Raw genomic sequence first — 112,430 nt, forward strand, 5'->3', positions numbered from 1 at the left:
CCGCCGGTCGTTGTACGTGGTGGCGGACGTGAAGGCCGGTGAGCCGGTCACCGCGGACAACGTTCGCTCCATCCGACCCGCCAACGGTCTTGCTCCGGACACCTTCGGCATCGTGGAGGGACGCACGTTCACGCAGGACGTCCCCAAGGGCACGGCCCTGTCCTGGGACCTGGTGTAACGGGCACATGACCGACCCGCTGCTGTCCGTCGTCGTACCCTTCTACGACGTCGAGGAGTACCTGCACGACTGCCTGGAGTCCATCCGCCGGCAGACCTACTCCAACCTCGAGGTCGTCCTCGTCGACGACGGCTCACCCGGTCGCTCACCGGAGATCGCCGACGCCTTCGCGGCCGGCGACTCACGGTTCCGGGTGCTGCACATCGACAACTCCGGACCCGGGCCTGCCCGTAACCGGGGCATCGCCGAGGCCACCGGCGCGTACCTGGCCTTTGTAGACGGCGACGACCTCGTCCCCCGCGACGCGTACCGCACGATGATGGACGCCCTGAGCCGTTCGGGCTCCTCCTTCGTCCTGGGCAACGCCAAGCGCTTCAGCCGCACCTCCGGCGTTCGTCCGTCGTGGACGCACGCGCCGCTGTGCACCTCGACCCGGCTGGCCTCCCACATCCTGGAGAAGCCGGTCTTCGTCCGCGACCGGATGCTGTGGAACCACATCTACCGCCGCGACTTCTGGGACGACAACGGCTACGAGTTCCCGGCGATCCGGTACGAGGACTACCCCGTCGCGCTCAGCGCGCACCTGGACGCGCTCACCGCGGACGTGCTGCAGACGCCGGTCTACTACTGGCGCGAGCGTGAGTCCGGTGACTCCATCACCCAGCAGGTCTTCCGGTACGACAACCTGCTGGACCGCGTCGTGTCCGCCGAGATGATCTTCGACATCCTCGACCGGAAGGCCTCCCCCGAGGTCCGTCGTGCCGCCCACGAGTACCTCGCCGGCATCGACCTGACCGCGATCGCCCAGGCCTTCGCGGTCGTGCCCGACGAGGACGTCGACCGTACGGTGGGGCTCGGCCAGCGGCTGGTCAGCCGGCTGGACATCAGCATGTCGACCCGCCCGCGCTTCGACCAGATCCAGTGGCACGCCCTGCGCGACGGCGACGCGGACCTGCTGCGCGAGCTCGCGCGGTTCCGCGACGAGGGCGGCCTGGTCGGCAACGGCTCGGTCCGCCGGCTGCGGACTCGCCCGTGGCGCTTCGCGGCCGACTTCCCCGGGCGCGGCCGGTCGAGCGCCTCGTCGCGCGCATACACCTTCCCGGCGACAACTCTGCGGCTGCGCAGCAGCGTCACGCAGGTCCGCTGGGACGGGCAGGACTGCCTCCTCGAGGGCACGGCGGAGATCGCCCACCTGCCGATGGCCGAGCCCAGCTCCCTGCGGATCAACCTGGTGAACGGGATCGTGCGCATCCCGCTCGAGGTCGAGCGGTTCGACACCGTCGACCAGCACGCCGGCGTCAGCCGGGTCGGGTTCCGCACGCGGGTCCCGCTCGGTGAGCTGGCGAGTGCGTACGAGCTCATCTGGCCGCTGCGGTTCGAGCTCGACCTGACCGTCACCGACGTCCGGCGCGTCGGCCCGCTCGCCGGCGCCCGCGAGGGCAGCCCCACCTTCCCGGGCGGCCACTGGCTGACCGACCGGGAGTGGGTACAGCCGGGTCGGGGCGCCCAGAACGCCTACCTGCTGCACCGCGTGCCCGATCCCGTGGTGCTCTCCCACGTCGAGCCCGACTCGGACGGCCTGCTCCTGCAGATCCTGCACCCGGACCGGCTGCAGCGGGCGGCGCTGAAGATCGACCGCCCGTCGGGCCCGGTGCTGCTGCCGGGCGAGGTCGAGCCGGACGGCGACGGCACCCGCGTCACGATCCGCATGCCCGCGAAGACGGTCCTGGACGGGGACCTCCCGGACGACCCGTTCACCCTCCGGTCGCTGCGCGCGATGCGCCTGGAGTCCGACCTCGGACCCCAGAACCTGGCCTGGCCCGACCACGTCGAGGCGGCGTCGGTCGAGCACGGTGACGAGCTGCTCTCGTTGGTGCGCACGATGTTCGGCCTGGTCAACGTCGTGCACGGTCCGGCGAACCCCTCCGCCGTCCGCGCCTCGATCGAGGCCGGCGCGGTCACCGTCACCGGGCGCGAGTGGACCAGCCTGCCGATCGAGGCCATGAGCTGGCGGCGCTTCTTCCCCGGCTCCGACAGCTACGTCGACGTCCCGTGCGACATCCGGCGCGACGAGCAGGGCTGGAGCGTCACGACCCCCTCGGCCCGGCTCATCCCCGAGCAGGACCAGCCGCTGCAGCCGGGCGCGCCCGCGGGCGAGTGGACGCTGTTCGTGACCCTGCCGACCGGTGACTCGGCGGTGGCCTGCCAGGCGGGCCTCGCCGCACATCTTCCGCTGACGTGGGACCAGGACGGGCGCTCGATGGTGCTGACCACGATCGCCGACACCCTCCGTCTCCAGGTACGGTGAGGCCCCGATGCACCCGCACAACCGTTACTACGGCCAGAACCAGGTCCTCGCCGTCTACGTCGGCGACATCGACCGCTTCTCCCCGCCGAGCATCCCCGGTCACCTGCAGCACGACTGGGACCTCGTGCACGACTGCTCCGACGCCACCCGCCTCGGTCCGGGTCGCACGGCGTACCTGTGGAGCGGCGCGGCCGCCCGTCGCCGCTCCGCCCGCGGCGGCAGCGGCCAGGTCGTCATCGGCGCCCCGTGGCTCTACCTGCTGGAGCTCGACCTCGAGGAGATGCCGCGTCCGGCGCCCGACCCCGAGGACGACCCGACCGCCGCGGAGGTCACCGTCGCGCCGGCCGGCACGCTCTGGCTCCCCCGGCACGACCTGAGGGGCGAGCACGCGGCCCGTCGGCTCGCCGCCGAGATCGTCGAGCGCGAGACCGGCCCGGTCACCGTGGCGCTGAGCCACCGCGACCACGCCGTGCCCCAGCTGCGCCAGGCGTACCTCGACACGGGTCTGAGCGTCGTCACCCTGGGCGAGCGGGAGGACGAGGGCGGCACCGACGATCCTCGCTACCTGCTGCGGCTGCTGGAGCTGATGCGGGCCCACCGAAGCGTCGCCTCGAACACCCTCGACGCGCTCGTGCTCTACGCCGCGGCCGCCGGCCTCTCCGCGCAGGTCTACGGGGACGCCCCGGACGGTCCGAGCGCCGCGCACCGCGACGAGGCGGCGGTCCGCGGCAGCAGCACGTCCGCCACGCTCAACGACATCGCCGACCGCGAGCTCGGTCGCCGCCACCTGATGCCGAGCGCCGAGCTGAGCGCCGTCCTGGAATGGAGTCCCCGTGCCTGACCCCGCCGTGCCCACGTATGCCGTCGCACCGGCCCTGCTCAGGGACGTCCTGCCCCGGGTCGAGTCGGCGTACGTGCTCGGTCTGCCCAGCCCGGAGGTCCTGAAGCTGGTCGCCGAGCGCAGCCGGGCCACCACGCTGCTGCTGGCCTGGGACGACAAGGAGCCCGCCGAGCTCCCGGAGTCGGTCACCCTCGAGCACGCCGACCTGCGCGACCTCGCCGGGCGCGCGGACGCCCGGCGCCCGCTGGTGCTCGCGCCGCGCGGCCTGGACGTCCTGCTGCCGGCCGGCGACCCCACGCCGTGGGCGGACCGGCTCGACCTCGTCGCCGCGCTGACCACGACCGGCGGCACGCTGCTCACCTACTGCCGCAACGACGCACCCCTCGGAGCGCTCGGCCGCGGCGGCATCGACTGGACCCCGGCCGACGAGGACCCCACCCGTCCGGTGGCGGCGAGCGACCTGGGGGCCGCGCTGGCTCGTGTCGGTCACCCGGTCACCACCGTCCACCTCCTGTACGGCGTCGCCTCCCGCACCGCCGCGGCGGTGTCGGACACCTGCGCCGCACGCACCCGAGCCGGCTCCCTGCCCGCCCAGGTGGTCGAGCACGTGGCGGCGGCCGACCCCGCACCGACCTCGGTCCCGGCGTCACAGCTGGTCACGACGGCCGTCCGTACCCGCCAGCTCTCGCAGCTGGCCGACGGCTGGCTGACGCTGTCCGGCGGCCGCGGCCGCGACCTGTACTGGACCGTCGACGGCGCCGTCGTCTGGGCCGACCAGGAGGCAGCCGGCGCGGACTGGGTGCTCGGCGGGGACGCCACCGCGGCCGCGGTGCTCCCCCAGCGGGTTCCCGACAGCGACACCGTGGAGCGCCACCTGCTGCAGCAGGTCGCCCGCGGCGACCTGGAGACCTTCCGCCGGACCGCCGAGCGGCTGGGGCACTGGGTCCGCAGCAGCGCCGACCCGGGCGAGACCCGCGAGCTGCGCTGGGACGAGGTGCGCCTGGTGGGCACGGAGTTCTCCCGCGGGATCGCGCTACGCACCGAGCTGGTCGGCGAGGTGCCCGAGACGCCCGGCAGCGACGAGGACACCGACCGCGAGCCGCACGGCGCCATCGCCCCGACGACGTCCGAGCGGCGACTCGCGGGCGCGTGGGCCAGGTTCGCCGAGCGCGTGGAAGGGTCCACCGACGGGATGTGGCCCACCCTTTTCGACCGCCACGAGCTGACCTCGCTGTGGCTGTCGATGTCCGGCGTGTCACCCGAGGCCGTCGCGCTGATGGCGACCTCCACGACCGAGCCGGACGAGGACGCCGCCGTCGGCGCCGGCCGCGCCACGGCACTGGCCGACCGCATCGCGCTGCTCACCGAGACCCTCGACGCCCGCGACGAGCAGCTGCGCGTCCGCGAGGCGCGGATCCGCAGCCTGCGCGCCCAGGCGCTCGGCGCCTCCCGCAACCGGGACAAGGCGTTGCGGCGACTGAGCGAGCTGCGCGGCTCGCGTACCTACCGCCTGGCCAACCAGTTCCGCCGGGCCAGCCTGCTCGCCCGTCCGCGGGTGCTCGCCAAGGGCGTCGCCCGCCGGGCGGAGTCGAAGGTGCGCGCCGTACGACGGATGCGCTGACACCACGACGACCCTGCGGACGCCGCAGCACGAAGCCCGGAGCACTGCTGCTCCGGGCTTCGTCGTCGGTGGGCTCCCGCCGGCTCAGCGGCCGCCGCGGTCCCGGACCTTGCGCACCGGGCCGATCAGCAGGTTGCCCGCGCGATAGGTGATCGAGCGCCGGACGTCCTCGGCGGACGACCGCAGGAGCTCCTGCTGGCGCACGACCCGCTTGAGCTCCTCGTCGTGCCGGGCGGTCCGCAGCCGCATCTCCCGCTCACGGGTGTTGAGCCGGTCCTCGAACCACTGGGCGCGCGAGGCCAGCGCGGTGTTGGTCTCGGTGAGTCGCTCGATGACCGCCAGCAGACCCGGCACGTCGTACGCGGGGAGCGCCGGCTCCCGGCTCTCCGTCCCGACGAGCGCCTCCAGGTCGGGGTGCGGCGCCAGCTCGGCCATCGCGCCCATGATCGACATCATGGTCCGGTCGTCGGTCGCCGACGGCCACGGGTGCCGGGCGCCGCGCGCGCGGATCACCCGCACCAGGTCCGCGAGGCCCTCCCACGCGGCGTCCTCGGCGCTGCCGCGCAGCACGCCCGGGTCCAGCGCGACCAACCCGTCGTCGGCGACGAGGACCGCGTCCATGCGGATGTCGCCGACCCGGTCGCCCGCGGACGTACGCGTCGGCCGGCCGGCCAGCCAGCCGGCGTACCGACGCAGGAGCGACCGCAGCGCGGGCAGGTCGTGGACGGCGCACGCGTCCAGGACGTGCTCGGACAGCAGCCGCGAGCCGGTCGGCACCTCGACCGGCTCGGCCACGGCGACGCCGTCCCGCTCGGTCAGGATCGCGCCGTCCCGCTCGGTGTAGGTGACGACCTCGCCCGACGGCGTCGTCGCGGTGATCGTCGCGACGTCCTCGTCGGCTGCACCCGAGCCCGCGCCGGCGACGACGAACCACCCCGAGGCGAGGTCGGGCAGGCGGCCCGACAGCACCGCCGCACGGGTGACCCGGGTCGGGTCAGCGCCCACCCGGCGGAACGCCGCCGAGCCGAGCGTCGCTGCCGCGAGCAGGGTGTCCATCTGCGGGGAGAACGACCGGGTGCCGGTCGCGATGACGGCCTGGTCCTCCCAGGCGGGCAGCCCGATGCCGAGCCGGCGCACGACCAGGCCGGCGTCGGCGAGGACCCCGGTCAGCGCGGCCTCGGTCCGCGGGCGACCGGTGTCGAAGGTGGCGGTCGCCGACCACGTCGCGTCGTCGTTGGAGGTGTACCGCGAGCGCAGCGAGCCGATCCGGTGCAGGCCCAGCTCGTTCTCGACGCCGAGCAGGAGCGTGCCGCCGTCGGCCAGCAGCGCGCGGACCGCGTCGAACACCTCCTGCCAGTCCAGCACCTCGGTCTCCAGGGAGAGCACGCGCGCCATGTCATCGAGCGCGATGACCAGGTCGAACGGCTCCGGCGCCTCGGGCAGGTGCGCGACGCTGCCGCACACGACCTCGGTCCCCTCGCACTCCAGCAGCGCGTTGCCGATCAGTACGGCGTCCGGGATCGACCGGGTGAACACGGTGAGGTGGGCGACCTGCCCGGCGAGGCCGGTGATCAGGTCGAGCGGGTGCGGGCCGACCAGGGCGACGCGGGCGTCCGGTCGCAGCTGCTGCTCCACGTAGGTGCGCGCAGCCGCACTGGCGCCGCCGCCCGGTGCGTGCTCAAGGTCCGACCAGCGCTGCATCGCCCCTTTCACCAGGGTCACGTTCGCGGGTCGGTCACTCGTCACGGTCGCGGTCATGCGCTCTCCTCGCGTCTCATCAGCCACTCCTGCTCCCAGCCGAGGACCAGGACCATCTCCTCGGGCGACAGCATGGCATCGCGCCCGAGCTCGACATCGGCAACCTCTCGGGCGACCCGTGCGTCGATGTCCCTCCCGTGCAGCTCCGGGTAGGTGTGCTCCAGCAGGTCCGTCCCGTTGAAGCCGGTCTTGACCCCGACCAGGTCCATGGGGTCGCCGTACACCGCCGGCTGCAGCCCCAGCGAGGACCCGTAGAAGATCGCGCTGCTCAGCCGGTTGGACGCGATCCGGCGGTGGCGGCGCAGCTCACCGAGCTGCTCGGACAGGAAGCGGGGGTTGCCGCCCGTCCACTTCACCCCGCGCGTGCCGTGGCTGATCACCCGGAACCCGGCGTCCTCGTACTTGGCACGCACCGCCGGGATCTCGTACTCGACGTAGTACAGGCACATGGTGACCGGGCCGGTCTCGGTCTCCTTGATCTCGTCGATCAGCCGGTCGTGGTCACCGGAGACGGCCTCGTAGTCGACCGTGCCGTGGAAGGGGTACCAGATGGTGCCCTCCGGCTCCGGGGCATCGGGCTCGTGCGGTGTGATGCGGTCCAGGTAGAGCATCGGAGCGCCGGTGACGTAGTAGTCACGCCAGCCCACGGCCTGCCCGCGGCGCCGGTTGACGTCGGCCCAGACGTACTTGGTGAAGCCGTGCGGTGGCTCGTGGCCCGCGCCGAAGCCGTGCACGAAGGTCCAGCCATGCTGGATGACGCCGTTGATGCGGGGTGGGTAGTCGAAGCCGAGCCCGCAGTACTGCGACCAGATGTGGGCATGTCTGTACCAGTGGTTGCTGGAGTCCATCTCAGCCGAGCTCCTGGGTCGCCGGGGTCGAACGTCGTTCCTGCGGCACGGGCTCGCCGGACGACACTCCATCGTCCCATCCGAGAGCGTGCGCGAGCATCCTGGGGGGCAGCGTCTCGTCCAGGCCGAGCTCGCGGGCCGCCACGCCGGCGGCGACCTCCGCGGGGACGGCGTCCTGGTGCATCTGCGGCAGCAGGCGTTCCTGGCGGGCCATGCCCCCGAGCACGGCGTGGTCGTTCTCCAGGACCATCGGGTCGCCGTACACCCCGACCTCGGCGCCCACGCTCGCGGCGTACAGCAGCGCGCTGCCCATCCGGTTGCTGACCACGCGACGGTGGCGGCGCAGCTCGATCAGCTGATGGTCCAGGAAGTCGACGTCGCCGCCGGTGTACATGTGGCCGCGACGGCCGTGGGTGATCACCCGGAACCCCTTCTCCTCGTACGTCCGACGGATCTGCGGCTGCTCGAAGTCGTTCCAGTACAAACACATCGTGAGCGGTACGTCGCCCTCCCGCTCGCGCACCTGGTCGGCGTACGCGGCGTGGTCGCCGACGATCTGCTGCCCCTCCCAGCCGTGGAACGGGTAGACGATCGTGCCCTCCCGAGGGGAGTCCGCCGCCTCCGGGACCACGGTCAGCAGGTAGGCCCAGGGTGAGCCGATCACCACGTAGTCGCGCAGCCCCAGAGCCCAGCCGCGGCGGGCCACCGCCTCGGACCAGACCAGCTTGGGTCGGCCCGGGACGAAGTCGTGACCCACCGCGAACCCGTCGTGGGTGTTCCAGCCGTGCTGGAGGTAGCCCCAGATGGTCGGCGCCTCGGCGAGACCGCAGTAGCGCGCGAGGATCTGCGCGTGCCCGTAGAAGTGGTTCGCGTGGTGCACCGGCTCAGGCGCCGACGAACTCGCGCACCAGCTCGATCACCCGGTCGACGTCCTCGTCCTTCAGGTCGGGGAACATCGGCAGGCTGATCTCCTGCTCGGAGTACGCCTCGGCCACCGGGCACATGCCCTTGCGATACCCGCGCTCGGCGAAGTACGGCTGCCAGTGGACCGGGATGTAGTTCACCTGGACGCCGATGCCGCTCTCCCGCAGGTGGTCGAACAGCTGCCGGCGACGGCCGTCGAGGATCCGCAGCGGGTAGAGGTGCCACATCGGGTCCGCGCCCGCCCGGTGCGCCGGGGTCCGCAGCACGTCGATGCCCGCGAGACCCGCGTTGTAGCGGTCGGTGACCGCCTGGCGGCGCTTCTTGAACGCGTCGAGCCGCTTGAGCTGGTTGGAGCCAAGTGCGGCCAGGACGTCCGGGAGCCGGTAGTTGAGACCGAGCTCCTGCATCTCGTAGTACCAGCCGCCCTGGTCGCCCTCGGCGCGCCACCGGCTCTGGTCGCGGGTGTAGCCGATGGCCTTGAACTCGCTCGCCCGGCCCAGCAGCGCCTCGTCGTGGGAGACGACCGCGCCGCCCTCGGCCGTGGTGAGGTTCTTGGTCGGGAAGAACGAGAACGTCGTCACGTCGGCGAGCGAGCCGACCGGCGTGCCGTCGAGCGAGCCGCCGACCGAGTGCGCCGCGTCCTCCAGGAGCAGGGCACCCGCGTCGTGGGCGACCTTCGTCAGCGCCGGGGCGTCGATCGGGTGACCCGCGTAGTCGGTCCCGGCCACGACCGCGGTCCGGTCGGTGACCGCGGCCGCCGCGGCGGCGGGGTCCAGGTTGCCGGTGTCCTCGCTGACGTCGGCGAACACGATCGTCGCGCCCTGCCAGATCGCGCACGTCGCGGTGGCGAAGAAGGTCAGCGGCGTGGTGACGACCTCGTCGCCCTCGCGCACCTGCGCGGCGGCGTACGCCGTGTGCAGGGCGGCCGTGCCGGAGGTGACCGCGACGGCACCGGGCGTCCCGGCGATCCCGGCGATGTCCCGCTCGAACTGGGCGAGCGCCGGCCCGGTCGTCAGCCAGTCACCGCGCAGGACCGCGGCGACCGCCTCGATGTCGGACTCGTCGACGGACTGACGACCGTAGGGAAGCAAGGATCAGACTCCCGACTCGATCACCTTGCGGATGTCCTCCGCGGAGTACCACAGATCGTTCTTGTCCGAGGCGCAGTGGAAGCCCTCGGGCACCGGCTTGGCGTCCTGGATGGGCTGGTAGCCCCAGGAGGCGAGCTCGGGCTCCAGGACGTAGTACTTGCCGTCCATGACGATGACCGCGCGACGACCCTCCTCCGGAGAGATCATCTCCTCGTGCAGCTTCTCGCCCGGGCGCAGGCCGATGTCGTGCATCTTGGCGCCGGGCGCGATCGCCTGCGCGAGGTCGGTGACCTTGTGCGAGGGGATGTGCGGCACGACCAGCTCGCCGCCCTGCATCATCTCGAAGGTGTCCAGGACCATCTGGACCGCCTGCGGCAGCGTGATGAGGAACCGGGTGCAGCGCAGGTCGGTGATCGGCAGCGACTCGCCGGCCTCGTGCAGCGCCTTGAACTTCGGGATGATCGAGCCGCGCGAGCCGGTCACGTTGCCGTACCGGACGACCGCGAAGCGGCTCGGGTAGGCGGCGGCGTAATGGTTGCCGAGGATGAACAGCTTGTCGGCGGTCAGCTTGGTGGCGCCGTACAGGTTGATCGGGCTGGACGCCTTGTCGGTCGAGAGCGCGACGACCTTCTTCACGCCGGAGTCGATGGCCGCCTCGACGACGTTCTGGGACCCCAGGACGTTGGTCTTCACGAACTCGAACGGGTTGTACTCGCCGGTGTCGACCTGCTTCAGCGCCGCGGCGTGCACGACGTAGTCGATGCCATGCATGGCGCGCTTGAGGCGGTCCAGGTCGCGGACGTCACCGATGAACCAGCGCAGCCGGGGGTCGTCGTCGAACTTCTGGCGGACCTCCCACTGCTTGAGCTCGTCGCGGGAGTAGATCACCACGCGGGCGGGCTCCAGGTCCTCCAGGAGCCGGGTGATGAACGCCTTGCCGAACGACCCGGTGCCGCCGGTGACGAGGATGGATGCTCCCTTGAGGATGCTCACGCAACTACTCCCACAGATGGTCTGACTGGCTGGCCCGGCCGCAGGCGGCTGCAGGCCATCGCAGAGGTTATCAGTCGGGATCCTACGATTCCGGCATGACCGAGGCGCCCACCAGCCATGTCGTCCTGCGCTGTGACGCACATCCCTCCTTCGGCGTGGGACACCTGGTCCGCTGCCTGGCCCTGGCTCAGGAGCTGCTGGCGCGGGGCTCGCGGGTGACGCTGCTCGGTGGTCTCGGCGGGATCGCGTGGCTGGAGCGGCTGGTCGCCGACAGCGCAGTGCCGGTGATCCCGCCGGCCGACGAGATCGGCTCGGTGTGCGCCCAGGTCGTGGACCTCGGTGCGGACGCGGTCGTCCTGGACGGCTACCACCTGCAGCCCGCGCTCGGCGAGGCGCTGCGCGAGGCCGGCGTGACCGTCCTGGCGATGGTCGACGGCGAGTTCGGGGCGGTCCAGGAGGCGGACGTCTACATCGACCAGAACCTCGGCGCCGTCCCCCACACCGGCGGACCGGACGGCTCGCTCGCCCTCGCCGGGGTCGAGTACGCGATGTTCCGCGACAGCGTCCTGGACCGCCGCCGCACCGGGACGGTGCCGGCGCACCGGCCGCCCCGGGTCCTCGCCGTCTTCGGCGGTACCGACCCCTACGATGCGGCCCGTACCGTCGTCCCGCAGGTCCTCGACCTCGGTGAACCGGTCGAGCTGACCGTGGTGGCCGCCCGCGAGGAGGTCCGCACGGCGCTGGCGGCACTGCCCACCGGCCCGGGCCAGACGGTCCACGCGATCGAGCCGGTGGCCGACCTGGCGGCCCTGGCGGTCGAGCAGGACCTGGCGATCAGCGCCTCCGGCTCCTCGGTCTGGGAGCTGCTGTGCCTGGGTGTTCCGACCGCGGTAGTGTGCGTCGCCGACAACCAGCGGCTGGGGTACGAGATGACCGTCGCCGAGGGTGTCGTCGTCCCGGTCGGGGTCCTGGACGACCTGCGCGCCCTGGGGTCGGTTCCGCCGGGAGTGCGCCGGCTGCTCACCGACACCGACCACCGCGCCGACCTCGCGCGCCGGGGTCGGGCACTGGTCGACGGCGAGGGACGCGCGCGCGTCTCGACCGCTCTGCTGAACCTGACCCGCAGGGGTCATTGACACGACCCGGGGGGACCGGTTCATGCGTCTGGACGTCCGCACTCCGCTGCGCCTGCTGCCGGCCGTGCTCACGCTCGGACTGGCGTTCGCGCTCCTGTCCGTCACCCAGGTGCCGGCGACGGACTCCGTGCTCTACCTGCTGGCGACCCTGTGGACCGTGCTGCTGCCCGGAGTGCTGGTGCACCGCGCGGCCCGCGGGCGCTGCGACACCCTGCTGGCCGAGCTCACCGTGGGCTTCGTGGTCGGTCTGGGCCTGCAGCTGGTCGCCTGGGGCGTGGCCGTCGGGGTGGGGCACGGCCGGGCGATCCTGCTCTACCCCGCACTGGTCCTGCTCGTCTTCGCGGCCGTCCCGGCGCTGCGGCCGCACCTGCGCCCGCAGCGTCACGAGCGACGGACGCCCGTGCCCGTCGCCTGGGCGCTGGCGGCGCTGTGCTCCGCGTCCTTCGTCGTGGTGGGGCTCTGGACGTTCCGCTCGACGCCGCTGCCCCCGCGGACCGGCCTGTGGTACCAGGACCTCTACTGGCACCTGGCGATCAGCGCCGAGGCCCGTCACTCGGTGCCACCCCAGGTGCCCCAGCTCGGGGACGAGACGCTGAGGTACCACTGGTTCGCCAACGCCCACATGGCCGCCGGCTCGCTCACCTCCGGCGTCGACATCGTCACCGTGACCGCCCGCCTGTGGTACCTGCCCGTGTACGCCGCCATCGTCCTCACGACGTACGCGCTGTGCGTCCGCCTGTCGCGGCGACCGTGGGCCGGCGTCCTGGCGGCCGCGCTGCTGCTGGTCCCCGCGTCGGTGCAGCCGCTGCACTGGGTGGCACCGGTCGCCGTCGGGGCGTTCCTCCCCGAGTCGCCGTCCCAGCTGTTCGGGCTGCCGGTCGTCGCCGTGACGGTGTACCTGCTGCTGGACGCGTTCCGGGGCCGGCTGAGCGGCGGCGGCTGGGCCCTGCTCGTCCTCATGCTGTGTGTGTGCGCGGGCGCCAAGTCCTCCATCCTGCCGACACTGGCCGGCGGGTGCGGCATGGTCCTGCTCGCCGGTCTGCGCGACCGGGACCGGCGTCGGCGGGCCTTCCTCGGCTGCGCCGCGGTCGTCCTCGTCACCGCCGCCACCTCGACCGTCCTCGCGGGCGGCAGCAGCGGCTCGAGGCTGGGCTTCGGCGCCACCGTCCAGCACATGGCGCCCTACGAGACGATGAACCGGGCCGGCATGATCGGCGGCTACAAGGCGGTCATCGCTGCCGCCCTGATCGCCCTGCTCGTCATCCAGTTCGCGTTCGCCGCTCCTCTGCTCGCCCTGCTGCGGGCGGCCGCTCCGGCGACGCGCGACGCCGTCTGGTTCCTGCTCGGCACGTTCGTCGCGGCCCACGCCGCGATGCAGCTCATCGACCACTCCTCGATGTCCCAGATCTACTTCATGCGCGGCATCCTCCCGCTCGTCGCCATCGGCGGCGCGTGGGGCGCGGTGTCGCTGGTGGACCGTGCTCGCGAGCACGCCACCCGGACCCAGGTCGTCGGGGCGGCCCTGGCCGGGGCGGTCGTGCTGACGCTGCTCACGCTGGGCGTGCGCGCCTGGAACGGCGACGTGCTGCCGACCCGCGGCCGGGTGATCGCCCTGCGGCTCTACGCGGTGGTGGGCGTGTGGGTCCTCCTGGCCGTCGCCGTCGTGCTCGCGGCGTGGCTCCTGCGCCGTCGCGGACGTGCGGTCGCGGCGGCTCTGGTCGGCGTGGGAGCGGCGGCGGGGCTGCTGGCGGTGGCCGTCGTACCCGCCCTTCCCGACAACCAGCTCGTCGACGCCGGCGTGGCCCTCGACCGCCGGCCGGACCACCGGCTGCTGCCCGCTGAGGTCGCCGCGACCACCTGGCTGCGCCAGCACGTCCCGACCGCGGACCGCATCGCCACGAACGTGTACTGCCGGGTCCCCACCCGCACCCGCACCGGCTGCGACGCGCGGGCGTACTGGGTGACCGGGCTCGGCGCCCACGCGGCCTACCTGGAGGGATGGGCGTACACCGACCAGAACCAGGCGAACGTCGTCGCAAGCTCGCGCTTCACCTACTTCCGGCCGTTCTGGGACCAGGAGCGGTACCGGCTCAACAGCGCCGCGTTCAGGCGCCCCACACCCACTGTGCTGGCCCGCCTCCACGACGAGGGGGTCCGGTGGCTGCTCGCCGACACCGCCGCGTCGCCGGTGTCGCCCGCGCTGTCCCGGATGGCCGAGCCGCGGTTCCGCCAGGGCGCGGTCACGATCTACCGGCTGCACGAGCTGTCGACCCGGACCGCACGCGTCGGGCAGCCCTGACCGGCCGGGCGCGGGGCCGGCGCGGGTAGCCTTCCCGGGTCAGTCCACCCCTCTCCCGGAGGTCACCCCGGTGCCACGCACCCGCGTCGTGATCCAGTCACGGCTCAACTCCTCACGTCTGCCCGGCAAGGCCCTGATGACGGTCGCCGGCATGCCGCTCATCGAGCTCGTCGCCCGGCGCGCGTCGCGCAGCGGTCACGAGGTGGTCGTGGCGACCAGTGACGAGCACTACGACACCCGGATCGCCGACCACCTCGCCACGGTGGGGATCCCGGTGATGCGGGGCGACCTCGACGACGTCCTCGGCCGGTTCGTGGCAGCGACCCAGGACCTCGCGCCCACCGACCGCGTCGTCCGGCTCACCGGCGACAACCCCGTGATGGACGCCGACGTCGTGGACGAGCTCCTCGCCGCCATGGACGAGAGCGGCCACGCGTACGGCCGGGTCGACATCGACGTCGTCCCGGAGGGGCTCGGCGCCGAGGCGTTCTGGGTCTCCGACCTGCGCCGGGCCGCCGAGTCGACCACCGACCCGTACGACCGTGAGCACGTCACCCCGTGGCTGCGCCGCGAGCTGGGCGAGCTGCTGTTCGCCCCTGAGGGCAACCCCGGCGACCCGCGGCGCTTCCGCTGCTCCGTCGACAACCTGAACGACTTCGACCGGGTCTCCCGCATCTTCGCCACCACGAACGATCCCGTGGGCATCTCCTGGCACGAGCTCCTCGAGGTACTGCGCGAGGAGGTCGAGGCCGAGGGCGCCACCGTCCCCCTCCGCGGCCCCGAGGACTGGCAGCAGAGCGCCTTCGTGCTGGGCGGCGTCCACCTCGCCGGCACGGACGCCCCGGCCGCGCCCGAGGTCCGCTCCCTGCTCATCACCGCGGTGTCCCGGGGCGTGACGCACGTCGACGTGGGACGCGCCGACGGGCCGTCGATGAAGGTGCTGCGCGCCAACCTCAACCCTCAGCTCACCCGCCGGCTGGGGTACCTGTGCCGCCTGCGCCCGCTGCGCGGTGGCGGTGCGCTGGCCGTCGAGGCGAGCCTGGAGCGGACGTTCGCCGAGATGGGCGAGCGTCGCGTCGCCGCGGCCCTGGTCTCCGGCCCCGAGGACGCCGACGAGGCGGCCTGGGAGCGGCTGCGGGAGTACCAGCGCACCGGCGAGGTCGGCCGCATCGGCGTCGCGCTGTGGTCCGGCTCCGAGATCGACCAGGCGCTGGCCCTGCCCGGGATCGGTTACCTGGAGCTGCCGTTCAACGTGCTGGACGACCTGCCCGAGGAGGCCCTGGAGGCGTTGCGGGCCGCCGACGTCGTGGTCTGCAGCCACCACACCTTCGCCGGCGGTGCCCTGCTGGGCGACGACCACCCGGCCCTGCCGACGCTGAGCGCGCTGTCCGAGGAGCTCGGCCGCGACGGCGTGGACGACCTCTGCGTCGCGTTCGTGCTCGGGCACGACGTCATCACCTCCGCGATCATCGGCTGCGCCGACGACGCCCAGGTGCGGCACGTCGCCGACCTCGTCGCCCGGCCGCCGCTCGGCCCGGACGAGATCGCGCGCGTGCGCGCGGCCCTGGCCGGAGCGGCGCGATGACGCCCGACGCGGTGCTGCTGCAGATGCTGCGCACGGACCCGGCACGCCCGCGCGTGACCTACTACGACGACGCCGAGGGACCCACGCAGGGCGAGCGCATCGAGCTGTCCGCGAAGGTGCTGGCCAACTGGGTCGCCAAGGCCGGCAACCTCCTGCAGGACGAGCTGGACGCCGGCCCCGGGACGGTGGTCGGTCTGGACCTGCCCGCCGAGCACTGGCGGACGTTGTACTGGGCGCTCGCCGCGTGGGCGGTCGGGGCGACCGTCTCGACGACGACCGCCGGGGCCGACGTCGCGGTGACGAGCGATCCGGGCGCCGAGGGCGCCGACGTCGTCGTCACCCTCGCCGCGCTCGCCCGGCGCTCGCCGGAGCCGGTCCCGGCCGGGGCCGTCGACGAGGCCAGCGAGCTGGCGACGTACGGCGACCGGCTCGCCGCGTACCAGGAGCCGGCGCCGTCCGACGCCGCGCTGCGGACACCGAGCGGCGACACCACCTACGAGAGTCTCGTCGCGATCGGTAGCGGTACGGCCGGACGGCGCGCCCACGTCTCCGGCGACCTGGAGCACGTGCTGCGCGAGACGCTGGCGACCTGGGCGGACGACGGCTCCGTGGTGCTCGTCCGGGACGCGGACCAGGCTCGGCTGCCCGAACGGCTCGCCGCGGAGGGCGTCACCGACCGCATCTGATCGATGTGGGGTGCGCCACGTCGGGCGGGCGGGCGTCGCTACAGTCCCGCCCATGGACAAAGTCGTCTCAACCGCCGCCGAGGCCATCGCGGGCATCAGCACCGGGTCGTCCCTCGCCGTCGGTGGTTTCGGACTCTGTGGCATCCCGAGCGCGCTGATCCGCGCCATCCACGAGTCCGACGCCACCGACCTCCAGATCATCTCCAACAACTGTGGGGTCGACGACTGGGGACTCGGGATCCTGCTGCAGGACAAGCGCATCGCTCGGATCACCGCCTCGTACGTCGGCGAGAACAAGGAGTTCGCGCGGCAGTACCTCGAGGGTGAGCTGGAGGTGCACCTGACACCGCAGGGCACGCTGGCCGAGAAGCTGCGCGCGGGCGGTGCCGGCATCCCGGCCTTCTACACCGCGACCGGCGTCGGCACCCAGGTGGCCGAGGGTGGCATGCCGCTGCGGTACGCCTCGGACGGGACGGTCGAGAAGGCGTCCGAGCCCAAGGAGACCCGCCGGCTCACGCTGGGCGGCGAGACCGGTGAGTACGTCCTGGAGGAGGCGATCGTCGCCGACTACGGCCTCGTGCGCGCCTGGAAGGGCGACCGCCACGGCAACCTGGTGTTCCGGACCAGCGCCCGCAACTTCAACCCGCTGTGCGCCATGGCCGGCCGGGTCAGCATCGCCGAGGTCGAGGAGCTCGTCGAGCCGGGCGAGCTCGGCCCCGACGAGATCCACCTGCCGGGCATCTACGTCCAGCGCGTCCTGGCCCTCACGCCCGAGCAGGCGGCCGAGAAGCGCATCGAGCGCGTCACGACCCGCCCGGCCCCCGAGGGCTCGCGGAGCGACCCCTCGACCTCTCCCTCCACTCCCTCGACCCCGCAGGAGCGCTGACCATGGCACTCACCCGTGAGCAGATGGCCGCCCGCGCCGCCCAGGAGCTCGTGGACGGCGACTACGTCAACCTCGGCATCGGCCTGCCGACCCTGGTCCCGAACTACGTCGCCGACGACGTCGAGCTGGTCCTGCAGTCCGAGAACGGCATCCTCGGCGTCGGCGCGTACCCCATCGCCGGCCAGGAGGACCCCGACCTGATCAACGCGGGCAAGGAGACCGTCACGCTGCGGCGCGGCGCGGCGATCTTCGACTCGGCGACCTCGTTCGGAATGATCCGCGGCGGCAAGGTCGACGCCGCGATCCTCGGCGCCATGCAGGTGTCGGCCAAGGGCGACATCGCCAACTGGATGATCCCCGGCAAGATGGTCAAGGGTATGGGCGGCGCGATGGACCTGGTCCACGGCGCCAAGAAGGTCATCGTCCTGATGGAGCACGTCGCCAAGGACGGCTCGCACAAGATCGTGGACGAGTGCAGCCTCCCCTACACCGGGAAGGGCGTCGTGCAGCGGATCATCACCGACCTGGCCGTCATCGACGTCACCGCCGATGGGCTGGTCCTGTGCGAGCTCGCGCCGGGCGTCAGCGAGGACGAGGTCCGGGAGAAGACCGGACCGGCCCTCAGCTCTGGCTCATGATGTCGTCGTTGTACTGATCCAGGACGGCGTCCATGTCGCCGTCCTGCACGACGGCGCCCCCTTTGAGGTAGAGACCTCGAGTGCAGAAGCGCTTGAGGTCTCCCTCGGAGTGGGACACCAGGAACAGCGTGCGGCCCTGCTCCAGCAGTGCCTCCATCCGGTCGTAGCACTTCTCGCGGAAGGCCTTGTCGCCGACCGCCAGCACCTCGTCGACCAGGATGATGGGCTCGTCCAGGCAGGTGATGACGGCGAAGCCGAGGCGCACCTGCATGCCCGAGGAGAAGTGCCGGAACGGCTTGTCGATGCCGTCGCGCACCTGAGGGCCGGCGAACTCCACGATCTGGTCGAACCGCTCGTCCACCTGCTCGGTGGACATGCCGTGCAGACCGGCGGTGAGGTAGATGTTCTCGCGCGCGCTCAGCTCGCCGATGAAGCCACCGGTGAGCTCGATGAGCGGCGCGACTCCCTCGCGTACCCGTGCCCTGCCCTCGTCGGGCAGCAGCGTGCCCGCGATCATCTTCAGCAGGGTGGACTTGCCCTCACCGTTGCCGCCGACGAGACCGACGGCCTCGCCGCGGCCGACCTCGAACGAGACGTGGCGCAGCGCCCAGAACGTCTCCTTGTTGTGGCTGGTGCCACCGCGGTAGATCATCTCGCGCAACGACAGCTTTCGCTTGCGTCCGCGGAGGAACTCGATGCCGAGGTCCTCGACCGTGATCACCGGCTGGTCGGGCGCGGTGCGCCACTCGACGACGTCAGTCACGTCAGATCTCCTTCAGAACGGCCGGCTCGAGCTTGCGGAACACCCACAGCCCGAACGCCAGCCACGCGAACGACACGATCGTCGCCGTGATCCACGCCCAGCCGTCGACGCCGACCTTGCCGGACAGCCCGACCCGCCACATGTCCATGATCCCGACGAGCGGGTTCCAGACCATGAGGTCGCGGGCCCACGGGAGCTTGTCGTCGACCAGCTCCATCGAGTACACGATCGGCGTGAAGTAGAACAGCATGCGCAGCACGATCCGCACGATCCGCACGAAGTCGTCGACCAGGGCGGTGACCGGCGCCATGACCAGGCCCATCCCGACGCACAGCACGAACTGCAGCAGGAGCGCCGGCACGATGGCGATCAGGCGCTCGTTCAGGCTCAGGTTGCCGGACCCGAGGTCGGCACCGAACAGGATGAGCACCACGAACAGCACCAGCACCGGCAGCGACAGCAGGAACTCGATGCCCTTGGCGATCACGACCCGGATGACCCACATCTCGCGCGCGATGTTGGTCGAGCGCACGAGGAGGCGTTCGGCGTACAACGCGCGGGCGGTCTCGTTGATGGAGTTGTTGAACCAGTTCCACGGCAGCATGCCGGCGAGCAGGTAGACGATGAAGACGAGGTCGTCACTACCGGTCGTGCGGCCGAACAGCACGCCGAAGACGAAGAAGTAGACCAGGCCCATCGCCAGCGGGTCGATGAGCGTCCACACGTAGCCCAGCCAGCTGCGGGCGTACCGCACGCGCAGATCCCGGCGGACCAGGGTGTCGAGCACCTTGCGCTGTGACCAGATCCCCGCCAGCCGCGTGGTCTCCATACCGTCCTTGCCTGAATCTCGTCGTACCTGGAAAAGCGCGCTCCGCGAGCGCGCCGAGTCAGGCTACCGCTCCGTCGCTGGGAGCCTGCTGAACCTCACCCGGCAGGACGTCGAGCTCCTCCAGGCGGACCCGGCTGGTGAGGAAGCCCCAGCCCCAGGTCATGTGCATCGTCGCCAGCACGGCCGGCATCCGGGCCATGACGGCGGGGCCGTCGGCGCGGCTGATCGCCACACCGCCGACGGTGACGGCCGCGGCGTACGCGGCCGGGACGAGCCACAGCGGCTGCCAGACCAGGCCGCCGAGCAGACCGCCGGTCACGGCGACCAGGGCCGTCGGGGGCGCGAGGTAGCGCAGGTTGATCGACCCGCGGTGCTGGCGTGCCACGACGCGGCGCCACCGGCCGTAGTCGCGGTACTGACGGCCCAGCGCACGGAACGAGCCGCGCGGGCGGTACTCGACCCGCAGCTGCGGGGTGAACCAGACCAGGCCCCCCGCCTGACGGATCCGGTAGTTCATCTCCCAGTCCTGGGCGCGGCTGAACCGGCTGTCGTAGCCGCCGACGCGGCGCAGCCACTCGCGGCGGAACACGCCGAGGTAGACGGTCTCGGCCTCTCCGGCCTCACCGCCGAGCTTGAACCGGGCGCCGCCCACACCGAGCCGGGACTTCATCGCCGTGGCGACGGTCCGCTCGAACGGCGTCACGCCGACCGCGTCCATGATGCCGCCGACGTTCGCGGCACCGGTCTCCTGCAGGACCCGGGCCGCGGTCTCCAGGTAGTCCGGGGACAGGATGCCGTGCCCGTCCACCCGGACGACGACGTCGTACGAGGCGACGGCGAGCGCGGCGTTGAGCGCATCGGGGGTACGTCCGCTGGGGTTGTCGACCAGGTGCACCCGGCCGTCGGCCGCCGCGAGCTGCTCGGCGACCTCGTGGGTGCCGTCGGTGCTGGGGCCGATGGAGAGGATCACCTCGACCGGCCCGGGCGCGGGCTGGCGCAGCACGGCCTCGACGGCGTGGGCGAGATGCCGCTCCTCGTTCAGGATCGGCATGACGACGGAGATCCCGGTCGAGGAGACGGCAGGGGCGCGGTCGGTGAGGTCCTCAGTCATGGCTGCACGAGATTACAGGTGCCGACACGCCCCGTACGCCCCACCCGCCACGGCTCGCCTCGTCGGACGTCCGGGCGCCGCTCACCTCCTGCGGTTACCCTGTCGCGGTGCCTCAGGACGAGCAGGAGCGACGCCGCCCGTACCGACCGGGTGGGCGTCCCAGCCCCGAAGACGCCTACACCGTCGACCCGCGCCGGGGAGACCCCCGACGCGGTGCCCCGGCTCCCGGTGGGAGACCCGGCGGCGGTCGACCGGTGCCACCCCGCGGCTCCGACGACCCGGGAGCCACGCAGGCGATGCCGACGAGGCCGCCCCGGCGGGCGCCCCAGCGAGGACCGGCGGCGCCGTACGACCAGCACGGGTACGACCAGCAGGCCGGCGACCGCACGCAGCGGATGCCCGCCGGTGGGCGCCCGGTCGCCGCGGCGGCCGGACCCGTCGAGGACGACGGCCGCGGCGCCTACCCGCCGGGCGGACCGGCTGGACCGGGCGGTCCCGGCGGGCCTCGGGAGCCCGGTGGTCCGGGCGGCCCGCGGCAGCCTCGCGGCCCCGAGCCCGTGGCCGCGCCACGCCCCCGACGCCGGCGCCGGTGGACGAAGTGGCTCGCCGCGTTCCTGGTGATCCTGCTGCTGTGGGTCGGCGCCATCGCCTGGGCCGGACACGCGGTCTGGGGCAAGGTCGCCAAGGTGGACGCCATCCCGACCGGTGAGCGTCCGGCCGAGGGCAAGGGCACGAACATCGTCCTGGTGGGCTCCGACAGCCGCGAAGGGCTCACCACCGAGCAGAAGCGCGACCTCGGCACCGGCTCGGCTGCCGGGCGGCGGACCGACTCGATCATGCTGCTGCACATGCCGGAGAGCGGCGACCCGACGCTGGTCAGCCTCCCGCGCGACAGCTACGTGAAGATCCCGGGCCACCGGCGCAACAAGATCAACGCCGCCTTCTCGGTCGGCGGCCCGCAGCTGCTGGTGCAGACCGTCGAGGGCGCGACCGGCATGCACGTCGACGGCTACATGGAGATCGGCTTCGGCGGGTTCGCGTCGGTCGTGGACTCCGTCGGCGGCGTCCGGATGTGCCTGCCGAAGGCGATGAAGGACGAGAAGGCGCACATCGACCTGCCGGCCGGTTGCCAGAACCTCGACGGGAAGAACGCACTCGGGTACGTCCGGGCCCGCTACTTCGACCCGCTGGGTGACCTCGGCCGCGCCAAGCGGCAGCGGGAGTTCCTCGGCGCCCTGATGAAGAAGATGGCCTCGCCCGGCAACGTGATCAACCCGTTCAAGCTCAAGAGCATGGGCGCGTCCGGCGCGCAGGGTGTCGCGGTCGACAAGGACATGTCGCCCTGGGGTGCGCTGAAGGTGATGCTCGCCCTGAAGAACCTCTCGGGCGGCAAGGGCCAGTCCATCCAGGTGCCGGTCGCGGACAACAACTACTCCACGCCCGCTGGGTCCGCGGTGAAGTGGGACGCGGACAAGGCCACCGCGCTGTTCGACGCGCTCAACAAGGACCAGTCCCCCAACGTCGCACCCTGACGGGGGTCGCATCCCAACGGCAGAAGGTTCGAGCGTCAGGACGCTCGAACCTTCTGCCGTTCCTGCGCCGAGCGCACGCCACGCTCGACCTGGTCCATGAACCGGTCCTGCTCCAGGCGCCACCCCAGCACGGGGATGCGCAGGGTCACCGTTCCGTCGAGGCGGACCGCGTTTGTCCCGCAGCGCGTCCGCAAACCATCGCGAGCCCACGGCCATGGTGGGCACCATCGATCTCGACCGCGAGCCCGAGCTCCTCCCAGGCGACATCGAGGTAGATCCGGCCGCCCGGCCCCCGTCGCACCACCTGCCGCGACGGCGCGGGCAGACCGCGAGCTCTGCAGGCGGCCGCGAAGTCGAGCGGCCATCGCCAGGATCGTCGCGGCCTGCCGGTCGGTGCTCGCCCACTGCGCCGCCCGGACGGCCGCGACCTCACCCTTGACCTCGTGCCGCGAGATGCCGAGGTCGCGCAGCTGGGTACGCGAGACCACGCCACCGTTCCGAGCTGCCGGTGCGGCGACCAGGCGCGCCCGTTCGTACCGTCCCATGGCGCCAGCATCACGACGTCCTGAGGGAGAAGCGGTCGCAGGACGGCCGTCGGTGGAGAACACGTCGCCGGGCCGGAGGATGTGGATCACCGGCCCTCGACGACGGCAGAAGGTCCGAGCGCCCCGGCGCTCGGACCTTCTGCACGGTGCGCGGGCTGCCCACCCGCGTGGCTCTCAGCCCTTCAGGAGCTGGCGCGCCATCACCATCCGCTGGATCTGGTTGGTGCCCTCGTAGATCTGGGTGATCTTGGCGTCGCGCATCATCCGCTCGACCGGGTGGTCCTTGACGTAGCCCGCGCCGCCGAGCAGCTGGACGGCGTCGGTGGTGACCTCCATGGCCACATCGCTGGCGTAGCACTTGGCGGCCGCGCCGAAGAAGCTCAGATCCTGGTCGCCACGCTCGGACTTGGCTGCCGCGACGTACACCATCTGACGTGCCGCCTCCAGCTTCATCGCCATGTCGGCGAGCATGAACTGCAGGCCCTGGAACTCGGCGATCGCCTTACCGAACTGCTTGCGCTCCTTGACGTAGCCGAGGGCGTAGTCGAGTGCGCCCTGGGCAATGCCGACGGCCTGCGCACCGATGGTGACGCGGGTGTGGTCGAGCGTGCGGAGCGCGATCTTCAGACCCTCGCCCTCCTGGCCGATGATGCGGTCGGCCGGGATGCGGCACTGGTCGAAGTGCAGCTCGCGGGTGGGGCTGCCCTTGATGCCGAGCTTGCGCTCGGGCTCGCCGAAATCGAAGCCCTCGTCGGACTTCTCGACGACGAACGCGCTGATGTTGCGGCCGCGCTCGCCCTCGGGGTCGGTGACCGCGAGGACGGTGTAGAGCTGCGAGACGCCGGCGTTGGTGATCCAGGACTTCTGCCCGGACAGGACGTAGGAGTCGCCGTCCTTCTTGGCCCGGCAGCGCATCGACGCGGTGTCGGAGCCGGCCTCCCGCTCGGACAGCCCGTAGGAGATCATCGCCTCGCCGCTGGCGACCAGCGGCAGGTACTTCTTCTTGAGCTCCTCGGACGCGCCGAGGATGACCGGCATGGAGCCCAGCTTGTTGACCGCCGGGATGAGGGAGGACGACGCGCACGCACGGGCGACCTCCTCGATGACGATGCAGGTCGCGAGGGCGTCCGCGCCGACGCCGTCGTACTCCTCAGCGATGTGGGGAGCGTGGAAGTCGGCGGCGACGAGAGCGTCGAGCGCCGCCTGCGGGAACTCGCTCTTCTCGTCGACCTCCGCGGCGTGCGGGGCGATCTTGTCGTCGGCCACCGCGCGGACGGCCTCACGGAGGGCCTCGTGGTCCTCCGAGATCTTGAACAGGTCGAAGTCAGTGTTCCCAGTCACGGGGGCACTCTACTTCGCGGTAGCCACCGCTCCCGATCCCGTCTCGTGCGCGGCCTGCGCCACCGACGGGAGGGACGCGGCGTCGATCCTCGTCGCGTCGACGGTCGCGGTGGCACCGAGCCCCGGCCGGACCAGCCACAGCACCTGGTCCCGACTTAGCCAGGCCGCTCCGCCGTTGATCGTCGTCGCCTCGTAGGCCGCCTCCTCGGCCGGACGCTCCTGCCACGGCACCAGCCAGTCGTGGAACGCCTGCGGGTCGGTGAACCGCTCGGACCGGACGACCGTCACGCTCAGGTCGACCGCCGACCCCTCCGGCACCGGCGACTCCCACACGGTCGTCGAGATCTGCGTCCCGTCGTCCTCGGACTCGAACGAGGCCATCTCGCCCAGGCCGCCGGGCAGGTGGGGGAAGGTCACTCCCCCGACCTCGACGTGCTGGTCGCGGCTGGGCTCGGGTGTGGCGGCGGTGGTCATCCGCGACCGCGCAGGGCGGGCTGCACCTCGCGCTCGAACAGCTCGATGCCGGAGGTGTCGTACGCGGCCTCGGCGAAGTAGGTGATCGCGTACGTCATGCCGGCGTCCTGCAGGGCGGTGAACCGCTCGACGAGCTGCTCGGGCGTCCCGCAGCCGAGGCTGGTCCGCTGCTGGGCGACCTCGTCGATCTTCACCTGGGAGACGCCCGCCTTGCGGTAGCGGTCCTGGATGCCGGCGATGCGGTCGTCGAGCTCCTTGTCGTTCTCGCCGATGATGATGTTGTAGTTGGAGCTGCGCACGATCTCGCCGAAGTCGCGGCCGATGTCCTTGCAGTGACCCGCGAGCACTTCGCTCTTGTGCTGGAACCCCTCGAGGTCGCCGAAGAAGTTGGTGTAGTCGGCGTACTCGGCCGCGATCCGCAGCGTCTTCTGCTCGCCGCCGCCGGCGACCCACATCGGGATGCCGTTCTTCTCCGACGTCGTCTGCAGCGGGCGCGGCTGGCAGATCGCGCCGTCCAGCTGGTACTCCTTGCCGTCCAGGGAGGCCTTCCCCGTGGTCCACATCTGCCGGAAGATCTCCACGCCCTCGCGCAGCCGCTCCAGCCGTACGCCGGCCCGCGGGAACCCGTAGCCGTACGCGCGCCACTCGTGCTCGTACCAGCCGCCGCCGATGCCCATCTCCAGCCGGCCGGCTGACACGTGGTCGACGGTGGCGGCGACCTTGGCGAGGTAGCCGGGGTTGCGGTAGCTCATGCAGGTGCACATCTGGCCGAGCCTGATGCGGTCGGTGGACGCCGCGAACGCCGCCATCAGCGACCAGGCCTCGTGCGTGGCCTCGTCCAGCGGCTCCGGGACGGTGTGGAAGTGGTCGTACACCCAGATGGACTCCCAGGCGTCGATGCCGTCGAACCGCCGGGCGAGGTCACGCATGACCGGCCACTGCCGGGCGGGCTCCACCCCGACCAGGTCCATCCGCCATCCCTGTGGCACGAACACTCCGAAACGCATGGGGCCTCCTGTGGTCGACGTCTGCGTCCCCGACGCTAGTACCCCGTACGCGGCCGGCTCAGCCAGCCCGTCCCCGTCAGAAGAGCGGCTGCGGCAGCACTCCCTCCAGGGCGAGCAGCTGACGCTTGGTGTCGAGACCGCCCCCGAACCCGACCATCCGTCCGTCGGCCCCGACGACGCGGTGGCACGGCACGACGACCGGCAGCGGGTTGGAGCCCATCGCGACGCCCACGGCCTGGGCACCCTGCGGCTGACCGAGCCGGGCGGCGAGGTCGCCGTACGCGACGACCGTGCCGTACGGGACGCCGGTCGCCAGCTCGGCGAGCACCTCGCGGCTGAACCCCTGGGCGAGCGACCAGTCCAGCGGCAGCTCGAAGTCGCGCCGCCCGCCGGCGAGGTAGTCACGCATCTGGGCCACCGGCTCGGCGAGGAGTCCGCGGTCGGACTCGACCGGATCGCAGCCGAACGCCTCACGCAGCTGCCCGAGCACGCGGTCGCGGACCGAGGCGCGGGCGTGGAAGCTCACCGACACCAGGCCGCGCTCGGTCGCCGCCAGCATGAGCGGGCCGATCTCGGTGTCGAGAACGGTCCACTCCAGGCGCGTCGTCGTGGTCACCAGGCCCAGGCTAGACGCGCGTACCGACAGCGGTGGGTACGGCCGCGTCGCCCCCGGCCGCATCGGACCGCCCGCGCTCCCGGCCGAGGACGCAGGCCACGGCGCCGATGGCCAGGCCGACCACCACGCCGAGGTCCGGGCGGGTCCCCATGAGCGCCCAGGTCAGCAGGGCGGCACCGGACGGGATCACCGCGAAGAGCATCGAGACCTGGGCGGCGCCGGCGCGCCTCACCGCCTGGAGGTACAGGGTCATCCCGAGCACGGAGCTGAACACCACCATCGCGAGCAACGACAGGACGGCCTGCCGGGCGTCGTACACCTCGACGGGGCCGAACAGGGAGAACAGCACCGCGAACGGCACGGAGGCCGTCACGCCGATGGCGCTCACCGGCACCGCGTCCACGCCCGCCAGCCGCCGCTGCTGCAGGACCCCGCCGAGGGACAGACCGACCAGCGCGACCACCGGCGCGAGCACGGCGGCGTCGATCCCGACGTCGGCCACCCGCCCAGCGAACGCGACGACCACCGCGACCACCGCGAGGACGAGCGCCACGGCTCGGCGCCGCGAGATCCGCTCGCCGAGCAGCGCGGCGGCCAGGACGGCGGTGGCGAGCGGGTTCATCGCGATCACGAGGGCGACCAGGACGGGTGAGACGCCGAGCCGCATCGCCTCGTAGCAGCCGATGAACTGCACGGCCTGGGTGAGCAGGCCGACCACCACGGCGTCGCGCAGCTGGACCCCGCGCGGCCGGCGCGCCCCGGTCACCACCGCGATCACGGCCAGGGCCAGACCCGACAGCACGAAGCGTCCGACCAGCAGCGGCCCCGGTGCCATGGCCTCGACGCCGAGAGCGCCGATCGGGTACCCCAGCGAGTAGAGGAACGCGACCGTGACGGCGAGGCGAGGTTCCAGCTTCATACGAGCAGCCTGCCCGCGGCCCGCATCCCTGTCCAACAATGATCGCGTATCGCTATCAATCACCACTGCTGATCGATTATCCTGACCCGGTGAGCGGCACCCTCGACATCGCACCGCTGCGCTCCCTGGTGGCCGTCGCCGCGGCCGGAGGCTTCCGCCGGGCCGCGGTCACGCTGCACCTCACCCAGTCCGCCGTCAGCCAGCACGTGCGCCGGCTCGAGCAGACGACCGGTGCTCCGCTGGTCGAGCGGGTCGGCCGGCGCACCCGTTTCACCCCCGACGGCGAGCGGCTGCTGGTCGAGGCCCGGCGGATCCTGGCGGCGCACGACGCGGCCCTCGCCCAGTTCGAGACGAGCCGCAGCGACGTCCTGACGATCGGCGCCGCTCAGCACGCGGCCGAGATCCTGCTGCCGGAGATGATGCCCGTCGTGCGAGAACGCCTGCCGGAGAAGGAGATTCGACTGCGGCTGGACCGGACCCGCACGGTCCAGGAGATGGTGGAGTCGGGCGCGATCGACGTCGCGGTCCTCACCGCACTCGGTGCGCCGCCGGCCGCGCACCGCAGCCGGCTGCACCTGCGGTGGTACGCCGCGCAGGGCTGGGAGCGGCCGGCGCAGGCCCCGCTCCCGCTCGTGGTCTTCGACGCCCCGTGCTTCATGCGGCAGCCGTCGTTCGACACCCTCACCGACGCCGGCGTGCGCTGGCGGATCGTCGCCGAGGCGGGCGACCTCTCCGGTGCGCAGTCGGCAGCACGTGCCGGGATGGGCGTGCTGCTGCTGCCGACGCTCGGGCGGCCGCCCGAGGGTCTGCAGGCGGTGGCCTCGCTGCCCGAGCCCCCGGACGTGCACATGGCGGTGCGGACGGGTCCGCACACACCGAAGGTCGTCGCCGACGCCGTTCGAGGAGCGGTGCGGCGGGCGATGCAGGGCTGATGCCTCAGTCCTGCGCGACCTGCCGGCGCAGGGCCTCGCCCTTGGCGTACGCCTGCTCCTTCAGCTCGTGCTGGAACCGGGTCATCCGCTCGCGCAGCGCGGCGGCCTCGTCGTCGGTGCCGCTCGCCAGGATGCGGGCCGCGAGCAGACCCGCGTTGCGCGCGCCGCCGATCGACACCGTCGCCACCGGTACGCCCGCGGGCATCTGCACGATGGACATCAGCGAGTCCATCCCGTCCAGGTACTTCAGCGGCACCGGCACGCCGACGACCGGCAGCGGCGTCACCGAGGCGAGCATGCCCGGCAGGTGGGCCGCTCCCCCGGCGCCGGCGATGATCACCCGCAGCCCGCGCTCGACGGCACGGGCGCCGTACTCGATCATCTCGTGCGGCATCCGGTGGGCGGAGACGACGTCGGCCTCGTACGCGACACCCAGCTCCCGCAGCGCCTCGGCCGCCAGCTGCATGACCGGCCAGTCGCTGTCGCTGCCCATGACGATGCCGACCGGCCCGGCGGCCGTTGCGTCCCAGCTCATTCGGTGATCGCTCCTTGCAGGTACCCGGCCGCGTGCTGCGCCCGGTCACGGAGGTCGTCCAGGTCGACCCCGCTGACGTTGACGTGGCCGATCTTGCGGCCGGGACGCACACCCTTGCCGTACAGGTGGACCTTCAGCTCGGGGTCGCGCGCCAGGATGTGCCGGTACGCGGGGTACAGCTCGGGGTAGTCGCCGCCGAGCACGTTGCCCATCACCGTCCACGGCGCGCGGGCTGTCACGGCGCCGAGCGGGAGGTCGAGCACCGCGCGCAGGTGCTGCTCGAACTGGCTGGTGACCGCACCGTCGATGGTCCAGTGGCCGCTGTTGTGCGGCCGCATCGCCAGCTCGTTCACCACGAACGTGGCGCCGACCTGGAAGAGCTCGACCGCCATGACGCCGGTGACGCCCAGCTCGCCCGCGATCCGCAGGGCCGCCTCGGTCACCTCGGCGGCGAGGTCCGCAGGCAGGTCCGGGGCGGGTGCGAGCACCTCGGTGCAGATCCCGTCGGTCTGGACCGTCTCGACGACCGGCCACACCGCCGCCTGACCCGACGGGCTGCGGGCCACCAGGACCGCGAGCTCGCGGGTGAACGGCACGGCCTCCTCGGCGAGCAGGCCTGCGGTGTCGGCCGCCCGCTCGAGCCAGTCCGCCGCCTCGGCGGCCGTCCGGACGACGCGGACGCCCTTGCCGTCGTACCCGCCGCGCGGTGTCTTCACCACGACCGGCCAGCCGTGCTCGTCGCCGAACGCCTGGAGGCCCGCCTCGTCGTGGACCGGCGCCCACGCCGGGCACGGGACCCCGATCGCGCTCAACAGGCGCCGCATCGCGAGCTTGTCCTGGGCGTGCACGAGCGCCTCGGGCGAGGGGTGCAGCGGTATGCCGTCCTCCTGCAGGGCGGCGAGAACGTGGGCGGGGACGTGCTCGTGGTCGAACGTCACGACGTCGCACTCGCGCGCGAAGGCACGCACGGCCTCGACGTCGGTGTGCTCGCCGACGGGCGCGGCCGGGACGACCAGCGCGGCGGACGCGTCCTCGCTCTCGGCGAGCACGGACAGGGTCACGCCCAGGTTGACCGCCGGGGGCTGCATCATCCGGGCCAGCTGCCCGCCGCCGATCACGCCGACGACCGGGAAACCCCCGGGTGCTCGACGCGGACGGGGGGCCGGTGCCGGTTCGTTCACGCGCCACACCCTACGTGGCGGCATCGAAGGCCGCGTCTACAGTCGTGGGGTGCCGTCCCGCAGCGCCGCGCCGCCGCGCCCCCGTCTGATCGACCGGGTCCGTGGTGCCGTCGGCGTCCTCTGGCGGGAGATGGCCAAGTTCGGCATCGTCGGCGCGATCTGCTTCGTCATCGACATGGGTGGGTTCAACCTGCTGGTCAACGGACCGATGGAGCACAAGATCACGACGGCCAAGATCGTCAGCGGTGCGGTCGCCACGCTCGTGGCATGGATCGGCAACCGCTACTGGACGTTCCGCCATCGCCGGAACCGCCCCGTCACCCACGAGGTGCTGCTCTTCTTCGTGGTCAACGGCATCGCCCTCGGGATCGCCGCGGGGTGGCTGGCCTTCGCGCACTACACGCTCGACCTCGACAGCCCACTGGCCAACAACGTCAACGCGTTCATCGGCATCGGGCTCGGCACGCTGTTCCGGTTCTGGACCTACCGGTCGGTCGTGTTCGCCAACGAGCCCGTCGGCGAGCCGGAGGACGAGCCGGTCACCACCGCCTGACCGCGGCGCCCCACGGTGGTCGTCGCCCGCGTCAGTGGGCGCCCGGGACCTCCGAGAGGAACAGGGCGAACTGGGGCGGGTGGATGCCCAGGAGCTCCAGCCGACCGCCGTTGGACTGGGCCAGGTCCCGCGCGAGCGCCAGCCCGAGACCCGTACCGCCGGTCGTGACCTGCCGTTCGAAGATGTGCGCCGCGATGGCCGGGTCGATGCCCTTGCCCTCGTCGGTCACCTCCACCACCACGGACGGGCCGCTGCGCCGGGCGTTGACCTCGACCCGGCCGCCGCCGTGCTTGAGGGAGTTCTCCAGCAGCGTCGAGATGATCTGCGCGAGGTGGTCGGGCGACGCCAGCACGTGCAGGTCTCGCTGCCCCGACACCTTCACGCTGCGCCGGGCTTGCTGGAACGCCGGCAGCCACTCCAGCTGCAGGCTGGCCAGCACCGCGTCGAGCGAGACCGCGGGGACCTGGTCGTCCGGGGTGGCCCGGGAGCGCCGCAGCAGGTCGTCGATGACCCGGGTCAGACGCTCGACCTGGTCGATGCAGATGTGCGCCTCCTCGCGCATGAGCTCCGGGTCGTCCGACAGCGAGATCTCCTCGAGCCGGATCAGCAGCGCGGTCAGCGGGGTTCGCAGCTGGTGACTCGCGTCGGAGGCGAAGTCCCGCTCGTTCGCCAGCTGCCGGGCCAGGTCGGACGCACGCCGCTGCAGCACCCGGGAGACCTTGTCGATCTCGGCGATGTCCGTGGTGAGCGGCTCGAACTTCGGCCGCCGGGCACCGAGGTCCTCGGCGCGATCGGCGAGCTGGGTCATCGGGTCGGCGACGGCGTCTGCGTGGCGCCGGGCGAGGACGGCCGCCGCGCCGAGGGCGATGAGGCTGAGCAGGATCACCAGCCCGAGCAGGACGGCGATCGTGACGACCGACTCACGCAGGCCGTGCAGGACCGCCACACCGACCGCGATGGCGATCACGGTCGGCGCGGCGACGATGAGGACGGCCAGGAAGGCCGTGGCGAGGTTGGCCCGGACGAGCCGCTCCCGCAGGTTCACTCACCCGCACCCGGTTCGAACCGGAAGCCCACCCCACGCACCGTCGTGATGAACCGGGGCGAGGACGCGTCGTCGCCGAGCTTGCGGCGCAGGACCGACACGTGCATGTCGAGGGTCTTGGTCGAGCCGAACCAGGCGGTCTCCCAGATCTCGCGCATCAGCTGCTCACGGGAGACGACCTTGCCCTGCTCGCGCACGAGCACCCGCAGCAGGTCGAACTCCTTGGCGGTGAGCTGCAGCTCCTCGTCGCCGAAGAACGCCCGCCGGGCGTCGGCGTCGATGCGCACCAGCGGCGTCACGCTGGTCGCGTCCGTCGGGCTGCGCCGCAGCAGCGCCCGCACCCGGGCGAGCAGCTCCGCCAGCCGGAACGGCTTGGTGACGTAGTCGTCGGCACCGGCGTCGAGCCCGACGACGGTGTCGACCTCGTCGGCGCGGGCGGTGAGGATCAGGACCGGGACCGTACGGCCGGAGGCCCGCAGCCGTCGGCACACCTCGAGGCCATCGATCTTCGGCAGGCCGAGGTCGAGGACGACGACGTCGGGGTTCTCCTTCGCGCCGGCGAGGGCCGCTTCGCCGTTCTCGCGGACGTCGACCTCGTAGCCCTCCCGCCGCAGCGCCCGGGCCAGCGGCTCGGAGATCGTCGGATCGTCCTCGGCCAGCAGGACCCGTGCCATCGGCAAGGTCGTGGGGGCCTCACTCATCTCCAGTCACCGCTTCCTCTTGGTTCGACACACGCATCATCGCCCGGGCCACCGGGGCGCCCGCTTCTCCGCGAACGCTCGCACACCTTCGGCCCGATCGCCCGAGAACGCCGTGGCCCGCCAGCAGGCGTCCTCGATCTCCAGACCGGCGGCAAGGCTGACATCGTGCCCGAGGCGCATCGCCTTCTTGGCGTTGCGCAGTCCGACCGGTGAGTGTGCGGACACCGTAGCGGCCCACTCCAGCGCGCGGTCACGGGCCGAGCCGGCCGGGACGACCTCGTCGACGACGCCGACCTGCTCGGCCTCGCGGGCGGGCAGCCGTGCCGCGGAGAAGATGAGGCGCGCAGCCCGCGACCAGCCCACCCGGCGGGTCAGCAGCTGGGTGCCGCCGCCGCCCGGGATCACACCGACCGAGACCTCGGGCAGACCGACGACGGCGTCCTGGCCGCACACGATCACGTCGCAGGACAGCGCGATCTCCAGACCGCCCCCGAGCGCGTACCCCTCGACGGCGGCGACCACCGGCACCGGTAGGTCGAGCACACCGCCGTACGCCGCCCGCGCGACAGGGCGCTGGGCGACCAGGTCGGCGTCGGTGAAGGAGTTGCGCTCCTTGAGATCGGCGCCGACGCAGAACGCCTTGTCACTCGCACTGGTCACCACCACGCAGCGGACGGTGCCGTCGGCGGCGAGCGTGGCCGTGGCGGCGGCCAGGTCGCGGGCCATCGCGGTCGAGACGGCGTTGAGCGCGTCCGCACGGTCGAGGACCAGCTCGGCCACGTGGTCGCCGTGGCGTTCGATGCGTACCAGGGTGGTCGTCATTCGTCTCCTTCGTCGGCTTCGGATGGGTGCCGCAGCTGCAGCGCCCAGGGGACGATCTCACCGATGCCCTGCAGCTCGATCGGGTCGAGCGCGGCGGTGCGGACCCACTGCCGGTCCTGGACCGCGCCGGCGACCTGCGCGTCGGCGAGGACCGTGCCCGGGCGGGCGACGGCGGTCAGTCGTGCGGCGCGGTTGACGGTGTTGCCGTAGATGTCACCGAGTCGGGCGAGGACGCGACCGGTCGCCATCCCCACCCGCATCCGCGGCACGAGGTCGTCGGCAGCGGCGGCGTCGAGCAGGTCGAAGGCGATGTCGACGGCGCCGCCGATCTCCTGGTGGGTGAACAGCACCTCGTCCCCGACGGTCTTGACCAGCGCGCCCCCGTGGGCGGAGACGATGTCGGAGGCGAGCGCCTCGAAGCGCAGGACGAGCTGGGCCAGCTCGCGCTCACTGAGCTGGCGGACCAGCTGGGTGAAGCTCACCAGGTCGGCGAACCCCACGGTGCGCATCACGCCGACCGGGCCCTCGGGCTCGGAGTCGGCCACCATGCGCGAGACCGCGACGCTGAGGTTGCGGCGCCAGGAGTAGACGAGCAGCGGCTCGAGGGCGTCCGCGAGGTCGGCGACGCGCTGGGCGGTGACCAGCGCGGTGTGGCGGTCCAGGCCCATGCCGTCGTCGCCGCTGACGAAGTCGGCGATCAGCTGGGTCTGCCACATCGCCAGCCGGTCGGTGCTGCGGCCGAACGCCCGTGCCATCGCCAGCGCCGTCGCGTGGTCGACGTCGGCGTCGGCGATGAGCTCGGCGACGCGGTGCAGGGCCTCGACGTCGGCGTCGCTGAACATCACGTCGTCGTCGCGCGGGCTGGCGAACCCCAGGGCGCGCCACAGCAGCCGGGTGTCCTCGTGCGAGACGCCGGCCTGCCGGGCGACGTCACGGCGGCGCAGCGTGCGGTGGCCGCCCATCAGGCTCGCCTCGATCTCGTCGACGTACCGCGCGCTCTCGCGGTCGTCCACGGACCGGTCGGGCCGCTCCTGCTCCTCGGTCATCGCCCTCCCCCGTCGGTGGCGCCGCTGGTCGCGCGGACGTGCACGATGTCGCCGACCGCGTGCGCGACCACGCCGTCGGGGCCCGTCACCACGAGCCGGCCGTCGTCGTCCAACGAGGTGGCGCGCCCCCGCCGGACCTGGTCCCCCGGCAGGTGGACGTCGACGACCTGACCGAGCGTCACGCAGTGGGCGACGTACGCGGCACACAGCTCGGCGAGCCGCGTCCGGTCCGCCCAGGACTGCTGGAGCGTCGCCAGCCCGGAGAGCAGGTCGACGACGACCTCCTCGCGGGCGAGGTCGCCGGCGCCGCAGGCGCGCAGCGACGTGGCGGTGTCGACGGGCAGCTCGGCGACGGTCTGGTCGACGTTCAGGCCCACCCCGACGACGACCACTGGCGCCCCGGCGTGGGTGCCGGTCTGGCAGAGGATGCCGGAGATCTTGCGCCAGGGCGCATCGCTGCCGGACCGGGCGAGCACGTCGTTGGGCCACTTCAGGCCGACGTCGACCCCGGCGGCGCGGCGCACGGTCGAGCGGACGACGCCGCCCACGAGCAGCGGGACCCAGCCCCAGGTCGAGGTGTCGGCCGGGAGCGGCAGGCTCGCGGACAGCGCGATCGAGGAGCGCGGCGGCGCCTGCCAGACCCGCGCCAGCCGGCCGCGACCCTGCTCCTGGTGGTCCGCGGTGACGACCCGCCACGGGCGCGGGTCACGCAGCAGGTCGGCGTTGGTCGAGCCCACGGTGTCCAGGACGACCAGGTCGCTCCATGGTCCGGCGGCCAGACCGGCCCGGATCCGATCCCGCATCAGGGCACGGCGAGGCCCCGTCACGGCGTCCCCGATGCGGCTCACGGCGCCAAGGCTATTGTGCGGCGCATGAGCAATGCTGCCCTGCCCTCGGACGACGCCCCGGACCTGCGCACCACCGCGGGCCGGCTGGCGGATCTGCACCAGCGCAACGACGAGGCGGTCCACGCCGGCTCGGCGCGCGCGGTCGAGAAGCAGCACGCCAAGGGAAAGCAGACCGCGCGCGAGCGGATCGAGCTGCTGCTGGACGAGGGCTCCTTCGTCGAGATGGACGAGCTGGCCCGGCACCGCTCCACCAACTTCGGCCAGGAGTCGCACCGCCCGTACGGCGACGGCGTCGTCACCGGCTACGGCACCGTCGACGGGCGTACGGTCTGCGTCTTCTCCCAGGACTTCACCGTCTTCGGCGGGTCGCTGGGCGAGGTGTTCGGCGAGAAGATCGTCAAGGTGATGGACCTCGCCGCCAAGATCGGCTGCCCGGTCGTCGGCATCAACGACTCCGGCGGCGCCCGCATCCAGGAGGGCGTGGTCGCGCTGGGTCTCTACGCCGAGATCTTCCGCCGCAACGTCCACGCCTCCGGCGTCGTCCCGCAGATCTCCCTGGTCATGGGCCCGTGCGCCGGCGGCGCCGTCTACTCCCCCGCCATCACCGACTTCACCGTGATGGTCGACCAGACCTCGCACATGTTCATCACCGGCCCGGACGTCATCAAGACGGTGACGGGCGAGGACGTCGCGTTCGAGGACCTCGGCGGCGCCCGGGCGCACAGCACCAAGTCGGGCGTGGCGCACTACATGGCCTCCGACGAGGCCGATGCCATCGGCTACGTCAAGGAGCTGCTCTCCTACCTGCCCTCGAACAACATGGACGAGCCGGTCGTCTACGACGTGGACGTCGAGCTGGAGATCACCGACGCCGACCGCGAGCTCGACACCCTCGTCCCGGACTCCCCGAACATGCCGTACGACATCGTCACGGCGATCGAGCACGTGCTGGACGACGGCGAGTTCCTGCAGACCCAGGAGCTGTTCGCCCCGAACATCGTCACCGGCTTCGGCCGCGTCGAGGGCCGCCCGGTCGGGGTCGTGGCCAACCAGCCGATGCAGCTCGCCGGCACCCTGGACATCAACGCCTCCGAGAAGGCCGCCCGGTTCGTGCGCACCTGCGACGCGTTCAACGTGCCGGTGCTGACCTTCGTCGACGTGCCGGGGTTCCTGCCCGGCACCGACCAGGAGTGGGGCGGCATCATCCGGCGCGGCGCCAAGCTGCTGTACGCCTACGCCGAGGCAACCGTGCCGCTGGTCACCGTCATCACCCGCAAGGCGTACGGCGGCGCGTACGACGTCATGGGGTCCAAGCACCTGGGCGCCGACATCAACCTGGCGTGGCCGACAGCGCAGATCGCGGTCATGGGCGCCCAGGGTGCGGCGAACATCCTCTACCGCAAGCAGATCGCGGCGGTCAGCGAGGAGACCGGCGGCGACCAGGCCGCGATCGAGGCCCGACGCCAGGAGCTGATCCAGCAGTACGAGGACATGCTCGCCAACCCGTACATCGCGGCCGAGCGCGGCTACGTCGACTCGGTCATCCCTCCGTCCTACACCCGCACGTACGTCGTCAAGGCGCTGCGCGCGCTGCGGACCAAGCGAGAGACCCTGCCCCCGCGCAAGCACGGGAACATCCCGCTGTGACCCGCGAGGAGCAGGCGCCCACCCCGAGGCTGCAGGTCGTGCGCGGCGACGCCTCGCCCGAGGACATCGCCGCCGTGCTCGCCGTGCTGTCCGCGGCGGGCGAGCCCGCGGCACCGCCGGCGCCGGTGCGCTCCCGGTGGGGCCGGCCGCAGATGCGGATCGGCGTGCGCGCCTCCCCGGACGGCTGGCTGCGGTCGGGTCGGCCCGGCTGACCTGCCCTCGGCGGCGGTGCCGTGCCCCGTGTCTCATTCTCGGTAACTCGTAGTTATCTCTGAGACAGCATCCTGTTATCGTCCGGCGGGCGAGGTCCTCCTCGCTCCCTGTCGGCACGACCAGGAGTACGTCCATGCGCAAGCTCGTCCTGCTCGCCCTCGTGGGCCTCGGCGCCCAGCTCGTCGACGGCAGCCTCGGCATGGCGTACGGCGTCACGTCGACCACGCTGCTGCTGGCCATCGGGACCAACCCGGCCGCCGCCTCGGCCACCGTCCACCTCGCCGAGATCGGCATCACCCTGGTCTCCGGCGCCTCGCACTGGAAGTTCGGGAACGTCGACTGGCCGGTCGTGCTCAAGATCGGTGTCCCGGGAGCCGTCGGCGCCTTCGCCGGGGCGACCTTCTTGTCCAACCTCTCGACCGAGACCGCCGAGCCGATCATGTCGCTGGTGCTGCTCGCGCTCGGCGTGTACGTCCTCACCCGGTTCACCCTCTGGGGGCTGCGGACCAGCAACCTGGGCAAGCCGCTGCGCAAGCGGTTCCTCAGCCCACTCGGCCTGGTCGCCGGCTTCGTCGACGCGACCGGTGGCGGCGGCTGGGGGCCCGTCGGCACGCCCGCGATCCTCAGCTCCGGCCGCCTGGAGCCGCGCAAGGTGATCGGCTCGGTCGACACGGCCGAGTTCCTGGTCTCCATCGCCGCCAGCATCGGCTTCCTCGCCGCGCTCGGCTCCAAGGGCATCGACTTCGGCTGGGTCGCCGCGCTGCTGATCGGCGGCGCCGTCGCGGCGCCCGTCGCGGCCTGGCTGGTCCGCCACATCCCGCCGCGCATCCTCGGCTCCCTGGTCGGCGGCATCATCATCGTCACCAACTCCCGGACGCTGCTGAAGAGCGACTGGATCGACGCCGCGGACGGCACGCGGTACGCCGTCTACGCCGTGCTCTACGCGGTCTGGGCGGCAGCGGTCGCGTACTCGGTGCGGGCCTGGCGCCGCAGCGAGGCCGTCGCGCCGTCGCCGTCGCCGTCGGAGCAGGAGACGGTCAGCGCCTGACGTTCCGCCGCCGCCGGACGGTGCGCTCGAGCGCGGCGTGCTCGTCCGGCACCAGCACCCCGGCGGCGAGCACCTCGTCCGCAGCGTCCAGGTCGCCCATGAAGGCCCCGAGCGCGACCGGGACCGTGATGTCGTGGTCGGCCCGCGACACGACGGCGACCTCGTCGCCGGTCGTGATCCGCCCGGGGGTCTCGACCGCGAGGTAGGCACCCGATCGTCCGTGCGCCGCGAAGGTCTTCACCCACCCGCGCTCCCCCATCCGGGCGGCGAAGGTCGAGCACGGGATCCGCGGACCGGTCACCACCACGACCACCTCCGGGCCGATCCGCCAGCGGTCGCCGATGCGAGAGGCGTCGACGTCGTACCCCACGGTCGTGAGGTTCTCCCCGAAGGTGCCGCTCGGCAGGTCGCGCCCGAGCCGGGCCTCCCAGGCGTCGAGCTCCTCGCGGGCGAAGGCGTACAGGGCCTGGGTCGAGCCGCCGTGGTGGCGACGGTCGCCGATGAAGTCGCCGACGGCTCCGCTGCCCTCGCCGCCGTGCTTGGGCCCCGGATCGCGCACGTCGACGTGCTCGACGGGGTGCTTGCCGATGCCCGTCGGGATGCGCTTGCCCTGGGACGTCGGCTGCGGGGAGCCGACGTTCACCGAGATCACCTGAGGCATGGCCCTACGGTACGACCGGTTCACGCCGGCCGAGGGATCGCGGCGAAGACCGACTGCCCGAACCACCCCGCGACCCGGCGACGGACGTCGGCCGGTGCGTCCACCTGCAGGGCGCCGGACCGCACCGCGTCGGCCCACGAGCGGTCCCCGCGCCACACCTGGGTGAGCGTCCGCAGGCTGGTCTCCAGGTGGGCGGCGGACTCGAAGCCGGGGTCGTAGTCGCAGATGTCGACCTCCCCGGACGTCACGCACACCCACCAGCGCGACACCGGGGCCGCGACGTCCGCGAACCGCAGCGAGACGACCGTCCGGCCGGCGGGCCACTCCTGCGTCGGCAGCGTCCGCCGGACGTCGAACATGAGCAGGTGCGGGTCGAGGTCGGCCTCGCCGAGGTAGCCGACCCACCGGACGCCCCAGGCGCCGAGGGCCTCGACGACCGGCCGCAGCTCCTCGCCGCACGCCGTCAGGACGTACGTCACGTGCCGGCCGTCCGCGCGTCGCTCGATCACGCCGGCGCGCTCCAGGGTCCGCAGCCGCTTCGACAGCAGCGCGGGCGACATGCGCGGGTTGCCCCGGCGCAGCTCGTTGAAGTGGGTGCTGCCCAGCATCAGCTCGCGCACCACCAGCAGCGTCCAGCGCTCGTCCAGCACCTCCATCGCCTTGGCCACCGGGCAGAACTGTCCGTACGACGACGCCATGGCGCCACCTCCTCGTGACCCTCCAGTACACGCCCGCGGCGGTCGCGACCACCAGTACAGATCTGGAACTGGCCGCCGACCCGACGACGCAGGACGGTGGTCGTGAGAGGCACAGACCTGGGAGGGCGCCATGACCGACACCATCACCGACAAGAACCTCAAGGCTCGACACCGTGCCATGTGGGCGTCGGGCAACTACCCCGCCGTCGTCGACGACGCCGTCGGACCGCTGGGCCCGATCCTGGTGCGAGAGATGCAGATTCGCGCGGGCGAGCGCGTCCTGGACGTCGCCGCCGGTTCGGGCAACGCGTCCGTCCCGGCGGCGCTCGCCGGGGCGGAGGTCGTGGCCAGCGACCTGACACCCGAGCTGTTCGATGCGGGGCGCCGGGCCGCAGCGGAGCAGGGAGCGACGCTGAGCTGGGAAGAGGCCGACGCCGAGGCGCTGCCGTACGAGGACGCGTCGTTCGACGTCACGCTGTCCTGCCTGGGCGTCATGTTCGCCCCGCACCACCAGGCGGCCGCCGACGAGCTGCTGCGGGTCACCCGGCCGGGCGGGCGGATCGGCCTGCTCAGCTGGACGCCGGAGGGCTTCATCGGCCGGATGTTCGCGACCATGAAGCCGTACGCGCCGCCCCCGCCCTTGGGAGCGCAGCCGCCCCCGCTGTGGGGCTCGCCGGACCACGTCCGCGAGCTGCTGGGCGAGCGGGTCGAGGACCTCTCCGCCCGGCGGGAGCGGCTGAGCGTCGACCACTTCACGTCCGGAGCGGACTTCCGCGACTACTTCAAGCGTGTGTACGGGCCCACGATCGCGGTCTACCGCTCGCTCGGGGACGATGCCGAGCGGGTCGCCGAGCTGGACCAGGCCCTGGCCGCGCTCGGCCAGGAGCGCGATCTGGGCGGGGGTCGGATGGAGTGGGAGTACCTGCTGGTGACGGCGCGCCGGCGGTGAGCGACGGCGCTCGGCGTCAACCGGGTGGCCGCACCCGATCGGCGGCCCTACAGTCCGGGGAGTGACCGACACCACAACCACCAGGACGCCCACGGCCGTCGACGCGATCGCCGACCGCTACCACGAGGCGGCGCTCGCCCTCAGCCCAATCGGCCAGACCTACCTCGGGATCCCGGGCCACGAGACCGAGCTCGACGACTTCTCCCCCGCCGGCCACGAGGCCCACGCCACCCTGCGCGCGGGCGTGCTGCGCGACCTCGACGCCGCCGAGCCCGTCGACGACGTCGACCGGGTGACGATCTCGGCGATGCGCGACCGCCTCGGCCTCGCGCAGGAGACGCACGAGGCCGGCATCGACATCGCCGACCTGAACGTCATCGCCTCGCCGCTGCAGGAGATGCGCGACGTCCTGGACCTGATGCCGACCGACACCGACGAGCACTGGTCGCACATCGCCGGCCGTCTCCGGGCCATGCCGGCGGCACTCGACCAGTGGTTCGAGTCGCTGCACGCCGGCGCCGAGCGCGGCATCGTGAGCGCGCGCCGCCAGGTCGAGGCCTGCATCCAGCAGACCGTCGACCACACCGCCGGCGACGGGTACTTCGCCACCCTCGTCAGTGGCGCCCGGGTGGACGGCAACGACCTCGACGAGTCCGTCCGCGCCGACCTGGAGGCGGCGGCGGGCGAGGCCTCCGCGGCGTATCGCGCGGCCGGCGAGCGCCTGCGGGACGAGCTGCTGGCCAAGGCTCCCGAGTCGGACGGCTGCGGCCGGGAGATCTACCCCCTCCACTCGCGCCGGTTCCTCGGCGCGGCCGTCGACCTGGAGGAGACCTACGCGTGGGGGCAGGAGGAGCTGGCCCGCATCACCGAGGAGATGCAGCGCGTCGCCGAGCAGATCAAGCCCGGCGCGAGCGTCAAGGAGGCCATGCAGGCCCTCGACGCGGACCCGGCCTACCAGCTGCACGGCACCGACGCCCTCAAGGCGTGGATGCAGGAGAAGGCCGACGAGGCGATCGCCGAGCTCGGCGGGACCCACTTCGACATCCCCGTCCCGGTGCAGACGATCGAGTGCATGATCGCGCCGACCCAGTCCGGCGGCATCTACTACACCGGCCCCAGCGAGGACTTCTCCCGGCCCGGTCGGATGTGGTGGTCGGTGCCCAAGGGGGTCGAGCAGTTCGGCACCTGGCGCGAGCTGACGACGGTCTACCACGAGGGCGTGCCCGGGCATCACCTCCAGGTCGCCCAGACCATGTACCGCTCGGAGCTGCTGAACTCCTGGCGCCGGATGGACGCCTGGACCTCCGGTCACGGCGAGGGCTGGGCGCTCTACGCAGAGCGGCTGATGGACGAGCTCGGTTACCTCGACGACCCCGGCAGCCGGCTGGGCATGCTCGACGGTCAGTCGCTGCGCGCCGCCCGCGTCGTGCTCGACATCGGGGTGCACTGCGGGTTCGAGGCGCCGGCGGAGGTCGGCGGTGGGTCCTGGACGTACGACAAGGCGTGGCAGTTCCTGAACGCCCACGCCGACATGGCCGAGGGGTTCCTGCGCTTCGAGCTGGACCGCTACCTGGGCTGGCCGGGCCAGGCGCCGTCGTACAAGATCGGCGAGCGGCTGTGGATGCAGCTGCGCCAGGAGCTGCAGCAGCGCGAGGGCGACGCGTTCGACCTGAAGGCGTTCCACCGTCGCGCGCTGGACATCGGCGGCGTCGGCCTCGACACACTGCGGGAGGCGCTGCTGCGGCCGACCTCCTGAGGTGAGCGAGCCGCCCGGCCACGGCCCGGGCGGCCGCGCCTGCCCCGGTGCAAGGATGGCGACGTGCACGTGGCGATCCCGATCCTGCTGCTCGCGGCCACCGTCGTGGTCGTGGCCACGGCGTGCCGTCGCGTCGGCCTGTCCGCGCCCCTCGTGCTCACCGCGCTGGGGGCGGCCGCGTCCTACCTGCCGTGGGTCCCGCTGCCGTTCGCGGTCGAGCCCGAGGTCATCCTGCTCGGGTTCCTCCCGCCGCTGCTGTTCGCGGCTGCCTCGCAGACGTCGCTGATCGACCTCAACCACAACCGTCAGCAGATCCTGTCGCTGTCGGTGTTCCTCGTGCTGTTCACCGCCCTCGGAGTCGGCCTGGTGACGTGGCTGCTGCTGCACGGCTGGCTCGGGCTGGACGTCACGTTCCCCGCGGCCCTCGCCCTGGGCGGTGTGGTGGCGCCGCCGGACGCGGTGGCCGCGACCGCGGTCGCCCGGCGGATCGGCCTGCCCCGCCGCGTCGTGACGATCCTCGAGGGCGAGTCGCTGTTCAACGACGCCACCGCGCTGGTCACCGTCCGGACGTCGATCGCGCTGGTCGCGGGCGGTGCGACCGTCCTGACCGCGTCCCGAGACTTCCTGATCGCCGCGGTCGGCGGCGCGGTCGTCGGACTCGTGGCGTTCAAGGTGATCGCGTGGGTGCGGACGCACGTGACCGAGCCCGTCACCGACGTCGCCATCTCCTTCCTGTCGCCATGGCTGGCGTACCTGCCCGCGGAGGCCGTCAGCGCCGGCGGCGCGCACGGGTCCGGCGTCATCGCGGTCGTCGTCTGCGGGGTGCTGCTGGCCCACGAGGCGCCCACGATCCAGACCGCCCAGTCCCGGGTGTCCGAGCGGATGAACTGGTCGACCATCCAGTTCCTGCTCGAGAACATGGTGTTCCTGCTCATCGGCCTGCAGACGCACACCATCGTCGACGCGGTCGTGAAGGACGAGAACATCGGGCTGGTCAACGCGCTGCTGGTCGGTCTCGCCGTGCTGGTCACGGTCATCGTCCTGCGGCCGCTGTTCGTGATGCCGCTGGCGCTGCTGTGGAAGCTGCCGGTCAGCCGGGCCGACCCGCTGTCGATGCGCGAGGCGGCGATCATCTCCTGGGCCGGCATGCGTGGGGTGGTGACGCTGGCGGCGGCATTCCTGCTGCCGGCCGACTTCGCCCAGCGCGAGGCCCTCGTGCTCATCGCACTGATCGTCGCCGTCGGCACGCTGATCGTCCACGGCTTCTCGCTCGGCTGGCTCTCCCGCCGGTTGGACCTGCACGGTCCGGACCCACGCGAGGACGCGCTGCAGTCGGCCCAGGTGACCCAGGCGGCGGTCCGCGCCGGCCGCGCCGAGCTGGACCGCGTCCTGGAGGACCCCGACACACCGACGGTCCCCGAGGACATCGAGCAGGCGCTGCGCGCTCAGGCGGAGCGGCGGGCGAACATCGCGTGGGAGCGCCTCGGTGGTGGCCGCGACGACTCCGAGGCACCGACCGAGGCGTACCGGCGGCTGCGGACGGCGATGCTCCAGGCGGAGCGCACCAAGGTGTTGAAGATGCGCGACGCCGGGCACCTGGACCACACGGTCCTGCGCGCGGTGATGGACTCCCTCGACGTCGAGGAGTCGATGATCGCGGCGGTCGGTGAGCGGCAGCAGAGCCTCGACGACCGGATGCTGCTGACCCCGGAGGAGCGCCAGGGCGGCTGCGAGGACCTGCGCGACGCCTCCTCGTCGGTCAACCCGGAGACCTTCGACGAGTGTCCCGACTGCATCCGGGAGGGCACGACCTGGGTCCACCTGCGGCTGTGCCTCACCTGCGGTCACGTCGGCTGCTGCGACTCGTCGGTGGCGCGGCACGCCACCCGCCACTACGAGGAGTCGGCCCATCCGGTCATGCGCTCGTTCGAGCCGGGTGAGGCGTGGCGCTGGTGCTTCAAGCACGAGCTGCTCGGCTGACTACGCTCTCGGGCATGGCGATCCCCCTCATCCTGGCCTCGGCCTCCCCTGCCCGGCTCGCGACGCTGCGATCGGCGGGCGTCGAGCCGACGGTGCGCGCGTCGGACGTGGACGAGCCGGCCGTGGTGCAGCGCGCCGAGACCGACCTCGGGCGGCTCGACGCCGAGGACGTCGCGCTGCTGCTCGCCAAGGCCAAGTGCGAGTCGGTCGCGACGGCGGTGGCCGAGGACGACAGCGCCCCGGAAGGACTGATCGTCGGGTGCGACTCGGTCCTGGCCCTGGACGGCGAGACCCTGGGCAAGCCCGCCGACGCGTCCGACGCCGTCGACCGCTGGCGCCGGATGAGCGGTCGGACCGGCGTCCTGCACACGGGCCACTGGGTCATCGACGACCGCGAGGACGGGACGGGCGCGACCTTCGGCGCCGTGGCCTCCACCACGGTGCACTTCGCCGACCTGTCCGCCGAGGAGATCGACGCCTACGTCGCCACCGGTGAACCACTCCACGTCGCGGGCGCCTTCGCCATCGACGGGCTCGGTGGCGCGTACGTCCGCGGTATCGAGGGCGACTACCACAACGTCGTCGGCATCAGCCTGCCGCTGCTGCGCGAGATGCTCGCGGAGATCGACGTGGTCTGGCACGAGCTGCTGACGTGACCCGCCAGTAGGCGTTGTCGCGGGTCACCCGCCGGTCTAGGTTCGGCGGGTAAGCCGGTAGGCCAACCGGGCTTGCCGACTCACCCCAGGAGTCACCGACCATGCGACTTCGCCCCGTCACCCGCACCCCTCTCGGCCTCTCCCTCGCCGCCGCCGCCGCGCTCGGCATCGCGGCCACCCAGGTCGCTCCCGCCACCGGGGCACCGCCCGGCGACCCCGGCGCGCTGCGCTCCGGCGACCAGGGCGGCACCGTCAGCCTCGTCCACGTCAACGCCCCGACACCCGCGCTGCGCACCAAGGTCGACCGGCTCGGTCTGGACACCACCGAGCACGCCGACAGCAGCGGCGTCTCCGTCGTCCTGCACGGCGCCGCCGACGCCAAGGTGCTGCGCGACGCCGGGTTCACCTGGCGTACGACCATCCCCGACCTGGGTGCGCGGATGCGGGCGAACGCCGCGAAGGACCGTGCGTACGCCGCCGCCAACGCCGAGTCACCCCTGCCGAGCGGACGGACGAGCTACCGGCACCTGTCGGACTACGACGCCGAGATGACCCTGCTGGCCCAGCGATTCCCGAACCTGGTGAAGCCGCTGACGCTGAAGAACAAGAGTGTCGAGGGCCGCGAGGTCAGGGGCATCGAGATCACCACCAATGCCACCCGGGTCGACGACGGCAAGCCGGTCTTCCTCGTCATGGGCGCCCACCACGCCCGGGAGTGGCCCTCGAGCGAGCACTCGATGGAGTTCGCGTACGACCTGCTGGAGAACTTCAGGACCAGCGACCGGGCCCGCGCGATCCTGCAGAACGTCCGCGTCATCGTCGTACCGGTCGTCAACGTGGACGGCTTCGAGATCTCCCGCGAGGCCGCGCCGAAGGGCGACTTCAGCCAGTTCGACTACGAGATGAAGCGCAAGAACTGCACGGTGTCGGTCAACACGCCCCCCGCCTACCAGGGCGGCACCTGCGTGAACAACCCGGCCGGACGGCTGCGGGGCACCGACCTGAACCGCAACTACCCCGGCTTCTGGGGTGGCGGTGGCGCGTCCCCGACGTGGTCCAGCGACACCTACCGCGGCGACGGACCGGGCTCGGAGCCGGAGTCGGACAACATCCGCGCCCTCATCTCCGGACGGCAGGTCACCAACCTCATCACCAACCACACGTTCAGCAACCTGGTGCTGCGGCCGCCGTCGATCGCGGCGACCGGCCTCAGCCCGGACGAGCCGACGTACCGGGCGCTGGGCGAGGCGATGACCAACGCCAACGGCTACTCCAACTGGGCCTCCTACCAGCTGTACGACACCTCGGGCTCGGTCGAGGACTGGAGCTACTGGAACACCGGTGGCTTCGGCTTCACCTTCGAGATCGGGCCGGACGAGTTCCACCCGCCGTTCCAGACGGGCGTCGTCGCCGAGTACCTCGGGCTGTCACCCGCGCAGGGCGCCGGCTACGGCGGCAACCGCGAGGCGTACTACCTGATGGCCGAGGCGACGATCGACAAGTCGAAGCACTCGACCATCGCCGGGACCACGCAGAAGGGCCGGACGCTGAGCGTGAGCAAGACGTTCATCAGCGCCACGTCCCCGGTGATCGGCACCGACGGCACGGTCGGGCCGCCGCGCTACTACCAGGACACGCTCACCTCGCGGCTGGTGCCGGACAAGACCGGCCGGTTCAGCTGGGCGGTCAACCCCTCGACGCGTCCGCTCGTCGTGGGCCGGTACGGCCGCGATCCGGTCGGGCCCGCCGAGCCGGCCAAGCCGGTCGCGAACCCCGCCGGGGTGCCGGCGGTCGGCCAGTCGGAGACGTCGTCGTTCAGCATCACCGGTGCCCCGACGTACGACAACGGGAAGGCCACGCTGAACTTCAGCTGGCCCGGCGGAACCGCGGTCGACTGGGACTTCTACGTGTACGACTCGCGGGGCCGGCTCGCGGCCCAGGCGGCGACGGCCGCCAACCCCGAGGCGGCCACGCTCATCGACCCGGTGCCGGGCACGTACACCGTCGTGGCCGTCAACTACGACGGCGGAACGACGACGACGGACTGGACCGGCGCGGTGAGCTTCTCCTCGCCGACGCCGGGCACCTACTCCGGGCTGAAGGAGTCCTGGACGCTGACCTGCTCGGCGGCCAACGGCAAGGTGCTGAAGTCGCAGATGGTGACCGTCGACCGCGGCCAGACCGCGAACGTCGGTGACCCCTGCACCAAGTCGCGGAAGCGCTGAGTCAGGACGCCGTACGGGAGTTGCGGCCGGGCAGGCGGGACGTCGCCGAGCCCGGCCGCGCTTCTGCGCGCATCGTCCCCTCGGGTGGCTCGCGGCGCGCGCCGCTGCTGGACGCCTCGGCCTGCGCGACCTCGTCCGCCGTCAGCCGGGAGGCCGTGGTGACGGGCCGCCAGACCAGGAGTCCGGTCCCGATCATCAGCAGACCCGAGATAGTGAAGACGGTGTCGATCGGGCCGAAGTGCAGCCCGCCGACGGTGACGTCCAGGTCGCGCATCGCGGTGCTGACCACCCAGCTGGTGATCGCCATCGACGTCAGGCTGGCGACCGTGGGGAAGACGGTGATCACCACCGTGGCTCGCCCCAGCAGCTCGGAGGGGATGGACCGCATCACCATCGGCATCAGGACGGTGTTCGCGGCGCCGAGCGGCATCGCGAGCAGGAAGAACAGCACCACCGCGGGCGCGAACGACGTCATCCGCGAGTAGACGACCACGCAGGCACCCACCAGCAGGAACGACCACACGAAGATGGTCGCCGGACCGATGTGGCGCTCCAGCCGCGGCGCGAGCAGGGTGCCGACCAGGGTGCCGATCGCGAAGCTCATCAGCAGCCACCCGAGCAGCTCGGCGCGCTCGTGCAGGACGTCGGTGACGAAGAAGACCTCGAGCACGTTGATCATGCCGGTCGCGAACGTGATGACCGTGAGCGCGAACGCCACCGCACCCAGCATCCGGTACCGCGTGACCGTCCGGACGCCGTGCGACAGGGAGGTCCAGAACGACTGTCCGGACGCGCGCTCCTCCGGCGCCGAGCTCCAGGTGAACCGGCCCAGCAGGAAGGAGGACAGCACGAACGACAGCGCGTTGACCGTGAGCGCGGCGGTCGCGCCGAGGGCGAGGAACAGGGGCGCCGCGAGCGGCGGTCCGGCGATCGCCAGCAGACTGTTGGCCGACCCCTGCCGCGAGTACGCCGAGGTGCGCAGGTCGTCCGGGATGGTCTTGGCGATCATGACGTTGCGCGCCTGGGTGAAGAACTGGCCGGCGGCGTTGGTGACCACGATCGCGGCGTAGATCCACACCATCGCGAACGGGCGGCTGATCCGGTCGCCGAGCAGCGGGATGAGCACCAGGCTGGCGATGGCGAGCGCCTGCACGGTGTTGCTGCGCACCAGCAGCCGTTGGCGGTCGGTGCGGTCGGCGTACACACCGGCGATCGGGCCGACCAGCAGGACGGGCAGGGCCGCGGCGATCAGGACGCCGCCGACGGCCGCGGGCGCCCAGGTCTCACCCCGGGCGATGTCGGTGCTGATCCACAGGACGACGGTGAGGTCGAAGACCAGGTCGCCGAGCCGGGACACGACCGCAGCGGGGAACGCGTACCGCCATGCCGGCAGCGCCCATAACCGACGCCCGGCGGAGTCGTCGCTCGATCGCACCGCGTCCCTCCTCCACCTGCTCTGGTCGTGCGGAGCACGTCGTCGTCCGCGACGCTCAACGTAGCGAGCGGACCGGATGTTTAGGTGATTGAGGCTTCGACAATATTCGCCCTGCCGTTCACCCGTGGCGGATCACCGGAGCGACCGTCGGTGGCGGGAGCGCGGCCCCTGCGACGCGCCCCGCCACCGTGGGCGATGACCGGCTCAGACCGGCGGGATGGCCCGGCGGCGGGTGCTGAACGCGCGGTCCCGGCGGGCGGCGTACTGCAGGCGCTTGAGCAGCTCGGCGCGCAGCTCGTCCGCCTCGATGATGCCGTCGATCACCAGGTCGGCGGCGAGCCGTTCGATGTCGACGTCCTGCAGGTACTCCTCCCGCATCCGCGCGACGAACGCCTCGCGCTCGGCGGGGTCCTCGATGGCGGCGATCTTGTTCGCGTACACGGCGTTGACCGCCGCCTCCGCGCCCATCACCGCGATGCGCGCCGTCGGGAGTGCCAGGGTGGCGTCCGGACCGAAACCCGGACCTGCCATCGCGTAGAGACCGGCGCCGTACGCCTTGCGCAGCACGATGCAGAACTGCGGCACCGTGGCCTCGGAGACGGCCGAGACCATCTTGGCGCCGTGCCGGATGATGCCGCCGCGCTCGACCTCCGAGCCGATCATGAAGCCCGGCACGTCGGTCAGGTAGAGCAGCGGGATCGAGTACGCGTCGCACGTCCAGATGAACCGGGCGGCCTTGTCGGCGCTGTCGGTGAACAGCACCCCGCCCTTGACCATCGAGTTGTTGGCGACGATGCCGACCGTGCGGCCGTCCATCCGCCCGAAGCCGACGACCAGCTCGGCGGCGAACAGCGGCTTGATCTCGAAGAAGCTGTCGTCGTCGACCAGCCCGTCGATCACCTCGTGCACGTCGAACGGCTGCGACTCGATCTCGGGCACCGTGGTCCGCGTCAGCGGCTCGCTCGGCTCCTCGCCGACGTACGAGGGCGGCTCGTCCTTCCACGTCGAGGGGACGTAGGAGAAGTACAGCTTCGCCAGCTCGATGGCCTCGGTGTCGTCGGAGGCCAGCAGGTCGCCGACGCCGCTGACGGTGCAGTGCATGCGTGCACCGCCCATCTCCTCGAGCGTGACCTTCTCACCGACGACCATCTCGGCCATCCGCGGGCTGCCGAGGTACATCGAGGCGTTGCCCTCGACCATGATGATCACGTCGGTGAAGCTCGGGATGTACGCCCCACCCGCGGCCGAGGGGCCGAAGAGGCAGCAGATCTGCGGGACCCTGCCCGACAGCGCGACCTGGTTGTGGAAGATGCGCCCGGCGCCGCGGCGGCCGGGGAACAGCTCGACCTGGTCGGTGATCCGCGCGCCGGCGGAGTCGACGAACCAGAAGACCGGCAGCTCCTCGCGCAGCGCCGCCTCGGTGGCCCGCACGATCTTCTCGACCGTGCGCGCACCCCACGAGCCAGCCTTCACGGTCGGGTCGTTGGCCACCACGATCGCCGGGCGGCCGTCGACCGTGCCACGACCGGTGACGACGCCGTCGGCGGGCAGGCCCGGCGCGGTGGCGTTGGCGTACCGGCCGTCCTCGACGAAGCTGCCCTCGTCGAACAGCAGCGCGATCCGGTCGCGGACGTACAGCTTGTTCTGGCTGTCGAGCTTGGCCTTGGCCTTCTCCGTCGGAGCGGCCGAGGCCTCGTACGCCGCCGCCAGCCGGCCGCGGGCGTCGACGACGTGCGCGTCGTGAGCCGCGTCCTGGACCGTCATTGCGGGAGCCCCAGACCACGCGCGATCACCATGCGCTGCACCTCGGAGGTGCCCTCTCCGATCTCCAGGATCTTGGCGTCGCGGTAGAAGCGGGCCACGGGGTACTCCTCCATGAACCCGTTGCCGCCGAAGATCTGCGTCGCGATCCGGGTGCCCGTGACGGCGGCCTCGGTGGAGTAGAGCTTGGCGATGGCCGCGGCCTGCTTCACCTCGGCGACCGAGCGGCGGCCCGACTCCAGCTCGTCCTTGAGCCACGCCGCCTTGTACGTCAGCAGGCGCGCGGCCTCGACCATGACGGCCAGGTCGGACACCTGGAAGGACACGCCCTGGTTGATGCCGATCGGCTTGCCGAACGCCGTCCGGGTCTTGGAGTACTCGGTCACCTGCTCGAGGCACGCCTGCGCCAGACCCACCGCCAGCGCCGAGATCGCGATGCGACCGTCGTCCAGCGTCTTGAGGAACTGCTTGAAGCCGGCGCCGCGCTCACCCAGGAGGTTCTCCTGCGGGACGACGCAGCCGCTGAACGTCAGGCCATGGGTGTCGGAGGCGTGCCAGCCGAGCTTGTGGTACGCGGGCTCGACGGTGAAGCCGTCGGTGCCGGACGGCACCATGATCGCGCTGATCTCCGGCTTGCCGTCGGCGCGCTCACCGGTCTTGGCCGTCACGGTGACCACGGACGTACGGTCGGTGCCCGAGTTGGTGATGAACGCCTTGGCGCCGTTGACGGTCCACTGACCGTCGGCCAGCGTCGCCTTCGTCCGGGTGGCGCCCGCGTCGGAGCCGGCGTCGGGCTCGGTCAGGCCGAAGCCGGCGAGGGTCTTGCCGGAGACGAGGTCGGGCAGGAAGCGCTGCTTCTGCTCCTCGGTGCCGTAGGTCAGGATCGGGTTGATGCCCAGGCCGACGCCCGCCGACAGGGTGATGCCGACCGACTGGTCGACCCGGCCGAGCTCCTCGATGGCGAGGCACAGGTAGGTGAACGCGCCCTCGTCCAGCCCGGCGCCGCCGTACTCCTCCGGCACGACGAGGCCGAAGAAACCGAGCTCACCCATCTGCGGGACGAGGTGGGACGGGAAGTGGTGGTCGCGGTCCCACTGCGCGATGTGCGGAGCGACCTCGCGCTCGGCGAAGTCCCGCACGACGTGGCGGAAGTCCTCGTGGTCCTTGGTGAGCTCGAACATCGGCAGGATCGGCCTCTTCTGCGCTGGGGTGACGGTGGTCACGCACTTGACGTTGACGTCAACGTAAAGCACGCTCTGTCGCTATGACAACCCGGGCCCCCGCCTCCGCGGCGACCGCGCGCACGTGGTCGATCGCCGAGCTCGCGGACGAGTTCGAGGTCACCCACCGCACCATCCGGCACTACGAGGACCTCGGCCTCATCACTCCGGAGCGGCGCGGCACCGTACGCGTCTTCCACCGCCGCGACCGCACCCGCCTGGCGCTGATCCAGCGCGGCAAGCGGCTCGGGTTCCCGCTGGAGGAGATCCGCACGATCATCGACATGTACGACGAGCAGCCCGGTGAGGCGGGCCAGCTGCGCTACCTGCTGGACCAGATCACCGACCGGCGCACCGACCTGGAGCGCCGCCGCCAGGACATCGAGGACTCCCTGCAGGAGCTGGCCACTCTCGAGCGTCGCTGCCGCGCCGACCTCGAGGCGCTCTCCTCATAGCCACCGCTGGTTGAGCCGGGCGAGCGCCCAGCGCGAGCCCGAGTCGAAACCCGGTGCCGCACAGGGAGACTCTCCCAACCAGCGGGAGGGATCAGTCGGTGTCGACGTAGAGGCAGAACGGGTGACCGGCCGGGTCGAGCATGACGCGGACGTCGTCCTGCGGCTGGTGCTCGTGGAGCTCGGCCCCGAGGGCCACCGCGTCCTGGACCGCGTCGTCGAGCGCTCGTACGCCGACGTCGAGGTGCAGCATCATCTGCTGCTGGCCCGGCTCGGCCGGCCAGGTCGGCCGCTCGTACACGCTCTCGGTCTGGAACGCCAGATTCGCCGGCGCCCCGGGGAACCCGATCGTGCACCAGTCCGGCTCGTCGGTGGCCATCGGCCAGCCGAGCAGGTCCCGGTAGAAGTGCGCCAGCGCACGCGCATCCGGTGCATTCAGCACCACGCCGACCCAGCCGCTCAGCCCTCTGATCCCTGCCATCCCCGCAGCGTGCCACCACCGTCCGACACGGCGCTCACTTCTTGGTGATCGCCTCGCGCCACAGCAGCCGCACGATGCCCGGGGCCGGGTCCGTCGTCGTCACGGAGACCGCCCGGCCGATCGTGCCGTCGTCGGTGACAGCGCTCAGCAGGGCCGCCGCGAGGTCGGTCCGTGCCGTGAACATGCCGTCGGCGCCGTCGATCTCGTACGACGTGGGTCCGTCCGCGTCGAACAGACCGGAGGAGCGCACCGCCGTCCAGTGCAGGTCCGACGCACTCAGGATGGCCTCCATCCGGTGCATGTCGTCGTACAGGGTGCGGCCGAGGCGCCGGATCACCAGCGGCTCGAGGACGTTGTTGAAGAAGAAGGCGCCGGCCGGGCGGTAGCCGGGCTTCTGCACGTTCGAGCTGACGGCCACGACGCGCTTGATCCCGTGCCGGTGCATGGCCGCCGCGATGGTGGTCACCCCCTGGGAGTAGACCGAGATCGGCTGACGCGAGAACGGAACCCCCAGGATCGAGACCACCGCGTCGGCGCCCTCGACCGCGTCGGCCACGGCGTCCGGGTCGGCGATGTCGGCCTGCGCCGTGGTGAGTCCTGGTCGTACGGCGATGGCGTCGGGCCGCCGGCTGACGGCGACGAGATCGTGCCCCGCCGCGAGCGCCTGATCGGTCAGATGACGACCCGTGGGGCTGCTGGCCCCGAAGACGGTGATCCGCATGGTGATTCCCTCCTGCGTGCCGGGCGTTCCGGCTCGGTGTTGACCCTCGTCGGCACGGCCACCAGAATTCAAACGTGCTGAATAAATCCCGTGGCCGTCCCCGCGGCCGCCCGCGTACGCGCGAGCGCATCGCCGAGGTCGCCCGTCAGGAGTTCCTGGAGCACGGGTACCGGGGCGCGACCGTCCGCGGCATCGCCGCCGCCGCCGAGGTCGACTCGGCCCTGATCAGCTACCACTTCGGCTCCAAGGAGGCGTTGTTCGGCGAGGTCATGGAGCTGCAGTGCATCGGCGCACGCGGTCTGTCGGCGGCGTTCGAGGGCGACCTGGCGGGCCTGGCCGACCGCATCCTCGACGCCGTCACCTCCGCCTGGGAGGGCGACGCCGCGGCCCCGCCCGGCCTCGACGGCGCCGCGATGGGCCGGGAGGAGGTCATGATCGTGCTCCGCGGCTACCTGGAGTCGGAGGTGGTCGGCCGGCTTGCTGAATTCCTCGGCGGGACCGACGCTCGCGCCCGGGCCACCGCCGCCGCCACGGTCATCGGCGGCTTCATCTTCACCCGCTACCTCAACCCGCTGCCGAGCGTGCAGTCCCTCAGCTCCGGGGAGGCGCGAGCAATCCTCGAGCCCTCGCTGCGGGCCGCTCTGGCTCCGAGGGTGCCGCGACGCCCGTACGCGAGGATGGGCGCATGAGCACGCCGCACCAACCCACCTTCACCTCGGTCGAGCAGACCCGGCACGCCCTCGCCGACGTGGACTACCTCGCGTCCTCGGCGATCGCCACCACCGTCTACCTCGCCGACACGCTCGGCAAGCCCCTCCTCGTCGAGGGTCCGGCCGGCGTCGGCAAGACCGAGCTGGCCAAGGCGGTCAGCCGCGCGAGTGGCGCCGAGCTGGTCCGGCTGCAGTGCTACGAGGGTGTCGACGAGGCTCGCGCGCTGTACGAGTGGAACCACGCCAAGCAGCTGCTGCGGATCACCGCGGAGCGGGACGCCGCCTGGGACGAGGTGCGCTCGGACATCTTCGCCGAGGAGTTCCTGCTGGCGCGCCCGCTGCTGAAGGCCGTCCGCAGCGAGCAGCCGGTCGTGCTGCTGGTCGACGAGCTCGACAAGGCCGACGAGGAGATGGAGGGCCTGCTGCTGGAGATCCTGTCCGACTTCCAGGTGACCGTCCCCGAGCTCGGCACGATCACCGCGCGCAGCCAACCGTTCGTCGTCCTCACCTCCAACACCACGCGTGAGCTGTCCGAGGCGCTGCGGCGCCGCTGCCTGTTCCTGCACGTCGACTACCCCGACGCCGAGCTGGAGCAGCGCATCGTCCAGCTGCAGGCGCCCGGCCTGTCCGACGCGCTCACGCAGTCGGTCGTCCGCGTCGTCGGGGCGCTGCGCGACCTCAACCTGCGCAAGGCGCCCTCGATCGCCGAGACCGTCGACTGGGCGCGCACGCTGGTCGCGCTCGGCGCCGACGAGCTCGAGCCGGAGCTGGTCCGCAGCAGCCTGGGCGTGATCCTCAAGCACCAGGACGACATCACCACCGCCGCCAAGACCCTCGACCTCGACCGTGCCCTCGCCGGCTGAGCCCGCCGCTCCCCCGCACGGGTCGGTCCTGGCGCGGCGACTCGTGCAGGTCGCCACGTCGCTGCGCGGGCACGGGGTGAAGGTCGGCACCAGCGAGATCGCCGACGCGGGCGCGGTCGTCCAGGCCCTCGGGCTCGACGACCGCGAGACGTTGCGCGAGGGGCTGGCGAGCGCGTTCCTGCGCCGGGCCGGGCAGCGCGGCGTCTTCGACGACGTCTTCGACATCTACTTCCCGGCCGGTGTGGGGTCCCGGTCCGGTACGCAGGCGGACCCGCCCACGCCGGACGCCGCACCGCGGGAGGTGGCGGCCTCCGTACGGGGCCTGCTGATGGAGGCGCTCGCGCGCGACGACCGGGCCGAGCTGGACCGGTTGGCCGCGCTGGCGCTGGACCGGCTCGGGGAGCTGGAGCGTGAGGGCGCCGGGTGGTCGGCGGCGCAGGCGCTGGAGCAGCTCGCACCCCAGACGGCGATCGCCGGTGCGCTGCAACGGGCCCGTCAGCTCGGAGCCGGGGGCGACGGGTCGCAGGACGAGGGTGAGCAGGGCGGCGGCAGCGGCACGCAGGGCTCGGGCAGCGGCGGCGGCTCCGGCGCAGGCTCCGCCGGGCGGGAGCAGCTGACGGACCGGATCGCCCGCGAGGAGATGCGCTCGCGGGTGGCGGCGTTCCGGCGCCGCGTCGAGACCGAGGCCCGCCGACGCAACGCCGAGGTCCGCGGCACCGAACGCATCTCGCGGTACGCCGTCCGGGACGCGTTCGAGCAGCGCGACTTCCTCGCTCCCGGTGGCGGCGAGCTGGCCCAGCTGCGGGCCGCCATCAACCCGCTCGCCCGCAAGCTCGCGGCGCGCCTCACGGCCCGGCGTCGCCAGCAGGCCCGCGGCACCATCGACGTACGGAAGACACTGCGACGCTCGATGTCGACCGGCGGCGTACCCCTCGACCCCGCGTACGCCCACCGCCGGCCGCACCGGCCGGACCTGGTGCTGCTGTGCGACGTGAGCGGCTCCGTGGCCGGGTTCTCGGGGTTCACGATGGCGTTGATGCAGGCGATCTCCGCGCAGTTCAACAAGATTCGCGTGTTCGCCTTCGTGAGTACGACCGACGAGATCACCGATCTGGTCCGGGCGGCGCGACCGGAGGACGACGTCGTGAGCGCGGCGCTGCGCACCCGGAAGGTGCTCGGCTGGGGAGCGAGCAGCTCGTACGGGCAGTCGTTGGACAGCTTCGCGGAGAAGTTCATGGACGCGGTCGGGCCGCGCAGCACCGTGCTGATCCTCGGCGACGCGCGCTCGAACTACGGGCTCCCCCGGCTGGAGACCCTGCGCACGATCCGCGGCCAGGCGCGGCACGTGGCCTGGCTCAACCCCGAGCCGGCGTCGTCCTGGGGCACCGGGGACTCGCTGGCCAAGGAGTACGCCCGGGTCGTGGACATGCACGAGTGCCGCAACATCGACCAGCTGCGGGCGTTCGTCGGACGGGCGCTGCCGGTCTGAACCCGGCTCGACGGCTCAGACGTCCGTGTCGGCGTACGCCGCCCGCAGGTGGCTGTCGTGCTCGACGAGCGCTCGGAGGATCGCGTCCATGCGGGCAACCGGGTGGTCGTCGGCGTCGTCGGACCGCATCTCTTCGACCGCGGCGGCGCTGACGTCGTGCTGGACGACGAGAGCAGGGACGGGGCGGTCGACCAGCCGGCCGTGCTCGCCGCCGATCGTGGCCGCCTCCGCGTCGGTGAGCGAGTCGAACCGGCTGCGCGCGAACGTCGCCACGACCGGGATCGTCGGGCCGACGAACCGGCTCGCCACCCGCCGGTCGGCCCGTCCGCGCCGGTAGCCCACCGTCGCGACCTGAGCACCACCCGCCAGCACCGCGTCGACGAACTCGCCCTGCGCGTCCGTCCCCATGGGGCCGTCCGGGGCGTCGGCGACGATCTCGACGCGCTCGACGACGCCCGGCGGCTGCGGAACGACCTCCAGGACGCCGTCGGCGGAGGGCGAGGCCAGGACGAACCGGCTCGACTCGGGTGAGGCGTGCTGCGCGTACGCCGTCAGGACCGTCGGGTCGAACACCGTCTCGGGGGGTTCGAGGACGCCTGCGGCCGCCGGGCCGTCGAGCCCGGCCGCGGCGTACACCGTGCGGGCGAAGTCGCCGATGCGGGTCGTCTCGTCGTACGGGTGGAAGGTCTCGGCCTCGATGACCGCGACCCACCCGTCCTCCTCGACCGGGACGAACGCGTCGTCGGACCGCCCGGTCGGGGCGAATCTCTCACCGTCCCAGGACAGCTCGGCGCCGGTGACTCCGTCGTAGATGCTCGCGCCGGTGTCGACGATCCACCGGGTGCCGCCGGCGCGGAGCGACGACGCGACGGCAGGACTGATGGTCGCGGCGGCGGGCGTGATGACTGCGAGCTGTCGTCCGTGCCGGTCGGCCCACTGCTGCTGCAGCACGAGCCACGGCGACAGCGTGAGCTCCTTGCGGGTCTGCACGACGACACCGACCTTCTCGTAGAGGGCGTCGGCCGGGCAGTCGAGAGACTCTGAATCCCGTTGCTGCATCACGGCTTCGGGCACGTCGACGGTGGCTCTGGCCGCGTCGGGGACAGTGGCGGCCGACAGTCGTTCGGCCCTCCCTCCGGCAGCACTCGCCATCGCGCGGACGACATCGCGGACGAGCAGGTGCGGTGTCCCGTACGGCGGGATCGGTCCGTCTCCGGGTGCGCAGACCTCGGTGAGGAAGGAGGTCTCGTCCCCGTCGAGCGCGGCGCGCGAGCCGCTCACCCACAGACGGGGGCGGTCGGCGGCGTCCACGACCACAGCCCACTCGCCGCCGGTGTCGCCCCGGAGCGCGAGGTGGGGAACCTTATCGTTCAGCGCGGTCACGAGATGAGAGATGTCCACAGCTGTGGGTGAGCGAACGATCCAGTCCTCCGACATGGCCAGAATCGTTGCACGGACGCCGGGACGCCCTCGGCCGTCGAGACGACTGGGAGGCCACAGTGGGCATGAAGTTCGACATGGGCGCCGACGCGCTCAGCAACCTCACCAAGGAGACCGGCACCTCGCACACCGACCTGGGCGACCTGCTCAAGGCCCTCGTCACCGCCGTCGAGCCCCTCGAAGGCAGGTTCAACGGCGCCGGCCGCACCGCGTTCGACAACTTCAAGTTCCGTGCCGACGACATCACCAAGGACCTCAACAGCGCCCTGGCCGCCATCAAGCACGGCCAGGAAGGCATGGGCCACTCCTTCGACACGGGCGACAGCGAGGCCGGCGACAACGCCCGACACAACGAGTCCAAGGCCTCCTTCGACCGCGCCCGCTTCTCCGCCCGCGCGCACTGAACCCCAACCCGTCTCGACCGATCAGGAGCCCCACTCATGCCCGGAACCGACCGCATCTCCTACGACACCGGCGTCTCCAGCACCGTCCAGACCGACATCGGCTCCGTCGTCGGCCGCCTGGAAACCCTCATCAACACCCGCCAGGGCCAGGTCAACCGCGCCATGGCCGACTTCCAGGCCGACGGCGTCTCCGAGGACTACCGCGCCGTCGAGCAGCGCTGGAACACCGCCTCCGGCGAGGTCCGCACCATCATCAACCTCGTCAAGAGCACCCTTGGCCTGAACGACGACACCGCTCTGAACGCCCAACGCCGCGCCCAGAACGCCGTTCACAACATCGGCTGACCTGCCCGAGCCCGAAACAGGCTGCTACGCCGACGCTTCCGGCGCGCGCAGCACGGTCTGCACCGTGCGGGTCGGCTCGCCGGTGCGGACGAGTACGGCCCGCCCGCGCGGTAGCGCCTGCGGCCGGAGCGATCCGAGCAGCATGCCCTCACTGCGGTCACCGGAGAACATCAGACCGGTCGCTCCCCCGTCGCGCACCGCCATGAAGAACTGCTCGTAGATGCCGCGCGACGCACCGGCGACCCGACGGGCGAGGACGACGTGCAGGTTGATCTCTTGGGCCATGCCGACGAACGACAGCAGCGGTGTGAACGGGCTCGAGCCGCCCGCCGTCACGACGTCGTAGTCGTCGACCAGCAGCACGATCCGCGGTAGTGGTGCGGCGGACGGCACCGGTCCCTCGACCGACGTCGGGACGCGCTGCTGCAGCTCGGGCAGGATGGCGTGGACGAGCCGTTCGGCGAGTGCGGTGCTGGTGGCGTACCCACCGAGATACTCCTGCGGGATCACTCCCTGCAAGGTGCGCCGCGGGTCCACCACCGCGAAGACGAGCTCGTCCGGCGTGAGGCGGTCCGTCAACGACCGCGCGAGGTGGCGCAGCAGCGAGGTGCGCCCGGTGGACGCGTCGCCGAGCACCACCAGGCTGCCGTCGCGGCCGTCCAGGTCGAGGACCACCGTCTGGAGGTCGGACTCGTCGAGACCGAGCGCGACCTGCCCGGGTGCGGTCGGCGTACGCACGTCGTCGGGGGTGACGACCTCGGGCAGCAACCGGATACGCGGTGCCCGCTCGCCCGTCCCCGACCGCAGCGCCGACGCCAGCGACTCGAACCCGTCCGCCGCGTCGTCACGGGTCGCGCTGCCGTCGATGCGAGGCAGGGCGATCTGCGCGAACAGCCCGCTGTCCAGCAGGCAGCGCCCGGGCACCTCCGCGGACAGGGTCTCGGCGAGCTTGCGGGCCACACCGGACTCCGAGGGATCGCCCAGCCGCAGCTCGATCTTCGTGCCGAAGAACGTCTGCTGGTTGAGGCGGACCTCGTTCCAGCGGCTGACCGTCGCGACGACGTGGATGCCGTACCCCGACCCGCGCCGCACCAGGTGCTGGACGGTGTCCTCGATCTCCTCGAACTCGTCGGTGATCTGCCCGAACCCGTCCACGACCAGCACGACGTCGGCGAGCAGCGCGTCGTCGAGCTCGGGCGCCCTCCCCTCGGCCACGAGCGCCCTTGCAGCGTCCAGCGACTCGGCGCCGTACCGCTGGAACAGCAGCTCACGCTCGGCGAGGATCGCCCCCACCTCCTCGACCACGCGGCGGACGACCTCGCGGTCCATCCGGACGCCCACACCGCCGACGTTGGGCAGGCTGTCGAGCGAACCCAGGTTGGACGACAGCAGGTCGAGCACGAACACCGACACCTCGCTCGGGCTGTGCGTCAGCGCCAGTGAGGACACGATCGAGCGCAGCGTCGTGGTGCGCCCGGAGCGTGGGCCACCGATCACGAGCACGTTGCCGCCGGCCGAGGCGAGGTCCAGCTCCCACGCGCCCTGACGCTGCCGGCTCGGGTCGTCGAGCAGACCCAGGGGCACCCGCAGGTGTCGAGCTCGCTTGCACCGCAGACCGACTCGCGTGGCGGTCGGTCTGCCGCACACCTCGTCGAGGGTGACGGTCCTCGGCAGCGGCGGCAGCCAGACGGGCGCGCTCGTGCGCTCCACCTTCGCGAGCTGTTCGATGATCGTGCTGAGGACGGTCGGGCCCTGCGGCTCGTCGTCGCTCACCTCACCGTCGCTGTCCGCGGGCTCCCGCACCGCCGTCGCGTCGTGCTCCAGGACGGCGTACTGCGGCATCGGCAGGATCTCGGGTGCGGCGACCTCGAGCGACGTGTCCTCCTCCTCGGGCAACGGGCCGCTGACGTAGCCGGAGCGGAACCGGGTGTAGATGGTCGTGTCGACCTTGAGGTAGCCGTAGCCGGGCAGCGGCGGGAGCGAGAACGCGTCCGGCGCCTCCAGCACGGTGCGGCTCTCCGCCTCGGACAGCGTCCGCAGACCGATGCGGTAGGAGAGGTAGGTGTCCAGGCCGCGCAGCTTGCCGCCCTCGATCCGCTGGCTGCTCAGCAGCAGGTGCACCCCGATGGAGCGACCGATGCGCCCGATCGACAGGAACAATTCGATGAAGTCGGGTCGCGCCGTCAGCAGCTCGCCGAACTCGTCGATGATGACCAGCAGGTGCGGCAGCGGCGGCAGGTGCTCGCCCTGGCGCTTACGCTCCTTGCGCACCCGGCGGTACGCCGTGACGTCGGCCAGGTTGCCGGCGTCCTTGAGGACCTGCTGACGCCGCTTCACCTCGCCCTCGAGGCTCGCGTACACCCGCTCGACCAGGCCCGCGTCGTCGCTGAGGTTGGTGATGATGCCCGACACCTGCGGGGCACCCTCGAACGGCGCGAACGTCGCACCGCCCTTGTAGTCGACCAGCACCATCGTCACGTCGTCCGGGCCGTGGGTCGTCAGCAGGCCCAGCACGAGGGTGCGCAGCATCTCCGACTTGCCCGATCCGGTCGCGCCGATGCACAGTCCGTGCGGGCCCATCCCGAACTGTGCGGCTTCCTTCAGGTCGAGCATGACCGCAGCGCCCTGGTCGTCGGTGCCGATCGGTACGCGCAGGAACGCCGGCCGCGGACGCGCCGACCACGCCTCGTCCAGGTCGAGCCGCTCGATGTCGTCGACGCCCATCAGGTCGGCCGCCGCGAGCGCCTGCTGGCCCGCATCGTGCTCCAGGGAGTCGGGTGAGAGCCGGAGGGCGGCGAGCTCGCGCCCGAGCGCGTCGGCCTCCGCGAGGCCGAACGGGTCGACCGTCGTACGCCGCCGTTGCGGTTCGGCGTCGCGCCGCTCGTAGTCTTCCACGAGCGCGCGCACGCCTGATGCGTCCGCCGGCTCCTGGGTGATGCGGGTGGTGACGTCGTCGGGCTCGTCGAGCCGCGAGGCGACCAGGTGGATCACGGTGACGCCGACGTCGCCCAGCCGGGCTTCGCGGTCGCCGAGCGTCAGCTGGGACGGCGCCTCGCCGTGCGCGTCGTGCACGACCAGGACGCGCGCGAACCGTGAGGCGCGGTCGGAGGCGAGGAAGTTGCGGCTGAGCTCGGCGGAGGCCGACAGGCGCCGGTGCAGCTCGGAGCGCAGCAGCTGCTGGAGCGAGCCGATGTCGGGGACGACCCGGCGCATCGGGCCGGCGGCGGTGGTGTGGTCCTGGTCGGCCAGGTGCGGCAGCCACTGCATCCACGACCACCGGTCGATGCGGGCACGCGGGACGACCAGCGCCAGCCGTACGTCCTCCGGTGAGGAGAGCGTGGCCGCCTGGGCGACGAGCACCCGCGCGACGTGCTCGACGAACGCGCGGTCGCCGACCACGCTGATGGTGCCGGCGCTGTCCAGGTCGACGGTCAGCGGCAGGTCGCCCGCGGTCGAGAAGCGGTCCTCCAGCCGGTTCAGCTGAGCTTCCATGAACTCGTCCGACAGCTGCATGGCGCCGTGATCGCCCTCGTGGCGGAACGTCGTGGTCCGGACCGCACCGGTCCCGATGCGTGCCCTCAGGAAGTCGTCGTCGTCGCGGCGGCGCTCCCACAGCCGCTCCGGGGTGCGCGACACCGACAGCAGGGCGCGGGCCTGCGGGGCGGCGGTGCGCGACGCGCTCGTCACCGACTGCTCCGCCTCGCTCAGCGCAGCGCGCTGACGCTCCAGGTAGTCGAGGTAGCGGTCGCGCTGCTGCTGCCGGGTGCGGGCCGCCTTGCCGCGCTGGCTGAGCATCATCGCCACCGACGCGAGCAGCGTGAGGATCATCATCAGCGCGCCGACGGCGGCCAGGCTCGACCCGCGGAAGAGCATCATCACGGTCATCGAGGCGCCGGCCCCGAGCATCGGCGCCAGCATCAGCAGGCCGCGCAGCCCGGTGTCGCCCTCGGGCAGGCTCGGCGGTCGTTCGAGCGAACGTTCCTGGACCCCGGGTGGCCTCGGTGACGTGCGCGCCGGACGGTGAACGATGCGGGTACCCATCAGGCCTCCCTCGCCCGGCGTACGACCTCGGCCGCGACCCGGTGGGCGGCGACGTATGTGGGTTCGGCCAGCAGCGCGGGAGTGACGGCTCCCCCGGCCGCGAGGTGCCGGTCGCCGGGCAGCGCGACCACGGTCGCGCCGCCCTCGCGCAGCACCGTGCGGGTCGCGCCCGTCCCCGTCGCGGTGCCCCGGCCGGTGTCGACCGCGACGACCACCACGGCCCGCGGGTCGGCTCCGGCGGCACGCAGCTCGCCCGCGACGTCGGCGACGGAAGGAGCGCCGCTCTCGTCGAGCGAGGTGACCAGCACGACCGCGTGCGCGAGCCCGACCGCCGGGTGGTCGACCTCGCCCGCGAGGTCCAGGACGGTGAACGCGTGCGCGCGGCTGAGGTTCTCGACCGCGCCGGCGCCTCGGTCGGCCCCGTCGCCGCGTACGTGCACGCCGCGCAGGTTGGGTACCTGCGTGGGTCCGAGTCGGCCACCGAGCGCGCCGCCGTCGTTCAACAGCGCTGCCACCACGACCTGGTCGCTGCGCAGGGCGGCGAGCACCCGCGTGACGAGCACCGCCACCGTCGTCACCCCTGCGCCACCGTGAGCGCCGACCACCACCACTCGCCGGCCGGTCGTCACGGGCTGCTGGACGGCTGTGGCCGCCGCGAGGAGATCGTGCGGCGTCTCGTCGGAGCCCACCAACGACCGCAGGTGCGTCAGTGAGCGCCGCCACCCCGCCACCGCGGGTCGCCGGGACGCCCGGCGCTGCTCCGCGGACCGCGTCCGGGGCCGCGTCGCAGCGAGGTCCACCACCTCGGCCGACGCCGGTGCCCTGGTACGGGACAGACCCGGCCCGGCCACGTCCGACCAGACCGGCAGCCAGGGCCGCCGCGGGCCCACGGGCTCCGCGGCCGTGGCACGCTGCGGCGGTGCCGGGGCACCGGGAGGGGCTTCGGTCGGTGCGTTCATCCGGCTCAGCGCGCCGACGTCCCAGGAGGGGCCGTCGGGCACGCGGGCAGGACCCATGGGTGAGGACATCTCGACCTCACTCGAAGGAGGACAGCAGGTCGGCGTACACACCGAAGACGCCGACGAGGACCGGCACCGCCACGAGGACGGTCACGCTCTCGACGCGCGACGCGGTCCGGCGCAGCTGGGCACCGAGGTGGTCGGCCAGATGGACCACGGAGGCGGTGAGGACACCGATGCCGGCCAGCGCCAGCAGCGCGGCGAGCGCCCCAGCCCACGACGGGCGGTCGTCCACGGCCGCCACCATGAGCGCGACCGGCCCGACACCTGCGGCGACCCAGATGGCCGTGCGCTCGGCGGTGAGCGGGAAGTGCCGGCCACGCAGCGCGTACGCCAGCGAGACCAGCAGCGTCAGTGCGGTCGGCCAGGGCTGCAGGTCGCTGCTTCGGGCGCTCGTCCCCGTGCTGACCGCGAGGACCGCGCTGGTGAGCACGACCCCGCCCAGCAGCATCCAGTGCGCCTCGGCCACCCGCGCGTGCGCGGCCCGCTCGAGCACGAGCTCGCCGCGGGTCACCTGGGTGTCGACGCCGAAGACGCCCGACTGCGCGAGCGCGAGCCGGGGCAGGAGGCCGAGCAGCAGCAGCGCGGCCACCGAGGTCACGGCCCCGGTCTCCACCGCGCTCCCGGTCAGCAACCACGTCACGGCGGCCATGGCCGACAGCAGGACCAGAGCACCGGCGCCCGTCAGGCCGATCAGGATGCGCCGGGCACACGCGCCCACCGCGCACATGACGACCAGGGCGGCCCCGACGGCCGCGGCGTACCGCCAGACCGGCTCGGTGTCCAGGAGGGCCACTGCGGCGGCCGCGCAGACCAGGCCGAGTCCGGTGAGGGTCCAGGCGACGGCCCGTACGCGGGTGGGTGCGACCACCGTGGCGCCCGCACACGCCAGCAGCGCCACGACGCCGAGCAGCATCGTGGCCGCGGTGCGCTCGACCGCGCTCGCTGCGAGGGCGGCGCCGGCTGCGAGCAACGCCGACCCGACGAGCGCGAGGGCCCCGGCCCGACCCTGCTCGGTCCAGGCGCCCCGAGGCGTCGCCGACTCGACGGCGTCGACCATGTCGTAGACCGCGGGCGCCGGAGGTACCTCGTGCGAGGCGACGACCCGCAGTCGTACGCCGTCGCGCAGGCCCGCGTCGCGCAACGGCTGCTCGGGATCCAGCGTCCGGCCCGTCTCGGTGACCAGCTCGACCCGGCCCACGGGCACGGACTCGCGCAGCACGTCGAGCAGCTGCGGGACCAGGTGGGCCACCGGCTGGTCGGCCGGCAGGACGAGATCGGCGTTGCGACCGGCTCCCAGCACGGTGGCCCGCAGGTACGGGGTCCGGGACGTCGTGGTCACGGTGCTCGTCCCTCTGCGGAAGGCTGCTGGAGCCGGGTGATCTGCGCGGACGGCACCGCGGGGACGCCGCCGCCCTGGCGCAGCGTCGGGTCGCTCGAGAGCAGGTGCGTCACGAACGACACCGCCACGCAGCCGGTGGCGGCGAGCGCGGCGAGGAAGACGCCGGCCACGAAGGTCCGAAGCCGGTCCGACCAGTCCCGCCGCAGGCGCTCCTGCCCGAACATCAGCGCTCCACCGAGCCGTTGCCGCCGCGTGGCGACCGACTCGATGAGCAGGTCGTCGTAGCTGTATGACACGTGTTCCCTCCCTGGCCGCGGCGGCAGCGAGCCTTCCCCTGGCTCGCCGAACGGCCCCGTCGCCCCGGGCACGCTACGTCACCCGAACCGCGGGGGTGGGCTTCCCGGGCCTGCCATTTCTCGGTCATCGGCAGATCGGACGGGCGGGCCCGACCGACGTCCCGCGTCCGCGAGCGACGTCAGCCATACTGTCGGCCGTGCGTGCCCGTGTTCTCGCTGTCCTGTCCGCCTGCCTGCTCGCGTGCGGCGTCCTCGGTGTGCAGCCGGCCTCGGCCGCCGACCAGCCGTCGTTCACCGTCAACGGCCAGGACCTGCGGCTGAGCACCGCGCTCGGCTCGGCCCAGCAGGTGCAGCCCGGTCTGTACAAGGCGACCCTCCCGCAGGGTGGCTCCACCCTCTACGCCGCGGTGACCCGCCGACCGGGCGAGACACTCATGGTCAGCGTCGCGGGTGCGGCGCGCGAGACCGGTCGGCCGTACTTCGCCAGTGGCGACCACAAGCTCGCGGTCAACCTGGTGATCCCGTCCAAGTACGGCGGCGACCCCACCACGTGCGGGGCGAACTCCTCCAGCGGCGCCACCCTGAGCGAGGGCGACCCGTTCGGCACGCTCACCGCCACCAACCTCATCGACGGCGCCAAGACCAAGCGCGCGCTGTTCCTCTCGGAGGACTGCGCGGCGGCGACCACCCTGTACGTCGAGGTGACGCGCGAGGCGCCGGCCGCTGCCGGGACGATGCCGGTGGAGCTGCTGGTGCAGCGGGAGCCGCGGCTGACCGGCACGCCCGACCAGCCGGCCGGAGGCGCCGAGCTGACCGACCTCACGACGCTGTCGAAGGACGACGCCGTCGTGGTGCGGCCCGGTCGCGGCTACAGCGACGCCGCGACGCTGCCCGCGACCGGGACGACCCAGCTGGACGCTCGCCTCGGTGAGACCTCCTGCTACAAGGTCCGGGTGGGCTGGGGGCAGCGCCTCGGGGCCGTCGTCCAGCTCCCGCGACCGGGCGCGCGGATCTCGCCGCAGGTGGACACCTCGATCGAGGTACAGATCCGCAACCCGCAGCGCGCGCTGGTGGACGACGACTCGGCGTCCCAGCAGGCCGAGGGCACGACCAGCCCTGCGGACGCGAGCGTGTCGACCACCGGCGTCCACTGGTCGAACCGCAACGCGGACTACACCGCCGGCGGCGACATCGGTGCGGACTCGGTCCAGGACACCTCGACCGCCGGGTGGTACTACGTGTGCGTCCGCGCCGACCCGTACAGCAAGGACGAGACCAAGAAGGACGTCCAGCCCTACCCCGTCCAGCTGACGGTGCAGGTCACGGGGACGGCGACCGCCGGCCCCCGGTACGTCGACGCCGCGAACCGCGCGATCACCTCGCCGCCGCCCGGGCAGCTGAGTGTGGGCAGCTCGCAGGGTTCCGACGGCTCGTCGGTGCCGTGGGCTCGCGTCGGGATCGGCGCCGTCACGGTCCTGCTCGCGGCCGGGGCGGTCGTCTGGGCGCTGCGGGCGCGCCGCCGCACCGCCTGACCTCGTACCCCCACCCCACCGGCAAAACCTGGCCGGCAGCACAGCCATGCATGTGCGCGCCGCCAGCTTTCGCCGCACCACCCGGCAGAAGCTGGCCGGCAGCACAGCCATGCATGTGCGCACCGCCAGCTTTCGCCGGCGTGGGAGAGGTCAGCCGGCGGGGGTCGCCCAGCGGTAGGCGCCGTCGCGGTACGCGCACTCCAGGCGGTTGCCGTCGCGGTCGCCCTCGAAGGTGCCGGCGTCGTGCCAGGCGCAGGTCGCGCCGCGCACCGCTCCCCCGGGTGACTCCTTCTGCTCACCACTGCTGGACCATGGCGCGAGGACCAGCAGGGCCAGCACGAGCGCCGCGACGACCGGCGCTACGACGAGCACGGCCAGCGGCCCCCGCCGCTTGCGTGGTCCCGCCGCAGCGCGCGGGTGCGGACCGGGGCCGGTCGGACTGCCGTACGGGCGCGACCCGACCGTGGGCGCGGACGAGGCGTAAGACGCGCCGTACGCCAGGCCCGGGCCGCCCGAGGGCGCCGAGCCGGCAGCCGGCGCCGGACGCGTGCCGCCGGCGGTCTGCTGACGGGTGTCGGTGTGCTGCTGGGGATGCGTCGTCCCGGTCGAGCCGTCCCGCAGCCCGAGCGGCCGCATCGTCGGCGCCGCGCCCACGCCCGTCCGGTCGGCGTCCTCGCCGGGCCGCAGGAACTCGCCCTCGCTCACGCCACGCAGCTCCGGCATCTGCCGGAAGACCTCGACCTCCTGCTGCTGCACCCAGGCCAGCTCGGGCACCTCCAGGGCACGCAGTGCCTCGTGCGCCGAGCTCGGGCGGCCGGCCCGGTCGGGGTCGGCGAGCCGGACGAGCAGGTCCCACAGCACCGCGGGCGTCGCGTCCGGCCGGGGCGGCAGGTCCAGCCGCTCCGAGCGCATCTGCGGGCGCGGCCGGTGACCGGTGAGCATCTGGAAACCGACCATGCCGGCGGCGTACAGGTCCGACCGCGGGTCGGGGTCGGCGCCGCGCAGCTGCTCGGGCGCGAGGTAGCCCGGCGTGCCCATCACGACCGACAGCGAGGTCAGCCGGGGCGCGTCGACGGCCACCGCGACACCGAAGTCGGTGAGCCACAGGTGCGGCCGGCCGGTGCCGGTGGCGTCGAGCAGGAGGTTCGCGGGCTTGATGTCCCGGTGCACGACACCCGCGTCGTGGACGCCCGCGAGCGCGCTCAGCATCTGGCGCAGCAGCTCCGCGGCGTACGGGGCCGGCAGCGGGCCGTAGTCACCCACCAGGGTCGACACCGAGCCGCCCTCGACGATGGGCATCGTGAACAGGACCTTGTCGTCCTCGCCGGCCCAGCCCAGCGGCGTGACGACGTGCGGGTGGTGGATGCGCATGCCCTGCTCGCGCATGAACCGCAGCAGCGATCCGGCGTCGGACTGCCGCAGCACCTTCGCGGCGATGATCCGGTCCCGCTTGAGGTCGCGGACCCGCCAGACGGCGCCCATGCCGCCCTCACCGATCATGTCGATCAGCTCGTAGCGGCCGGCGAAGACCTCACCCATGTCGACTCCTTCCGGCAGCCTGAGCCAGGACGTGTGCCAGCTCGGCCGAGATCGGCTCGACGACCTGCGCTGCGGCCGCCAGCTGCTCGGGAGACGCCGTGGCGCGCAGCCCCCCGATCAGCGATGTCTCGTCGGTCAGGGTAGAGGCACCGGACAGCGGCGCCTGCGCGGCCTGCACCTGGCGAAGCCGTGCCTCCAGCAGGCCGCGGTCCGCCGGGACACCGCCGTCGACCAGGTCGATCAGACCGCGCAGCCGGACGACGACGGCCGGGTTCCCGATCTTGACGCGCCGGGCGCTCGCGAGCTGGGACAGCATCGGGGCGGACAGCCCGAGCAGCTCGGCCAGCCTGGCCTGGGTGATGCCGAGGGACGCGGTGAGGCGGCGCAGCGACGGGCCGAGCGGCTCGCCGTACAGCCGGGCCTGCTGCGCCTGGTTGCGCGCGATCTCACCCTGCTCGTCCACGACCCTCCCTCGGCCCTGCCGCCGCCGGATCGGGCGAGGCGCAGGTCAGCCTAGGCCAGCCGAGAGCGCGAGGAACCGCTCCACCGCCTGATCCGCCTGACGCCGTCGTTCGCGGGGGGACGGCGGCCGCTCGCCGAGCAGCACCCGGATCTGGGTGTCCTGGACCACGAGGCCGTACAGGAGGCGGAACCACTCGGCCGGATCGGGGACGTCGAGCTCACCGGCCGTGCTCGCGCGCGCGAGGTACGCCTCGACGAGTGGCCCGACGCGGTGCCTCCCGCCGGCGAGCAGGGTCGCCGCGAGCTCAGGCGAGGTCATGGCGGCGCGGTTCAGCGCGATCGAGGACTCACCGCACAGCAGCTCCAGCAACCCGCGGGCGTACGCCGTCAGCACCTCGTGGGGGTCACCCGCCGCCGCACCCTCCAGCAGGGCCGCGACCCGCTCGGCGGAGGCGTCGGCGTTGTCCTCGATCAGCGCGGCGACCAGCTGCTCGCGGCTGCCGAACCAGGCGTACAGGGTCTCTTTCGACGCGCCGGCGCGCCGCGCGACCGCCGCCATCGTGAGCCGGTCGAACCCCGACTCGACGAGCTCGGCGCGCGCGGCGTCGACGATCTCCTGCCGTCGCGCCTCACGCTCGGCGCGCGGCAGGCGCCCGCGTCGCGACGGCTGGGACCCGGTCATGGTTGACAACCGTAACGGACAGTACGCATATTGGAAGCGAACCCAAGAGTTCGCTTCTATCGAGGTGACGACCATGTCCCACAGAACCGCCATCGGCCTGACGCTCCTCGCGGTGACTCTCACCGCCGCGATCTTCGGCTTCTTCTACGCCTGGGTCTGCTCCACCATGTGGGGCCTGGACGACGCCGACCCCCGGGTCGCCGTCAGCGCGATGCGAGCGATGAACGACTCCGTGCGCAACGGCGTCTTCGCCCCGGCCTTCTTCGGCACGCCCGTCGCCCTGGCGCTCGCCGCCATCGCCGCGCGCTCCGCAGGCAGCCGCCGGGCGGCCGCCCTGCTGGGAGTGGCTGCCGCCGTCTACCTGCTGGGCGGGCTCGTGCTCACGATGACCGTCAACGTGCCGATGAACGAGGACCTCGCGCGCGGTGAGCTCCCCGCCACGTACGCGGCGGCCGACGCGCGCTGGGACGACTACTCACCGACCTGGCAGCGGTTCAACCAGCTGCGCACGGCGCTCAGCGGCGTCGCCCTCGTCCTCGCGCTGACCGGCCTGATCTCCCTCGCCCGAGACGACGGCGCCCGCCCGTCTCCCGGAGGAGTCGGACGGGCGCGGCGTGGGTTCGTCCGGATCAGCCGTTGAACTCGTCGGGGTCGGGGCCGACGCGGGTGCCGCGGTCGAGCCCCGCGATGGCGGCGAGGTCCTCGTCGTCCAGCGAGAACGCGGTCACGTCGAAGTTCTGCGCGATCCGCTCCGGGGTCGCCGACTTGGGGATGACCACGTTGCCGAGCTGGAGGTGCCAGCGCAGCACGACCTGCGCCGGGGTGCGGCCGACCTTCTCGGCGATCTGCGCGATCACCGGGTCCTGCAGCACCTCGCCACCCTGGCCGCCGAGCGGGCTCCACGCCTCGGTGTGGATGTCGTGGGCGCGGTGGAACTCGCGCAGCTGAGCCTGCTGGAAGTACGGGTGCAGCTCCACCTGGTTGATGGCAGGGAACTCACCGAGCTCGTCGTTCACCCGCTGGAGGTGCTCGGGCGTGAAGTTGGAGACGCCGGGGACCCGCAGCCGACCGTCCTCGCGCAGCTTCAGCAGCGCGCGGAAGCTGTCGACGTAGCGGTCCTTGGCCGGCGTGGGCCAGTGGATCAGGTAGAGGTCGACCTCGCGCCCGAGCTTGCGGACGCTGGTCTCGTACGCCTGGAGCGCCTCGTCGTACCCCTGGTCGGAGTTCCACAGCTTGGTGGTGAGGAACACCTCTTGCTGGGTCAGGCCGCTCGCGGCGAGCGCACGGCCGACACCCTCCTCGTTGCCGTACGCCGCGGCGGTGTCGATGCTGCGGTACCCGGCCTCGAGCGCCGCCCGGACGACGGCCTCGGTCTCGTCCTGCGGCACCTGGAAGACACCGAAGCCGAGCTGGGGCATGTCGACGGACGCGGCGCCGGCGCGCAGCGAGACCGTAGGGACAGGGCTGGTCGTCGTGTCGGTCATACCAGTGGCCAACTCATCGACCCGCGAAGTTATGCCGCCCGCATCGGCTCGGGGCTCCTCGGGTCGAGAGCGTGACTCCGGACACAGGGCCGCTCGGGCACGCCGCTAGAGTCGCGCCCATGGAGCCTTTGCACAAAGTCCTCATCGCCAACCGTGGTGAGATCGCCGTCCGCATCGCTCGTGCCTGCAAGGACGCGGGCATCGCCTCGGTGGCGGTGTACGCCGAGCCGGACCGGGACGCGCTGCATGTGAAGGTCGCCGACGAGGCGTACGCCCTGGGTGGGCAGACCCCGGCCGACTCCTACCTGCTCCAGGACAAGCTCATCGAGGTCGCCGCGCAGTCCGGCGCGGACTCGGTGCACCCGGGGTACGGCTTCCTGGCCGAGAACGCCGACTTCGCCCAGAAGGTCATCGACGCCGGCCTCACCTGGATCGGCCCCGGCCCGGCCGCCATCGACTCGCTCGGTGACAAGGTCAAGGCCCGCCACATCGCCACCAAGGCCGGCGCCCCGCTGGTGCCCGGCACCTCCGACCCGGTGTCCGGCGCCGAGGAGGTCGTCGCGTTCGCGCAGGAGTACGGCGTTCCGGTCGCGATCAAGGCGGCGTACGGCGGCGGCGGACGCGGCCTGAAGGTCGCCCGCACCATCGAGGAGATCCCCCACCTGTACGAGTCGGCGGTCCGCGAGGCCGTCACCGCGTTCGGGCGGGGCGAGTGCTTCGTCGAGCGGTTCCTGGACAAGCCCCGGCACGTCGAGACGCAGTGCCTGGCCGACACGCACGGCAACGTCGTCGTCGTCTCCACCCGCGACTGCTCCCTGCAGCGCCGCAACCAGAAGCTCGTCGAGGAGGCCCCCGCGCCGTTCCTCACCGACGCCCAGCACGCCGAGCTCCTGCGCGCCTCCAAGGCGATCCTGACCGAGGCGGGGTACGTCGGCGCGGGCACGTGCGAGTTCCTCGTCGGCCAGGACGGCGGTATCTCCTTCCTGGAGGTCAACACCCGTCTGCAGGTCGAGCACCCGGTCTCCGAGGAGGTCACCGGCATCGACCTGGTCCGCGAGCAGCTGCGCATCGCGGCCGGCGAGGCGATCGGCTACGACGACCCGGAGCCGCACGCCCACTCCATCGAGTTCCGCATCAACGGCGAGGACGCCGGACGAAACTTCCTGCCGGCACCCGGCACCGTCAGCCGGCTGGAGGTCCCCTCGGGTCCTGGCGTGCGCTGGGACGCCGGCCTGGTCGAGGGCGACACCGTCGCGGGCGCGTTCGACTCGATGATCGCCAAGCTGATCGTCACCGGCGCCACCCGTCAGCAGGCGCTGGAGCGGTCCCGCCGCGCCCTCGCCGAGCTCGTCATCGAGGGCATGCCGACCGTGGTCCCCTTCCACCGCGCGGTCGTCTCCGACACGGCGTTCGCGCCCGAGGGCGACAAGCCGTTCACGGTGCACACCCGCTGGATCGAGACCGAGTTCGACAACACCATCGAGCCGTACGTCGGCGCGCACGCCGAGGAGGACGCAGCAGGCCCGCGGCAGAGCATCGTGGTCGAGGTCGGCGGCAAGCGGCTGGAGGTGTCGCTGCCCGGCGACCTGCAGCTCGGCGGCGGTGGCGGTGCCGCGGCGAAGAAGAAGGCCCCCAAGCGCAGCCGCGCCGGCGGCGGCGGTGCCGCGGCGTCGGGTGACTCCCTGACCGCGCCGATGCAGGGCACCATCGTCAAGCTCGTCGTCGAGGACGGCGCGACCGTCACCGCGGGTGAGACCGTCCTGGTCCTGGAGGCGATGAAGATGGAGCAGCCGATCACCGCCCACAAGGACGGCGTCGTCAGCGGCCTCACCGCCGAGGTGGGCCAGACCGTCACCGCCGGCAGCGTGCTGGCCGAGATCAAGGACGCCTGAGCCCGATCAGCGAGCAGGGGCGGGCCGGAAGCACCGGGCCGCCCCTGCTGGTCCGGTCACTGTTAGCGTGCCCGGCATGTCAGATCTGGGACCCGTCGCCTGGCCGCCCGAGCCGATCGCGACCGAACGACTCGTCCTGCGTGAGCCCGCTGCCCGGGACCGTGCGACGTTCATCGACCTGCTGGCCTCCCCGGAGGTGCACACCTACCTCGGCGGCCCACGGGAGCGCGAGGAGCTGGAGCTGGAGATGCCGAGGGCGCCCGAGCGCTGGCCGGGCAGCTTCGTCGTCGAGCTGGACGGCGCGATGATCGGCCAGATCCTGCTCCGGCGTGCGACGGACGACCGGCGCCCGGCAGCAGCGGGCAAGGTCGACCTCGGCTTCCTGTTCCTCCCCGACGCGTGGGGGAACGGCTACGCCGCCGAGGCGTGCGCGGCGGCGCTGGACTGGTTCGACGGCGCACTCCCCGGTGAGCCCGTGGTGCTCACCACCCAGAGCGCCAACGTCGGTTCGATGCGCCTCGCCGAGAAGCTGGGGTTCACCGAGGTGGAGCGCTTCGAGGCCTGGGGCGCCGAGCAGTGGCTCGGGCAGCGACCCGCCGCCGCTCCGGCCGGCTGAGACCTCCCGCCGGCGTCGTACGGACGTTCAGGACGGGTCGAGCTCGACCTCGGCCAGACCGCGCATGACCATCAGCACCGTCTCGCGCAGGTAGGCGTCCCGATCCTGTGGGGCGTACTCGATCGCACTGATCAGCACACCCTGGACGCTGGAGACGATCGCCTCGGCGCGCAGGCGGGGCTGGGTCTTCTCACCGCGCACGATGATCTGCTCGACGACGTCGATCATGTGGGCCCGCCAGGGCTGGTACTCCTCGCGCAACGACGGGGTCCGGATCATCTCCAGGCCGAGCTCGGCCATGCAGATCAGCCCGGACGGGAAGCGCAGCCACCCGCTCAGCAGCTCGACCGCGGCGCCGATCGCGGGCTCGGCACCGGCCCGCTCGTCCGGCTCGGGCAGCGCGTCGCCCATGGCCCGGATCTGCTCGGTGAGGGTGTCGGCGACGTACTGGCTCAGCGCGGTCAGCAGCGCCAGCCGGGTGCGGAAGGACACCGAGCAGGTGCCCTCGGGCAGCCCGGCCTGCCGGTCGACCGCTCGATGGGTGAGTCCGCGCAGCCCGGACTCCCCGACCACCTCGACGGCGGCCGCCAGCAGCGTCTGCTGCCGTGCGGTGAACGGCACGGCCGGGGCCGTGCTCGCCGCGTTCTGTGCAGCCATGCCACCGTCCCTGATCGTCGTCGACCGCTCGACCGCTCGACCGCGCTCCGCGACGGAGCGGGCGGTCGAGCGGACATCCTCCCAGACACGCGGGCCGACGGCGCGTGGTCCGGCCGGACCACGCGCCGTCAGCGCCGAGAGGTCAGCCGGCCGAAGGCGGCTGCTGACCCGTCTGGCCCGGCGAGGTCTGCCCGGGCTGGGTCTGGCCAGGCTGAGTCTGGCCGGGCTGCTGGGTCGGCGTCTGCCCCGGCTGCTGGGTCGGCGTCCCGCCGCCCTGCTGCTCCTTGGGGATGCCGAGCTGTCCGCCGACGGCGTCGCCCGCCTGGTCGACCTTGTCGCGGTACTTACCGCCGGTCCGGCTGTCGACGGCGTCCTCGACCTTGTCGATCGCCTGCCGCGTCTTGTCCGGATTCTTGGACGCCCACTGCCTGGCCTTGTTGATCAGATCCGAGATCGCCATGGTGCCTCCTTGGTCACGAGCCGATGTCCGTTCCCACGCTAGTCCAGCAGGACCGTCACAGCGCCGTACAGTGTGCCGGTGACACGATCTGTCCTTCTGCCCCATCTCGCGGCGGCCTCCACCGGGACCAGCGGTGGAAGCAAGCTCTTCGGCTTCGTCGTCTTCGTCGTGCTCGCCCTCGGGCTGTTCCTGCTCATCCGGTGGGTCCGTCCCAAGGTCCGCGAGCAGCGGCACCGCGCGTGGGAGAGCGCCGGTCTGCTGCCGGAGCAGGTCGACCCCGACCGTCCGCGCACCGAGGAAGGCTCCGAGAGCCGCCCCGACGGCGAGTCCCAGCGGCGCTGAGTCCGACCGGGCGCCGGCGGCTCAGACCTCCAGCGAGTGCATCCGCCGGGCCGCCTCGGCGATCGAGCCGGTCATCGACGGGTAGACCGAGAACGTCCCCGAGAGCTGGTCGACGGTGAGGCGGTTCTGCACCGCGATGCCGATCGGGTAGATCAGCTCGGACGCCTGCGGCGCGACGACGACCCCGCCGATGACGGTGCTGCTGCCCGGCCGGACGAAGAGCTTGACGAAACCGTCCCGGATGTTGCGCATCTTGGCGCGCGGGTTGGTCGACAGCGGCAGCGTGACGACGCGGGCCTCGACGCGCCCCTCCTCGACATCGGTCTGGGAGTAGCCGACGGTGGCGATCTCGGGGTCGGTGAAGATGTTGGCGCACACGCCTCGCAGGTTCAGCGGGGCGACCGCGTCACCCAGCGCGTGCGCGACGGCGATCCGGCCCTGCATCGCCGCGACGGACGCCAGCGGCAGCACCCCGGTGCAGTCGCCCGCGGCGTAGATGCCCTGCGCGGACGTCCGGGACACCCGGTCCACGACGATGTGCCCGGACGGCGACAGCTCGACGCCCGCCTCCTCCAGACCGATGTCCTTGGTCCGCGGGATCGAGCCGACCGCGAACAGCGCGTGCGAGCCGCGTACCTCACGGCCGTCCTCCAGCGTCACGACGACGCCGTCGCCGTCGCGCCGGGCGGCCTTGGCCCGCGACCGGTTGAGGACGTTCATGCCGCGGCGGCGGAAGACGTTCTCGATGACGGTGGCGGCGTCGGCGTCCTCGCCGGGCAGCACCCGGTCCCGCGACGACACCAGCGTGACCTGGCAGCCCAGGCCGAGGTAGGCGTGGGCGAGCTCGGCGCCGGTGACACCCGACCCGACCACGATCAGGTGCTCGGGCAGCTCCTCGAGGTCGTAGATCTGCTGCCAGGTGAGGATGCGCTCGCCGTCCGGCTGCGCGGTGTCCAGGACGCGCGGGCTGGTGCCGGTGGCGACCAGGATGGTGTCGGCGGAGAACGTACGGGTGCCGCCGTCCAGCAGCTCGGCGGTGACCTCGTTCGGCCCGCTGATGCGGCCGGTGCCGCGCACGACGCGGACGCCGACGGTCTCCAGCTGCGCCTGGATGTCGCGGCTCTGGGCGGCCGCGAGCTCCATGATGCGGGAGTTGACCTGGGTGACGTTGGCCTCGGCGTGCTGGTCGTCCTCGGTGCCCTCGAAACCGACGCCGAGGCGTCCGGCCGACTCGAACCGGGACAGGAAGTCGGCGGTCGCGATCAGCGCCTTGCTGGGCACGCAGTCGGTGAGGACGGCGGCTCCCCCGACGCCGTCACGGTCGATGAGGGTGACGTCCGCACCCAGGTGTGCAGCGACCAGAGCGGACTCGTAACCACCGGGACCGCCACCGATGAAAACCACGGACTTCTGGTGCGCACTCACCCCACAATCCAACCATTGCGCGTCAAATTGCCCGTCGCGGCCCGGCTAACCTGTGCCGGTGATCACCGACGCTGCGGACCTCAACGATCCCGCCACCGATCCCCAGGACGCGGCCGCCGCCGCCGCAGCCGTCATCGCGGACCGCAGCGGTGTCGACCGGCACGACGTCGCGCTGGTGCTGGGTTCGGGCTGGGGTCAGACCGGCGACCTGATCGGCGAGACGCTGGCGACGATCGACAACGCGGACGTGCCCGGCTTCGCCAAGGCCGCCGTCGCGGGCCACTCCGGCACCATGCGCTCGGTCCGCATCGGCGAGACCGACCGACGAGCGCTGGTCTACGGCACCCGCACCCACTTCTACGAGGGGCGCGGCGTCCGCGCGGTCGTGCACGCGGTCCGTACGGCGGCGGCGGCCGGCTGCCGCACGATCGTGCTCACCAACGGCTGCGGCAGCATCAACCCGGCATGGCCGCCCGGGACGCCCGTCCTGATCCGTGACCACATCAACCTGACGGCGACCTCCCCCATCGAGGGTGCGAACTTCGTCGACCTCACCGACCTGTACTCCCGGCGGCTGCGCGACCTCGCCCGTACGGTCGACGCCGACCTGGACGAGGGCGTGTACGCGCAGTTCCGCGGGCCGCACTACGAGACGCCGGCCGAGGTGCAGATGGCGCGGATCATCGGCGCGGACCTGGTGGGCATGTCCACCACCCTGGAGGCGATCGCCGCCCGGCAGTCGGGGCTGGAGGTGCTCGGCATCTCGCTGGTCACCAACCCCGCGGCCGGCACGTCCGACCAGGCGCTCTCGCACGACGAGGTCCTCCTCGCCGGGAAGGCCGCCGCCGAGCGCTGCGGCCGCCTGCTCGCCGCCGTCGTGCAGAAGATCTGAGGCGGCGATGACCGAGGCGAGCGATCTGTCGGTGCTGGACGAGGCGCGCGCCTGGGTGGCCGACGACCCCGACCCCGCCACCCGCGCCGAGCTGGAGGCCCTGGTGGCGGCGGCCGAGGAGGGCGACGACACCGCTCGCGCCGACCTGCAGGACCGCTTCTCGGGTCTGCTGGAGTTCGGCACGGCCGGTCTGCGGGGCGCGCTCGGTGCCGGCCCGAACCGGATGAACCAGGTCGTGGTCCGCCGTGCGGCCGCCGGGCTCACCGCGTACCTGCAGGAGACGGCCGGACGGGCGGACGTCACCGTGGTGGTCGGGTTCGACGCGCGCCACCAGTCGGACGTCTTCGCCCGCGACACTGCCGGCGCTGTCGTCGCGGCGGGCGGCCGGGCGATGGTGCTGCCCCGGGCGCTGCCGACGCCGCTGCTGGCGTTCGCGATCCGCGAGCTCGGCTGCGACGCCGGCGTGATGGTGACGGCGTCCCACAACCCGCCGCAGGACAACGGCTACAAGGTCTACCTCGGCGACGGGTCGCAGATCGTGCCGCCGGCCGACGCCGACATCAGCGCCGCGATCGGCCGCTTCCCCACCGCCGCCTCCGTGGCCGTCGAGACCGACGGCTGGGAGACCCTCGACGACGAGATCCTCGACGCGTACGTCCGCGAGGCGGCTGCGGTGGTCGACGCGGGCACGTCGCGCGACATCGCGATCGTCCACACCTCACTGCACGGTGTCGGCGACGAGCTGCTCCAGAAGGCTTTCGTCGCAGCCGGATTCACCGCTCCGCAGGCGGTCGCCGAGCAGCGGGACCCGGACCCGGACTTCCCCACGGTGTCGTTCCCGAACCCCGAGGAGCCGGGCGCCATCGACGCGGCGCTCGCGCTCGCCGCGCAGTCGCGGCCGGACATCGTCATCGCCAACGACCCGGACGCCGACCGGTGCGCGGTGGCCGTGCCCGATGCCGCGGCGGGGACGCCGACCGGTTGGCGGATGCTGCGCGGTGACGAGGTCGGCGCGCTGCTCGGTCACCACGCGCTGCGGCACGCCGCGTCCGACGGTGTCGTCGCCTGCTCGATCGTGTCGTCGCAGCTGCTGCGCGCGATGGCGGTGAAGGCGGCCGTACGGCACGAGGAGACCCTGACCGGGTTCAAGTGGATCAGCCGGGTGCCGGGCCTGGTGTACGGCTACGAGGAGGCGCTCGGCTACTGCGTCGCCCCGGAGATGGTCCGCGACAAGGACGGCATCACCGCCGCGCTCGTGATCGCCGAGATGGCCGCCACGCTCAAGGCTGCCGGGCGCTCGCTGCTGGACGTCCTGGACGACCTCGCCCGTGAGCACGGCGTCCATCAGACCGACTCGTTCTCGGTGCGGGTGGACGACCTGTCGCTGATCGGCACCATCATGCAGCGCCTACGGGCCGAGCCGCCGAGTGTCGTTGCCGGACAATCGGTGTCGCGGGTAGACGACCTGGCGGCCCCGGGCGGCGAGCTCCCCCCGACCGAGGGCTTGCGCTACTACCTGGCCGACGGGACCCGGGTCATCGTGCGCCCGAGCGGCACCGAGCCGAAGCTCAAGGTCTACCTGGAGGCGGTCGTCCCGGTGACGGACGACCTCGCGGCCTCTCGCGCCGAGGCGACCCGTCGGCTCGCCGCCGTCCGCGCCGAGATGGAGCGTCTGACCGCGGCATGAGCCCCGCTCCCGACACCTGGGTCTTCGACCTGGACGACACGCTCTACCCACCGGCCGTCGGTCTGACCGACCAGATGAACCACCGCATCAGGGAGTACCTGTCCCGGGAGCTCGGGGTGGACGAGGCCGGCGCGCGCCGGGCGCAGGCGCAGCTGCGCGCGGAGCACGGGACGACGCTGCTCGGCCTGATGCGCACCCGCGGCGTGGAACCCGAGGACTTCTTCCGGTTCGAGGAATGCGTGGACTACTCCGCGCTGCAACCGGATCCCGGTCTGCGGGACGCGCTGCTCGCCCTGCCCGGCCGGCGCCTGGTCCTCACCAACGGCTCGACCACTCACGCCGCTCGCGTCCTGGCGGCGCTGGAGCTCGCCGACGAGTTCGACGGTGTCTTCGACCTGCAGGCCGCGGGCCTGGTCCCGAAGCCGCACCGGGCCACGTACGAGCTGTTCCTGCGGACGTACGACGCGGACCCGAGGCGCTGCCTCTTCTTCGACGACCTGCCGGTCAACCTCGAGGAGCCGCGCGCTCTCGGGATGGGTACGGCGCTGATGACCGGCGGTACGGGCGAGGCGTTCGAGGTCCTCGCCCGCGAGCCGCTGCAGCTGCGAGTGAGGGACCTGGTCGGCACGCTGACGGCGCTCTCGCAGCCATCGGCGGTGGAGCCGGAGAGGCTGTGACCTGCCGGTGCACGCGAAGGCCTGTCCAGGCTGTTCGAACATGTGTACGATGATCTCATGTCCACGCAACCGGGCCCCGTGTCGGGCGCACCGTATGCCGGCGCCGCTCACACCGAGCGTCGTGATGGTGAGCTGTGCTCGGTCGATGGCGCCGCCGCGGGTGGTGCGGCCGAGGCGCTGGACCGCTGCCGGGCGGCGGTCCAGGCTCTCTACGCTGCAGCGTTGACCGATCGCGCGGGCCTGCGCGCCGCGGATCTGCAGGCGGACGTCGAGGCAGCGCAGTCGCTCGTCAATGCTGCGACCGCCCTCCAGCTCGTCCGGATCGCGCAGTACGCCGCCACCACCCGCCACCTCGACCCGCTCACCGATGAGGTTCGCGAGGTGGCGCACCCGCTCGGCCACGCCGCCGAGTTCGCCGATGTCGACCTGGCGCCCGGGCTGGCGTGGAGCCCACGTCAGGCGACGGCGAGGGTCGAGGAAGCGATCGACGCGGTGACCAAGACACCGCGCCTCCTGGACGAGATGGCGGCGGGCGCGATCGACGCAGGCAGGGTCCGGCGCGTGACCGACGCGCTGCTCGAGGCGCCCGACTCCGTGTGCGTCAGGGTGGAGGACGCCCTGCTCGACCGTGACGTGCAGAGCTGGTCGAGTGCCCAGATCACGGCGCGCACGCGACGGCTCGTCCAGCAGATCGACCCGGCTGCCGCGCGCTCGAGCCGTGCGCGCCGTGCCGTCGAGCGGATCGGTGTCTTCACCGCACCCGGTCCCGAGCTCGGGCTGACGGAGTGGACCGCGGTCATGCCGACCGATCAGGCGGCCAGGGCGTACGCCGCCGTCGACGGCCTCGCGCGCGAGCTGCATCGCGACACCACGACGGCCAAGACTCTCGGCCAGTGTCGGGTGGACGCCATGACCGACCTCGTCCTGCAGCGCGCCGACATCACGACCGAGGTCACCGTGACGGTCCCGGTCCTCGTCCCGCCCACCGGATCGCCGCCGGGTCATGCTCTCCCGGCGGCAGCGACATCGACCTCGACGGCGACACCCGGGACACCTTCGACCTCGGCGGCGTCGCCGGTGCCGCTCGGTCAGGGTCCAGCCCAGGTCGACGACCGCTGGGTGATCGATCCCCCGGAGGCGGAGGAGTCGATGACACCGGCGGTCGCCGCCGCGCTGGACGCCGACTGGGACCGTGCGTTGGCCGAGCTGATCGCGGCGGATCCGGGTCCACCGCCACTCCCACCGGACGGCGACCCGTGGTGGGACGTCGTCGAGGCGGACGCGGCCGAGCAGCGCGAGCGGCAGCACGCGACTGCACCCGACGACTGCCGCGATGCCGTGGCTTCGTGCTCCCAACCCATCGCTCCGACGTGCGTCGGTGACGCGTGGGTGGCCGGCGTCGGGGTGGTCCCGGCGGCCGTCGTGACGGCACTGCTGCGAGAGGTCGGCCCCCGGATCACTCGGGCGCTGGTCAACGCCGAGACCGGCGCACTTCTCGAGACGTACTCCTCCTCGTACCGTCCGACCGCCGCCATCCGCAGGCTCGTCCGCGGGCGGGACGAGCACTGCCGCTTTCCTGGCTGCTCGCATCCGGCCCGCTTCTGCGAGACCGACCACGTCGTCCCGTGGCCGCACGGCGCGACGACGGCCACCAACCTCCAGCTGCTGTGCAAGCACCACCACCGGGCCAAGCACGAAGCCGGCTGGTCGGTCGCGATGAGCACCGACGGCACCTGCACCTGGACGAGCCCGCACGGCCGTACGCACGTGACTCGCCCGAGCGCCTCGGCGTCCGCGGCGCTGTGGTCCGCACCAATCGCCGTCACTGCCGACCGAGCCGCACCCGCCGCCGTCACCGCAGACCGAGTCACGACGGATCCCGCCACCGCCGCCACCGCCGACCGAGTCACGACTGATCCCATCGACGCCCACTGAGCGGACCTCGTCCGTCCGGCCCTGCATGGATGGCCGAGCAGACGGGACTCGCGGGACGGGTCAGAGGCCGCGGGCGGCCATCGCGTCGCCGATCTCGTCGGCCTCGCGGACCATCGTGACGAGCGCCGCCGGGACCACGGTCACCAGGCGTGGGCGGACGCCGCGGGCGACGGCGGCCTCACGCGCTCCGCTCATGGCGGCCGCGACCCGGGGGATGCAGCCGATCGTCAGCGCCAGCAGCAGCTCGGCGCGCTCGCGGCGGACACCGAAGCGGCGCAGCGGGACCGCGACGGCCGAGATCGTGCGCACCATCGCCGTGACGCGGTTGGTCATCATCACCAGGTTCGCGACCAGGACCGCGACGACGAGCTGACCGGCGATCTCGAACGCCCGCAGCGGGCCCTGCAACCACACCTGGAACGCGACCAGTACGGCCGCCAGCAGCAGGATCGTGCGCAGGCCTCGCCACAGGTGCCGCAGCCACAAGCCGGCGGACCGGTAGAGCGGCACCAGCGCCACCGCGACAGGGGCCACGAGCCACCAGCGCGGCACGACGCCGAGCACGGTGATGACGGCGAGCGCGGAGAGGAGCGCGGTCGACGTCCGCAGCCGGTGCAGCCAGGAGTCGCCCTCGACGTAGTAGCCGGTCATCGCACCCGCTCCCCCATCAGCGCACGGTAGAACGCGACCGCCTCGGGCGGCGGCCCGTCGTGGACCACGCGACCCGCGTCCATGACGACCACCCGGTCGAAGTCGTCCAGCAGCTCGAGGTGGTGGGTGAGCAGGACCACCTGCTGCGCCAGCCCGGCGATCGTCCGTCGCAGCAACAGCTGGTTGTGCAGGTCGAGCAGCGTCGACGGCTCGTCGCACACCAGGACCTGTGGCTCCCGCACCAGCACTGCCGCGAACGCCAGCAGCTGCTTCTGGCCGCCGGAGAGCAGCTGCGCCGGATGGTCGGCGTACTCCTCCAGGCCGTACGTCGCCAGGGTGGCTGCGAGGCGCGCGTCCCGTTCCGTCGCGTCCAGGCGCAGGTCGCGCAGCGAGAGTGCGATGTCCTCGGCGACCGTCGGCATGAGGATCTGGGCCGAGGCGTCGGAGAACATGAACCCGACCCGCCTGCGCACCTGCTGGGTCTGCCGGGCGGCGTCCAGGCCGTCGACGAGGACCGTGCCGCGGTCAGGGCGGATCAGGCCGTTGAGCGTGCGCGCGAGGGTCGACTTGCCCGAGCCGTTCGCGCCGATGACGCCGATCCGACTCTCACCGAGCGTCAGGTCGATCTCGGACAGCACCTGCCGCTGCCCGAGCCGGTGGCTGACGCCCCGCAGCTCGATCAAGCCGCGTCGACCCTCTCGTGCTCGCGGTCGGCGGTCGCGTCGCGGTCGGTGCCGATCGTCTCGATCGGCGGGTACGCGCGGACGACGGTCGTCGTGACGAGCGCGGCGATGACGCACTTGGCGAGGTCGCCGGGCAGGAACTGGACCGCGCTCTGGGCGACGCCGAGCAGGCCGGAGTCCAGCCGCCAGGCCGACCACGGGATGCCGACGAGGTAGACCACGCCCATGCAGCCGACGACGCAGGCGAGCGCGACGGCGACGGCGTTGCGCCGGCCGAACCGCTGCACCAGCAGGCCGGTGAGGAAGACGCCGGGGATCGCGCCGATGAGGTAGCCACCGGTGGGTCCGGTCAGGACGGCGAGACCACCGTGGCCGCCCGCTCCGATCGGCAGACCCGCGGCGAGCAGCAGGTCGAACACGATCACGCTGAGCGCGCCGAGCCGGGCACCGAGGATCGCGCCCGCGAGCATGAAGCCGAGGGTCTGGGCGGTGATGGGCACCGAGCCGAAGAACGAGATGCCGCCCGGCATGCCGAGTACGGCGACGAGCGCGGCGAACATCGCGACGAGCGCGAGATCACGCGGGGTGGTCCTGGACATGCCTTCTCCTGCGCCGTTCAGGATAGGTCGTGGCTCGCGCGTAAGGTGACGGCCATGGCGATCCGGCGGCAGGACATCCTCGCGGCGGCGCAGCGCATCCTGAGCGAGTACGGCCTGGCCGACCTCACCATGCGCCGGCTCGCCGCCGAGCTCGACGTCCAGCCCGGCGCCCTCTACTGGCACGTCCCCAACAAGCAGGCGCTGCTCGCCGAGCTGGCCGACGACCTGCTGGCCCGGGTGCCGGAGCCGTCGTCGCGGCGGCGGTGGGACCGGCAGCTGACCCAGCTCGCCACCGACCTGCGCACGACGCTGCTCGGCCAGCGCGACGGTGCCGAAGTCGTCTCCGCCAGCCGCGCCTCCTCCCTGGACACCAGCCACCTCGGCAAGCGCATCGTGGAGATCGTGCAGGCCGGCGGTCACACGCACGCCCACGCGTCTGCCTCCCGAGATGCGTTGCTGCACTTCGTGATCGGCTACACCTTCGATGAGCAGTCGCACGCGTTGATGGCCGAGCACGGCGCCGCGCCCGCCCGGTTCGGCGACAGTGACGCCGCGTACGCCGCCGCCCTGTCCGTCGTCATCGCCGGCGTCCGCGCCCCCACCGCCGGTCGAGCCGCCCCGCGCCCCGCTGGTTGAGCCGGCCCGAGCCACCCCCGCTGGTTGAGCCGGACCGAGGCGCCAGCCGAGGGTCGTGTCGAAACCAGGTGACACGTTCGCTCAAGTCTCCCGGGACGGCACCGGGTTTCGACACGGCCTCGCCCTAGCGGGCTCGCCCGGCTCAACCAGCGGGTGGTGCTGGCGGAACCGGCGGGGTCAGCGGTCGGCCGCTGCATCCATCTGGCGGATCTCGTGGCTCAGCTCGGCGAGCTCGTCGCCGCCGGCCATCTCGGCCGTCAGCTGGTCGAGCGTCAGGTCCTCGCGCTCCTCGTCCAGAGCAATCCGGCCGAGCTTCAGCACGACGAAGTGGTTGCCGACCAGGTACGCGTGGTGCGGGTTGTGCGTGATGAACACGACGCCGAGGCCCGCGTCCCGCGCCCGGACGATGTACTTCAGCACCACCCCGGACTGCTTCACCCCGAGCGCCGCGGTCGGCTCGTCGAGGATGATCACCTTCGCGCCGAAGTGGATCGCCCGCGCGATGGCGATGCACTGCCGCTGACCGCCCGACAGCGAGGCGACCGGGCGGTCCAGGTCCGGGATGCTGATCCCCATCCGGGTCAGCTCCTCGCCGGTGACCTGCTCCATCCGCTTGTTGTCCAGCAGCCGCAGCGGCCCGCGCCGGATCTCGTTGCCGAGGAAGAAGTTGCGCCACACCGACATCAGCGGCGCGAGCGCGAGGTCCTGGTAGACCGTGGCGATCCCCGCACCGAGCGCCTCCCGCGGCGAGGAGAAGTGGCTCAGCTCGCCATTGACGTACATCTGCCCGGCGTCGTAGTCGTGCAGCCCGGACATGATCTTGATGAGCGTCGACTTGCCGGCGCCGTTGTCGCCGAGCACGCACGTCACCTCGCCCTGCCGTACGGAGAGGTTCACCTCCCGCAGCGCCGTCACGTTGCCGTACGCCTTGCCGACGTCGACCAGCCGGACGATCTCCGTTGTCGGACCGCTCTCGTGGGTGGGCATGGTGTCCTCGGTCGCAGTGCTCATCGGGCGTCCGCCTTCTTCTTGACCCACACGTTGACCAGCGTCGCGAGGACGAGCATCACGCCGAGGAACGTCTTGAACCAGTCGGGGTTCCAGCCGGCGTAGTTGATGCCGAGCTGGGTCATCGCGAAGATCAGCGCCCCGAGGGAGGCGCCGATCGCCGAGCCGTACCCGCCGGTCAGCAGGCAGCCGCCGACCACCGCGGCGATGATGAAGATGAACTCGTTGCCGACGCCGTCCCCGGACTGCACGGTGTTGAACTCGAACAGCAGGTGCATCCCGGCGAGCCAGGCGCAGAACCCGACGAACAGGTAGAGCACGACGCGGACGCCGCGCACCGGTACGCCGACCGCCCGGGCCGCGTCGGAGTCGCCGCCGACGGCGTAGATCCAGTTGCCGAACCGGCTCTTGCGCAGCACCACGGCCGCGATCACCGTGATCACGAGCCAGTAGACGATCGGCGCCTTGATCGCGACCGACCCGATGGACGTCTCCCACGCGAACACGTTCTTGGCGGAGTCGAACCCCTGCATGTCGCTGATGTTGTTGGAGGCGACGTTGCCGGTGACGACCTTGGTCATGCCGAGGTTGACGCCCTGCAGGATGAAGAACGTCCCGAGGGTGACCAGGAACGACGGCAGGCCGGTGCGGTTGAGCATCACCCCGTTGAACAGCCCGATCAGCAGGGAGACCACCAGCGCCAGCAGCACCGCGAACCACACGTGGAAGTTGAAGTACCAGGCCAGCAGCGATGCGGCCAGGCCCGAGCTGGTCACGGCCACGCCGGCGGACAGGTCGAACTCGCCGCCGACCATCAGCAGCGCGACCGGGACCGCCATGATCCCGATCGTCGCGGCGCCGTAGAGGATCGTGCCCACGTTGTCGACGTTGCGGAACGCCGAGGCGACGATCAGGAAGAAGACGCAGACGGCGACGGCGCCCAGCAGCGCACCGATCTCCGGGAGGCGCAGCAGCTTGACCGCCCCCGTACGGGGTGCCACGCGGTCCTCGACGGCGGCCGAGGACGCCGCGGGCGGGGTCGAGGAGGTGCTCACGGTGCTCATCGCGTCACCGACGCCCGCTGGCCGCGAACTTCTCGACCGCGGCGACGTTGCCCTTGTCGATGAAGGCCGGTCCGGTCAGCACGGCCTGCCCGCCGCCGACGGTGTTGCCGTTGGTCTTGAGCAGCCAGAGCTGGTCGATCGCGAGGTACCCCTGCAGGTACGGCTGCTGGTCGACGGCCCACTCGACGGTCCCGCCCTTGATGGCGTTGATCAGGTCCTGGCTGGTGTCGAAGGTGACGACCTTGGCCTTGCTGGCCGCGCTGGACTTGGACTGCACCGCGACGAGCGCGATCGGACCGCCGAGGGTCAGCACGTAGTCGATCGCCTTGTCCTGCTGCAGCTTGGAGGTGATCGCGGTCTGCATGCTGGCGGGTGACTTGCCGTCCACGTACAGCAGCTGGGTGGCCGGGACCTTCTGCTTCACGCCGGCGCACCGGTCGTTCAGCCCGACGTTGCCCTGCTCGTGGATGACGCAGACCGGGTGCTTGGCGCCCTCCTTCAGCATCCGGTCGCCCGCCTGCTGACCGGCGATCTTCTCGTCCTGCCCGAAGTAGGAGGTGACGCCCATCGCCTTCCACCGGTCCAGGCCGCCGTTGAGCGCGACGACGGGGATCTTGGCGGCGATGGACTTCTTGACGACACCCTGCATCGCGTCCGGCTTGGCCAGCGTGAGCGCGATGCCGTCGACCTTCTTGTCGATGGCCTGCTGGACGAGGTTCGCCTGCTTGGCGCCGTCGGGATCGGCGGTGTACTGCAGCCGGACGTTGTCCTTGGCCGCGGCGTCCTGGGCGCCCTTGCGCACGATGTCCCAGAACGTGTCGCCCGGGCCGGAGTGGGTCACCAGCGCGATCGTCATCGTGGGGGTGCTCGCCTTGCCGGCGCTGCGGGCGCGCTCGGCGTCCTCGACGGCCTTGCGTCCTCCGGTGGAGCTGCATGCGGCGACGGACGCCACCAGCAACGTCGTCACGACCGCTGCGGTGGCTCTTCGGGTACGCCTGCTCATGGTTGTCGTCCTTTCGGCCCCACCGCGGTGTCGGGGCGAGTCAGCTGTCCCGTTCAGTCTGGCCCGTCCGGCCTCGCTGCGCTGGATCCACGCCGGGACGGGTCGGCGCGAGCAGTGGCCGCTGCTGCTTCCGCTGCTCGACGTACTCCGCGTACGCCGTCTGCGTGCTCTCCAGGTCGCTGACCTCGCTGACGGGTACGTCCCACCAGGCGCCGTTGTCGGGCCCGGGCACGAGCGGGTCGGTGACGACGTGGATCACGAACGGACCGCCGTTCGCCGGAGCGGCCTTCGCGTCGCGGACGGCGACGTGCAGCTCCTCGACCGAGGCCACCTCCACGACGTGGGCGCCGAGGCTGCGGGCGTTCGCGGCCAGGTCGACCGGTACGTGGTCGCCGTCCAGCCGCCCCCTGCCGCTGCGGTAGCGGTACTGCGTGCCGAACCGCTGCGAGCCCAGCGACTCCGACAGCGCGCCGATCGAGGCGAACCCGTGGTTCTGCACGATGACGACGATGATCTTCACCCGCTCCTGAACGGCGGTGACCAGCTCGCTCGGCATCATCAGGTACGAGCCGTCGCCGACCAGGACGAACACGTCACGGCTGCGGCAGGCGAGCCTGACGCCGAGACCGCCGGGGATCTCGTAGCCCATGCAGGAGTAGCCGTACTCGACGTGGTAGCCGCCACGGTCACGGACCCGCCAGAGCTGGTGCAGCTCGCCGGGCATCGATCCGGCCGCGCACACGACCACGTCCCGAGGGTCGCTCAGCTCGTTGACGGCGCCGATCACCTGGCCCTGAGTGAGGACGCCGTCGTCGAGCCGGTCGGTCACCTCGGCCGGCGGGTGGTACGTCGCCTCCACCTGCTCGTCCCACGCCGCCCACTCGCGCGCGACCTGCTCGCCGTAGGCGGTCTCGGTGCGGTAGCCGTCCAGCGCCCGGGTGAGCGCCGTGAGGGTCTCCCGGGCGTCGCCGACCAGCGGCAGGCCGCTGTGCTGGTCGGCGTCGAACCGTGCGACGTTGATGTTGATGAAGCGAACTCGCTTGTGCTGGAACGCCGTCCGCGATGCGGTGGTGAAGTCGGTCCAGCGCGTCCCTACACCGATCACGACGTCGGCGTCGCGCGCGACCGCGTTGGCGGCACTCGTCCCGGTGGAGCCGATCGCGCCCAGCAGCAATGGATGGCCGTGCGTCAGCGAGCCCTTCCCGGCCTGCGTCTCGGCGACCGCGATGCCGGTGGCGCGGCTCAGCGCGTCGAGGGCGTCCTCGGCCTCGCTGTAGTGCACTCCCCCGCCGGCGACGATCAGGGGACGCTCGGCACGTCGGATCAGGTCGGCCGCGAGCTGCACCTGGGACGGCTCGGGCGGCGGGCGGCCGATGTTCCAGACCCGTTCGGAGAACAGGTCGTCCGGCCAGTCGTACGCCTCGGCCTGCACGTCCTGCGGGAGCGCGATGGTGACCGCGCCGGTCTGCACCGGGTCGGTGAGGACGCGCATCGCCTCCAGCAGCACGCTCGGCAGCTGCTCGGGGCGGCTCACCCGGTCGAACCGGCGAGACACCGGCCGCAGCGCGTCGTTGACGGTGACATCGCCGGCGACGGGTGACTCCAGCTGCTGCAGGACGCTGCCGGTGGCGCGCGTCGCGAAGGTGCCGCTCGGCAGCAGCAGGACGGGCAGCCGGTTGATCGTCGCCAGCGCGGCACCGGTGACCATGTTGGTCGAGCCGGGGCCGACCGAGGCGGTGCACGCCCACATCTGCATCCGGGTCCTGGCGCGGGCGTACGCGACGGCGGTGTGGACCATCGCCTGCTCGTTGCGGGCCAGCACGTACGGCAGCGCGGGGATGCCGCTGCGCTCGTCCTGCAGCAGGGCCTGGCCGAGGCCGGCGACGTTCCCGTGGCCGAAGATGCCGAGGCACCCGGCGAACGCGCGGTGCGTCTCGCCGTCCCGCTCGGTCACCTGTTGGCCCAGGAAGCGGACGACCGCCTGCCCGACCGTGAGTCTCATCGCGTGCCTCCTCCGAACGGCAGCCTGGGGTCCATCGTCCCGGCTTCCCAGCTCTCGCGTACCCAGGCGTGGCTCGGGTCGTCGCAGATCAGCCACGCCCGCTCGGCGCCGGGCCCGGCCATCACGTTGAGGTAGTACAGGTCGTAGCCGGGTGGCGCGGTCGCCGGCCCGTGCCAGCCGTGCGGCACCAGCACCACGTCGCCGGTCCGCACCTCGGCCAGGACGTCGATCGGGCGTTCCTCCGTGCCGTAGACGCGCTGGTAGCCGACGGGGTCCGCCCGCTCGCGCGCGCCGTCCGTCGCGAGCTCGAAGTAGTAGATCTCCTCCAGCTCGGTCTCGACGCCCGTCCGCTCCTCGTCGTGCTTGTGGGGCGGGTAGGAGCTCCAGTTCCCGGCCGGCGTCAGTACCTCGCAGGCGATGAGGCGGTCGGCGTCCAGCACGTCCGGCGTGCCGAAGTTGCGCACCTCCCGGCTCGCCTGCCCGGCGCCGCGCAGCTCGACAGGGACGTCGGAGGCGGGCAGGTGATGTGGTTTCCGGTCGCCCGACTCGCCCACCTCGGCTCCGCACAGCGCGACCCTGGCGTCGCCGGCCGCGGTCAGCGTGAGCCGGCCCCCGGCGGGGACGTACGCGACATCGGTCGGAGCGGCGAACACCGACTCGCGTCCTGCGAGCTCGATCGTCTCGCTGCTGGCGCCGATCTCGCTGACCACTGTGACGCTGCCGCGGAGGGGCACGACCACGACCTCGGTCGTCGGCAGGTCGATGCTCACCGACCGACCGGGCTGCAGGTCGGCCACCCGGAGACTGGTGTGCGTCCAGTCATCTCGGTCGTCCGTCACCGAGACCGAGAAGTCCTGTGCAGCAGCGGAACCCAGCGGCAGCACCCACCGCTCGTTGTCCCGGCCGGTGCCGGTCACGACACATCACCTCGGACCAGGCCGACGGCCGTCCGTACCGCCGCCTCGACGTCGTCGTCCGGCGGGTAGAGCAGCGCTCGCCCCACCACCAGGCCGCGCACGGACGGCAGCCGCAGCGCCTTCGCCCAGGAGGCGTACGTGTCGTCCGGCGCACCGTGCGGGTCACCGCCGAGCAGCAGGGTCGGCAGCGTCGTCGCGTCCATCACCCGCTCCATCTCCGCCACCACTGGGAGCTTCAGCCAGGTGTACGCACTCGGCGCACCGAGCCCGGACGCGACACCGATCGAGCGGACCACCGAGTCGGGGTCCAGCTGGTTCTCCAGGCGTCCGTCCTCGACCCGTGCCAGGAAGGGCTCGATCATCATCGGGCGCCGGATACCCGCCAGCCGGCTCACCGCCCGACCCGTCGCCTCGAGGGTCGCCGCCGTGCCGGGATGGTCCAGCGAGACCCGCAGGAGCGCCTTTCCGCCGTCGAGGCCGAGCCGCTCGATCGTCTCGACGTCGTACGCCGTGAACCGGTCGTCGGGCTCGAACACCGCGCCCTGGAGCCCACCGCGGTTCATCGAGCCGATGGCGACCTTGTCCTCCAGCGCGCCGAGCATCAGGAGGTCGTCCAGGACGTCCGGGCTGCCCAGCACGCCGTCCACGCCGGGGACCGCGAGGGCCGCGAGCAGCCGGTCCAGCAGCTCTGACCTACTACTCATCGCTATCGGGCGGTCGCGGACCCCGAGCGCGTTGCGCGCCGGGTGGTCGGCGGCGACCAGCAGCAGCCGACCGTCCTCGCCCAGCAGCGGTCGCCGACGCCGAGTCAACCAGCGTTCCTCGATGCGCTCGGGGTGCCGTGCGCGAATCTCGTTGACCGCCAGCACATCCGGGCTCATGCGACTCGACCCCGCTCCAGCGCGTCGTCGATCTCGGCCGTCGTCGGCATGGCCGTGGAGCACTCCAGCCGGGACGCGACGATGGCGCCGGCGACGTTCGCGAGCCGGATCGTGCGCTCCAGCGGCCAACCGGCGAGCAGTCCGTGGCACAAGGCCCCGCCGAACGCGTCGCCCGCGCCGAGCCCGTTCAGCACGTCGACCGGGAACGGCGGCAGGCTGACCCGCTCCTCCTGCGTCGCGGCGAGCACCCCGTCCGGTCCTTGCTTGACCACCGCGAGGTCGAGGCCGCGGGCGAGCAGGGCGTCCGCGGCCCGGTCGGCGTCGGTCTCGCCCGTGGCGACCTCGCACTCCTCGCGGTTGCCGACCGCGACCGTGACCTGGGCAAGTGCACGGTCGATCTCGGCACGCGCTGCCTCCGGGTCCGGCCAGAACATCGGCCGGAAGTCCAGGTCGAGAACCGTGTGCGTACGACGTCCGCGCGCCTCCCACGCGGCGTGCTGGGCACTGCGGGACGGCTCCTGGCTCAGGCCGGTGACGGTGCACCAGAAGACGCCCGCATCGCGAATCTCGTTCAGCGGCAGGGTGTTCGGCTCGATCATGAGGTCCGGCGCCGTCGGGTACCGGTAGAAGTACAGCGGGAAGTCGTCGGGCGGGAACACCTCGCAGAACGTCACCGGCGTCGGAGGTCCGGCCACCGCGCTCACGAACGCGTCGTCGACGCCGAGCCGGCGCAGCTCGGCGTGGACGTACCGCCCGAAGGCGTCGTCGCCCGTGCGGGTGATGACCGCCGTACGCCGGCCGTGACGTGCAGCCGCCACGGCGACGTTGGTCGCGCTGCCGCCGAGGAACTTCTCGAACGTGCGCACCTCCTCCAGCGGCACCCGGTGCTGGAGCGGGTAGATGTCCACACCGACACGGCCCATCGCGATGACGTCGTACGGCGCGCTCACGGTCGCACCACCTGGTCGAGGCGTTCCATGGCGAGCAGGCTCGTGCGGACGTCCGAGGTCGCGACCCCCGGGTCCGTGGACGTCATCACCCGGTCCTGCTCCAGGACGTACCACCCTGAATAGCCCTGCTGCTCAAGGGTTTCCACGATCGCATCGACGTCCAGGTCCCCCTCGCCCAGCGGCACGTACAGGCCGCGCTCCACCGCGGTGCTGTACGCCAGGCCGCCGGAATGCACCTGCTGCAGGAGGTCGTGGCGCACGTCCTTGAGGTGGACGTGCGCGATGCGGTCGCCGTGCTCGCGGGCCAGGGCGAGCGGATCCGTACCGCCGATGAGCAGGTGCCCGGTGTCCAGGCAGAGCGGCACCCGCGAGCCGGCCAGCACCCGGTCGACCTCCGGGCCGGACTCGATCATCGTCCCGACGTGCGGGTGGATCGCGACCTCCACCCCACGGTCCGCGCCGCGTGCGGTGAGCTCGTCGAGCAGGCCGAGCGCTCGCGTCCAGGACGCCTCCGACCACGCCGGCCGGTCGTCGTACCCCTCGGCTCTGGTCACCGCGGCCAGCACGAGGGTGGATCCACCGACAGTCGCCAAGGTCGTTGCCGCTCGGTCGAACTCAGGCATCGGGTCGATCGTCTCGTCGTGCAGCACCACCGGCACGAACTGCGCCACCGCCGTCAGCGAGTGCGCCCTCAGGGTCCTGGCCGGGTCGTCGCCCAGGAAGCCGTCCGGACCGAGCTCGGTGGCCCGCAGCCCGACGTCGCGGACGGCCGCGAGCACCTGCTCCGGCGTGAGCTGGACCCCCCAGCCCTTCACCTCCGACACACCCCACGAGATGGGTGCGGCGGCCACGCGGTCGCCCAGGGCGCTCACCGGTCCGGCACCTCGCTCATCGGAACCACCCGCCCCTCCCGCCCCTCCCGCCACGAGCGGTCACACGCCTCCGCGACCCGGAAGGCCTGCAGGGCGTCCGCGACCGTGCACGGCGACGGCCGCTCGCCACGTACGACGTCGGCGAACGCCGTCAGCTCGGCGACGTACGCGGGGAGGAAGCGGTCCATGAAGGTGCGGTGCACCGGCCCGGGCGGGAACGTCACGCCGTCCTGCGCCGAACGCATCGCGAGCGAGTCGTCCAGCCCCGCGGTCAGCGTCGCGCGGCTGCCCATCGCCTCCAGCCGGACGTCGTGGCCGGCGCCGTTGTAACGGGTGGACGACACCAGGCAGGTCGTGCCGTCGACGAGCCGCAGCAGCGCCGCACCGGAGTCGACGTCGCCGGCGTCCACGAAGAAGCGCTCGCCCTTGTTGCCGCCGGTCGCGTACGCCGACTCGACCTCCTGACCGGTCACGAACCGGATCGCGTCGAAGTCGTGCACGTTGCAGTCGCGGAAGATGCCACCGCTGGTCGGGATGTACGACGCGTGCGGCGGCATCTCGTCGTGGGTGTTGGCGCGGATCGTGTGGACGAAGCCGAGCTCGCCCGCGCCGATCGCCCGCCGGACCTCCCGGTAGCCGGCATCGAAGCGCCGCTGGAAGCCGATGTGGACCGGCACTGCGGACGCCGCCTCCAGCCGGGCGAGCTCGAGTGTCTCGTCCAGGGTCCGGGCCACCGGCTTCTCGCAGAACGTCGGTACCTGCGCCGCCAGCGCCTGGCGCAGCAGCGGCGCGTGTGCGGGGGTCGCCGCGGCGATGACCAGCCCGTCGACCCCGGAGGCGAGCATCGTGTCGACGTCGGCCACCTGCTCGGCGCCCAGCTCGGCCGCCACTCTCTTCGCCGCGACCTGGTCGGCGTCGCTGATCACCAGCGTGTCCACCGCATCGAGCGAGAGGAGCGTCGAGGCGTGGAACGCGCCGATCCGCCCGACACCGACAAGACCGATCCGCATCGAGGAGTTCCGTTCTGTCACAGGATGGCTCAGGAGTACGGCGCGCCGCGGGCTCGCCGTACCGACGTCCAGGCTCACGCGGGCCCGACGGGCGTGTCAAGCAAATGTCCTGACAATTGCTTGTCCGCCCTTGGGCGCCGGGGCGGCGCTACCCTGCCCAGGTGGTGGATCGCGTGCCGGTGACGCTGGACCGGCGATCGCCTGTGCCGCTCTACCACCAGCTCGCCGAGCAGCTGCGCGAGGCCGTGACCTCCGGCCGGCTGCAGCCCGGCGACCCGTTCGAGAACGAGCTGGCGCTCGCCGAGCGGCTGGGCCTCTCCCGGCCCACCGTGCGTCGCGCGATCCAGGACCTCGTCGCCCAGGGCCTGCTGCTGCGGCGGCGCGGCCTCGGCACGACCGTGGCGAACCGGCAGATCCATCGCCGCGCCGAGCTGACCAGCCTGTACGACGACCTGCAGCGGCACGGCGAGACGCCCTCCACGACGGTGCTCGACCTGCGTACGGCCACTGACGAGACGGCGGCGCGTGCCCTCGGCGTACCGGCCGACACCCCGCTGCACGCGCTGATCCGGCTGCGGAGCGCGGGCGACCGGCCGTTCGCGATCCTGCGCAACTGGCTGCCGCCGGCCGTCGGCGACGTCACGCGCACCCAGCTGGAGCGCGACGGCCTGTACGCGGTGCTGCGCGAGCGCGGCGTCCGCCCGGTGGTCGCCCACCAGACCATCGGCGCCCGGCGCCCGACCGCCCCCGAGCGGCGCCGGCTGGCCCTCCGGGCGACCGACCCGGTGCTGACGATGACACGCGCCGCGTTCGACGCGACCGGCAACCCCGTGGAGTACGGCGACCACATCTACCGCGCCGACGCGTACACGATCGACGTCACCATCGACGAGCGCTGACCCCTCCTCCCCCGGCAAAAGGTGGCCCCCGGCACACCCATACCTGTGCCCACCACCACGATCTGCCGCGCCCTCCGGCAAAACGTGGCCGCCCGCACAGCCATACCTGTGCCCACCACCACGATCTGCCGCGTGGGTCACGCGGAGACGTTCACACCTTCCACCCAGATGCGCCGGGGCGACTGGCGCACTCCCTGAGCGTGAAGAGCCCTGGCCATACCGACTCCGACGAAGGCGTCGTCCCACAGCCATCGCGCGACCCTCGTGCCGGTCGCGCGCAGCCGATCCTCCCGGACCTTCTCGCGCACCAGGGTCTCCTGCATCTCCTCCGGAGTCTGCGCGAAATCCGTCCCGTACTTGGAGGCGCCGTCGAATTCGCCGACGACCCCTTCCCACTGGAAGTCGACGTACCCGATGAGCCCCTGACCGTCATGGTGAGGAACTTGCAGCCGTGGCCGCGGGAAGCGCAGCAGGAACATCTGCCCCCGGCTCAGGCTCTCGCCGGGCGAGGCCGAGACCGGGTCTACGAGCTCGACCAGGTGCCCACAGTCGCTGCGCCCCGGGGTGCCTGGCGCGACCCGTTCGACCTCGGCGACCAGCTCGCGGCGAGTGCAGAGTCCGTGCCGCACGGCGTGATCCGCAGCCACGAGGCCGTTGAGCAGTCCGGTGTCGCGGGTCAGGTCCAGGACCGTACGCGCGGGCGGCGTGACACGCAGGCCGTCGCGCTCGACGTACGCGCACTCCTCGTCCTCGCGCCGGATCACCAAGCCGGACCGGCTTGCTCGGGTGCTGTCCCGGACGAGGACGTGGACCTTGCGCGGCCACGGGTCCGCCACGGGGATGCCCCAGACAGCAGCGGCCGAGTAATGGGAGAACACGGGCAGCCCGGAGCGGGCCATCAGCGCGCAGGCGTGGACGAACGCCCGATGCCGGTCGTCCGTTCCGAGGCTCGTCCAGTCCGACGAGCGGATGCACACCCCGTGGCGGACCATCGTCCAGGTCCTGTCACCCTGCTCGTCGCGCAGGACTCGTGGTTCCTGGGAGACGTCCCGCAGGGATCGGCTCGTGACCAGCATGTGGGGCTCGAACTGGCGCGATCGGCTCATGGCTGCTGACGGTGGCAGACCGTCGGTCCTCGCGACGCTCGCCATCCACAGGCCCGGCAATAGCTGGCGACCAGCACACGCATACCTGTGCCCGCCACCAACTTTTGCCGCCCCACCGGCAAAAGCTGGCGGACAGCACACGCATACCTGTGCCCGGCGCCAACTTTTGCCCGGGAGGATTGCCGCTGGCGGAAGGCTCTGGGAGACGGTCGGCTGAACGAGACGGGGTCAGGTGAGGAGGGCGGACAGGGCGAGGGCGATGGCAAGGGCGAGGGCGAGGATGGGGACCAGGGCGGGTCGCACCACCACGGGGCCGCTCTGCTTCTCGACGGCGCCCGCGCCGACCGCGCGGTCGTAGTCCTCGCGGGCCAGCTGGACCTGGACCGCGACTGCACCCGCCGAGCCCGCCCGCTCGCTCGGGCCGATGGGCGCCTCGGTGGCGACCCGTCCGGTCGAGCCCCGCAGCTGGCCCAGTGCGCCGAGCCCGCCGAGCATGCCGCCGCTGCCTCCGACGTTGGGCTTCGGGCGCTGGGAGGAGATCGCCCAGGCTGAGTAGCCCTGGTCCTGCGGGGTGAAGATCTTCAGGTTCCAGCGGCTCTCCACGATGTCCACCTGGGGCCACGGCATCCGGACGTCACGGACCAGGTTGTGCAGGACCAGGCCGCCCTGGGTCAGCTGCACCGACGGCCGCAGCAGGACCACCCACACCACGAGAGCGATCGCGGTGCACCACAGGATCACGTCGACCGAACCACGGGACAGGTCGAAGAGGGAGGTGACGACGACGACCACCATGACGAGCAGCAGGAAGCCGCCCGCCCCGAGGGCCGCTCGTTGCCTGAAGACGTGACGCTGCGGCCGCTGGGCCGGATCTGAGCTGCTCGACATGCGGATAGGCTGCACCGGTGAGCACAACCACTGCAACGTCGCGGGCGCGGGACCTGCTCGGGGTGTCGTCCCTGAGCAACGCGTCCCTCACCACCTGGCTGCACGGTCTGCCCGGGGTCGACCAGGTGGGCTGTGAGGCACGAGCCGCCGCTCTCGGCACCCGGTCCATCAAGACCACCAGCAAGGCGTGGGCGATCGACACCGCCATCGGCATGATCGACCTGACGACCCTCGAGGGCGCCGACACCGAGGGCAAGGTCCGCTCGCTGTGCGCCAAGGCCGTCACGCCCGACCCGCTGGACCCGACCACCCCGCACGTCGCCGCGGTCTGCGTCTACAACGACATGGTCGGCATCGCCAAGGACGCCCTGAAGGGCACCGGCATCCACGTCGCCGCGGTGGCCACGGCCTTCCCGTCCGGCCGCGCGAGCATGCCCGTCAAGCTGGCCGACACCAAGGACGCGGTCGAGGCCGGCGCCGACGAGATCGACATGGTCATCGACCGGGGGGCGTTCCTGTCGGGCCGCTACCGGCAGGTGTTCGACGAGATCGTCGCCACCAAGGAGGCCTGCGGCCAGGCCCACCTCAAGGTCATCCTCGAGACCGGCGAGCTGGTGACGTACGACAACGTCCGGCGCGCGTCCTGGCTGGCGATGCTCGCGGGTGCGGACTTCATCAAGACCTCGACGGGCAAGATCTCGCCCGCCGCGACACTGCCGGTCACGCTGATCATGCTCGAGGCCGTCCGCGACTGGCGCGAGCTCACCGGCGAGATGGTCGGGGTGAAGCCGGCGGGCGGTATCCGGACCACCAAGGACGCGGTCAAGTACCTCGTGATGGTCAACGAGATCGCCGGCGAGGACTGGCTCACGCCGGAGTGGTTCCGCTTCGGCGCCTCCAGCCTCCTGACCGACCTGCAACTGCAGCGCCAGAAGCTCGCGACCGGTGCCTACTCCGGCGCCGACTACGTGACGATCGACTGAAGAAGACAACGATGCCGAAGTTCGAGTACGCCCCCGCGCCCGAGTCGCGGGCCATCGTCGACCTGGCCTCCTCGTACGGCCTGTTCATCAACGGTGAGCTCGTCGACGGGACGGGCTCGTCGTTCAAGACGATCAACCCTGCGACCGAGGAGCACCTGGCCGACATCGCGGAGGCGAGCGCGGCGGACGTCGACGCCGCCGTGCGGGCCGCCCGCGCCGCCCAGACGCGGGTGTGGGGCCGGATGTCCGGGGCCGAGCGCGGGAAGTACCTCTTCCGCATCGCGCGGATCATGCAGGAGCGGTCCCGCGAGCTCGCGGTCCTGGAGACGCTCGACAACGGCAAGCCGATCAAGGAGTCGCGCGACGTCGACGTGCCGACGGCGGCGGCGCACTTCTTCTACCACGCGGGCTGGGCGGACAAGCTCGAGTACGCCGGGCTCGGTACGTCGCCGCGCCCCCTCGGCGTCGTCGGTCAGGTCATCCCCTGGAACTTCCCGCTGCTGATGCTCGCGTGGAAGATCGCGCCGGCCCTGGCCACCGGCAACACCGTCGTGCTCAAGCCCGCGGAGACCACGCCGCTCACCGCGCTGCTGTTCGCCGAGATCTGCCAGCAGGCCGACCTGCCCCCGGGCGTGGTCAACATCGTGACCGGCGCGGGCGAGACCGGCCGGGCGCTGGTCGAGCACCCCGACGTCGACAAGATCGCGTTCACCGGTTCGACCGAGGTCGGCAAGGCCATCGCCCGCTCGATCGCCGGCACCCGCAAGCGGGCGACGCTCGAGCTCGGTGGCAAGGCGGCGAACATCGTCTTCGAGGATGCCGCTGTCGACCAGGCCGTCGAGGGCATCGTCAACGGCATCTTCTTCAACCAGGGCCACGTGTGCTGCGCCGGCTCGCGGCTGCTGGTGCAGGAGTCGGTCGCGGACGAGGTCGTCCGTCGCCTCGAGCGCCGGATGAAGACGCTGCGCGTGGGCGACCCGATGGACAAGAACACCGACGTCGGAGCGATTAACTCCAAGGCGCAGCTGCAGCGCATCACCGAGCTGGTGGACGCGGGCGAGGCCGAGGGCGCGACCCGCTGGACCGCTCCGTGCGAGCTGCCGACCCGCGGGTTCTGGTTCGCACCAACCGTTTTCACCGACGTGTCGCAGGCCCACCGTGTCGCGACGGAGGAGATCTTCGGCCCGGTGCTGTCGGTCCTGACCTTCCGTACGCCGCAGGAGGCCGTCGCGAAGGCGAACAACACGCCGTACGGCCTGTCCGCCGGCATCTGGACCGAGAAGGGGTCGCGCATCCTCTGGATGGCCGACCAGCTCAAGGCCGGCGTGGTCTGGGCGAACACCTTCAACCGCTTCGACCCGACGTCGCCGTTCGGTGGCTACAAGGAGAGCGGCTACGGCCGCGAGGGCGGCCGCCACGGCCTCGAGGCCTACCTGCAGACGGGAGAGGGCGCGTGAGCCCCGCCAAGACGAAGAAGGCCGCCAAGGCGACGACGCCGTCCGCGCCGAAGCGGATCGACGTCCGCAAGACCTACAAGCTGTACGTCGGCGGCGCCTTCCCGCGCAGCGAGTCGGGCCGCTCGTACGAGGTCCGCGACGCCAAGGGCGCGTTCCTGGCGAACGCCGCGATGGGCTCGCGCAAGGACGTGCGGGACGCCGTCGTGAAGGCCCGCGGCGCGCAGGCCGGCTGGGCGGGCGCGACCGCGTACAACCGTGGCCAGGTGCTGTACCGCGTGGGCGAGGTGCTGGAGGGACGGCGCGAGCAGTTCGTCGCCGAGGTCGCCGCGAGCGAGGGTGTCACCCGCACGCGCGCGAACGCTCTGGTGGACCAGGCGATCGACCGGTGGATCTGGTACGCCGGGTGGTCGGACAAGGTCGCCCAGGTGCTGGGCAACCTCAACCCGGTCGCCGGCCCGTACTTCGACATCTCCGCCCCGGAGCCGACCGGTGTCGTCGGCGTCCTGGCGCCGCAGGGCAGCTCGCTGCTCGGGCTGGTCTCGGTGATCGCGCCGGCGATCGTCACCGGCAACACCGTCGTCGTCCTCACCAGCGAGGAGCGGCCGCTGCCGGCGATCTCGCTGGGCGAGGTGCTCGCGACGTCGGACGTCCCCGGTGGCGTCGTGAACCTCATCTCGGGACGGACCGCGGAGATGGCGCCGTGGCTGGCCTCCCACCGGGACGTCAACGCCGTCGACCTCACCGGAGCGGCCGACGCGACGGACGTCGACTGGGCCGACCTGGAGGTCAAGGCCGCCGACAACCTCAAGCGCGTCCTGCGTCCGGCCGGCAGCGGCTCCGACGCCGTCGAGCCCGACTGGGCCGAGCAGCCGGACCTCTCGCGCGTGCGCGCCTACCTCGAGACCAAGACGGTCTGGCACCCCAAGGGTCAGTGAGCAGGTCAGGTCCGGCCCGGCGGGTGATCCTGCTGTCGGGTCCGAGCGGCGCGGGCAAGACCCGCCTCGCCGGCCGGTTGTCCCAGCAGCACGGCTGGCCGGTCGTGCGGCTCGACGACTTCTACAAGGAGGGCGACGACCCGTCGCTGCCGATGCTCGAGATGGGCATCGCCGACTGGGACCACCTGGACTCCTTCGACCTCGACCGAGCGGTCCGGGCGCTGGAGGAGCTGTGCCGGACCGGCCGGGTCGAGGTGCCGGAGTACGACATCTCCACCTCTCACGTCGTCGGCCGGAGCGTGGTGGAGGCGGGCTCGGCGCCGGTCGTCCTCGCCGAGGGCATCTTCGCCGCGCACGCCGTCCGGCCCGTCGCGGGGCACGGCCTGCTCGCCGCGGCGTACTGCGTCCGGCAGAACCGCTGGGTCACCTTCGCGCGGCGGCTGCTGCGTGACCTCGCCGAGCGCCGGAAGCCGCCCCTGGTGCTGGTACGCCGTGGGCTGCGCCTGTGCCGCCTCGAACCCGCGATCGTGGCCGAGCAGGCCGCGCTCGGCGCGACGCCGATGACCCCGCACCAGGCTGAGGCGGACGCCCGGCGGTGCGTGGGTGCCGACAGCTAGGGTGGCGCCAGCACCGACCGACGCTGGGGGCCTTGTGAGCAGCAACTGGACCAGTCCGTCCGGCGACCCCGCCGACGGGTCCCCCGAGCGCGTCCCGCAGGACGGCCCGGCCTCCTACGGTCAGCCGCAGTACGGCCAGCCGGCGCCCGGGCCCTACCCGCCGCCCGGTTCGTACCCGCCGCCAGGCCCCTCCGGCCAGGCTCCCCAGGACTCGCGGCCGCAGTACGGCGCGGCTCCCCCGTACGGGTCGCCGACGCCGTACGGGCCGGGCGGCTGGCCGGGGATGGCGGCCAAGCCGGGCGTGATCCCGCTGCGTGCGCTGTCCCTCGGCGACATCTTCGAGGGCTCGATCGGGACGATCCGGGGCAACCCCGGCGCGACCCTCGGACTCTCCTTCGTCGTCTCGCTCATCTTCACGCTGCCCGCGATCGCGCTGATCCTCGGCCTGGACCAGCTGGACCCGGGCGACAGCGAGGCGCTGCGCGAAGCCGTGTCGCTCGGCAGCCAGCAGGGCGGCGCGATCCTGCAGGCGGTCGGCGGCATCGCCCTCACCGGCATGCTCACCGTCGTGCTGGCCGACGCGGTGCTCGGCCGCCGGCTCTCCATCGGCGGTGCGTGGTCGAAGGTCAAGGGCCGGCTGCTGGCCCTCATCGGCCTGAACCTGCTCATCCTGCTCGCGGTGGTGGTCCTCGTCGCGGCGGTGGTGCTGCTGGCCGTGCTGGGCTACCTGGTGGTCGAGTGGCTCGGCGTCCTGATCGGCGTCGTGGGCGGCATCCTCGCGTTCCTGGCCCTCGTGTTCGGCTGGGTCAAGGTGTCGTTCGCCAGCGCCTGCGTCGTCCTGGAGCGGCAGTCCCCCGTCGCGGCGCTGAAGCGGTCGTGGGCGCTCACCCGGGGCCAGTGGTGGCGGGTGTTCGGCATCACGCTGCTGGCCCACGTGCTGGCCTCGGTGATCAGCTCGGTCGTCTTCATCCCGTTCGCGATCGCCCTGTCGGTGTCCACGTTCGAGGACCCGGAGGCGCTGCCATCGGTGGGCTTCCTCGTCGGCACCCAGCTGGTGCAGCTGGTGATCAACACCGTCGTCTCCCCGTTCATCGCCGGTGTCGTCGGTCTGCTGTACCTCGACCAGCGCATCCGCAAGGAAGCCCTCGACGTGACGTTGATGGCCGCCTCGCAGTCCGGCTGAGCCCGCATGACCCTCCCTCGGCTGCTGCCCGCCGACCCTCCCCTCGACCCCTCCGGTGCGCAGGGTCGTGAGCTGCTGCGCACCGAGCTGCGCAAGCTGCCGTACGGCGAGCACCGGACCCTGCTGGAGCGGCTGCAGGACTGGATCGGTGAGCGGGTCGACCGGGCGGCCGCCTCCGGGGCCTCGCTGTTCGGGCAGATCCTCATCCTGGTCGCCGCAGCCGCGATCGTGGCGGTGGTCGCGTACGCCGCGACGCGCGCCCGCCGGGGACGGCTGGCCCGGGAGTCGGCCGAGCCCGAGGCCGTCCTCACCGAGACCGGTCTGTCGGCCGCCGACTACCGCAGGCGGGCAGCTCAGGCCGAGGCCGCCGGCGACCACGCCGCCGCGACGCTCGACTGGTTCCGCGCGCTCGTACGGACCGGCGAGGAGCGGGCCCTGCTCGACGAGCGCCCGGGCGGTACGGCCCACGAGCTCGCCGGTGCGCTGGGCCGGTTCTTCCCCGGCGACGCCCCGGCCCTGCGGGTGGCCGGTGACGTGTTCGACGGGGTCCGTTACGGCGAGCAGCGGGTCGATGCGACCGGGTCCGCCAGGATGCGGGCGCTCGAGGAGCGGCTGCGGCACCGTCGTCCCACGCACACCGACAGCCCGTCCGACGACGGGCTGGTCGCGCCGGGCCGGTGGGCGCCATGACCGCGACGCTGGCGCCCGCGAGCGGCACGGCCGGATCCGAGCCGCGGCCCCGACCTCGCCTCCCCCGTAAGCGGGCGCTGCTGGGCGTGCTCGCGGCCCTAGTCGTCGCCGGGCTCGCCACGCTCCTGCTGCTCGGGACCCGCACGACCGGCATCCCGCTCGATCCCGACAACCCAGCGCCCGCCGGCGGACAGGCCATGGCCCGGGTCCTCGACCAGCAAGGCGTCGACGTCACTCCCGTCCGCACTCGCGACGCGCTGCAGGGGGCGCGGATCGACGCGTCCACGACCGTCGTCGTCACCCGCGGGTCGCTGATGACGACCGCGATGTGGCGCGAGCTCCTGCGGACGGCCGGGAGCGCCGACCGGCTGGTGCTCGTCGCCCCGGGGAGCCGGGCCCTCACGGCGCTCGACGCACCGCTCTCCCGGCGCAGCGGCACGGGCTTCGGCGGCTCCACGCCGGCGGCCTGCGATGCGCCGGTGGCCCGTGGCCTGTCGGTCGGTGGCGGCGACGAGCGGTACGACCCGACGTCCGGCGCCGACGTCGCCGTGTGCTTCCGGCCGGGTGGCGGCTTCGGGGCAGGCGGCGATAACGGCGGCTACCTCGCCGTCCTCCCCCGGACCGCCGATCGCCCCGAGGTGGTGCTGCTCGGGAGCACCGAGACGATCCGCAACGCCGATGTGCGGGACGCCGACAACGCGGCCGTCGGGCTGCGGACCCTCGGGCACTCGCCCCGGCTGGTCTGGTGGTCGGTGAGCCCCTCGGACGTCGACCTCGCCGATGCCGAGGAGCCGGTGTTCCCGGCCTGGCTCGCCCCGGTCACGGTCGTGCTCGCGCTGGCGGTCCTGGTGCTGATGCTCGTGCGCGGCCGTCGGCTGGGCCGGCTGGTCAACGAGCCCCTGCCCGTCGTCGTCCGGGCCAACGAGACCACCCGCAGCAGGGGACGGCTCTACCGCAGGGCCGGCGACCGCGACCGCGCCTCCGCGGTCCTGCGCGCCGGTACCCGCCGGCGGTTGACGCGCTACCTAGGCGTGCCACGCGGCGCCGGACCGGCGGCCCTCGTCGAGAACGCCGCCGCCACGACCGGACGCGACCCGCGCGCGCTGCACGACCTGCTGTACGGCGCCGGACCGGCCACCGAGGACGCGTTCGTCCAGCTCGCGAACCAGCTCAGCCAGCTCGAGAAAGAGGTCCGACACCGATGAGTGACCACGCGTCGTACGCCGGTCCCCAGGCACCGCCGTCCGGCTCCCGCCGGGCGGACGGCCCGCCCCCGCCGCCCCGACCCGAGGCCGACCACGCCCGCGAGGCCCTGCTGGGTGTCCGGCGCGAGGTCGCGAAGGCGGTGGTCGGCCAGGAGGCCGCGGTGACCGGCATGATCATCGCGCTGCTCGCCCGCGGGCACGTCCTGCTCGAGGGCGTGCCCGGCGTCGCCAAGACGTTGCTGGTGCGCTCCATCGCGGCGAGCCTGGCCGTGGAGACCAAACGGGTCCAGTTCACCCCGGACCTCATGCCCGGTGACATCACCGGCTCGCTGGTGTACGACGCGCGCTCGTCGGACTTCGCGTTCCGGCCCGGGCCGGTCTTCACCAACCTGCTGCTCGCCGACGAGATCAACCGCACGCCGCCCAAGACGCAGTCGGCGCTGCTGGAGGCGATGGAGGAGCGGCAGGTCTCGGTCGACGGCGAGCCGCGCGCCCTGCCCAGCCCGTTCCTGGTGGCCGCGACCCAGAACCCCGTCGAGTACGAGGGCACCTACCCCCTCCCCGAGGCGCAGCTGGACCGCTTCCTGCTCAAGGTCACGGTGCCGCTGCCCCAGCGCGACCACGAGCTGGAGGTGCTGCAGCGGCACGCGAGCGGGTTCGACCCGCGCGACCTGGCCGCGGCCGGGATTCGGGCCGTCGCCGGGCCCGACGACCTCGCCGCCGGTGCCGCCGCCGTACGCCAGGTGCAGGTCTCCCCGGAGGTCGCCGGCTACATCGTCGACATCGCTCGCGCCACCCGGCAGTCGCCGTCCCTCGCCCTCGGTGTCTCGCCCCGCGGTGCCACGGCGCTGCTCGCGACCTCGCGGGCCTGGGCCTGGCTGAACGGCCGCGGCTACGTCACGCCCGACGACGTGAAGGCCCTTGTGCACGCGACGCTGGCGCACCGCCTGTCGCTGCGCCCGGAGGCCGAGCTGGAAGGCGTCGGCGTCGGCAGCGTCCTCGACTCCGCGGTCGCGTCGGTCCACGTCCCCCGCTGATGGCGCTGACGGGTCGGGCGGTCCTGCTGACCGCGTTCGGTGTGGTGCCGGTGGCGCTGTGGCCCAGCGGCCGGACGGTCCTGCTGTGGGTGCTGCTCGTCCTCGTCGCGATCGGGTTCGACCTGCTCACCGCCGTCAGCCCCCGCCGGCTCGTCATCACCCGTTCGCCCGACCCGCAGGTGCGCCTCGGCGAGTCCGTGACCACCGACCTCACCGTCCGCAACACCGCTGGCCGGCGGCTGCGCGGCCGGCTGCGCGACGCCTGGCAGCCCTCGGCCGGCGCGACCGGGGACCGGCACCGGCTCGACCTGCCCGGCGGTGAGCAGCGCCGGTTCGTCACGACGCTGCGTCCGACCCGCCGCGGGGACCGGCGCTCCGACCTGGTCACCGTTCGCAGCCTGGGCGTGCTCGGGGTCGCCGCGCGGCAGCGGTCGCGCCCGGTGCCCGGGTACGTCCGGTCCCTCCCGCCGTTCCACTCACGCCGTCATCTGCCGAGCCGGCTGGCGATGCTGCGCCAGATCGACGGCCGCTCGGCCGTGCGCACCCGCGGCCAGGGCACCGAGTTCGACTCGCTACGCGACTACGTCGACGGCGACGACGTCCGCAGCATCGACTGGCGGGCGACGGCCCGGCGCCGCACCCTGGTGGTCCGGACCTGGCAGCCGGAGCGCGACCGCCGCATCGTCCTGGTCCTGGACACCTCCCGCACCAGCGCGGGCCGGGTCGGCGACGTGCCCCGGCTGGACGCGGCGATGGACGCGGCCCTGCTGCTGACCGCGCTCGCGTCCCGCGCCGGCGACCGGGTCCAGCTGCTCGCCGGCGACCGCCGGATCCACACCCGGATCACCGGTGTCAGCGACCGCAACCAGCTGCTGCACGAGCTGGTCACCGCGATGGCTCCCCTGGAGCCGGCCCTGGTCGAGGCCGGCTGGTCCCGGCTGGCCGGCGCGGTGAACGCCCTGTCCCGGCGCCGGGCGCTCGTCGTCCTGCTCACCCCGCTGGAGCCCGCCGCGATCGAGGAAGGCCTCCTCCCGGTCCTGCCGAGCCTGGTCCAGCACCACCGGGTGGTGGTCGCCTCGGTCGCCGACTCCTCGGTCTCGGCGATGGCGCAACGGCGGGAGGACGCCCCGCAGGCGTACGACGCAGCCGCCGCCGAGCGCTCGATCGCGCTGAAGGAGCGCACCGGCGAGGCGCTCTCCCGGCTGGGCGTCACCGTGATCGACGCCGACCCCGAGTCGCTCCCGGTCCGACTGGCCGATCACTACCTGCTGCTGAAGTCCCAGGGTCTGCTCTGACATGGACAACCTCACCGACCGGCTCCGGGAGCGCTTCGTCTGGCTGAGCGACCCGGCGCCCTGGCCCGAGCCGGAGGTGGCGTACGCGGACCCGACCGGCTGGTGGCGCGACCCGCACGTCCTCGGCGCGCTGGGCCCGGCCCTGGCCGGCCTGTTCGACGACGAGGCTCCGACGGCGGTGCTCGGACCCACGTCGCGTGGAGCGATGGTGGGCGCCCTGGTCGCCGCGCACCTCGGCGTCGGCCTGATCGAGGCGCGCAAGGACCCCGGCCGCGGCTCCGACGACGACCCCTGGTGGATCCGTACGACCGGTCCGGACTACCGCGACCGCAACCTCCGCATCGGCGTACGCCGCAAGACCCTGCGCGCGGGCGATCGCGTCCTCTTCGTCGACGACTGGGTCGCGACCGGCGGACAGGCGCTCGCCTGTCAGCAGATCGTGGCCGACAGCGGCGCCCACTGGGTCGGGGCAGCGGTCATCGTCGACGCCCTGGAGCGGTCCGCCGACCGACGCCGGCTCGGTCTGCGCGGGTTGGTGTACCTGCGCGACCTGTGATGTCAGGCGGCTGACGGCAGGACGTCGCCGCGGTCGAGCTCCCCGATGTCGCCGGTCTCACCCCGCTGCGCCGCCCAGCGGCCCAGAGTGAAGACGTACGTCAGGAAGGCCACCTCGACCAGCACGCCGATGCCGACCCGCGCCCAGGTCGGCAGCCCGGACGGCGTCACGAACGCCTCGATCACGCCGGTGCCGAACAGCACGACCACCAGACCGAGGGCGATGCCGACGCCGGCTCGGGCCTCGGCGGCCAGGGACTGCATCCGCGTCCGCGGGCCCGGCTCGACCCAGGACCAGAAGATTTTCAGCCCGACACCACCTGCGACGAACACCGCCGTCAGCTCCAGCAGCCCGTGCGGGAGGATCAGCCCGAAGAAGTGGCCGGCGCGGTCGTGGCCGGCCATGATGCCGCCCATCACCCCGAGGTTGACCACGTTGCTCCAGAGGACGTAGACGACGGGTACCCCGAGAACGCCGAGGACGATGCACTGGGCGGTCACCCAGGCGTTGTTGGTCCACACCCGAGCCGCGAAGTCCTGGGCGGCGAACTCGGAGTAGTAGTCCTCGAAGTCGTGGTTCACCAGGTCGTTGAGCCGGTCGGCCGGGATGAACCCGGTCTGCACCGACGGGTTCCGCGCGACCCAGATGCCGATCACCAGCGCCACCGCCACGTTGAGCAGGGCCACGGTGATCCACCAGCGCCGGGCCCGGTAGAGCGCGGCAGGGAAGGAGTCGGTGAAGAACCGGGCGAGGTCGGCCCACCCGGTCGTCCGTACGCCCGAGGTGCGCTGGCGGGTCCGCGCTAGCAGCGTCGAGAGGTACTGCACCACCGACACGTCCGGCGCGCTGGAGCGGATCATCGACAGGTGCGTCGCCGTCCGCTGGTACAGGTCGAGCAGCTCATCGGACTCCGCACCACTGAGCCGCCGCCGGCCCGACAGCTCCTGGAGCCGGCTCCACTCGTGCTGGTGCGCCATGACGAAGGCATCCAGGTCCACGTCGCACACCCTAGATCGGCCGCCCGCCGGTACGCCCGCCGACGCCGACATAGGCTGCACCCGTGACCGAGCAGATCGCCCCCGAGCACCGCGCGCTGCGCGGACGCGAGCGCGAGGAGCTCGTCACGGGCGAGGCCGTCCTGCTCGAGGTGCCGCCCGCCAGCCTGCCGAGCCGCCTCGGGTCGGGCCTGCTCGACGTGGTCATCAACGTGCTCGGGTTCGTGGTGACGTTCTGGGTGATCGCGACGCTCGCCCTGAGCACCAGCAGCGCGAACATGACGACGCTCGCCCTGCTCGACCTCGTCGCCTGGACGGTGGCGCTGCCCGTGGCCCTGGAGACGCTCACCCGGGGCCGGACGATCGGCAAGCTGGTGTTCAAGCTGCGCACCGTCCGCGACGACGGCGGCCCCATCGTGTTCCGGCACGCGCTCACCCGCGGCCTGGTCGGTTTCGTCGAGGTCTACCTGTTCTCCGGCGTCCCGGCCGTGCTGGCCTCCATGGCCACCAGCCGGGCCCGGCGGCTCGGCGACCTCGCCGCGGGGACGTACGTCGTGCGCGAGGCGACGCACATCCGCCTGGGGGCCGCGCCCACGATGCCCCCGGCCCTGGACGGCTGGGCCCGGCGCGCGGACATCGCGGCGCTGCCGGACGGGCTCGCGCTGGGCATCCGGCAGTTCCTCCAGCGGGCCGGCACTCTCAGCCCGGCCGCCCGGCAGAGCGTCTGCCAGGACCTGCTGGACCGGACGCTGCCGCTGGTGTCGCCGCCGCCGCCCGCGGGCGCACCCGCGGAGGCGGTCCTGGCCGCGGTACTCGCGGACCGACGCCGCCGCGACACCGAGCGGCTGGTGCGGGAGGACGACGTACGCCGCCGCCTGCTCCCGCCCGACACGATCTGAGCGTCGCCCGGCGGCGAGCACCTACCCGACGGGGTCGTACCCCGGCTTGATGACGTCGTCGATCAGCGCGAGCCGCTGCTCGAACGGGATGAACGCCGACTTCATCGCGTTGATCGTCACCCAGCGCAGGTCCTCGACCGTCCAGCCCGCGTCGTCCAGCAGCAGCTGCATCTCCCGGGACATGGAGGTGCCGCTCATCAGCCGGTTGTCGGTGTTGACCGTGACCCGGAAGCGCAGTTGCTTGAGCAGCGTGATCGGGTGTGCCGCAACGGATCTCGCGGCTCCGGTCTGGATGTTGGAGGACGGGCACATCTCCAGCGGGATCCGCCGGTCGCGGACGTACGAGGCGAGCCGGCCGAGGCGGACGAGGTCGGCGTCGACCGTGCCCGTGTCGGTGACGTCGGCCAGGGACTGCTCGTCGGCGAAGATGTCGTCGACGATCCGGACGCCGTGGCCGAGCCGCTCGGCGCCGCACCACTGGATCGCCTCCCAGATGCTCGGCAGCCCGAACGCCTCGCCGGCGTGGATCGTGAAGTGGGCGTTCTCCCGGCGCAGGTACTCGAACGCGTCGAGGTGCCGGGTGGGCGGGAAGCCGGCCTCGGCACCGGCGATGTCGAACCCGCTGACACCGTCGTCGCGGTAGCGCACGACCAGCTCGGCGATCTCGGTGCTCTTGGCGGCGTGCCGCATGGCGGTCAGCAGCGCGGTCACCCGGATCGGGTGACCGGCCGCGGCCGCGATCCGCTCGCCGTCCCGGAACCCGGCGTTGACCGCCTCGACGACCTCCTCGAGGGTGAGCCCCTCCTCCAGATGCTGCTCCGGCGCGTACCGGACCTCGGCGTACACCACTCCGTCGGCCGCGAGGTCCTGGGCGCACTCGGAGGCGACGCGATGCAGCGCCTCGGCGGTCTGCATGACCGCGACGGTCTGGCCGAACGTCTCCAGGTAGCGCACCAGCGAGCCGGAGTCGGCGCTCTCGCGGAACCAGCGGCCCAACGCCTCGGCGTCGGTCTCGGGCAGCCCGTCGTACCCGCTCTGCGCCGCCAGGTCGATGACGGTCTGCGGCCGCAGGCCACCGTCGAGGTGGTCGTGCAGCAGCACCTTCGGCAGGGCGACGACGTCGAGCGCCATCACTCACCCTCGCGGTTGACGGTCTCCGGGCTGAACGCCGGGAGGCAGACCGCGACGTACTCGGCGCCGTCCGGACCGCAGGAGTAGCGGATGCGCTCACCGGAGCCGGTCACGACCGACTGGCCCGCGTGCACCTCGAGCCGGCCGCCGTCGTGGTCGACGAGGACGGTCCCCTTCAGCACGAGGGTCACCTCGTCGAAGTCCGGCGTCTGGTACGGCTCGTCCCACCCGGCCGGAGCGACCATGTGCGCCACCGACACCGAGCGCTCACCGGTGCTGGCGAGCCCCACGTGCTCGTCGATCACCTTGCCTCCGGGGACGGGGATGCGGACGGGTTGGGTGAGCAGCTTCGGCATCCGGTCAGCGTAGACCGGTCCCCGCAGTAGCGTGCTGAGCCATGACCCGCATCGTCTACCCCGCCGCGATGTCGCTGGACGGCTTTATCGCCGGACCCGGCGGTGACATGTCCTGGCTCGCCGCCTACTTCGGGCCCAACCCGGACGGTGACGAGCTGATGCAGCGCGCCGGAGCGCTGCTGGTCGGCCGGCGCACGTACGACGGCGATGATCCGAACAAGGGCACCGACAAGGAAGGCGCGTACGGCGGACGGTGGGAGGGCACCCAGGTCGTGCTCACCCATCGGCCGCCGGCGGAGCCGGTAGCGGGCTGCGTCTTCGCGACCGACCTCGACGAGGCGGTCCGGGTCGCGCGGGAGGCGGCCGGCGAGCGGGACGTGCAGGTCCTCGGGGCCGACGTCGCCCGCCAGTGCTTGCGCCGCGGGCTGGTCGACGAGGTCGTCATGGCCGTCGTGCCGGTGTTGCTGGGCTCGGGTGTGCGGATGTTCGAGGACGCGGACGACGACACTCCGGTCGCGCTGCGGCCCACCCGGGTCAGTCGCGCCGACACCGCGACGAACCTGTGGTTCGACGTGGTGCGCTGACGAGCGCGCCGCGCCTCTGGGCGGGCATCCTGTGCCCATGACACAGCGACGGTCCCCCTGGGCACGGGTCGAGTCCCACCTCGCCGGGCTGGACGGCGTACGGGGCGGCTCCGACGGCCGCCCGTGGACGGTCGGCGGACGACTCGTCGCCCGTCGGGTGGACGGCTCGACCCTGCTGATCCGCACCGGGTTCGACGAGCGCGAGATCCTGCTCGCCGACCACCCGGACACCTTCTCCGTACGCCCGGAGCTGGAGGCGCACATGAAGGTGCTGGCCGACCTCGACGCGGGCGACCTGGATGCTGTGTGCGCGGCGCTCACCGCCGCCTGGGAGCTCCAGCGCCGCTGACCGGGCCTGAAGCGGCCGGTCGGCGGGGCCGCGGCTCGGCGGCGAGGCTCAGCCGATCCGGTCGATCACCAGTGGCGTCGGCGTTGCGGCGGCACCGATGGTCCACGCGCCGGCCAGCGACTCCTGCGCGCGCGCGAACCGATCGGGCGTGTCGGTGTGCAGCGTCATCAGCGGCTGCCCGGCTCGTACGGTGTCGCCCGGCTTGGCGTGCAGCTGGACGCCGGCGCCGGCCTGGACCGGGTCCTCCTTGCGGGCCCGCCCGGCACCGAGCCGCCAGGCGGCGACGCCGACCTGCAGGGCGTCCAGCCGGGTGAGTGTCCCGTCCGTGTCGGCGGTGACGACCTGCGACTCCGCGGCGGTCGGCAGCGCGGCCTCGGGGTCGCCGCCCTGGGCGGAGATCATCCGGCGCCACACGTCCATGGCCCGTCCGTCCTTCAGCGCGTCCGCCGGGTCGACGTCGTCCTTGCCCGCGGCGGCGAGCATCTCGCGCGCCAGGGTGACGGTCAGCTCGACCACGTCGGCGGGGCCGCCCCCGGAGAGCACCTCGACCGACTCCTGGACCTCCAGGGCGTTGCCGGCGGTCAGGCCGAGCGGCGTCGCCATGTCGGTCAGCAGCGCGACCGTGCGCACCCCGGCGTCGGTGCCGAGCGCCACCATCGTGCTGGCGAGCTCGCGCGCCTGGTCGGCGTCCTTCATGAACGCGCCGGTGCCGACCTTCACGTCCAGCACGAGCGCACCAGTGCCCTCGGCGATCTTCTTGCTCATGATCGAGCTGGCGATCAGCGGGATCGCCTCGACGGTGCCGGTCACGTCGCGCAGCGCGTAGAGCTTCTTGTCCGCCGGCGCCAGCCCGTCACCCGCCGCGCAGATGACCGCGCCGACGTCCTCCAGCTGCGCGAGCATCTGCTCGTTGCTCAGCGTGGCCGCCCAGCCGGGGATCGACTCCAGCTTGTCGAGCGTGCCGCCGGTGTGGCCGAGTCCACGGCCGGACAGCTGCGGCACCGCCACGCCGCACGCCGCGACCAACGGCGCGAGCGGGAGCGTGATCTTGTCGCCCACGCCGCCGGTGGAGTGCTTGTCCGCGGTCGGCCGGCTCAGCGAGGAGAAGTCCATCCGCTCCCCGGAGGCGATCATCGCGTCGGTCCAGCGCGCGATCTCGCGTCGCTCCATGCCGTTCAGCAGCACGGCCATGGCGAGCGCCGACATCTGCTCGTCCGCGACCGCGCCGCGGGTGTAGGCGTCGATCACCCAGTCGATCTGCTCGTCCGACAGCGGCTGGCGGTCCCGCTTGGCCCGGATGACATCGACGGCGTCGAACGCTTCACTCATGCCGCCGATCCTCTCAGAGCACCACGGAACCGAGCGCCGCTCCCCACCGTCGGACGCGCACGAGGGCATCACCCTGCCCTCGACCCGCCGAGAGGACGCCCCATGCTCCGTACGACGATCGCGCGCACCGCCGCAGCCGGACTCCTGCTCGCGGCCCCACTCGCCCTCACCGGATGCGGGCGGTTCGGCGGCGACAACCCCCAGCCCGTGCCGCCCGGGTCGGCGGCGCCCACCGGCGGCTCCACCGCTCCCTCGTCCGGCAGCACTCCTCCTCCGAGCTCCTCCTCCCCCGGCGCGACCGACGACGCCGCAGGCAAACCCTCACGGGAGGCCGTGACCAACGGCGTCCGGACGGCGTACGGGAGCAGCCCCGCCGCCGCCGTGCTGGACGTGGACAAGCTCGCCTCCTGCGTCACGAACGACATCTACGACACCGTCTCGGCCCCCACCCTGCAGGCCCTCGCCGACGGCAGACCGAGCAACATCCGCAACCCCCAGGACGTCCGGACGGTCGCGCAGGCGGTGGGCGACTGCACCCCGAAGGCCAAGCGGAACGTTCCGTCCCTCCCGACCGACATTCCGACCACGCTGCCGTCCCTGCCCACCCAGATCCCGGGGATGTAGGTCCCCGAGTACGCACATCGCCTGGTTCCGACCAGGAACGCGTACCGACACCGGCTCGCCGGCGAGCCGACCGCTAGGTTCTGCACCGACCATCAGAGCGACCGCCCGGAACGTGGCGGCACCGAAGGGATCTCATGACTCACACCACCCGCCTGCGCCTGGCCGCGTGCAGCCTGCTGCTCGCCGCGCCCCTCGCCCTCACCGCGTGCGGCGGCGACTCCTCCGACCAGCCGTCGTCCCAGCCGGCGACCGCGGCCCCGACGTCCTCCGCACCCGAGGGCATCGCCTCCGGTGAGCCGAACCCGGGCGC

At 72.4% G+C, this 112,430-nt stretch carries 110 protein-coding genes (1 of these 110 running past the window's edge); 53 read left to right on the forward strand and 57 right to left on the reverse strand.

Going from position 1 to position 112,430, the window contains the following annotated elements; translation table 11 throughout:
• Positions 1-10: 10 nt before the first annotated feature.
• The 4 genes from P4R38_RS01730 to P4R38_RS01745 are packed head-to-tail and all read left to right on the forward strand — an operon-like array spanning position 11 to position 4,948.
• A complete protein-coding gene (locus P4R38_RS01730) occupies positions 11-178 on the forward strand; it encodes an SAF domain-containing protein (RefSeq protein WP_346770730.1) in 168 nt (55 codons plus the stop codon).
• A 7-nt stretch (positions 179-185) separates the two neighbouring features.
• Positions 186-2,486, forward strand: a complete 2,301-nt coding sequence (locus P4R38_RS01735; protein ID WP_277190781.1) for a glycosyltransferase family 2 protein — start codon at positions 186-188, stop codon at positions 2,484-2,486.
• 7 nt (positions 2,487-2,493) lie between these two features.
• On the forward strand, positions 2,494-3,327 hold the full coding sequence (locus P4R38_RS01740) for a hypothetical protein (RefSeq protein ID WP_277190782.1): 834 nt from the start codon (positions 2,494-2,496) through the stop codon (positions 3,325-3,327).
• Complete coding sequence (locus P4R38_RS01745) at positions 3,320-4,948, forward strand: hypothetical protein (RefSeq protein WP_277190783.1); 1,629 nt, start codon at positions 3,320-3,322, stop codon at positions 4,946-4,948. Before P4R38_RS01740 ends, P4R38_RS01745 begins: the two co-directional genes overlap by 8 nt.
• Before the next feature lie 84 nt (positions 4,949-5,032).
• Here the strand turns inward: P4R38_RS01745 and P4R38_RS01750 are convergent, their stop codons facing one another.
• From P4R38_RS01750 to pseB, 5 genes are read right to left on the reverse strand one after another with little or no spacing between them, the layout of a single operon-like run.
• Complete coding sequence (locus P4R38_RS01750) at positions 5,033-6,706, reverse strand: class I SAM-dependent methyltransferase (protein WP_277190784.1); 1,674 nt, start codon at positions 6,704-6,706, stop codon at positions 5,033-5,035.
• Positions 6,703-7,554, reverse strand: a complete 852-nt coding sequence (locus tag P4R38_RS01755) for a hypothetical protein (protein WP_275239599.1) — start codon at positions 7,552-7,554, stop codon at positions 6,703-6,705. The genes P4R38_RS01750 and P4R38_RS01755 overlap by 4 nt, the downstream gene beginning before the upstream one ends.
• A 1-nt stretch (position 7,555) precedes the next feature.
• Complete coding sequence (locus P4R38_RS01760; protein WP_277190785.1) at positions 7,556-8,434, reverse strand: hypothetical protein; 879 nt, start codon at positions 8,432-8,434, stop codon at positions 7,556-7,558.
• A 4-nt stretch (positions 8,435-8,438) separates the two neighbouring features.
• Complete coding sequence (locus P4R38_RS01765; protein ID WP_277190786.1) at positions 8,439-9,569, reverse strand: DegT/DnrJ/EryC1/StrS family aminotransferase; 1,131 nt, start codon at positions 9,567-9,569, stop codon at positions 8,439-8,441.
• A 3-nt stretch (positions 9,570-9,572) separates the two neighbouring features.
• Positions 9,573-10,562: a UDP-N-acetylglucosamine 4,6-dehydratase (inverting) gene (gene pseB, locus P4R38_RS01770; protein WP_277190787.1), complete on the reverse strand. Its 990-nt coding sequence runs from the start codon at positions 10,560-10,562 to the stop codon at positions 9,573-9,575.
• Between the two features lie 95 nt (positions 10,563-10,657).
• On the opposite strand from pseB, the gene P4R38_RS01775 reads away from it, so the two are divergent.
• The 6 genes from P4R38_RS01775 (at position 10,658) to P4R38_RS01800 (ending at position 17,792) form a co-directional block, all read left to right on the forward strand.
• Positions 10,658-11,698, forward strand: coding sequence for a PseG/SpsG family protein (locus P4R38_RS01775; protein ID WP_277190788.1), 1,041 nt, complete (start codon positions 10,658-10,660; stop codon positions 11,696-11,698).
• A 22-nt stretch (positions 11,699-11,720) separates the two neighbouring features.
• Positions 11,721-13,997 (forward strand): hypothetical protein, encoded by a 2,277-nt coding sequence (locus tag P4R38_RS01780; RefSeq protein WP_277190789.1) that lies wholly within the window; start codon positions 11,721-11,723, stop codon positions 13,995-13,997.
• Between the two features lie 70 nt (positions 13,998-14,067).
• Positions 14,068-15,582: an aldo/keto reductase gene (locus P4R38_RS01785; RefSeq protein WP_277190790.1), complete on the forward strand. Its 1,515-nt coding sequence runs from the start codon at positions 14,068-14,070 to the stop codon at positions 15,580-15,582.
• Positions 15,579-16,268: a TIGR03089 family protein gene (locus P4R38_RS01790; RefSeq protein WP_277190791.1), complete on the forward strand. Its 690-nt coding sequence runs from the start codon at positions 15,579-15,581 to the stop codon at positions 16,266-16,268. Before P4R38_RS01785 ends, P4R38_RS01790 begins: the two co-directional genes overlap by 4 nt.
• A 52-nt stretch (positions 16,269-16,320) precedes the next feature.
• Positions 16,321-17,154: a CoA transferase subunit A gene (locus tag P4R38_RS01795; RefSeq protein WP_277190792.1), complete on the forward strand. Its 834-nt coding sequence runs from the start codon at positions 16,321-16,323 to the stop codon at positions 17,152-17,154.
• 2 nt (positions 17,155-17,156) lie between these two features.
• Positions 17,157-17,792 (forward strand): CoA transferase subunit B, encoded by a 636-nt coding sequence (locus P4R38_RS01800; protein ID WP_277190793.1) that lies wholly within the window; start codon positions 17,157-17,159, stop codon positions 17,790-17,792.
• Here P4R38_RS01800 and P4R38_RS01805 read toward each other — a convergent pair.
• The 3 genes from P4R38_RS01805 to P4R38_RS01815 are packed head-to-tail and all read right to left on the reverse strand — an operon-like array spanning position 17,776 to position 20,495.
• Positions 17,776-18,555, reverse strand: a complete 780-nt coding sequence (locus P4R38_RS01805) for an ABC transporter ATP-binding protein (RefSeq protein WP_277190794.1) — start codon at positions 18,553-18,555, stop codon at positions 17,776-17,778. The two genes, P4R38_RS01800 and P4R38_RS01805, sit on opposite strands and share 17 nt — an antisense overlap.
• A 1-nt stretch (position 18,556) precedes the next feature.
• Complete coding sequence (locus P4R38_RS01810) at positions 18,557-19,384, reverse strand: ABC transporter permease (protein ID WP_277190795.1); 828 nt, start codon at positions 19,382-19,384, stop codon at positions 18,557-18,559.
• 58 nt (positions 19,385-19,442) lie between these two features.
• The gene (locus P4R38_RS01815) at positions 19,443-20,495 is read right to left on the reverse strand and encodes a glycosyltransferase family 2 protein (RefSeq protein ID WP_277190796.1); all 1,053 of its coding nucleotides are present in this window, start codon (positions 20,493-20,495) and stop codon (positions 19,443-19,445) included.
• Positions 20,496-20,791: 296 nt separating this feature from the next.
• On the opposite strand from P4R38_RS01815, the gene P4R38_RS01820 reads away from it, so the two are divergent.
• On the forward strand, positions 20,792-22,027 hold the full coding sequence (locus P4R38_RS01820; RefSeq protein WP_277190797.1) for an LCP family protein: 1,236 nt from the start codon (positions 20,792-20,794) through the stop codon (positions 22,025-22,027).
• Between the two features lie 719 nt (positions 22,028-22,746).
• On the opposite strand, the gene P4R38_RS01825 is transcribed toward P4R38_RS01820, so the two are convergent.
• From P4R38_RS01825 to P4R38_RS01845, 5 genes are all read right to left on the reverse strand, one after another.
• Entirely contained in the window at positions 22,747-23,913 is a 1,167-nt protein-coding gene (locus P4R38_RS01825) for an acyl-CoA dehydrogenase family protein (protein ID WP_277190798.1), read from the reverse strand.
• A 9-nt stretch (positions 23,914-23,922) separates the two neighbouring features.
• Complete coding sequence (locus P4R38_RS01830; protein WP_277190799.1) at positions 23,923-24,387, reverse strand: hypothetical protein; 465 nt, start codon at positions 24,385-24,387, stop codon at positions 23,923-23,925.
• The gene (locus P4R38_RS01835) at positions 24,384-25,394 is read right to left on the reverse strand and encodes an LLM class F420-dependent oxidoreductase (RefSeq protein ID WP_277190800.1); all 1,011 of its coding nucleotides are present in this window, start codon (positions 25,392-25,394) and stop codon (positions 24,384-24,386) included. The genes P4R38_RS01830 and P4R38_RS01835 overlap by 4 nt, the downstream gene beginning before the upstream one ends.
• Positions 25,395-25,470: 76 nt before the next feature.
• The gene (locus tag P4R38_RS01840; protein WP_277190801.1) at positions 25,471-26,010 is read right to left on the reverse strand and encodes a methylated-DNA--[protein]-cysteine S-methyltransferase; all 540 of its coding nucleotides are present in this window, start codon (positions 26,008-26,010) and stop codon (positions 25,471-25,473) included.
• A 10-nt stretch (positions 26,011-26,020) separates the two neighbouring features.
• Positions 26,021-26,929, reverse strand: a complete 909-nt coding sequence (locus P4R38_RS01845; protein WP_277190802.1) for a DMT family transporter — start codon at positions 26,927-26,929, stop codon at positions 26,021-26,023.
• Between the two features lie 89 nt (positions 26,930-27,018).
• On the opposite strand from P4R38_RS01845, the gene P4R38_RS01850 reads away from it, so the two are divergent.
• A complete protein-coding gene (locus tag P4R38_RS01850) occupies positions 27,019-27,861 on the forward strand; it encodes a LysR family transcriptional regulator (protein ID WP_277190803.1) in 843 nt (280 codons plus the stop codon).
• 4 nt (positions 27,862-27,865) lie between these two features.
• Here the strand turns inward: P4R38_RS01850 and purE are convergent, their stop codons facing one another.
• Positions 27,866-28,396 (reverse strand): 5-(carboxyamino)imidazole ribonucleotide mutase, encoded by a 531-nt coding sequence (gene purE, locus P4R38_RS01855; protein WP_277190804.1) that lies wholly within the window; start codon positions 28,394-28,396, stop codon positions 27,866-27,868.
• Positions 28,393-29,577 carry a 5-(carboxyamino)imidazole ribonucleotide synthase gene (locus P4R38_RS01860; protein WP_277190805.1) on the reverse strand — a complete coding sequence of 395 codons (1,185 nt, stop codon included), beginning with the start codon at positions 29,575-29,577 and terminating at the stop codon, positions 28,393-28,395. The genes purE and P4R38_RS01860 overlap by 4 nt, the downstream gene beginning before the upstream one ends.
• A gap of 49 nt (positions 29,578-29,626) precedes the next feature.
• Here P4R38_RS01860 and P4R38_RS01865 point away from each other — a divergent pair, with 49 nt between their 5' ends.
• Positions 29,627-30,130: a GtrA family protein gene (locus P4R38_RS01865; RefSeq protein WP_275239623.1), complete on the forward strand. Its 504-nt coding sequence runs from the start codon at positions 29,627-29,629 to the stop codon at positions 30,128-30,130.
• Between the two features lie 31 nt (positions 30,131-30,161).
• Here the strand turns inward: P4R38_RS01865 and P4R38_RS01870 are convergent, their stop codons facing one another.
• From P4R38_RS01870 to P4R38_RS01890, 5 genes are all read right to left on the reverse strand, one after another.
• The gene (locus tag P4R38_RS01870) at positions 30,162-31,175 is read right to left on the reverse strand and encodes a sensor histidine kinase (RefSeq protein ID WP_277190806.1); all 1,014 of its coding nucleotides are present in this window, start codon (positions 31,173-31,175) and stop codon (positions 30,162-30,164) included.
• On the reverse strand, positions 31,172-31,849 hold the full coding sequence (locus P4R38_RS01875; RefSeq protein ID WP_275239901.1) for a response regulator transcription factor: 678 nt from the start codon (positions 31,847-31,849) through the stop codon (positions 31,172-31,174). Before P4R38_RS01875 ends, P4R38_RS01870 begins: the two co-directional genes overlap by 4 nt.
• A gap of 63 nt (positions 31,850-31,912) precedes the next feature.
• The gene (locus P4R38_RS01880) at positions 31,913-32,698 is read right to left on the reverse strand and encodes an enoyl-CoA hydratase/isomerase family protein (protein WP_277190807.1); all 786 of its coding nucleotides are present in this window, start codon (positions 32,696-32,698) and stop codon (positions 31,913-31,915) included.
• Positions 32,695-33,744 (reverse strand): adenylate/guanylate cyclase domain-containing protein, encoded by a 1,050-nt coding sequence (locus tag P4R38_RS01885; RefSeq protein WP_277190808.1) that lies wholly within the window; start codon positions 33,742-33,744, stop codon positions 32,695-32,697. The genes P4R38_RS01880 and P4R38_RS01885 overlap by 4 nt, the downstream gene beginning before the upstream one ends.
• A complete protein-coding gene (locus P4R38_RS01890) occupies positions 33,741-34,592 on the reverse strand; it encodes a biotin--[acetyl-CoA-carboxylase] ligase (protein WP_277190809.1) in 852 nt (283 codons plus the stop codon). The genes P4R38_RS01885 and P4R38_RS01890 overlap by 4 nt, the downstream gene beginning before the upstream one ends.
• A 24-nt stretch (positions 34,593-34,616) precedes the next feature.
• On the opposite strand from P4R38_RS01890, the gene P4R38_RS01895 reads away from it, so the two are divergent.
• The 3 genes from P4R38_RS01895 (at position 34,617) to P4R38_RS01905 (ending at position 37,500) form a co-directional block, all read left to right on the forward strand.
• Complete coding sequence (locus tag P4R38_RS01895; protein ID WP_277190810.1) at positions 34,617-36,239, forward strand: acyl-CoA carboxylase subunit beta; 1,623 nt, start codon at positions 34,617-34,619, stop codon at positions 36,237-36,239.
• Entirely contained in the window at positions 36,236-36,451 is a 216-nt protein-coding gene (locus P4R38_RS01900; protein WP_277190811.1) for an acyl-CoA carboxylase epsilon subunit, read from the forward strand. Before P4R38_RS01895 ends, P4R38_RS01900 begins: the two co-directional genes overlap by 4 nt.
• A 134-nt stretch (positions 36,452-36,585) precedes the next feature.
• Positions 36,586-37,500 (forward strand): sulfite exporter TauE/SafE family protein, encoded by a 915-nt coding sequence (locus P4R38_RS01905; protein ID WP_277190812.1) that lies wholly within the window; start codon positions 36,586-36,588, stop codon positions 37,498-37,500.
• Here P4R38_RS01905 and P4R38_RS01910 read toward each other — a convergent pair.
• Positions 37,490-38,161 (reverse strand): MOSC domain-containing protein, encoded by a 672-nt coding sequence (locus P4R38_RS01910; protein ID WP_275239632.1) that lies wholly within the window; start codon positions 38,159-38,161, stop codon positions 37,490-37,492. The genes P4R38_RS01905 and P4R38_RS01910 overlap by 11 nt on opposite strands.
• 20 nt (positions 38,162-38,181) lie before the next feature.
• Positions 38,182-38,859, reverse strand: a complete 678-nt coding sequence (locus tag P4R38_RS01915) for a winged helix-turn-helix transcriptional regulator (RefSeq protein WP_275239634.1) — start codon at positions 38,857-38,859, stop codon at positions 38,182-38,184.
• Between the two features lie 130 nt (positions 38,860-38,989).
• Between P4R38_RS01915 and P4R38_RS01920 the strand changes: the two genes are divergently transcribed.
• The 5 genes from P4R38_RS01920 (at position 38,990) to P4R38_RS01940 (ending at position 46,425) form a co-directional block, all read left to right on the forward strand.
• Positions 38,990-39,808 (forward strand): class I SAM-dependent methyltransferase, encoded by an 819-nt coding sequence (locus P4R38_RS01920; RefSeq protein ID WP_277190813.1) that lies wholly within the window; start codon positions 38,990-38,992, stop codon positions 39,806-39,808.
• Between the two features lie 61 nt (positions 39,809-39,869).
• Positions 39,870-41,564: a DUF885 domain-containing protein gene (locus P4R38_RS01925; RefSeq protein WP_277190814.1), complete on the forward strand. Its 1,695-nt coding sequence runs from the start codon at positions 39,870-39,872 to the stop codon at positions 41,562-41,564.
• 63 nt (positions 41,565-41,627) lie between these two features.
• Positions 41,628-43,544, forward strand: coding sequence for a cation:proton antiporter domain-containing protein (locus P4R38_RS01930; protein ID WP_277190815.1), 1,917 nt, complete (start codon positions 41,628-41,630; stop codon positions 43,542-43,544).
• 14 nt (positions 43,545-43,558) lie between these two features.
• The gene (locus P4R38_RS01935; RefSeq protein ID WP_275239638.1) at positions 43,559-44,200 is read left to right on the forward strand and encodes a Maf family protein; all 642 of its coding nucleotides are present in this window, start codon (positions 43,559-43,561) and stop codon (positions 44,198-44,200) included.
• A 101-nt stretch (positions 44,201-44,301) separates the two neighbouring features.
• Entirely contained in the window at positions 44,302-46,425 is a 2,124-nt protein-coding gene (locus tag P4R38_RS01940; protein WP_277190816.1) for a M14 family zinc carboxypeptidase, read from the forward strand.
• Between the two features lies 1 nt (position 46,426).
• On the opposite strand, the gene P4R38_RS01945 is transcribed toward P4R38_RS01940, so the two are convergent.
• The 3 genes from P4R38_RS01945 to P4R38_RS01955 all read right to left on the reverse strand — a co-directional run bounded on the left by P4R38_RS01945 (position 46,427) and on the right by P4R38_RS01955 (position 50,802).
• On the reverse strand, positions 46,427-47,860 hold the full coding sequence (locus tag P4R38_RS01945; RefSeq protein WP_275239641.1) for an MFS transporter: 1,434 nt from the start codon (positions 47,858-47,860) through the stop codon (positions 46,427-46,429).
• 204 nt (positions 47,861-48,064) lie between these two features.
• The gene (locus P4R38_RS01950; RefSeq protein WP_277190817.1) at positions 48,065-49,624 is read right to left on the reverse strand and encodes an acyl-CoA carboxylase subunit beta; all 1,560 of its coding nucleotides are present in this window, start codon (positions 49,622-49,624) and stop codon (positions 48,065-48,067) included.
• The gene (locus tag P4R38_RS01955; RefSeq protein WP_277190975.1) at positions 49,621-50,802 is read right to left on the reverse strand and encodes an acyl-CoA dehydrogenase family protein; all 1,182 of its coding nucleotides are present in this window, start codon (positions 50,800-50,802) and stop codon (positions 49,621-49,623) included. The genes P4R38_RS01950 and P4R38_RS01955 overlap by 4 nt, the downstream gene beginning before the upstream one ends.
• A gap of 83 nt (positions 50,803-50,885) precedes the next feature.
• Here P4R38_RS01955 and P4R38_RS01960 point away from each other — a divergent pair, with 83 nt between their 5' ends.
• A complete protein-coding gene (locus tag P4R38_RS01960; protein ID WP_277190818.1) occupies positions 50,886-51,296 on the forward strand; it encodes a MerR family transcriptional regulator in 411 nt (136 codons plus the stop codon).
• 91 nt (positions 51,297-51,387) lie between these two features.
• On the opposite strand, the gene P4R38_RS01965 is transcribed toward P4R38_RS01960, so the two are convergent.
• Complete coding sequence (locus P4R38_RS01965; protein ID WP_277190819.1) at positions 51,388-51,774, reverse strand: VOC family protein; 387 nt, start codon at positions 51,772-51,774, stop codon at positions 51,388-51,390.
• A 34-nt stretch (positions 51,775-51,808) separates the two neighbouring features.
• Entirely contained in the window at positions 51,809-52,495 is a 687-nt protein-coding gene (locus P4R38_RS01970; RefSeq protein WP_277190820.1) for an NAD(P)-dependent oxidoreductase, read from the reverse strand.
• Between the two features lie 74 nt (positions 52,496-52,569).
• On the opposite strand from P4R38_RS01970, the gene P4R38_RS01975 reads away from it, so the two are divergent.
• The 3 genes from P4R38_RS01975 to P4R38_RS01985 are packed head-to-tail and all read left to right on the forward strand — an operon-like array spanning position 52,570 to position 55,557.
• Positions 52,570-53,184, forward strand: a complete 615-nt coding sequence (locus P4R38_RS01975; protein WP_277190821.1) for a TetR/AcrR family transcriptional regulator — start codon at positions 52,570-52,572, stop codon at positions 53,182-53,184.
• The gene (locus tag P4R38_RS01980) at positions 53,181-54,068 is read left to right on the forward strand and encodes an AAA family ATPase (protein ID WP_277190822.1); all 888 of its coding nucleotides are present in this window, start codon (positions 53,181-53,183) and stop codon (positions 54,066-54,068) included. Before P4R38_RS01975 ends, P4R38_RS01980 begins: the two co-directional genes overlap by 4 nt.
• Positions 54,052-55,557 carry a vWA domain-containing protein gene (locus P4R38_RS01985; protein ID WP_277190823.1) on the forward strand — a complete coding sequence of 502 codons (1,506 nt, stop codon included), beginning with the start codon at positions 54,052-54,054 and terminating at the stop codon, positions 55,555-55,557. Before P4R38_RS01980 ends, P4R38_RS01985 begins: the two co-directional genes overlap by 17 nt.
• 15 nt (positions 55,558-55,572) lie before the next feature.
• Here the strand turns inward: P4R38_RS01985 and P4R38_RS01990 are convergent, their stop codons facing one another.
• Positions 55,573-56,994 (reverse strand): DUF6177 family protein, encoded by a 1,422-nt coding sequence (locus P4R38_RS01990; protein ID WP_277190824.1) that lies wholly within the window; start codon positions 56,992-56,994, stop codon positions 55,573-55,575.
• Between the two features lie 68 nt (positions 56,995-57,062).
• Here P4R38_RS01990 and P4R38_RS01995 point away from each other — a divergent pair, with 68 nt between their 5' ends.
• Complete coding sequence (locus P4R38_RS01995) at positions 57,063-57,401, forward strand: hypothetical protein (protein ID WP_275239653.1); 339 nt, start codon at positions 57,063-57,065, stop codon at positions 57,399-57,401.
• A gap of 36 nt (positions 57,402-57,437) precedes the next feature.
• Positions 57,438-57,746: a pore-forming ESAT-6 family protein gene (locus P4R38_RS02000; RefSeq protein WP_275239655.1), complete on the forward strand. Its 309-nt coding sequence runs from the start codon at positions 57,438-57,440 to the stop codon at positions 57,744-57,746.
• 24 nt (positions 57,747-57,770) lie between these two features.
• Here P4R38_RS02000 and eccCa read toward each other — a convergent pair whose 3' ends face one another.
• From eccCa to P4R38_RS02020, 4 genes are read right to left on the reverse strand one after another with little or no spacing between them, the layout of a single operon-like run.
• Positions 57,771-61,787 (reverse strand): type VII secretion protein EccCa, encoded by a 4,017-nt coding sequence (gene eccCa / locus P4R38_RS02005; RefSeq protein WP_277190825.1) that lies wholly within the window; start codon positions 61,785-61,787, stop codon positions 57,771-57,773.
• Complete coding sequence (locus tag P4R38_RS02010; RefSeq protein WP_277190826.1) at positions 61,787-62,803, reverse strand: hypothetical protein; 1,017 nt, start codon at positions 62,801-62,803, stop codon at positions 61,787-61,789. The genes eccCa and P4R38_RS02010 overlap by 1 nt, the downstream gene beginning before the upstream one ends.
• Positions 62,804-62,822: 19 nt before the next feature.
• On the reverse strand, positions 62,823-64,148 hold the full coding sequence (eccD, locus tag P4R38_RS02015; RefSeq protein ID WP_277190827.1) for a type VII secretion integral membrane protein EccD: 1,326 nt from the start codon (positions 64,146-64,148) through the stop codon (positions 62,823-62,825).
• Complete coding sequence (locus tag P4R38_RS02020) at positions 64,145-64,444, reverse strand: hypothetical protein (protein ID WP_277190828.1); 300 nt, start codon at positions 64,442-64,444, stop codon at positions 64,145-64,147. The genes eccD and P4R38_RS02020 overlap by 4 nt, the downstream gene beginning before the upstream one ends.
• Positions 64,445-64,641: 197 nt before the next feature.
• Between P4R38_RS02020 and P4R38_RS02025 the strand changes: the two genes are divergently transcribed.
• The gene (locus P4R38_RS02025; protein ID WP_277190829.1) at positions 64,642-65,976 is read left to right on the forward strand and encodes a hypothetical protein; all 1,335 of its coding nucleotides are present in this window, start codon (positions 64,642-64,644) and stop codon (positions 65,974-65,976) included.
• Positions 65,977-66,126: 150 nt separating this feature from the next.
• On the opposite strand, the gene P4R38_RS02030 is transcribed toward P4R38_RS02025, so the two are convergent.
• From P4R38_RS02030 to P4R38_RS02040, 3 genes are read right to left on the reverse strand one after another with little or no spacing between them, the layout of a single operon-like run.
• Positions 66,127-67,515, reverse strand: a complete 1,389-nt coding sequence (locus P4R38_RS02030; RefSeq protein WP_277190830.1) for a serine/threonine-protein kinase — start codon at positions 67,513-67,515, stop codon at positions 66,127-66,129.
• Positions 67,508-67,978: a helix-turn-helix domain-containing protein gene (locus tag P4R38_RS02035; protein WP_277190831.1), complete on the reverse strand. Its 471-nt coding sequence runs from the start codon at positions 67,976-67,978 to the stop codon at positions 67,508-67,510. The genes P4R38_RS02030 and P4R38_RS02035 overlap by 8 nt, the downstream gene beginning before the upstream one ends.
• Positions 67,979-68,023: 45 nt before the next feature.
• The gene (locus tag P4R38_RS02040) at positions 68,024-68,659 is read right to left on the reverse strand and encodes a TetR/AcrR family transcriptional regulator (RefSeq protein ID WP_277190832.1); all 636 of its coding nucleotides are present in this window, start codon (positions 68,657-68,659) and stop codon (positions 68,024-68,026) included.
• Positions 68,660-68,732: 73 nt separating this feature from the next.
• Between P4R38_RS02040 and P4R38_RS02045 the strand changes: the two genes are divergently transcribed.
• A complete protein-coding gene (locus tag P4R38_RS02045; RefSeq protein WP_277190833.1) occupies positions 68,733-69,299 on the forward strand; it encodes an anthrone oxygenase family protein in 567 nt (188 codons plus the stop codon).
• On the opposite strand, the gene P4R38_RS02050 is transcribed toward P4R38_RS02045, so the two are convergent.
• Positions 69,289-70,143 (reverse strand): aldo/keto reductase, encoded by an 855-nt coding sequence (locus tag P4R38_RS02050; protein WP_277190834.1) that lies wholly within the window; start codon positions 70,141-70,143, stop codon positions 69,289-69,291. The genes P4R38_RS02045 and P4R38_RS02050 overlap by 11 nt on opposite strands.
• 119 nt (positions 70,144-70,262) lie before the next feature.
• On the opposite strand from P4R38_RS02050, the gene P4R38_RS02055 reads away from it, so the two are divergent.
• Both P4R38_RS02055 and P4R38_RS02060 read left to right on the forward strand, forming a co-directional pair.
• Positions 70,263-72,035 carry an acetyl/propionyl/methylcrotonyl-CoA carboxylase subunit alpha gene (locus P4R38_RS02055; RefSeq protein WP_277190835.1) on the forward strand — a complete coding sequence of 591 codons (1,773 nt, stop codon included), beginning with the start codon at positions 70,263-70,265 and terminating at the stop codon, positions 72,033-72,035.
• Between the two features lie 76 nt (positions 72,036-72,111).
• On the forward strand, positions 72,112-72,651 hold the full coding sequence (locus P4R38_RS02060; protein WP_277190836.1) for a GNAT family N-acetyltransferase: 540 nt from the start codon (positions 72,112-72,114) through the stop codon (positions 72,649-72,651).
• Positions 72,652-72,678: 27 nt separating this feature from the next.
• Here the strand turns inward: P4R38_RS02060 and P4R38_RS02065 are convergent, their stop codons facing one another.
• Both P4R38_RS02065 and P4R38_RS02070 read right to left on the reverse strand, forming a co-directional pair.
• A complete protein-coding gene (locus P4R38_RS02065) occupies positions 72,679-73,308 on the reverse strand; it encodes a TetR/AcrR family transcriptional regulator (RefSeq protein WP_275239672.1) in 630 nt (209 codons plus the stop codon).
• A gap of 142 nt (positions 73,309-73,450) precedes the next feature.
• Entirely contained in the window at positions 73,451-73,768 is a 318-nt protein-coding gene (locus P4R38_RS02070) for an antitoxin (protein WP_277190837.1), read from the reverse strand.
• Positions 73,769-73,846: 78 nt separating this feature from the next.
• Here P4R38_RS02070 and P4R38_RS02075 point away from each other — a divergent pair, with 78 nt between their 5' ends.
• Positions 73,847-74,110 (forward strand): hypothetical protein, encoded by a 264-nt coding sequence (locus P4R38_RS02075; RefSeq protein ID WP_275239674.1) that lies wholly within the window; start codon positions 73,847-73,849, stop codon positions 74,108-74,110.
• A 21-nt stretch (positions 74,111-74,131) separates the two neighbouring features.
• On the opposite strand, the gene P4R38_RS02080 is transcribed toward P4R38_RS02075, so the two are convergent.
• A complete protein-coding gene (locus tag P4R38_RS02080; RefSeq protein WP_277190838.1) occupies positions 74,132-75,535 on the reverse strand; it encodes an NAD(P)H-quinone dehydrogenase in 1,404 nt (467 codons plus the stop codon).
• A gap of 58 nt (positions 75,536-75,593) precedes the next feature.
• On the opposite strand from P4R38_RS02080, the gene P4R38_RS02085 reads away from it, so the two are divergent.
• The 4 genes from P4R38_RS02085 to P4R38_RS02100 are packed head-to-tail and all read left to right on the forward strand — an operon-like array spanning position 75,594 to position 80,726.
• Positions 75,594-76,427, forward strand: a complete 834-nt coding sequence (locus P4R38_RS02085) for a purine-nucleoside phosphorylase (protein ID WP_277190839.1) — start codon at positions 75,594-75,596, stop codon at positions 76,425-76,427.
• A 7-nt stretch (positions 76,428-76,434) separates the two neighbouring features.
• Positions 76,435-78,114 carry a phospho-sugar mutase gene (locus P4R38_RS02090; RefSeq protein ID WP_277190840.1) on the forward strand — a complete coding sequence of 560 codons (1,680 nt, stop codon included), beginning with the start codon at positions 76,435-76,437 and terminating at the stop codon, positions 78,112-78,114.
• Entirely contained in the window at positions 78,111-78,791 is a 681-nt protein-coding gene (locus P4R38_RS02095; protein WP_275239681.1) for a pyrimidine 5'-nucleotidase, read from the forward strand. Before P4R38_RS02090 ends, P4R38_RS02095 begins: the two co-directional genes overlap by 4 nt.
• 57 nt (positions 78,792-78,848) lie before the next feature.
• Entirely contained in the window at positions 78,849-80,726 is a 1,878-nt protein-coding gene (locus tag P4R38_RS02100; protein WP_277190841.1) for an HNH endonuclease signature motif containing protein, read from the forward strand.
• A 60-nt stretch (positions 80,727-80,786) separates the two neighbouring features.
• On the opposite strand, the gene P4R38_RS02105 is transcribed toward P4R38_RS02100, so the two are convergent.
• Genes P4R38_RS02105 through P4R38_RS02115 form a run of 3 tightly spaced genes read right to left on the reverse strand, consistent with a single transcriptional unit; the run spans position 80,787 to position 82,659 of the window.
• Positions 80,787-81,377 (reverse strand): energy-coupling factor transporter transmembrane protein EcfT, encoded by a 591-nt coding sequence (locus P4R38_RS02105; RefSeq protein WP_277190842.1) that lies wholly within the window; start codon positions 81,375-81,377, stop codon positions 80,787-80,789.
• Entirely contained in the window at positions 81,374-82,060 is a 687-nt protein-coding gene (locus tag P4R38_RS02110; protein WP_275239685.1) for an energy-coupling factor ABC transporter ATP-binding protein, read from the reverse strand. Before P4R38_RS02110 ends, P4R38_RS02105 begins: the two co-directional genes overlap by 4 nt.
• The gene (locus P4R38_RS02115) at positions 82,057-82,659 is read right to left on the reverse strand and encodes a biotin transporter BioY (RefSeq protein WP_275239687.1); all 603 of its coding nucleotides are present in this window, start codon (positions 82,657-82,659) and stop codon (positions 82,057-82,059) included. The genes P4R38_RS02110 and P4R38_RS02115 overlap by 4 nt, the downstream gene beginning before the upstream one ends.
• Positions 82,660-82,713: 54 nt before the next feature.
• On the opposite strand from P4R38_RS02115, the gene P4R38_RS02120 reads away from it, so the two are divergent.
• Positions 82,714-83,295 carry a TetR family transcriptional regulator gene (locus P4R38_RS02120; protein ID WP_277190843.1) on the forward strand — a complete coding sequence of 194 codons (582 nt, stop codon included), beginning with the start codon at positions 82,714-82,716 and terminating at the stop codon, positions 83,293-83,295.
• Between the two features lie 177 nt (positions 83,296-83,472).
• Here P4R38_RS02120 and P4R38_RS02125 read toward each other — a convergent pair whose 3' ends face one another.
• From P4R38_RS02125 to P4R38_RS02165, 9 genes are read right to left on the reverse strand one after another with little or no spacing between them, the layout of a single operon-like run.
• The gene (locus P4R38_RS02125) at positions 83,473-84,306 is read right to left on the reverse strand and encodes an ATP-binding cassette domain-containing protein (RefSeq protein WP_277190844.1); all 834 of its coding nucleotides are present in this window, start codon (positions 84,304-84,306) and stop codon (positions 83,473-83,475) included.
• A complete protein-coding gene (locus P4R38_RS02130) occupies positions 84,303-85,367 on the reverse strand; it encodes an ABC transporter permease (RefSeq protein WP_277190845.1) in 1,065 nt (354 codons plus the stop codon). Before P4R38_RS02130 ends, P4R38_RS02125 begins: the two co-directional genes overlap by 4 nt.
• 4 nt (positions 85,368-85,371) lie before the next feature.
• Positions 85,372-86,370, reverse strand: a complete 999-nt coding sequence (locus P4R38_RS02135) for a substrate-binding domain-containing protein (protein WP_277190846.1) — start codon at positions 86,368-86,370, stop codon at positions 85,372-85,374.
• A 40-nt stretch (positions 86,371-86,410) separates the two neighbouring features.
• Positions 86,411-88,372 carry a 3D-(3,5/4)-trihydroxycyclohexane-1,2-dione acylhydrolase (decyclizing) gene (iolD, locus tag P4R38_RS02140; RefSeq protein ID WP_277190847.1) on the reverse strand — a complete coding sequence of 654 codons (1,962 nt, stop codon included), beginning with the start codon at positions 88,370-88,372 and terminating at the stop codon, positions 86,411-86,413.
• Entirely contained in the window at positions 88,369-89,289 is a 921-nt protein-coding gene (gene iolB / locus P4R38_RS02145; RefSeq protein WP_277190848.1) for a 5-deoxy-glucuronate isomerase, read from the reverse strand. The genes iolD and iolB overlap by 4 nt, the downstream gene beginning before the upstream one ends.
• Positions 89,286-90,170: a class I fructose-bisphosphate aldolase gene (locus P4R38_RS02150; RefSeq protein WP_277190849.1), complete on the reverse strand. Its 885-nt coding sequence runs from the start codon at positions 90,168-90,170 to the stop codon at positions 89,286-89,288. Before P4R38_RS02150 ends, iolB begins: the two co-directional genes overlap by 4 nt.
• Positions 90,167-91,093: a 5-dehydro-2-deoxygluconokinase gene (iolC, locus tag P4R38_RS02155; protein ID WP_409201230.1), complete on the reverse strand. Its 927-nt coding sequence runs from the start codon at positions 91,091-91,093 to the stop codon at positions 90,167-90,169. The genes P4R38_RS02150 and iolC overlap by 4 nt, the downstream gene beginning before the upstream one ends.
• Positions 91,094-91,116: 23 nt before the next feature.
• Positions 91,117-91,992 carry a TIM barrel protein gene (locus P4R38_RS02160; RefSeq protein WP_277190851.1) on the reverse strand — a complete coding sequence of 292 codons (876 nt, stop codon included), beginning with the start codon at positions 91,990-91,992 and terminating at the stop codon, positions 91,117-91,119.
• Positions 91,989-93,002 (reverse strand): Gfo/Idh/MocA family protein, encoded by a 1,014-nt coding sequence (locus P4R38_RS02165; RefSeq protein ID WP_277190852.1) that lies wholly within the window; start codon positions 93,000-93,002, stop codon positions 91,989-91,991. Before P4R38_RS02165 ends, P4R38_RS02160 begins: the two co-directional genes overlap by 4 nt.
• Before the next feature lie 161 nt (positions 93,003-93,163).
• Here P4R38_RS02165 and P4R38_RS02170 point away from each other — a divergent pair, with 161 nt between their 5' ends.
• Positions 93,164-93,901, forward strand: a complete 738-nt coding sequence (locus tag P4R38_RS02170) for a GntR family transcriptional regulator (protein WP_277190853.1) — start codon at positions 93,164-93,166, stop codon at positions 93,899-93,901.
• A 137-nt stretch (positions 93,902-94,038) separates the two neighbouring features.
• On the opposite strand, the gene P4R38_RS02175 is transcribed toward P4R38_RS02170, so the two are convergent.
• Entirely contained in the window at positions 94,039-95,007 is a 969-nt protein-coding gene (locus P4R38_RS02175) for a hypothetical protein (protein WP_277190854.1), read from the reverse strand.
• A 228-nt stretch (positions 95,008-95,235) separates the two neighbouring features.
• A complete protein-coding gene (locus P4R38_RS02180) occupies positions 95,236-95,895 on the reverse strand; it encodes a PH domain-containing protein (RefSeq protein ID WP_277190855.1) in 660 nt (219 codons plus the stop codon).
• Between the two features lie 17 nt (positions 95,896-95,912).
• Between P4R38_RS02180 and deoC the strand changes: the two genes are divergently transcribed.
• From deoC to P4R38_RS02230, 10 genes are read left to right on the forward strand one after another with little or no spacing between them, the layout of a single operon-like run.
• Complete coding sequence (gene deoC, locus P4R38_RS02185; protein ID WP_277190856.1) at positions 95,913-96,878, forward strand: deoxyribose-phosphate aldolase; 966 nt, start codon at positions 95,913-95,915, stop codon at positions 96,876-96,878.
• Between the two features lie 11 nt (positions 96,879-96,889).
• Complete coding sequence (locus P4R38_RS02190) at positions 96,890-98,335, forward strand: aldehyde dehydrogenase family protein (protein ID WP_277190857.1); 1,446 nt, start codon at positions 96,890-96,892, stop codon at positions 98,333-98,335.
• Entirely contained in the window at positions 98,332-99,270 is a 939-nt protein-coding gene (locus P4R38_RS02195) for an aldehyde dehydrogenase family protein (protein ID WP_277190858.1), read from the forward strand. Before P4R38_RS02190 ends, P4R38_RS02195 begins: the two co-directional genes overlap by 4 nt.
• Complete coding sequence (locus P4R38_RS02200) at positions 99,267-99,887, forward strand: uridine kinase family protein (protein ID WP_275239706.1); 621 nt, start codon at positions 99,267-99,269, stop codon at positions 99,885-99,887. The genes P4R38_RS02195 and P4R38_RS02200 overlap by 4 nt, the downstream gene beginning before the upstream one ends.
• Before the next feature lie 34 nt (positions 99,888-99,921).
• Positions 99,922-101,070 (forward strand): hypothetical protein, encoded by a 1,149-nt coding sequence (locus P4R38_RS02205; RefSeq protein WP_277190859.1) that lies wholly within the window; start codon positions 99,922-99,924, stop codon positions 101,068-101,070.
• Between the two features lie 6 nt (positions 101,071-101,076).
• Positions 101,077-101,760 (forward strand): DUF4129 domain-containing protein, encoded by a 684-nt coding sequence (locus tag P4R38_RS02210; protein WP_277190860.1) that lies wholly within the window; start codon positions 101,077-101,079, stop codon positions 101,758-101,760.
• Positions 101,757-102,965, forward strand: coding sequence for a DUF4350 domain-containing protein (locus tag P4R38_RS02215; RefSeq protein WP_277190861.1), 1,209 nt, complete (start codon positions 101,757-101,759; stop codon positions 102,963-102,965). Before P4R38_RS02210 ends, P4R38_RS02215 begins: the two co-directional genes overlap by 4 nt.
• Positions 102,962-104,002: an AAA family ATPase gene (locus tag P4R38_RS02220; protein ID WP_275239712.1), complete on the forward strand. Its 1,041-nt coding sequence runs from the start codon at positions 102,962-102,964 to the stop codon at positions 104,000-104,002. The genes P4R38_RS02215 and P4R38_RS02220 overlap by 4 nt, the downstream gene beginning before the upstream one ends.
• Positions 104,002-105,297 carry a DUF58 domain-containing protein gene (locus P4R38_RS02225; RefSeq protein WP_277190862.1) on the forward strand — a complete coding sequence of 432 codons (1,296 nt, stop codon included), beginning with the start codon at positions 104,002-104,004 and terminating at the stop codon, positions 105,295-105,297. The genes P4R38_RS02220 and P4R38_RS02225 overlap by 1 nt, the downstream gene beginning before the upstream one ends.
• 1 nt (position 105,298) lies before the next feature.
• A complete protein-coding gene (locus tag P4R38_RS02230; RefSeq protein WP_277190863.1) occupies positions 105,299-105,853 on the forward strand; it encodes a phosphoribosyltransferase family protein in 555 nt (184 codons plus the stop codon).
• 2 nt (positions 105,854-105,855) lie between these two features.
• Here the strand turns inward: P4R38_RS02230 and P4R38_RS02235 are convergent, their stop codons facing one another.
• Positions 105,856-106,851 (reverse strand): stage II sporulation protein M, encoded by a 996-nt coding sequence (locus P4R38_RS02235; protein ID WP_277190864.1) that lies wholly within the window; start codon positions 106,849-106,851, stop codon positions 105,856-105,858.
• Between the two features lie 62 nt (positions 106,852-106,913).
• On the opposite strand from P4R38_RS02235, the gene P4R38_RS02240 reads away from it, so the two are divergent.
• Positions 106,914-107,747, forward strand: coding sequence for an RDD family protein (locus P4R38_RS02240; protein WP_275239715.1), 834 nt, complete (start codon positions 106,914-106,916; stop codon positions 107,745-107,747).
• Positions 107,748-107,768: 21 nt separating this feature from the next.
• On the opposite strand, the gene P4R38_RS02245 is transcribed toward P4R38_RS02240, so the two are convergent.
• Positions 107,769-108,878: an adenosine deaminase gene (locus P4R38_RS02245; RefSeq protein WP_277190865.1), complete on the reverse strand. Its 1,110-nt coding sequence runs from the start codon at positions 108,876-108,878 to the stop codon at positions 107,769-107,771.
• Positions 108,878-109,234 (reverse strand): cupin domain-containing protein, encoded by a 357-nt coding sequence (locus P4R38_RS02250; protein ID WP_277190866.1) that lies wholly within the window; start codon positions 109,232-109,234, stop codon positions 108,878-108,880. The genes P4R38_RS02245 and P4R38_RS02250 overlap by 1 nt, the downstream gene beginning before the upstream one ends.
• 41 nt (positions 109,235-109,275) lie before the next feature.
• Between P4R38_RS02250 and P4R38_RS02255 the strand changes: the two genes are divergently transcribed.
• Both P4R38_RS02255 and P4R38_RS02260 read left to right on the forward strand, forming a co-directional pair.
• Positions 109,276-109,818: a dihydrofolate reductase family protein gene (locus tag P4R38_RS02255; RefSeq protein WP_277190867.1), complete on the forward strand. Its 543-nt coding sequence runs from the start codon at positions 109,276-109,278 to the stop codon at positions 109,816-109,818.
• 37 nt (positions 109,819-109,855) lie between these two features.
• Positions 109,856-110,167: a hypothetical protein gene (locus P4R38_RS02260; protein WP_275239720.1), complete on the forward strand. Its 312-nt coding sequence runs from the start codon at positions 109,856-109,858 to the stop codon at positions 110,165-110,167.
• A 48-nt stretch (positions 110,168-110,215) separates the two neighbouring features.
• Here the strand turns inward: P4R38_RS02260 and P4R38_RS02265 are convergent, their stop codons facing one another.
• Positions 110,216-111,496, reverse strand: coding sequence for a thymidine phosphorylase (locus P4R38_RS02265; protein ID WP_277190868.1), 1,281 nt, complete (start codon positions 111,494-111,496; stop codon positions 110,216-110,218).
• Between the two features lie 102 nt (positions 111,497-111,598).
• On the opposite strand from P4R38_RS02265, the gene P4R38_RS02270 reads away from it, so the two are divergent.
• On the forward strand, positions 111,599-112,120 hold the full coding sequence (locus P4R38_RS02270) for a hypothetical protein (protein ID WP_277190869.1): 522 nt from the start codon (positions 111,599-111,601) through the stop codon (positions 112,118-112,120).
• 134 nt (positions 112,121-112,254) lie between these two features.
• Positions 112,255-112,430 carry the beginning of a hypothetical protein gene (locus P4R38_RS02275; RefSeq protein ID WP_277190870.1) on the forward strand. The gene runs 280 nt beyond the window's last position, so only the first 176 of its 456 coding nucleotides appear in the window; the start codon lies at positions 112,255-112,257; its stop codon lies beyond the right edge, outside the window.

Source organism: Luteipulveratus flavus (genome assembly GCF_029439465.1).
Classification (GTDB): domain Bacteria; phylum Actinomycetota; class Actinomycetes; order Actinomycetales; family Dermatophilaceae; genus Luteipulveratus; species Luteipulveratus flavus.

Excerpts from the sequence above, each read along its gene's own strand:
- P4R38_RS01735 (WP_277190781.1), top strand. The coding sequence starts at position 186 with ATGACCGACCCGCTGCTGTCCGTCGTCGTACCCTTCTACGACGTCGAG.
- P4R38_RS01740 (WP_277190782.1), top strand. The coding sequence starts at position 2,494 with ATGCACCCGCACAACCGTTACTACGGCCAGAACCAGGTCCTCGCCGTC.
- P4R38_RS01750 (WP_277190784.1), bottom strand. The coding sequence starts at position 6,706 with ATGACCGCGACCGTGACGAGTGACCGACCCGCGAACGTGACCCTGGTG.
- P4R38_RS01755 (WP_275239599.1), bottom strand. The coding sequence starts at position 7,554 with ATGGACTCCAGCAACCACTGGTACAGACATGCCCACATCTGGTCGCAG.
- P4R38_RS01775 (WP_277190788.1), top strand. The coding sequence starts at position 10,658 with ATGACCGAGGCGCCCACCAGCCATGTCGTCCTGCGCTGTGACGCACAT.
- P4R38_RS01780 (WP_277190789.1), top strand. The coding sequence starts at position 11,721 with ATGCGTCTGGACGTCCGCACTCCGCTGCGCCTGCTGCCGGCCGTGCTC.
- P4R38_RS01790 (WP_277190791.1), top strand. The coding sequence starts at position 15,579 with ATGACGCCCGACGCGGTGCTGCTGCAGATGCTGCGCACGGACCCGGCA.
- P4R38_RS01795 (WP_277190792.1), top strand. The coding sequence starts at position 16,321 with ATGGACAAAGTCGTCTCAACCGCCGCCGAGGCCATCGCGGGCATCAGC.
- P4R38_RS01800 (WP_277190793.1), top strand. The coding sequence starts at position 17,157 with ATGGCACTCACCCGTGAGCAGATGGCCGCCCGCGCCGCCCAGGAGCTC.
- P4R38_RS01810 (WP_277190795.1), bottom strand. The coding sequence starts at position 19,384 with ATGGAGACCACGCGGCTGGCGGGGATCTGGTCACAGCGCAAGGTGCTC.
- P4R38_RS01815 (WP_277190796.1), bottom strand. The coding sequence starts at position 20,495 with ATGACTGAGGACCTCACCGACCGCGCCCCTGCCGTCTCCTCGACCGGG.
- P4R38_RS01820 (WP_277190797.1), top strand. The coding sequence starts at position 20,792 with ATGCCGACGAGGCCGCCCCGGCGGGCGCCCCAGCGAGGACCGGCGGCG.
- P4R38_RS01830 (WP_277190799.1), bottom strand. The coding sequence starts at position 24,387 with ATGACCACCGCCGCCACACCCGAGCCCAGCCGCGACCAGCACGTCGAG.
- P4R38_RS01835 (WP_277190800.1), bottom strand. The coding sequence starts at position 25,394 with ATGCGTTTCGGAGTGTTCGTGCCACAGGGATGGCGGATGGACCTGGTC.
- P4R38_RS01845 (WP_277190802.1), bottom strand. The coding sequence starts at position 26,929 with ATGAAGCTGGAACCTCGCCTCGCCGTCACGGTCGCGTTCCTCTACTCG.
- purE (WP_277190804.1), bottom strand. The coding sequence starts at position 28,396 with ATGAGCTGGGACGCAACGGCCGCCGGGCCGGTCGGCATCGTCATGGGC.
- P4R38_RS01875 (WP_275239901.1), bottom strand. The coding sequence starts at position 31,849 with ATGGCACGGGTCCTGCTGGCCGAGGACGATCCGACGATCTCCGAGCCG.
- P4R38_RS01880 (WP_277190807.1), bottom strand. The coding sequence starts at position 32,698 with ATGACGACCACCCTGGTACGCATCGAACGCCACGGCGACCACGTGGCC.
- P4R38_RS01885 (WP_277190808.1), bottom strand. The coding sequence starts at position 33,744 with ATGACCGAGGAGCAGGAGCGGCCCGACCGGTCCGTGGACGACCGCGAG.
- P4R38_RS01895 (WP_277190810.1), top strand. The coding sequence starts at position 34,617 with ATGAGCAATGCTGCCCTGCCCTCGGACGACGCCCCGGACCTGCGCACC.
- P4R38_RS01905 (WP_277190812.1), top strand. The coding sequence starts at position 36,586 with ATGCGCAAGCTCGTCCTGCTCGCCCTCGTGGGCCTCGGCGCCCAGCTC.
- P4R38_RS01910 (WP_275239632.1), bottom strand. The coding sequence starts at position 38,161 with ATGCCTCAGGTGATCTCGGTGAACGTCGGCTCCCCGCAGCCGACGTCC.
- P4R38_RS01915 (WP_275239634.1), bottom strand. The coding sequence starts at position 38,859 with ATGGCGTCGTCGTACGGACAGTTCTGCCCGGTGGCCAAGGCGATGGAG.
- P4R38_RS01920 (WP_277190813.1), top strand. The coding sequence starts at position 38,990 with ATGACCGACACCATCACCGACAAGAACCTCAAGGCTCGACACCGTGCC.
- P4R38_RS01935 (WP_275239638.1), top strand. The coding sequence starts at position 43,559 with ATGGCGATCCCCCTCATCCTGGCCTCGGCCTCCCCTGCCCGGCTCGCG.
- P4R38_RS01940 (WP_277190816.1), top strand. The coding sequence starts at position 44,302 with ATGCGACTTCGCCCCGTCACCCGCACCCCTCTCGGCCTCTCCCTCGCC.
- P4R38_RS01950 (WP_277190817.1), bottom strand. The coding sequence starts at position 49,624 with ATGACGGTCCAGGACGCGGCTCACGACGCGCACGTCGTCGACGCCCGC.
- P4R38_RS01955 (WP_277190975.1), bottom strand. The coding sequence starts at position 50,802 with ATGTTCGAGCTCACCAAGGACCACGAGGACTTCCGCCACGTCGTGCGG.
- P4R38_RS01960 (WP_277190818.1), top strand. The coding sequence starts at position 50,886 with ATGACAACCCGGGCCCCCGCCTCCGCGGCGACCGCGCGCACGTGGTCG.
- P4R38_RS01965 (WP_277190819.1), bottom strand. The coding sequence starts at position 51,774 with ATGGCAGGGATCAGAGGGCTGAGCGGCTGGGTCGGCGTGGTGCTGAAT.
- P4R38_RS01970 (WP_277190820.1), bottom strand. The coding sequence starts at position 52,495 with ATGCGGATCACCGTCTTCGGGGCCAGCAGCCCCACGGGTCGTCATCTG.
- P4R38_RS01980 (WP_277190822.1), top strand. The coding sequence starts at position 53,181 with ATGAGCACGCCGCACCAACCCACCTTCACCTCGGTCGAGCAGACCCGG.
- P4R38_RS01990 (WP_277190824.1), bottom strand. The coding sequence starts at position 56,994 with ATGTCGGAGGACTGGATCGTTCGCTCACCCACAGCTGTGGACATCTCT.
- P4R38_RS01995 (WP_275239653.1), top strand. The coding sequence starts at position 57,063 with ATGAAGTTCGACATGGGCGCCGACGCGCTCAGCAACCTCACCAAGGAG.
- P4R38_RS02000 (WP_275239655.1), top strand. The coding sequence starts at position 57,438 with ATGCCCGGAACCGACCGCATCTCCTACGACACCGGCGTCTCCAGCACC.
- eccCa (WP_277190825.1), bottom strand. The coding sequence starts at position 61,787 with ATGGGTACCCGCATCGTTCACCGTCCGGCGCGCACGTCACCGAGGCCA.
- P4R38_RS02010 (WP_277190826.1), bottom strand. The coding sequence starts at position 62,803 with ATGGGTCCTGCCCGCGTGCCCGACGGCCCCTCCTGGGACGTCGGCGCG.
- P4R38_RS02030 (WP_277190830.1), bottom strand. The coding sequence starts at position 67,515 with ATGGGTGAGGTCTTCGCCGGCCGCTACGAGCTGATCGACATGATCGGT.
- P4R38_RS02040 (WP_277190832.1), bottom strand. The coding sequence starts at position 68,659 with ATGACCGGGTCCCAGCCGTCGCGACGCGGGCGCCTGCCGCGCGCCGAG.
- P4R38_RS02045 (WP_277190833.1), top strand. The coding sequence starts at position 68,733 with ATGTCCCACAGAACCGCCATCGGCCTGACGCTCCTCGCGGTGACTCTC.
- P4R38_RS02050 (WP_277190834.1), bottom strand. The coding sequence starts at position 70,143 with ATGACCGACACGACGACCAGCCCTGTCCCTACGGTCTCGCTGCGCGCC.
- P4R38_RS02055 (WP_277190835.1), top strand. The coding sequence starts at position 70,263 with ATGGAGCCTTTGCACAAAGTCCTCATCGCCAACCGTGGTGAGATCGCC.
- P4R38_RS02060 (WP_277190836.1), top strand. The coding sequence starts at position 72,112 with ATGTCAGATCTGGGACCCGTCGCCTGGCCGCCCGAGCCGATCGCGACC.
- P4R38_RS02065 (WP_275239672.1), bottom strand. The coding sequence starts at position 73,308 with ATGGCTGCACAGAACGCGGCGAGCACGGCCCCGGCCGTGCCGTTCACC.
- P4R38_RS02070 (WP_277190837.1), bottom strand. The coding sequence starts at position 73,768 with ATGGCGATCTCGGATCTGATCAACAAGGCCAGGCAGTGGGCGTCCAAG.
- P4R38_RS02090 (WP_277190840.1), top strand. The coding sequence starts at position 76,435 with ATGACCGAGGCGAGCGATCTGTCGGTGCTGGACGAGGCGCGCGCCTGG.
- P4R38_RS02095 (WP_275239681.1), top strand. The coding sequence starts at position 78,111 with ATGAGCCCCGCTCCCGACACCTGGGTCTTCGACCTGGACGACACGCTC.
- P4R38_RS02100 (WP_277190841.1), top strand. The coding sequence starts at position 78,849 with ATGTCCACGCAACCGGGCCCCGTGTCGGGCGCACCGTATGCCGGCGCC.
- P4R38_RS02105 (WP_277190842.1), bottom strand. The coding sequence starts at position 81,377 with ATGACCGGCTACTACGTCGAGGGCGACTCCTGGCTGCACCGGCTGCGG.
- P4R38_RS02115 (WP_275239687.1), bottom strand. The coding sequence starts at position 82,659 with ATGTCCAGGACCACCCCGCGTGATCTCGCGCTCGTCGCGATGTTCGCC.
- P4R38_RS02120 (WP_277190843.1), top strand. The coding sequence starts at position 82,714 with ATGGCGATCCGGCGGCAGGACATCCTCGCGGCGGCGCAGCGCATCCTG.
- P4R38_RS02125 (WP_277190844.1), bottom strand. The coding sequence starts at position 84,306 with ATGAGCACTGCGACCGAGGACACCATGCCCACCCACGAGAGCGGTCCG.
- P4R38_RS02130 (WP_277190845.1), bottom strand. The coding sequence starts at position 85,367 with ATGAGCACCGTGAGCACCTCCTCGACCCCGCCCGCGGCGTCCTCGGCC.
- P4R38_RS02135 (WP_277190846.1), bottom strand. The coding sequence starts at position 86,370 with ATGAGCAGGCGTACCCGAAGAGCCACCGCAGCGGTCGTGACGACGTTG.
- iolD (WP_277190847.1), bottom strand. The coding sequence starts at position 88,372 with ATGAGACTCACGGTCGGGCAGGCGGTCGTCCGCTTCCTGGGCCAACAG.
- P4R38_RS02150 (WP_277190849.1), bottom strand. The coding sequence starts at position 90,170 with ATGAGCCCGGATGTGCTGGCGGTCAACGAGATTCGCGCACGGCACCCC.
- iolC (WP_409201230.1), bottom strand. The coding sequence starts at position 91,093 with ATGGGCCGTGTCGGTGTGGACATCTACCCGCTCCAGCACCGGGTGCCG.
- P4R38_RS02165 (WP_277190852.1), bottom strand. The coding sequence starts at position 93,002 with ATGCGGATCGGTCTTGTCGGTGTCGGGCGGATCGGCGCGTTCCACGCC.
- P4R38_RS02175 (WP_277190854.1), bottom strand. The coding sequence starts at position 95,007 with ATGAGCCGATCGCGCCAGTTCGAGCCCCACATGCTGGTCACGAGCCGA.
- P4R38_RS02180 (WP_277190855.1), bottom strand. The coding sequence starts at position 95,895 with ATGTCGAGCAGCTCAGATCCGGCCCAGCGGCCGCAGCGTCACGTCTTC.
- P4R38_RS02190 (WP_277190857.1), top strand. The coding sequence starts at position 96,890 with ATGCCGAAGTTCGAGTACGCCCCCGCGCCCGAGTCGCGGGCCATCGTC.
- P4R38_RS02210 (WP_277190860.1), top strand. The coding sequence starts at position 101,077 with ATGACCCTCCCTCGGCTGCTGCCCGCCGACCCTCCCCTCGACCCCTCC.
- P4R38_RS02215 (WP_277190861.1), top strand. The coding sequence starts at position 101,757 with ATGACCGCGACGCTGGCGCCCGCGAGCGGCACGGCCGGATCCGAGCCG.
- P4R38_RS02220 (WP_275239712.1), top strand. The coding sequence starts at position 102,962 with ATGAGTGACCACGCGTCGTACGCCGGTCCCCAGGCACCGCCGTCCGGC.
- P4R38_RS02225 (WP_277190862.1), top strand. The coding sequence starts at position 104,002 with ATGGCGCTGACGGGTCGGGCGGTCCTGCTGACCGCGTTCGGTGTGGTG.
- P4R38_RS02230 (WP_277190863.1), top strand. The coding sequence starts at position 105,299 with ATGGACAACCTCACCGACCGGCTCCGGGAGCGCTTCGTCTGGCTGAGC.
- P4R38_RS02245 (WP_277190865.1), bottom strand. The coding sequence starts at position 108,878 with ATGGCGCTCGACGTCGTCGCCCTGCCGAAGGTGCTGCTGCACGACCAC.
- P4R38_RS02250 (WP_277190866.1), bottom strand. The coding sequence starts at position 109,234 with ATGCCGAAGCTGCTCACCCAACCCGTCCGCATCCCCGTCCCCGGAGGC.
- P4R38_RS02255 (WP_277190867.1), top strand. The coding sequence starts at position 109,276 with ATGACCCGCATCGTCTACCCCGCCGCGATGTCGCTGGACGGCTTTATC.
- P4R38_RS02260 (WP_275239720.1), top strand. The coding sequence starts at position 109,856 with ATGACACAGCGACGGTCCCCCTGGGCACGGGTCGAGTCCCACCTCGCC.
- P4R38_RS02265 (WP_277190868.1), bottom strand. The coding sequence starts at position 111,496 with ATGAGTGAAGCGTTCGACGCCGTCGATGTCATCCGGGCCAAGCGGGAC.
- P4R38_RS02270 (WP_277190869.1), top strand. The coding sequence starts at position 111,599 with ATGCTCCGTACGACGATCGCGCGCACCGCCGCAGCCGGACTCCTGCTC.